The organism is Dactylosporangium siamense, assembly GCF_016862795.1.
Lineage (GTDB): Bacteria > Actinomycetota > Actinomycetes > Mycobacteriales > Micromonosporaceae > Dactylosporangium > Dactylosporangium siamense.
Genome location: NZ_BONQ01000077.1, coordinates 1 through 115,343, shown reverse-complemented (window position 1 = coordinate 115,343; position 115,343 = coordinate 1). Strand labels below are relative to the sequence as shown.

The following is a 115,343-nucleotide window of genomic DNA, read 5'->3' as shown; positions in this document are numbered from 1 at the left end:
CTGCACGGGGAAACGGGCCAGTGTCGCCATGACGTCGGCGGACGCGGCCCGGTAGGCGGGCGGGTCGGACGGCAGGAACACGGCGTCGGGGCAGCGGCGCGCCGCGACCCGCAGCGGGATGCCGGAGCGGACGCCGAACGCCCGGGCCTCGTAGGACGCGGTCGCCACCACCTGCCGGGCCCTGGTGGGGTCGCCGTCGCCACCGACGACGACCGGCCGGCCGCGCAGCTCGGGCCGGCGCAGGATCTCGACGGCCGCGATGAACTGATCGAGGTCGACGTGCAGCAACCACCAGCTCACCCGTCCAACCTAATCGCACCCGGCCGGGCGGGGGTCGCAACTTGGCACTGACGAACACGTTCGCTACGATCGTGTTATGAGTCCTCGTCGAGTCCCCGTCAGCCGCCGCGACCGGCCGGCCAAGCCGCCGCTGAGCCGGGCGGGTGCCGTCGCCGTCGCGGTGCAGATCATGCGGGAGGAGGGCCTGGAGCGGGTCACGATGCGGCGCCTGGCGTCCGAGCTGGACACCGGCCCGGCCTCGCTCTACGTCTACGTGCAGAACATGGCGGAGCTGCACGGCGCGATCCTCGACGAGCTGCTCGCCGACCTGCGCCGGCCCGACCCGGCGGTTTCGGGCGAGGGCTGGCGCGGCACGCTGATCGGGCTGCTCACCGACTACACGCGGGTGCTGCTCGGCCAGCCGAGCCTGGCCCGGTCGGTCCTCGCGTTGCGCCCGTCGGGTCCGAACTACGTGCACCTGGTCGACGCCCTGCTCGGGCTGCTGCACGCCGGCGGCGTGCCGGTGGCGCAGGCGGCGTGGGGTGTGGACCTGCTGTTGCAGCACGCCACCGCCACCGCCGCCGAGCAGGGTGTGCGCAGCGAGGCGGTGGACGCGCAGGACGAGCAGGACGCGTTCGTCGAGGCGCTGCACGACGCCGGGGACGAGGACTGCCCGAACATCGCCCGCGCCCGCGACGAGCTGTTCTCCGGCACCGGCGAGCAGCGGCTGTCCTGGATGTTCGACGTCCTGATCACCGGCGTCTCCACGGTCGCGGTACCCGCGTCCTGACCCGCTCCCGCCGCGTTTCAAGCGGGTTGCGATACCCCTGAAGAACATGTTCGTCACGAATAGGTTCTTTAGCGTTGATCGAAAAGCCAGCCTTTGGAGGAAGCCATGACCACACCCGTCACGATCGTCGGCGCCGGCCTGGGCGGCCTGACGCTCGCCCGCGTGCTGCACGTCCACGGTATCCCGTCGACCATCTACGAGCTGGACGCTTCGGCGGAAGCCCGGACGCAGGGCGGCATGCTCGACATCCACGACTACAACGGCCAGGTGGCGGTGCGGGCCGCCGGCCTGTTCGACGAGTTCCGCACGATCATCCATCCCGGTGGCGAGGCCACCCGGATCCTCGACCGGCACGGCACCGTGCACACCGACGAGACCGACGCCGGTGACGGCACCCGGCCCGAGGTCGACCGCGGCGACCTGCGCAGGATGCTGCTGGACTCGCTGCCCGAGGGCACGATCCGCTGGGGCAGCAAGGTCACGGCGGTGCGGAGCCTGGGCGGCGGCGCGCACGAGCTGGCCTTCGCCGACGGGTCCACCGTCACCACCGGCCTGCTCGTCGGCGCCGACGGCGCCTGGTCGCGGGTGCGGCCGCTGCTGTCGGACGCCATGCCCGCCTACGCCGGGATGTCGTTCGTCGAGCTCGACCACCACGACGCGGCCGAGCGGCACCCCGGCCCGGCGAAGACGGTCGGCGCCGGCATGCTCTTCGCGCTCGGCGCCGGTCAGGGCTTCCTCGCCCACCGCGAGACGGACGGCAGCCTGCACATCTACATCGCGCTGACCACACCGGCGGACTGGATCGACACCGTCGACTGGAGCGACACCGACAAGGGCAAGGCCGTCCTGCTCGAAGCCTTCCACGACTGGGCGCCCGAGTTCCACGCCCTGATCGCCGAGGCCGACGGCGCCCTGGTCCCGCGCACCATCAACGCCCTGCCCGTCCAGCACCGCTGGGACCGGGTCCCCGGTGTCACGCTGCTCGGCGACGCCGCCCACCTCATGTCGCCGTTCGCCGGCGAGGGCGCCAACCTCGCCATGCTCGACGGCGCCGAGCTCGGCAAGGCCATCGCCGCCCATCCCGGTGACGTCGAGGCCGCGCTCACCGCCTACGAGCGGGACCTGTTCCCGCGCAGCGCCGAAGCCGCCGGGGAGGCCGCCCGCAACCTGGAGCTCTGCTTCGACGAGCGGGCCCCGCACAGCCTGCTCGAGCAGTTCGCCGCCTACGCGGACGCCCAATGACGGCACCCGACGTGCGCGAGGCCGGGCACGGCAGCCCGGTCCTGCTCCTGCACGGCGCCGCCGGCCCGGACAGCGTAGACACCCTGTTCACCCACCTGGCCGGCGGGCACCGGGTGATCGCCCCGGTGCATCCCGGCTTCGGCGACACGACCCGCCCCGACGACCTCGACAGCGTCGCCAAGCTCGCCCGGCTTTACCTCGACCTGCTCGCCAGCCTCGACGTCACCGGCGCGACGGTCGTCGGCGTCTCCTTCGGCGGCTGGGTCGCCGCCGAGCTCGCCACCATCGACCAATGGGGGCGGGTCGCCCGGCTGGTCCTGATCGACGCCATCGGCCCGCACATCCCCGGACACCCGATCCGGCCGCCCAGCGGACCACCGCCGACCACCGGCCCGGGCGGACCACCGCGCGCGGGCATGGCCGCCCTGACCGCGTACACCGGACCGGACCTGCACGACCCCACCCTGCTGGACCGGATCCGCGAGCTGGACCTCCCCGCCCTGCTCATCTGGGGCGAGCACGACCCGGTGATCAGCCCCGACTTCGGCCGCGCCTACGCGGCCGCCTTCCCCGACGCCCGCTTCGAGCTCATCCCCGGCGGCGGGCATCTGCCCATGCGCGAAGCCCCGGAGCAGACCTTCGCCGCCCTCGACGCGTTCCTCAACGAAAGCGGAAACCCCCAATGACCACGATCGCCGTCATCCTCGGCAGCACCCGCCCCGGCCGCAAAGGCGAGGCCGTCGCCCACTGGGTCCTGGAGCGGGCCGGTGAGCGCACCGACGCCCGGTTCGAGCTGCTCGACCTCGCCCAGCACCGGCTGCCCGACATCGACGAGCCCGTCCCACCGGCGCGTGGCCACTACACCCACGACCACACCAGAGCGTGGGCCGCCACCGTCGCCCGATACGACGGCTACGTCTTCGTCACCCCCGAGTACAACCACAGCCTGCCCGGCCCGCTGAAGAACGCCCTCGACCGGGTCTACGCCGAGTGGAACAACAAGGCCGCCGCCCTCGTCTCCTACGGCTGGAACGGTGGCGTCCGCGCCGCCGAGCAGCTGCGCCTGGTCATGGGCTCGCTGCAGGTCGCCGACGTCACCGCGCAGGTCGCCCTCAACCTGGCCACCGACTTCCGCGACCTCACCGACTTCGCGCCCGCCGCCTACCAGGACGCCGCCCTCACGACGCTGCTCGATCAGGTGGTCGCCTGGAGCGCCGCACTCGCCCCGCTGCGCACCGCGACGTAACCGCCGGCGGTGGCGCGGCGTTGCTACCGTCGGGCCCACGCAACCGGGATTCGAGGAGGTCACGGGGCATGCGCGGCTTTCGTGGTGACCTGACCCAGCTGCTGAAGGCGCGGTTCCCGGTCCTCTACATCGAGTCCTACGAGGAGCAGCGGGTCGTCGCGGAGGTGTCGGCGGTGGCCCGGGACGCGGCGCTGCTGCGGACCTTGCGGACGGTGTGGACCTGGTCGGCGACCGGGGGCCTGATCCAGCCCGACGGCACCCCGCGGCAGGGCACCACCGAGCCGGCGGCGGCGCTGGAGGCGGTGCTACGCACCGAGGTGCCGGCCGTGTTCATCTTCAAGGACCTCCACGCGGCGCTGAGCGGCGGCGACCGGACGGTCGACACAGCGATCCGGCGGGTCCGGGACGTGGCGGCGGCGTTCAAGGCCGGTCAGGTGCCGCGGGTGCTGGTGATCGTGGCACCCGTGCTGCGCATCCCGGTCGAGCTGGAGAAGGACATCACCATCGTCGACTTCCCGCTGCCGAGCGAGGACGAGATCCGGGGACTGCTCGACGGGATGATCGCCAACAACGCCGGCGGCGGGCGGATCCGGATCGGGTTGACCGGCGAGGACCGGGAGCGGTTCGCCAAGGCCGCGGCCGGTCTCACGCTGCACGAGGCGGAGAACGCGTTCGCCCGCGCGATGGTCAGCGACGACGTGCTCGACATCCACGACCTCGACGTGGTCCACGAGGAGAAGCGGCAGGCGGTCCGCAAGTCCGGGGTGCTGGAGTTCGTCAACGCCGCTGTCGACCTCGCCGACGTCGGCGGCCTGGAGAACCTGAAGCGGTGGCTCGCCAAGCGGGACAACTCCTGGTTGGCCGCCGCGGCGCAGTACGGGCTGCCGGCGCCCCGCGGCGTGCTGATCACCGGGGTGCCGGGCTGCGGCAAGTCGCTGACGGCGAAGGCCGTCTCGGCGGCGTGGGGGCTGCCGCTGCTGCGCCTGGACGTCGGCCGGGTCTTCGCCGGCATCGTCGGGTCCAGCGAGCAGAACATGCGCACCGCGATCCGCACCGCCGAGGCGACCGCGCCGTGCGTGCTGTGGGTCGACGAGATCGAGAAGGGCTTCGCGACCGGCGGCGGCGACTCCGGCACGACACCACGGGTCTTCGGCACGTTCCTCACCTGGATGCAGGAGAAGACCAAGGCCGTCTTCGTGATCGCCACGGCCAACGACATCGAGCGGCTGCCGGCGGAGCTGCTGCGCAAGGGCCGCTTCGACGAGATCTTCTTCGTCGACCTGCCCACCCGGGCCGAACGCGCCTCGATCTGGAAGGTGCATCTCGCCCGGCGGATGCGGCACAAGGCGGTCGCCGGCGAGCTGACGCTGGACGACCGGGTCCTGCGCGAGCTGTGCGACTTCAGCGCCGGGTACTCCGGTGCGGAGATCGAGCAGGCGGTGGTCGCCGGGCTGTTCGACGCGTTCTCCGAGCGCCGCCCGCTGCGCCAGGACGACCTGATCCGCGCCGCGGTCAACATGGTGCCGCTGAGCGTCACCCAGGCCGAGCGGGTCGCCGCCATCCGCGGCTGGGCCGAGACCCGAGCGGTCGCCGCCACCGCGGCCGAGGACTGGGACCCGACGGGTTCCGCGACATCGACAGGAGGTGCCGGATGAGTGTGTCACTGATCCTGGTCCCGCTCGCCGTGGCGGCCGTGAGCGCCGCGCACGGGATGCGATCGAGCCGGGACCAGCAGAACCAGGTGATCTGCCAGGTCCAGACCCGGATGCGGGACGCGTCGCTGCTCGCCGCCGCGCTGCGCGGCACCGACGCCGAGGTCACCGAGGGCGCCGGGGAGATCGTCGCGCGGTGGCGGGGCGCGCAGGCCCGCTTCACCCGCACCGAGGACGGGATCTGGGCCGCGCACTTCACCGGCGACGTCGACGAGGCCCGCGCCGTCGACATCGTCCGCGCGATCGACGCCGGTTACGGATTGCAGGTGCAGCGTGCGGTGCTGCAGCGGCTGCGCGAGCGCGCACCGGCGGCCGGGTTGCGGCTCGAGTCGGAGAGCGTCGCCGCCGACAGCAGCGTCCGGCTCACCTTCGCGGTGGAGGGCAGGTCGTGAACCCTCGGATCATCGTCACCGTTGCCGCTGACGGGCAGATCAGCGCCAAGACCGAAGGGCTGCTCGGCGAGGCGTGCCTGGACTACATCGCGGTGCTGGAGGACCTGCTCGACGCCCGCACCGTGGACAGCGCGTACACCGCCGACTACACCAGGGTCCACACCGACGTGCGGACCGTCGAGACGCAGCACGATGTTGAACGCACCTAACCGCCCACCCAACCCGGGCGCGCAGCTGAGCTGGCGGATCCTGCACAGCTGGTGGCTGCTCATGCCCATCCTCGGCCTGGGCTGCCTCGGCGGCTTCGGGTTTCTCGTCATCGGGCTGCGCGCCAGGCGACCGTCCTGGTGGATCCCCGGCATCGTCTACCTGCTGCTCAGCTGGGGCAGCTTCGCGTTCGTCGGTGGCTCCGAGGACAAGAGCTCCACCAGCGGTTGGGCGTCGGGCCTGCTTGTGGCGGTCTGGATTGCCAGCATCGTGCACGCCTGCCTGATCAACTCGTCGTGGTTGCAGTGGCAGGCGAATTACGTGCCCTGGTACGCCCAGCCGACCGCACCCCCACCCACCTGGCCGGCAGCGACACCGTTCGCACCGCCGGCGTTCCCACCCACGTCGGTGCCGTTGCCGCCGACCATGCAGGTGCAGCCGGCGGCGTACTACGCCCCGGCGCCGCCGGTCGTGGACGTCAACACCGCCACGGCCGAGGACCTGGCCCGGCTGCTCCCCGGGTTCGACCTGGACCGCGCCCACCGGCTCGTCGCGGAACGCCGGACCAGGTCGGGGTTCACGAGCGTGGACGAGTTCGCGTTCGCCGCCGGCTTGGCCCCACACCAGTTCGCACCGCTGCGGACCCAGTTGACGTGCAGCCCGCGGACCCCGCCGACGGGACACGCCCCGCAGGGCCGGGTGCTGGATGTCTGACCGCCTGCTCCCGCTTCTGCCACGGCCGGCCGCCGACCCCGACCGGGTGGCGGTCGCGCGGTTCCTCACCTCGACCCGCGCCGAGGGCCCTGGTGACCGCACCGCCGTGTGGGTCCAGGGCTGCACCATCCACTGCGCCGGCTGCTTCAACCCGCACCTGTGGACCTTCCGCGGCGGCCGGCTCACCCCGGCCGAGGAGCTGACCGCCCAGATCCTCGCCGCGGACACCTCCGGCCTGACCCTGCTCGGCGGCGAGCCGTTCGACCAGGCCGCCGCCCTCGCGAAGGTCGCCGCCGCCGTCCAGGCCGCCGGCCGCTCGGTGATGACGTTCACCGGATACACCACCGCGCAGCTCGATCATGCCGTCGCCACCGGCCGCGCCGACGTCGCCGCCCTGCTGGCCGGCACCGATCTGCTGGTGGCGGGCCCGTACCTCGCCGACCGCCTCGACCTCGCCCGCCCCTGGGTCGGCTCGACGAACCAGGAGTTCGTCCTGCTCACCGACCGCTTCCCGCACCTCCTCGACGACCTCACCGCCACCCCGGATCGGGTGGAGGTCACGGTGGACCCGGACGGCCGGGTCGCGGTGAACGGCTGGGCGGACCTGGACGCGCTGGACACCCTCCTCGCCGACCTGTGAGGCGCCGTCCTGGACAATCGGCCGCGTGTCCCTGGATTGGCTGCGGTACGACGACAGCACGCTGTACTGGTTGAACACCGACCGTGCCCTGGTGCGCCATCAACCCGGGGCGGAGCCGGTCGAGCTGACGCCACCCGGGTTCCGGGTCGGCGGTGGCGTGCACGCGTACGGCGGCGGCGACTTCACGGTCACCCAGGGCACGGTGTGGTGCGCGAGCGCCGACGGCCTGTACCGGCTGAACAGCGACAACACTGCGGTGCTGGTCGCTCCGGGTGCGTTCGGCGACCTCTGCCCCGGGGACGGTGAACTCCTCGCGGTCCGGGAGGACGAGCACGGCGACGCCCTGGTCGCGATCCCCCTCGACGGCGGCGACGTGCGGGTCCTCGCCGAGGCCGCCGGGTTCTTCGGCTCGCCCCGCTTCGTCGCCGGCATGCTGGCCTGGACCTGGTGGAGCGCCCGGGACATGCCGTGGGACGGGTGCGAGGTGTGGGTCGCCGCCTACGAGGACGGCCAGATCGGCGACCCGATGCGCGTCGCCGGCGGCCCCGACGAGTCCGCGATCGAGCCGCGTTGGGGCCCCGACGGGATGCTGTACTTCATGTCGGACCGCACCGGCTTCCGGAACCTGTACCGCCACGACGGCACCGCCATCGCCCCCACCGCGGAGCACTGCGCGGCGGTGCCGTGGCAGCTGGGGCACGCGTCGTACTGCTTCCTCGACGACGGCCGGATCGTCCTGACCACGCGGGACGGCCTGCTGCTCGCCGGCTCCTCTCATACTGTGCCGCTGCCATACGCCTCGGTCAGGCCCTGCCTGGCGGCGTCCGGGTCCTCGGTGGCGCTGATCGGGTCGTCGCAGGTCGCGGTGGTGCGGTTCGACCAGGACCCGCCGCTGGTGGAGGTCGTGGCCGGAGCTGCGGAGGTGCTGCCGGTGGCACTGGACGGCGGTTTGGCCGTGCACCCTCCGGCGGGCGCCCCGGATGACTGGAGCGCACCGGTGATCGTGTGTGTCGAACCGCTGGTTGGGGCGGTGCGGTACTTCACGAGTCGCGGGTTCGCCGTCGCCTCCGGCCCGGATCCCTTGGACGTCGCGGGCTGTGTGGCGGTGGCGGAGCAGCTCATCGCCGCCGGCCGTGCGGTGCCGGGCCAGGTGTTCGTGCGCGGCACGGGCCTGGGCGGATACACGGCGTTGCGGGCGGTGTCGCAGCCCGGCCCGTTCGCGGCGGCGACGGCGGTGTCCCCGGTCATCGACCCACCCGGGTGGTCGTCGACGGCGCCGCGTTTCCTGCGCCCGTATGCGGCTCGCCTGCCCGGCCCGGTGACAGCCGCCGCCATCGACACTCCGGTCCTGCTCATCCACGACACCGACGACACCGACGTCCCGGCCGCCGACGTGGTGGAGCTGGCCGCCGCGCTCCGGGCCCGGAATGCCCCGCACGAACTGTTGCTGCTGGAGGGCACCGGCCCCGACACTGCCCTGACGGCCGAACTGCGCCTGTACCAGCAGTTGCTCGACTCGAACTAACGCTCTGTGCCGACGCCGTATTGCTCGACGATTTTCGCCTGGTACTCGGTCGGGATGATCGCCGACCGGACGATCTGGCCGAACCCGGGCTGGATTCCCATGGCGCCGCCCGGCTCTTCCAGCCAATCAGCGGAGTCCACGCCAGGAACCGCCCGCAATACCACCGCCAGGAAGTTCGGGTCGATGAAGCTTTCGGCGACGACCGCGATGTAGGCCTCGCCGTCTCGAGCGCGGACCAGCACCGAGATCTCGTGCCGCTGCAGTCGAGCGGACCACGTGCTGCCGGCGCGGATCGAATTGGCCACCATGCGGCACACGATGTCCCTGATGCCGACGACCACCTGCGTCGCCAGCTCCGCCTTCAGCCGCTTCACGTCAACGTCCCGCGGGAGCAGGTGCAGGGACGACACCCGACCGGTTCCTTTCCCGGCCCGCCCACACTCGGCTTCCAGCTGGGCATAGAAGTCGTCGTTGCCGCTGTCGGCCTTCCTCGTGCCGGCCGCTCCAATCCACCACCAAGCCGACCCTGCCGATATCACAGCGTTGTGCTCATGCACCGGGTCGAGCCGATGAACCGCCGCCCTGTGTTGACTGGTCTTGACCTTGAACCAGACTCGATCGGTGATCGATACGACTCGTTGCGCCCCCTGTGCCGCCACCTCCAACGGCACGTGCTGAGCGCGCACCGCCACAGGGTGGTCGATCACATGAAGCGGCTGCTCAAGAGGCGGAAACGAGATACTGAGATCGTCCAGACAACGCTTCGTCGGCCTGACCGGCTCACCTTGCGATCGAGACATGGCCGAAGCTTAGGGCCATACCATCCTGGACGGAAATCCGCCGGTGCTAACGGTCCGCGAAGCCACCAAGGTCGTCGAGCTCGCTGCGGGACATGCCGGTGAGCAGCGAGACGGAGCCGGCAACGGTGCCGTCGAGCTGATGCAAGGCGCGGGTGACGGACTCCTGGATCTCCGCCCGGTGATTGTCGATGTATTCACGGACCGCGACGTCGACGATGTCCTTCTTCGACCGGCCGAGGAAGTGGGCCGCATGCGAGATGAGCTGGTCGGTGTGGGCATCGACCTTGATCGGGTTCACCGCGGCAGCCAACCTGAACCTCCCCGAGCGAGTGCTTCCGGTACCAAAGTACCACGCGCTACCACCATCGCGAGCAGGTGCGGGATGCACCTCCCGTGCCCACTGTTCGCGCAGCAGGCGCGATTTGCTTTTTCGAAAATGGCTTTTGTTTCGAAATACTCCGGACGCATTGACACCTTATCGACGGCGACCGAATACTGGCGATATCGGTACCAGGCAGCGGTGAATTTCATTCGACTCCGGAATTGTGTATCGACCGGCGGAGGCGGTGGCAGCGGCGGCTGCACCGCCTCCCTGCCCGCGGGCCAACGGTGCGCGACGGAGAAACCATTGTCGGGCGTCGTTATGCTGAGCCGATGCCATGGTGGAAGCTGCCGTTCACCGGGGAGCCGTACCGCAGCTCGCTCTTCCTCTTGCTATCCGTCCCGCTCGCCATCTGGGCGCTGGTCGACCGTGGTGCGGCGCAGCAGCGGGTGGCGGATGCGCTGCTGTCGCGGCGGTCACTGTTGTCGCGGGTGCGGGGGCTGGCCGCGGTGCCGGTGGACCTGGTCGCGCTGGTCGTGGCCGGTTACTGCTGGACCGGAGTCCTGCTCAACGTGGTGTACCCGATCCGCCCGCTGCTCGGCATGAACGGCGAATACCGCGACGCGTGGGGTGGCCCCTCCCTCGCCGGCGCGTGGGCCGTCCACGCGCTCGGCGGGCTGGGCTTCTGGCTGCTCGTCCCGTGGATCCTGCGCGGCTACGTGGCGCTCTGGCGGCGGATCGCCGGAGCCTGAAAACTGTCGTACCCCGTGGCTACGCTCGGCTGCAATGACATCGACGCGGCCGGGAGGTGCCACATGACGGGTGTGTCCTTCGAGGAGCTTGCCGCGTTCCTGCGGCGGCCGGGCGGTCACCCGGGCGGCTTACCGGTCGACGAGGTGCAAGAGTGCGTCTGCCGGTCGTGCGACGGGCGGCGGTTCGCGGTGTGGGTGATGGACACGGCCAGCGCCGCCCGGCGGACCTGCCTGGACTGCGGGCGGCACGAGCTCATCGCCGACAGCGTCGAGTACTGGGATGACGACGCCGACGTGCAGTGCGCCTGTGCCTGCACGTGCGGTGGGGAGGAGTTCGCCGCGGCGGTCGGGTATGCGCTGTGTGAGGACGGCGACGACATCCGCTGGATCGTTGTCGGGCTCGGCTGCCTGGCCTGCGGGCATCTCGGGGTCTATGAGCAGTGGAAGATCGACTGGGGACCGAGCAACTACCTGCTCGACCTGGCCTGAGGGACGCGATGACCGAGAAGGTGATAAGGATCTGACGGGGAATGGGTAGCGGGTGGCATGGGTTGCCGCCGGTATGACGACTATCGGATTCATCGGCAGCGGAAACATCGGCGGGACCGTGGCTCGGCTCGCTGTGGCGGCGGGATATGACGTCGTGGTGAGCAATTCCCGCGGGCCGGAGACGCTGCAGGACCTCGTTGGCGAGCTCGGCCCGAAGGCCCGGGCGGCCACCGCCGCCGAGGCTGCGGCGGCGGGGGACATCGTGGTGGTGAGCGTGCCGTTCAAGGCGTATCAGGCGGTGCCGGCCGGGCCGTTGTCGGGCAAGGCGGTCATCGACACCAACAACTACTACCCGCAGCGTGACGGGCAGTTCGCCGAGCTGGACGACGCGTCGGCGACCAGCAGCGAGCTGTTGCAGCGCCACCTAGCCGGCGCGCAGGTGGTCAAGGTGTTCAACAACATCTACTCCAAGCACCTGGCGTCGTTGCCCCGCCCGTCGGGTGCGGATGACCGGACCGCGCTGCCGATCGCCGGTGACGACGCCGCGGCGAAGGGGACCGTGGTGGAGTTCCTGGACGCCATCGGGTATGACGCCGTCGACGTCGGAACGCTCGCCGACGGCTGGCGGTTCCAGCCGGACAAGCCCGCTTACGGCCCGCCGTATGGCTCGTTCAGCGACCCGGCCGGCACCCCCGCCGACGCCGAGACGGTGCGCACCGCGGTGGCCAAAGCACACCGCTGAGGCGGGGCCGCAGACGCCGGCCAACCGCAGTCGTGAGACCGGGGCGCAGTGCGAGACCGGGGCGCAGACGGTAACCAAAGCGCAGCGCTGAGGCGGGGCGCAACTGCGAGGCAGAGGCGCAGCGTTGAGACCAGGGCGCAGTGGTGAGACCGGGGCGCAGCGCTGAGGCCAGGGCGCAGTGGTGAGACCGGGGCGCAGCGCTGAGGCCAGGGCGCAGTGGTGAGACCGAGGCACAGACGGTGGCCAAAGCGCAGCGCTGAGGCGGGGCGCAGCTGCGAGGCAGGGGCACAGCGTTGAGGCCGGGGCGCAGACTGCGGTCACAGCGCAGCGGTGAGCCCCGAAGCAGGGCCGGACCGCAGGATACGGTGGCGTCGAGCAGTCTGACGACAGGAGCCGCACACCGATGGACACGCTGGCACGGCTGGGTGACGAGTATTTCCGCCTGCACTTCGCCGGCGATCCGTTGGCGGCCAGCGTGTTCGGCGTGGAGGGCTACGACGCCGAGGTCCCCGATCCGAGCCGCGCCGCCGCCGCCGACCAGCGGGCCGCGCTGGCCCGGGTCGAGGCCGAGCTCGCCACCGTCGACCGCGCCGCGCTGGACGGCCAGGACCGGATCAGCCACACCATCCTGACCCGGCTGCTGCACGACGAGCAGCGGATCGCCGAGGACGGGCTCGCCGAGGTGGCCGTGACCGCGAGCATCTCCGGTCCCCTCGCCCAGGTGGTGTCGTCGGTGCCCGCGGCGACCGGCACCGACGAGGCGTACCGGGCCAGGCTCGGGAAGCTCGGCGGGTTCTTCGACGGCCATCTGGAGCGCTACCGGCAGGCCGCCGCCGACGGGCGGTTCCCGACGGAGCTCGGCGTGCGGCAGGCGATCGCGCAGGTCGACGCGTATCTCGCCACGCCCCTCGAACGGGACCCGTTGCTGCGCCGCCTCCAGGGTGACGCCCACGCCGCCGAGCTGGTCGCGTCGGGTCTGCGGCCGGCGCTGATCCGGTTCCGGACCGCGCTCGCCGAGGAGCTCCTGCCGGTCGCCCGCGACAGTGGGAAGGTCGGGCTGTGTCACGTACCCGGGGGCACGGAGGGATACCGGGCGCTGATCGGGGCGTACACGACGACCACGCTCGACCCGGAGGAGATCCACCAGATCGGGTTGGACCTGGTGGAGCAGCTGCGAAGCGAGTTCGCGGAGCGCGGCGGGCGGGCGTTCAACGCCCGCGGCGCCGATGAGGTCATCGGGCGGCTCCGGGACGACCGGGAGCTGCGGTTCGGCGCCGCCGGGGAGATCGTCGACACCGTGACCACGGCGCTGCGGCGGGCCGAGGAGGCGGTGCCGGACTGGTTCGCGGGATACGACATCGCGCCGTGCGTGGTCCGCGAGATGGACCCGGCGGAGGCGGAGAACTCGGTGCTCGGCTACTACGTCGCCCCGGCGGCGGACGGGTCGCGGCCCGGGGCGCACGTGGTCAACACGTTCCGGCCGGAGCTCAGGGCCCGGTTCGAATACGAGGTCCTCGCCTTCCACGAGAGCGTCCCCGGGCATCACCTGCAGATCGCCGTGGCCCAGTCGCGGGGTGACCTGCCGCAGTTCCGCCGGTTCACCTACTTCGACGCGCACGGCGAGGGCTGGGGGCTCTACACGGAACGCCTCAGCGACGAGATGGGCCTGTACACCTCCGAGCTGGGCCGGCTCGGGATGGTGTCGTTCGACGCGTGGCGGGCGTGCCGGCTGGTGGTCGACACCGGCATGCATCACCTCGGCTGGTCGCGAGAGCGGGCCGTCACGTTCATGCTGGACAACACCGCGTTGACGGAGACGAACATCGTCAACGAGGTCGACCGCTACATCGCGATGCCGGGGCAGGCCCTCGCCTACATGCTCGGGCGGCTGCGGATCCAGCAGCTGCGGGAGCGGGAGCGGCAGGCGCTGGGGCCGGCGTTCGACCTGCGGGCCTTCCACCACGAGGTGCTCGCCCACGGGCCACTGCCACTGGACACCCTGGAAGAGCTGATCACGGCCCGCTGGCAGAGCTGACAGCAGGTAAGTTTCGCGCCGAAAAGGTTTCGGGGCGCAGCCCGAAGCCAAAAGCAGAACAAGCCATTGACATGTGACAACACCCTTGCCACGTTTCGAAAAGGATTTCGGAACAATGGAAAGGGAAGAAGCCCATGCTCAGAAGACTCGTCGCGGCCGCGGCGGTGCTGGCGGTCGTCGCCGGCGGCGCCACCGTCGCCGAGGCCGCGCCCGGGCAGAGCGACAACCTCGCCCGCACGGCCACCGCGACCGCCTCGTACACCTCGCCCTGGGAGAACGTCGCCGCGGTCAACGACGGCATCGACCCCGGCTCGTCCAACGACACGGTGAACCGGCGGTGGGGCACCTGGCCCAACACCGGCGAGCAGTGGGTCCTGCTCACCTGGCCGGCCGCGCAGAGCCTGCGCTCGGCCGACGTCTACTTCTTCGACGACAACGGCGGTGTCCGTGTCCCCGCGTCCTGGCGCCTGCAGTCGTGGACCGGTTCGTCCTATGTGGACGTCGCCGGGGCAAACGGCTACCCGGTCGCGGTCAACCAGTACAACGCCGTGAACTTCACCGCCGTCAGCACCAGCCGGCTGCGTCTCGTGCTGCAGAGCGGGGCCGCGTCGGTCGGGGTGCTGGAGGTGCGGGCGTACACCACCACGACCAGCACCGGTTGGAACCCGCCGGCGAACCTGGTCACCCCGCTCAACCAGGTGTGGCAGCACGTGGAGCAGACGTATCCGAACCCGTACGGCTTCCGCAACTACGGCTGGGACCAGGTCTTCGCCAACCGGGGCAGCATCAACTACTGCGTCCGGTGGGACTCCAGCGCCCCGGTGAGCGCGGCGCTGCGCGACCAGATCCACGCGTCCCTGGCCCGGCAGTTCAAGAAGTGGATGGACGTGATGGCCGGGCACAACGGCTGGCCGTATCAGTCGGTGCCGTTGAAGGTGGTCGGCTGGGCCGTGCGTGACCGGGCGACGTTGCAGTGGAGCGACAGCTCGGTCGACGTGTACGTCAACAACATCCGCGAGAACGCGCCGCAGTGCTCGGAGCCGTGCGGCCGGTTCTTCAACCAGAGCGGCAACTACCCGAACTGTCCCGGCGGCGCGTCGCACCACTACGACATGTCGCTGTGGCTGACGGCGGGCATGAACGGCGGTGCCGGCGGTGACTGGGGTCAGCGGGTCGGCAGCGAGTACTTCGTCGGCGCGTTGAACGCCGACAACATCCACATCCTGTTGCACGAGATCGGCCATAGTTTCGGCCTCGACGACTTCTACGACTGGACCCCGACCGGCGTCGGCGGCTTCCTCATGAAGGCCGGTTCGGCGGCGCAGATCACCGAGTTCGACGCCTGGATGCTGCGCGACTGGTGGCGCCACCTGAAGAGCCGCTACGGCTACTGAGCGAAATCGTGGACTTCACCGGTGGCGACGGCGCGGAGCTTGTCGGGGTTGGCGACGTTGTGGATCGCGACGACCCGGCCACTGTCGTCGACGTCGAGCGCGAGGGTACCGATGACGCGTCCCGCCCCGGTGAACACGATCCCGCTCCGGCCGTTGAGTTCGACCAGGTCGACGCGCATGTCGGCGAGCGCGACCCCCTGGTAGGGCTGCGAGCCGAAGGTCGCGAACCAGGCCGCCACCCGCTCGGCGCCGGTGACCGGCTGGAGCGCCTGGCGGACCTTGCCGCCGCCGTCGGTCCAGACGGTGACGTCGGGGGCCAGCAGCTGCATGAGGGTGTTGATGTCACCGCCGGTCGCCGCGGCGAAGAACCGCTCGGTGACCTCGCGCTGCTTGCCGGCGGTGGCGTGGAAGCGGGGCCGGCGGGCCTGGACGTGTTCGCGGGCGCGGTGCGCGGCCTGGCGCACCGCGTCCTCGGACCGCTCGACCGCGTCGGCGATCTCGGCGTGGGTGAACCCGAAGACCTCCTTGAGCACGAACACCGCGCGCTCCAGGGGGCTCAGCGACTCCAGCACCACCAGCAACGCGAGTGACACCGTGTCGGACTCGGGATTTCCCTCAAATGAGGTGAGGATCGGTTCGGGCAGCCACGGTCCGACGTACACCTCGCGCCGCGAGCGGGCCGTCCGCAGCCGGTCCATCGCCACGTTCGACACGATCCGGACCAGGTAGGCCTTGGGTTCGGCGACGTCGGCGCGGTCGGCGGCGGACCACTTCACCCAGGCGTCCTGCACCGCGTCCTCGGCGTCGGCGGCGGTGCCGAGGATGCGGTACGCCACGGAGAACAGCAGGCGCCGGTGAGCTGCGAACACGTCGGTTGTCACGATCAAGTTCTAGCCGAGCAGGTACGCGACGACCACCGGGGCCAGGTACATCAGCGGAAACGGCACGTGCGAGAACGAGCGGGCCCGCAGCACTGTGATGACGGCGCCGGTGAAGTAGAGGACCAGGCCGACGGTGGCCGCGACCCCGACGGCCGGGACGAACAGGCCGACCAGCAGGCCCACGGCGCCGGCGGCCTTGGCCAGGCCGAGCCAGGTCCACCAGGAGGTGGGGACGCCGTACGCGGCGAGGGGCTCGACCACCCACTTCGCGCGGGTGAACACCGAGAAGGCCGAGAAGCCGACCCAGAGCGCGGCGGCAACGGTGACGGCGGTGAAGGCGACGGACATGGCGCAACTCCCTACACAGTGGATGACCACCGCGAGACGGAACCCGGAGCCCCGGACGTGACACGGTGTGACGGCCGTCACCTGCCTGAGGCGCCAGTCACGTAAACTTGCATCATCATGCAGTGGGATGCATATACTTTCGGCATGTCCAAGGTGCTCACCTCCCTGCCCGTCGGTGAACGTGTCGGAATCGCCTTCTCCGGTGGCCTGGACACGTCGGTAGCTGTCGCGTGGATGCGCGAGAAGGGCGCGGTGCCCTGCACCTACACCGCTGACATCGGGCAGTACGACGAGCCCGACATCGCCTCGGTCCCCGGCCGCGCCGGCGCGTACGGCGCCGAGATCGCCCGCCTGGTCGACTGCCGGGCCGCGCTGGTCGAGGAGGGCCTCGCGGCCCTCGCGTGCGGCGCGTTCCACATCCGCTCCGGCGGCCGCGGCTACTTCAACACCACGCCGCTCGGCCGGGCCGTCACCGGCACCCTGCTGGTGCACGCGATGCTCGAGGACGGCGTGCAGGTCTGGGGCGACGGCTCCACCTTCAAGGGCAACGACATCGAGCGCTTCTACCGCTACGGGCTGCTCGCCAACCCGTCGCTGCGCATCTACAAGCCGTGGCTGGACTCGGCCTTCGTCACCGAGCTCGGTGGCCGCAAGGAGATGTCCGAATGGCTGCTCGCGCACGGGCTGCCCTACCGGGACAGCACCGAGAAGGCGTATTCCACGGACGCCAACATCTGGGGCGCCACGCACGAGGCGAAGACCCTGGAACGCCTCGACACCGGCATCGAGATCGTCGAGCCGATCATGGGCGTGCGGTTCTGGGACCCCGCGGTCGAGATCGCCACCGAGGACGTCACCGTCGGGTTCGAGCAGGGCCGCCCGGTCACGATCAACGGCAAGGAGTTCGGCTCCGCCGTCGACCTGGTCCTGGAGGCCAACGCCATCGGCGGCCGGCACGGGCTGGGCATGTCCGACCAGATCGAGAACCGGATCATCGAGGCGAAGAGCCGCGGCATCTACGAGGCGCCCGGCATGGCGCTGCTGCACACCGCGTACGAGCGACTGGTCAACGCGATCCACAACGAGGACACCGTCGCCGCGTATCACAACGAGGGCCGCCGGCTGGGTCGGCTGCTGTACGAGGGCCGTTGGCTGGACCCGCAGGCCCTGATGCTGCGCGAGTCGCTGCAGCGGTGGGTCGGCTCGGCCATCACCGGCGAGGTGACCCTGCGGCTGCGGCGCGGCGAGGACTACTCGGTGCTCAACACGTCCGGCCCGGCGCTGAGCTACCACCCGGACAAGCTGTCGATGGAGCGCACCGAGGACTCCGCCTTCGGCCCGCTGGACCGGATCGGCCAGCTGACCATGCGCAACCTCGACATCGCCGACTCGCGCGCCAAGCTGGAGCAGTACGCGCGGATCGGCATCGTCGGCAGCAGCCAGCACCGGCAGCTCGTCGCCGCGCCGGAGCAGTCCACCCAGCTGATCGGCACGATGCCCGAGGGCGGCGCCGAGGCGATCGCCTCCCGCGGGCAGGTCGCCGCCGGCGAGCTGCTCGACAACGCCGCCATGGAGGCGGGCACCGACTGACGCTTTACGGTGTCCGGCCGGCTCGGTCGACGACGGCGCGCTGCAGGACTGCGGTGATGCCGATGACCGTGCCGGCCGTCATGCCGTTGCCGTCGCGCACCGCGTACTCCCGCTCCCCGAGGTAGGCGAACGTCTCCCGATCGAAGATCCATTCGTGCCGGATGCCGTTCGCCTCGTCGGTCCGGCCCACCGCGACCCCGTGCCGGCCGATCGCGTCGACCGCGTCGTCGATCGTCACCACGCCGGGGATCAGGGCGGCCGCCCGATACAGCGCGGCGCTCACCGCCGGGCTCGGCAGCGACTCGAACAGGTGGTCGCCGACGTAGGCGAACGCCTCCTGGTCCCGGCCGTTGCCCTGGCCCTGCGTGTCCGCGTACGCCTTGGCCAGCAGCGCGGCCGGGTCGGTCGGCAGGTTGCCGACGATTTCCTCGTTCGTCCGGTGGCCGGCGTCGAGCTTGATCGTCCTGCCGCCCTCCTTCAGCAGGCCGGGCTGCTTCGGGTCCTGCGACAGCCAGATCTGCCGGTCGTGCAGCGGGTCCATCCGGACGCTCTTTCCGCCGAACTCCGCGAACGCCACTTTGCTCTTGATGTACAGGAACTGCCCCGGCGCGACGCTCACCGGCGACTGCCCCGCCGCGGCGAGCGCGATCCGGTCCAGGAGCTGCTGGACCGCGCCGGCGTCGCCCTCCTGGACCGCGATCACCATGACGGGCCGGGTCTGCGGCGCCCGCAGCGCCACGAACGCCCCTGCCCCCGCCAGCCCCACGACCGCCACGGCCGCCGCCACCAGGACCAGCCGCCGCCGGCGCACGGGTTTGCCGGCACGGATCTCCCGCAGCAGGTGGTCTTTCAGCAACCGGTGCCGGTCGTCGGGCAGGTCGGGTGTCGCCGGCGCGGGCAACAACTGGGAGAGGTCGTTCATCGGCGCGGCTCCTTGAGAGACGGGATACGGTCGCCCTGGATCTGTCCGTCCCCGGAGCCGGGTTCCAGGTCGGCGTCGAGGAGTTTCCGGAGCTTCTCCCGCGACCGGGACAGCCGCGACCGGACGGTGCCGACCGGCACCCCGAGCGCTTCGGCCGCCGCCGCGTAGTCCAGGCCGCTCCAGACGCACAGCATGAACACGTCCCGCTCGGCGCTGCGCAGCTTCGCCAGCGCCCGGCGTGCGGCCGCCAGCCGGGACGCGTCGTGCATCCGGGCGACCAGGTCGTCCGCGAAGTCCGGCACGCTGGGCCGGGGTGGCAGCCGCTGCAACGCCTCCCGGTGCCGGCGCGCCGCCCGCGACAGGTTGCGCAGCACGTTCGTGGCGATCCCGAGCAGCCACGGCAGGCAGCTGCCGCCCTCGGGCAGCAGCCGCTCCCGTAACCGCCAGGCCTCGAGGAACGTCAGCGACACGGCCTCCTCGGCCGCGCCCCGGTCCCCGGTCCTGCGGACCGCGTGCTGATACACCGCGCCGGCGTACGCGTCGAACAGCAGCCCGAAGGCCGCCGGCTCACCGGCGCGCAGCTGTCCCCGTGTTGGCAGTTCCACGCCATGTACTGTCCGCCACGGAGCCGGAGTTCCCGATTTACGGCAGGGGTGCCTTCGGCAGGCTGGGCACGGAGTTGAAGACCTGGACGCCGGCCTCGTTGTCGCCGTCGAACGGGGTGACCGCGCCGTTTCCGGCGCCGAGGCAGAAGTCGTCGCCGGCCGGGTCGGCGAACCACATGCCCATGTGGCCGAGCTCCTTGCGGACCCGTTCCTTGCCCACGAGCGTCGAGGAGAACGCCTCCTCGGCGATGACCCGCAGCTCGGTGCGGCCCTTGCCGTACTTGTCGGTGAAGACGTCGCCGATGTATTCGGCCGCACCGAACGGCGCCGCCGGGACCTCCAGCAGGAACACGGTGAACGCGGTGTTCGCCGGCCCGCCGGTGACGCTGACGTCGACGACGTCGAAGCCCTTCACGTCGGTCTCCAGGGTCACGCTGACGTCGACCTTGACCTTCGGCAGGCACTTGGCGAGCTGCTCCGAGCTCGGCGCCAGCTTGAACTTCACGACCTCGGCCTTCTTGCCGGTGGACGTGTAGTCGCCGACCTTGTCGAACGCGATGTCCCCATTGACGGCACCGAACCCGGCGATCGCCACGGCCCCCGCGACCGCACCGACCGTCAGCAGGGCAAGACCTTTTCCGATTCCCATGACACTGACCTCCCATGTGTGTGTTGCGGACACCCATGGGCACGCCTGCCGCCAGGACCCCGTTCACCAGCACCGATGTCATGACCGCGACACGCGGGCGGTGAACCGGGCGTCAGTGCCAGCGTTGTGTGGTCACCCCGTCGAGCTCGGCGATCGCCACCCGGTCCTCGGTGGCCAGGACGGTGAGCATGCGCTCCGCCTCCTCCAGGCTGGCGTGCTTGCCGGTCGCGGCACCTTCGTCCGGATGCGGAGTCTCCAGCCACAGCCGGCCGTCCTCGTAGCGCATCTGCACGATGCCGCCGGTGGCACTGATCGCCGACAGCCACGAGTCGGTGCGCGTCGGCAGCCGCCGCACCACGTCGAGCAGCTCGGGCAGCACCATCGGCCGGCTCGCGCCCTCCGAGGGTCCGGTCGGCAGGTACTCATACGTCACGTCGAGCAGCCCCGGCTCCTCACCGGCCACGGCTTCCTCACCGCGGATGAGCCGCAGCCCGTCGAAGCGCCCCACCGCCCTGCCGTCGTCGCTCACGAGCCGGTGGTGCTCCCGGTGTACGACCAGCGCGCCGACTTTCACCCGCACGCCCTCGGGCAGCCACGGCAGCAGGAGCTGCGTCACCACGGCGACGTCCATCGCCGGCGGGAGCCGGAGCCGGCCCTTGGTCACCTCGACGGCGACGTCGGTCCCCGCGAGCCCGGTCACGTACGCGGCCAGCCGCCCGGCGCGGCGCCGCGCCCATTTCAGCCGGACGTGGATGCGCTGGCCGGCGGAGCCGTCCCAGTCCACGTGCAGGCCCTGTGCCCGCACCGCGGCAACCACCTCCGCACCGGCGGCGGCCTGGTCACCGGACGGGTCGAAGAGGCCATAGGCGAGCCACAGGCTGCCGCCCTCGGCCGCCCGCTCGGCGTCCTGCAGGTGGTAGAACACGTAGCCGCGGGCCGGTGCCGCCTCGGTCGCCTCGGCGCCGATCTCGCTCACGCCGCAGTTCTGGCAGCAGGCGAAGTCCTCCCGGGCGACGATCCCGGCCGCGTCGAGCGCCCGGAACGCGTCGGTGAGCCGGTCGCTGTCGGTGCGCTCCGGCCAGGTCGCCTGCGCCTCCAGGTGCTCGGCGAACCGCGGCCCGACGAGGCGCCACGCGAGCGCCCGCAGCTCGTCGGGATCCCCGTAGCCGTGCAGGAACTCGACGGTGTCCGCGACGATCGTCGCGCAGTCCCGCTTGCCCAACGCCACCTGCGTGCGGATGAACCCCGCCGCGTCCGTCTCGACCTCGTGCGTCAGCATGCCCCGCACGGTAGTCGATCACCACCCCCGCACCTGGGGTTCGACGTTGCTGAAGTCGCCGTAGGTGAACGCGTCGGTGTAGGCGCGCTCGGCCACGACGGCGCCCTTCGCGTCGAACGCGCGGACCGTGCCCTCGACCGGCGCGGGCAGCTCGATCCGCCCGACGCCGTTGGTCAGCGGCGTGGTCGCCAGGACGGCGCCGTCGCCCTGGCGGACGAACTCGGCGCGGACCGCGGCCGGTGGCGCGACGATCTGCAGCGTGTCGAGCGGATCCTGGGTGAAGTGCGGCAACCGCATGACGAGGAGCGCCTTCTCGGGGTCGCCGATCACGCCCGCGGCGTTCGGGTGGGTGCGCGAGTTCGGCTCCGGGCTCGCGTCGGTGGTGAGCGTGAGGTACGGCCCGCCGCCGTCCGGGGTCAGCGCCATCACGGTCGCGATCTGGCCCATGCCGGTGCCGACCTTGTTCGGGTCCTCGACCCAGAAGTCGTCGCTCCACAGCACCACGTATCGGATGTCGGGCCCGGTCAGCCCGGTGTTGTAGGCGAGCGCGTCGGCGGCATACTCCGCGGCCCGCGGGGCGGGCTTGCCGCGCCCGTGCAGGGGGTTCACGTCGACGGCCCCGCGCCGCGCCGTGCCCGGCGGGAAGACGGCACCCTCGTAGAGCACGGTCGTGTCCCGGCTGATGCGCACCCGCAGCCCGTTCGGCACCGCCTTGGTGTCGCGGGCCACGTACCCGGCCGGCTCGGCCTTCCACTCGCGCTTGATCGTGCCGTCGGCCAGGTACCGCGGCGAATCCGACACCGACAGGTCATACCCGGCCGGCCCGAACATGACCACGAACCCCTCGTCGCCCCTGTTGCCGCGCCAGTCGTCCCGGACCACCGGCGTGTCCACATCGGACCACCCGGTCAGCTTCAGGCTCTTCGCCGCCGCCCCTTTGCCGCCGGTCAGGTTGACCAGCTGCGGCGCGCCCGTGGCCCCGGCGACGATCACGAGCCGCCGGTTGCCGGGGATGTCCCCGGCGAACAGCACCCGCAGCTTGGCCCGGTCGCCGGGCAGCCCGTACGCGTCGGGATCCGCGATGATCCGGTCCAGCACGTCCTTCTGCAGGTTGATGTCACCGGCCAGGGACCCGCGGGTGGGCGAGTCGAGCAGCGCCTTGACCAGGGCCGGCGGCTCCCCGTTCTGCCGCCCGGGCCCGAGGTCGGGCCGCCCGGTCCCGCCGTTGTTGAGTTGCAGGAACATCGCCACGTTGAGCAGCACGCAGGTCACCACGAGGATGGTCAGTGCGCTGGCCGTGAAGGTGCGGGTCCGCCGGCGCCGGTTCGCCCCACGGACGGCGGCGGAGGTGACGTCGTACAGCTTCGCCTGCCCGGCGACGTCCTCGAGCGTCTCGGCCAGTCGCCTCACGACCGCACCTCCATCTCCACGAGTTCGGCGAGTTCCGGTGCGAGGGTCCGCAGCCGGGACAGCGCATGATTGGTCTGGCTCTTGACCGTGCCGACGGAGGTACCCATCACCTGCGCCGTCACCGCTTCGGAGAGATCTTCGAAGTACCGCAGCACGACCACCGCCCGCTGCTTCGGCGTGAGCTTCGCGAGTGCCTGTTCGAGCACGAGCCGCAGCACCGCGCGGTCGGTCTCGTCGCCTCCCGCCGTCTCCGGCAGAACATCGGTGGTGTGCTCGAGAAACCTGCGCCGCCGCCAGGTCCGCACGTGCTCGTGGTAGAGGATCTTGCGGATGTACGCCTCGGGGTCCCCGGCCGCGGAGACCTTCGCCCAGTGCAGGGCCGCCTTGATCAGCGCGGCCTGAAGGAGGTCCTCGGCCTGCGCGTGCCCACCGGCGAGCAGGTACGCGGCCCGCGACAGTCGCGGCAGCCGCGCCTGCACGAACTCCCGAAATCCTTCTTCGTCGACCACGCGACTCCTCCCGACCGGCCCTACCGGTGTACATGCCCCCAGGGACCTGCCAGGTTGGAACCCACGCCGACCATCAAGCGCGTTTATCCTCTCCGGCTCGTTTGCGGTAGTCGGTGAGCGCGGCGTCCAGACCTTCGGCGTACTCGTACAGGCCGATCCCGTTGTAGCTGCGGCCGGCCTGCTCGAGCAGGTCGATGAGCCTCAGCAGCTCGTCCTTGCGGCCCTGGGTCATCGCCGTGAACACCTCCGCGAACGCGTCGTGCTCGACGAGGGAGGCCGCGTGCCGGCTGCGCGGGTCGTCCTCCAGGTCCTCCATGACCTTCGACCAGGCCCGGGTGCGCTCGCGGGTCAGCTCGGCGCGGCGCATGGCCAGGTCGTGGTCCGCCTGCATCTCGATGCGCCGCCGCCAGTAGGGCTGCATGCTTTCGCGGACCCGTGGATCCGGGAGCACGAACACCTCCGGGCGGCAGGTGAGCCGCTCACCGGCCGGGCCCATGGTCCAGTCCATGGCCGGCAGCCGCGCGTTGAGCTCCTGTTCGAGGTGCTGCGATCGATGCGGTTCGAACGTGCGGGCCACCCGCTCCGATCGGAGGCGCAGCGCGTCCAGCACCTCCGGGGTGTACAGGTCGATGAGGTGCTCGAACCGGGTGCGGTGCATGCGTCTGGCGCGCCAGACGAAGGTCGGGCGCACCGAGAAGTCGAAGGCGTCGCCCTTGGCTGCCAGGGCGATCGGTGCGGTGGGCCGGCAATCGGTCAGCTCGGGTTCGACGTCTGGTTCCCCGACGGCTGGTTGCCACCAGTCCGACAGGCGGCGGACCCATTCCTTTCCGGTCGGCACGGTCGGTTGTTCTTTCCGGTGGAAGTCAGTGGTCATGGTGCCGGCCTCCCAGCATGCTGTCGACGGTGTCGAGGATCGGGTTGTCCGGCATGCTGCGCCGCCAGAAGCACCGCAGGTAGAAGCGAGCGCGCTGGTTGATCGGGCCGTCCCGCAGCACGTGGCCGAGGAGTTCACACAGCGCGCTCGTCAGCTCTGTGTCGTCGGCGGCGAGACCGATCCAGCGCTCGAACACCGACCACGCCTGCCGGGCGGTCGCCGGGTTGAGCAGCGCGCCCGGCCAGAGGTTGGCGTGGTCGGCGGCCGACACCTCGCCCGTGGCGGTCTGCCGCAGGAGGGCCGGCCAGGCCTTGGTCGCCGCTTCGCCGACGGCGTCGCTGTCCATGTCCGCCAGCTGCAGCAGGCATCGGCTGGCCATGGTCCGCAGGTTGGCGACCGGGGAGTCGGGCCAGCGGACGAGCCGCTGCACCACCGCGGCACCGTTGGTGGTGTAGATGCCCCGAACACCGACGGGAATCGCGTTGCTGGTGCGTTGCATGTCGTCGCGGGCCGCGCGTTCCAGCACCGCCAGCGCGTCCAGCGGATACCGGCGCCGGAAGGTGTTGGTGGCGTAGGTGCGGACCGCGGTGTCGCGACGGTTCCCCGCCTGCTCCACCCAGCCCGCGACGCACGCCAGGACCCGCGGTGCCAGCTCGGGGTTGTGGACCGCGAGTTCGCACGCCAGGGCGGCGGCTTCACGCCGGGACCGGGTGTTGCTCGCGGCCCAGTTCTCCAGCAGGTGCCGGCGGATCTGCCCGAAGTCGTATTCACACAGCAGACCCGCGGCCGCGGCGACGGGCCGGACGTCGTCGGCCCCGACCAGGTCGTCGAGCCACCGCAGCAGCGGCTGACGCGCGGTGTCGTATTCGTGCCATGCCACGTCGAGCAGGCCGCGGACCAGGCCCGGCTGGCGGAGCCGGGCGATCCGGGCCGCACCGGCCGGGCCCGCCTGGTCGGTGGGCAGGTCGTTGCGGATGCCGTCGAGCAGGTGGTCGAGGTTGTGTTCCAGGACGGTGCGGTCGGTCGAGCCACGCCCGGTTGCCTCGTCGAGCCGCTGGCAGAGCGCTTCGGTCGCCGTGAACACTCTGGTCAGCGGGTAGCCGTTGAACACGGCGAACGCGAGGCGGGCGGCGCGGCGGTGCTGCGCCAGGCGGCGGGCGCGGTGTGCCTCGTGGCGCTCGCCGTCCTGGGCCGGTGCCGCCTCCAGCAGCGCTACGGCCTTGGCGCGCAGCGCGGTCCGGTCGGCGAGCAGGTCGACGGCGGCGGCGGCATCGGGCACGAGTTCGGCGAACTGGGCCGCGAACCGGACGGCGTCCGCCATGGTGTTCGCGGACAGGTGCCGCAGGTGTTGGGTGCGGCAGCGTTCGACGTATCGCCGGACACATTCGCCCTCGCAGGTGGGGCATGTGTCGATGCAGCTCCCCCGGTCGCCCAGCCAGCGCTCCAGCCACACGAGGAAGACGTCGCGCGGGTCGGGTCGGGCGTGCTCGACGTGATACTCGACCAGCTGCCGGTTGTTGGTCTCGGCCGCTCCGACGAGGACGACGGCGGCGTGGGCCTCGCGGGCGAGCACGGACAGCTGCGCCAGCTCCGACGGCTCCGGCTCGACGGTCCGGGCCAGCTCGACGATGTGCCCGTAGTCGGACCTGAGCAGGGTCCGGTCGGAGAGGTACGCGTGGATCGGGTCGTCGCCGACGAGACGCAGCTGGGTGATCCGGTCCGATCCGTGGGTGCGGGCCAGTCCGACCAGCGCGGCGGTGACCCGTCCGCTGCCGGCGGTCCCGCTGAGATACGCGACCGGGCGGCGGGTGAGCCGTTCGACCAGGCGGTCGGGCGTGGCTGTCGCGGTGTAGGTGTGGATCCGCTCCAACACCATCGCCTCGTCCAGCGGCTGGTTGATGAACCGTCGCCGTCCCAGGCCGGCGCCGACGTTGAGGACCGTGCCGATCGAGGTCGACCCCGGTCCGATCGCCGAGGGCCCGAGGAACTCCGAGTCCAGGATGCCGTAGGACCTGATCATGTTCGCGGCCAGCGACCGTACCGCGTCGTCGGTGTCCTCGCCCTGGTCCGTGGCGGCCGGTCCGGTCTGGTTGGGCCGCGGCTCCGGGTCGGGCTTCTGGTCGGGCTTCTGGTCGGGCCTCTGGTCCGGCTGGGGTTGCGGTTGTGGCTGTGGGTGCTCGGCGGTCGTCATTGGTCTCCCCTGCCGTTCCACGGGCCGTGCACCGAACCGATGGCCGTGCCGCCTGGGCCGAAGACCGCCGGTCCGTGTGTGGTGACGCCGCTGATCTGGTACGTCGCGGGCACCGGATCGGGTTTCGCCGGGGGTGGTTCCTTTTCCGGCGCGACCGGCGCGACCGGCGCGACCGGCGCGACCGGCGCGACCGGCGCGACCGGCGCGACCGGCGCGTCCCAGGCGATCGCGCCGGCGTCCTCGTCCGGGACGGAGATCCAGGCGGTCGTCGCCAGCTGCTTGACCGCCACCCGGACCTGGGCGAACCGTTCGGGGCGCAGGCCGTGGTACCCGTGCCGGACGACGTCGTCGAAGATGCTGCGCGAGACGATGAGCGCGACCGATGCGGCGGGAAACGCGGACAGCGCCTGCCGCAGGGGCTCGGCGTCCAGCAGCCGGCACACCTCGACCACGGCCTCGCCGGGGAAGCCGTTGGCGCCGGTGAGGTGGACGAGGCCCTGGTGGATCGCGACGCGCAGGCGGACCTTCGCCCCGGGCAGGAGGTTGCGGTTGTGCTCCCGCAGGATCCGGTCGAGTGCCGGCACGAAGTCCGCCACCACGGTGAGCTCCGACGTGTCGGCCGGCAGGATCGCCAGCTCGCCGTCACCGCTCTGCTGCGTGGTCCAGCTCGCGCGCTCCAGCCCGACGCTCGCGACGGCCTCGGCCATGACTTCGCGGAACAGTTGTTGCGCCCGGTACTGCCGCAGGTTGTCCCGTGGGCTGTACCGCTCCATGTCGACTGCGACCAGCACGCATCGCCTGGGATGAGCCGGTTCTGACATCGCCGCCACCTTTCACCGGTCGATCGCCGCACGGCGAACACCGGCAGCGCCTCCTGTATATCGATGGATGCCGCTGAAGATTCCGTCGAAATACGGCATGACCGGATCCGGCCGGCACGTCCCGGAATCCGTCATGTGAGGCAATCCCTCGCGCGGGATCGGGCTGCGATGGACGCATGAGCCAGACACCCGAACCGTTGACACCCCTGGAAGATCTGCGCACCGCCGTGTCGGTCGGCGCCGCCGCCCAGGCGGCCATCCAGCACGCCGACACGAAAGCCGCGGTGCTGCTGACCGGCCTGGTCGGCGCGGCGGCCCTGGCCGCCAACCAGCCCGACCTCGTCGCGGCCTCGGTGCGTGGCGGTGCGGTCTCCGCCGCGTGCATGATCGGCCTGGCCGGCGCCATCATCGGCGGAGGTTCGGTCGCGGGATGGCATCTCGGCCGCTGCCTCATGCCGCGGCTCGCCGGCTCGGACGGCCCGACGGGAAACCGCTTCGTGCTGCCCGATCTCGGCGCGCGCCGAGCGCCGACCGTCCCCGCCCCGGCCGAGCGGCAGTGCCGGGAGGCATGGGCGGCGGCCGAGGTCCTCGCCCGCATCGCGATGCAGAAGTACCGGGCGATCCGGGCCGGGCTGCCGTGGGTCGCGGTCACGGTCGTCGGGTCGGTCGGCTGGTTGTGCCTGGCCGCCGCCATGAGCGGACAGTAGCCGGCCCACTCCGAATGGTATCGTCGATCGTCTATGCTTGGAGGTTGGCGCACATGAGTGTCATCGACGTCGACACCGTCACGTGGGCACCCGGCTCATACCTGCATCGGCTGACCGCGCAGGCCCGTGACAGCCTGCGGACGATGACGCCGCGCCGCCGGGCCGAGCCGGGCGACGTGCTGATCAGCCAGGGCGCCGTGGAGCGGCACGTCATCCTGCTGCACAGCGGCATCTCGAAGGTCACCGTCCTGACCGCCGAGGGCGTCGACTCGCTGCTGGCGATCCGGGTCAGCGGTGACCTCATCGGTGAGATGTCCGCGCTCAACGACCTGCCCCGTTCGGCCACGGCAACCGCCTGCACCCCGCTGGTGTACAGCGTGATCCGCCGCTCCCGGTTCCAGACGTTCCTGGAGCACCAGCCCAGCGCCGCGCTCGCCCTGGCCGGCATGGTCGCCGACCGCCTGCGGTGGGCCAACCAGTTCCGGGTGGACTTCACCGCCTACCCCGCCCGGGTCCGCGTCGCCCGGGTGCTGGTGAAGATGGCGCTGACCTACGGCCGCCGCACCACGACCGGGTTGGAGATCGGCTTCGAGCTGACCCAGTCCGAGCTGGCCAGCCTGTGCGGCGCCGCCGAGGTCACCGTGCAGAAGTCGCTGCGGGAGTTCCGGCAGGCCGGTTCGATCATCACCGGGTATCGCACCGTCACGGTGGTGGACCTGGACCTCCTCCAACGGACGGCCGAGCTGTAGGTGCCGGACCCGGTTGCGCCGCCGGTGGTCAGCGGCGGGTGTCGATTGCCTGGCGCAGGGCGGGGGTGCGGCCGGCCGCGGTGACCGCGTGCTCGATGTCGGTCAGGCCGAAGCGTTCCCCGACGAGGTCGGCGAACGGGAACCGGTGGTGGTGGCCGGCCAGGAAGGCAACCGCCCGCGCCAGGTGCAAAGGCCGGTAGTTGTGGACGCCGGTCACGGTCAGCAGCCCCCGCACGAGCCGCTCCGGGTCGAGGGCGACCGCCGGTCCCGGCGACACCGTGCCGGCGAGGACGGCGTGGCCGCCGACGTCGAGCGCGGCCAGGCATCCCGCCACGGCCGCCGTAGACCCGGACAGTTCGACGGCGACGTCGACGCCGGTCGGCAGCTCGTCCGGGGTGACCAGCGCCGAAGCGCCGAAGCGCCCCGCCTGCAGCCGGCGGGCCGGGTCCGGGTCGCAGACGGTGACCTCGGCGCCCGCCGCGGCGGCCATCGCCGTGGCGGTGACGCCGAGCAGCCCGGCCCCGGTGATGAGGACCCGCCGGCCGGCCAGTGCCGGGGCGGCGTCCAGCACGGCCGCGACGGTGGCGGTCGCGCAGGAGGCGGGTGCGGCCACGACGTCGGGCAGGTCCTCGGGGACCGAGACGATCGTGGTGCCGGGCGGCAGCACCGCGTGGGTGGCGAAGCCGCCGCTCAGGGTCCAGCCGGCGGTGATCGGTTCGTGGCCGAACTTCCGCAGTCGCAGGCACTTCTGCTCCAGGCCGCGGGTGCAGCGGGCGCAGTCGCCGCAGGCGACGGTCACCGACCAGACGACCCGGTCGCCCGGGCACACGGAAGCGCCGGCGCCGGTCGCGACGACGCGGCCGACCTGTTCGTGGCCGAGGACGGTGGGCGTCGGGGTGGGCCGGTGACCGGCGACGGTGTGCAGGTCGCTGCCGCAGATCGTGGCCAGCTCGATCTCGACCAGCACCTCGCCGGCGGCCAGGTCCGTGGCCAGGTCCGCGGGCCGGTCCGTGGTGACGATCCGGAACGGCCTGCCGACGCCGTCCCAGCGCGCGTACCGCACCCCGTCGCCGCCCACGTCAGCCCCGTGCGTCGAGCAGTGCGGGCAGCTCGACGACGCTGCCGATCACGTCGTGGGCGCCGGCGGCCCGCAGCGCCGACTCGGGCCGGCCGCCGGTCAGGACGCCGACGACGAGCCCCGCGCCGGCGTTGACACCGCAGCCGGCGTCGGACTCGGTGTCGCCGACCACGACGAGCGCGCCGACGGAGCTGGTCCGGGTGCGCAGCAGCGCGGTGAGTGCCAGGTCGGGTGCCGGGCGGCCGCGGCCGGCGTCGGCCGGGGTGAGGACGGCGTCGGCCAGGTCCTGCCAGTGGAGGGTGTCGACGATCGCGTCGGCGGTGGCGCGGCCGAAGCCGGTGGTGAAGACGACGGCCAGCCCGCGCTCGCGCAGCTCGGCCAGCGCCTTCTCGGCGCCGGGGATGGGCGCGCAGCGGCCCTCGTCGACGAGTTCGGCGTACGCGGCCTCGAAGGCGCTGTTGAGCCGCTGCGCCGTCGCCTCGTCGGCGAGGGCGCGGAACACCTCGATCTTGGACTGGCCCATGGTCACCCGCACGTGCTCGAGGGCGGCGGCCCGGCCCGGGTCGCCGGGCAGGACCCGGTCGTACGCCCGCGCGAAGCCCTCCTCGACCAGGCCGTCGTCCACCACGAGCGTCCCGGCGAGGTCCAGCACCACGGTCTCGAATCGCATGTCGTTGCCTTTCACACTGTGCGGAGAGCGCGGCCGGAAGACCGGGCTCCGAAAAGGTCGTCGACCACTGCCTCGCCCAGGCCGAGCCCGGTGGTCATCCCGATGCCCGTGGTGACGGACACGACCCGCAGCCCGTCGGCCGGTGCGGCGATGAGGAACTCCTCCGGCGCCGACGCGTACGTGCCCTGCCACCGTTCGCGGACCGGCAGCCGCGCCAGCCCGAAGAGCTCGCGGGTGATGTCGGCCAGCGCGGTGAAGGACGACTCCGCCTGGAACGGGGGCACCGCGAGGCTGCGGTAGTGGGTGTCGCCGGCGATGACGGTGCCGTCGGGTCGCTGGGTGTACATCTGGTTGAGGTCGAGCGCGTACAGCTCGGGGTGGTCGGTGGCGAGCCGTTCCCGCAGGGCCGCGGCGGCCGTGGTCGCGGTGCTGGCGGAGTAGCGCAGCAGGGACCATCCGGTCAGGACCGGGGCGCGCAGCGGCGCCGCGAGGGTCCCCGGCTCGACCAGGAGCATGTCCAGCCCGCACCGCACGACGCCGGCCTTCTCGGCGATGTCCGGGTAGAGCTGGTCGACGTCGTGGCCGACCGCGACGACGACCGCGTCGGCGCGGATCGGGTCGCGGGACGTGTGCAGGACGCCGCCGTCGACCCCGAACGCCGAGGTCCGCCAGCGGAACTCGACCCCGGCGGCGGCCAGGTGCCGGGCCAGCGCCGGGGCGGCCTGGCGCGGGTCGACCTGCAGGTCCCGGGGCAGCAGGGCGCCGCCGGTCGGGCCGGCCACCGGCGCCCAGCCGGTCACCTCGTCGGCGCCGATCAGGGTCACCCCCGGTTCGGTCCGGCTCCACTCCTCGATGACGGCCAGCTCGTCGGCGGCCCGGGCCACGACCACGGTGCCGGACTCGGCGGCCCAGAAGCCGGCCCGCTGGGCGTATCGCAGCCACAGTTCGCGGGCCCGTTCGGCGTACTGCCGGGCCTGACCGCTCTGGGCCGTGACGCAGATGTGCCCGAAGTTGCGCACACTGGCGCCGGTGATCGCGTCGGCCCGGTCGACGACGACGACCCGCAGCCCGCGCTCCCGGGCGGCGGCGGCGTGGCCGAGGCCGACGATGCCGGCGCCCACGACGGCGAGGTCGAACCCGGCGGTCACCGCAGCGCCCGGCGGACGACGGCGGAGATGCCCTCGACGACCACCACGGCGGTCACCAGGACGATGACGAACGCGGTGACCTGGTCGTAGCGCGAGACCCGGGTGGCGTCGATCAGGTAGTAGCCGATGCCGCCGGCCGCGACGATGCCCAGCACCGTCGCGGAGCGGATGTTGGAGTCGAAGAGGTACAGCGTGTGGCCGACCAGGGCGGGCACGCTGAGCCGCGCGGTCGCGGAGAAGAACACCTGGGTCCGGGTGCCGCCGACGGAGTGCACGGCGAGCTGCGGACCGGGCGGGGCCTCTTCGAGGGAGTCGGCGATGAGCTTGCCGAGCAGCCCGACCCCGACGACCGCGAGGGCTAGGGTGCCGGCCTGCGGGCCCAGCCCGGTGATGATGATCAGGACGATGGCCAGGATGAGCTCCGGGATCGAGCGGATCACCAGCAGCAGCAGGCGGGCGGTCAGCCGCACCGGCTTGTTGGGGGCGGCGTTGCGGGCGGCGAGGGGGCCGATGAGCAGCGAGACGGCCAGGCTCAGCAGCGTGGCCGCCGCCGCGATCTGCAGCGTGACCAGCAGGGCGTCGAAGACGTTCGTCCAGGTGCGCGGTTCGATCGACGGTGGCCAGGTCCGGTCGAGGAGGAACGGGATCTGGGACCAGAAGCTGAACAGGTCGAGCCACTTCGCCTCGGAGCCGATGACCGCGGCCACGACGACGACCGCCGCGAGGATGATCGACGCCGTGGATTTGATCCGGTCCGGGGTCCAGGGGCGGCGCATGGCCGCATCCACCCGCCCCTCGAAGCCCTGGTTTTCAAAAGCCGAATGCGAGGTGTCGGGAGACAGCCGCCGCGCGAGCCGCGACCCGAGGCTGACGCCGGACGGCGCCACACCCAGCAGCTGCGCCCGGATCACGGTCGAGGCGATCTCGAACAGCACGCACAGCCCGAAGATGACCAGCGCCAGCGCCATGGCGAGGTGGTAGTTCAGCGACTCCAGCGCCAGGCGCAGGTCGTAGCCGAGTCCGATGATGCCGGCGTACCCCAGCAGAACGGAACCGCGCAGGTTGATGTCACCGCGGTGCAGGGTGGTGGCGATCCAGGAGGGCAGCACCTGCGGGAAGACCCCGGACCAGAACTCCTGGGCCGGCGAGGCGCCGGTCGAGCGGATCGCGTGGCGCGGCCCTTCGTCGATCTGCTCGATGGCGTCGGCGAAGAGCTTCGAGATCATGCCGATCGAGTGCAGGGCGATCGCGAGGATGCCGGGCAGTGAGCCCAGGCTGAACAGCAGCACGAAGAGCATGGCCAGCACGACGTCCGGGACGGCGCGGGCGACGACGCCGATCGAGCGGCCGACCGGGACCAGCCAGCGCGCCGGGCTGGTGTTGCGGGCCGAGATGTAGGCGATGGGCACCGACAGCACGGCGGAGAGCACGGTGCCGCACAGCACCACGCCGAGGGTGACGCCGATCGACCGGAGGAGCTCGGCGGCCGGCGGGAACTCCAGCGGGAGCATGCGGTCCAGGAACGGCCCGACCTTGCCGGCGCTCTCGGTGAAGGTCTCGACGGTGAAGCCGACCTGGATCAGTGACCAGATCGCAAACGTCAGCAGCGCCACCAGCAGGCCGGCCGCGACCACGGTGGAGGCCGCCGGCCCGGGGCGCTTGACGAGCCGCTCCAGGTCGACCTCGGTGCTCATTTGGCCGCTCATTTGGCTTCTGCCAGCGACGCCGCGACCCGGCCGTAGATCCGCATGGCCGCCTCGCGGGTGAGGTCGGCCGCCGGCGTGTCGAGCACGACGCTGCCGCTGCGCATGCCGACGATGCGCCGCCCCCAGGCCAGGGCGATCTCCACCTGGTGCAGGCTGCAGATCACGGTCAGCTGCCGCTCGGCGGCGATCTCCTGCAGCAGCGACATCACCTGGTCGCTGGACTCCGGGTCGAGCGACGCGACCGGCTCGTCGGCGAGCAGGATCTCCGGCTGCTGCATCAGGGCCCGGGCGATGGCGACGCGTTGCTGCTGGCCGCCGGAGAGCGTGTCGGCCCGCTGGTAGCTCTTGTCCAGCAGACCGACCCGGTCGAGCTGGGTCAGGGCGCGCCGCCGGTGCTCCCGCGGGTATGACGCGATGCCCAGGCGCGGGCCGCGCAGGCCGGCGAGGGCTCCGGTGAGCACGTTCTCCAGCACGGTCAGCCGGCCGACCAGGTGGAACTGCTGGAACACCATCCCGATGCGGCCGCGCAGCCGGCGCAGGTCACCGCCGCGGAGGGCGGCCATGTCCTCGCCGAGGACGCGGAGCCGGCCGTCCGTCGGGGTCTCGAGTCCGTTCAGGTGGCGCAGGAGGGTCGTCTTGCCCGAGCCGGAGAGCCCGAGCAGGACGACGATCTCTCCGGGGCTGACCGTCAGCGACACGTCCCGCAGCGCGGCGACCTGCCCGAAGGTCTTGCTGAGCCCGTGTGCCTCGATCACGGGCGCGTCGCTGACTGTCATGGTCGTTACTTTCCGCAGGCCGCGGCTTTGGTCTGCTTGCACAGATCCCGGATGATGTCGTACTTCGCGTCGTCGACCGGCGCGAGCGCGTAGAAGGTCTTCTTGAAGTTGTCGGAGTCCGCGCCGGTGATGCCGGCCGCCTTGATCTGGTCGATCGTGACGTTCTGCAGGCCCGAGATGAGCTTCTGCTTCAGGTCCGCCGGCAGTGCGTCGGCGAGGGTCATCGGCGCGCCGACGACGAAGGTCTTCGCGATGGTCTTGAGCCCGGACTGGGCCTCGACGGCGACGTCCTCGGCGAACCCGGCCTCGCACTCCTTGCCCTGCGACACCTTGAGCGCCGACGCGTCGTGCTTGCCGGCGAAGACCGGCGTGACGTCCTTGGTCGGGTCGATGCCCGCCTTGAGCAGGTTGTAGCTGGGGTACAGGTAGCCGGAGGTCGAGGTCTGGCTGACGAAGCAGACCTTCTTGCCCTTGAAGTCCTCGATCTTGCTGATCGAGGAGTTGGCCGGGGCGATCGCCTCGGAGTAGTAGCCGGGCTCCTGGCCCTGCTTGGTGATGATGGACGCGAACGGCGTGATCTTGGCGCCGTTGTTCTTCGCCGTCACGTACGTGAAGCCGGAGAAGCTGGCGATGTCGACCTTGCCGGACACCGCGGCCTCGACCAGGGCGGCGTAGTCGGACGACTCCCGGTATTCGACCTTGAGCCCGGAGACCTTGGCGATGTAGTCCTGCAACGGTTGATAGTTCTGCTGCGTGGAGGCGGTGTCCGGCACCACGCCGAACACGAGCGTGCCGGCGTCCTTGGCGAACTTGCCGGTCGCGCCTCCGGCCGTGCCTGAGGCGCCCGCCGCGGTGGGCGTGTCGGTGTCGTCGGAGGAGCAGGCGGCTGTGCCGGCCAGCAGCGCAACGGCAGCGACCGCACCGAGCACAACTCGAGCGGAGATCTTCATGGTCAACCCTTCTTGGCGAACCCCGTGTCAGCGGTCGCCAAGGTAGGGAGGGATGGTGAACGGGCCGGGAACGCACCGTAGGTCGGCGGGAACGACCACCTAAGGTTCGGACCTGTTGCGAATCCGTTATAAACAGCCCTTCCGGGCCGCCGTGAGCAGGCCGGGATGCCGTAGGGTGACGCCGTGTCGGTCCCCTCGCATCGCTCCGGCATCCCCGACCACGGCCGGGTCCCGAAGTACTACGCGGTCAAGGCGCTGATCCTCGGCGAGATCGCCGAGCTCGGGGTCGGCGCGTCGCTGCCACCGGAGCGGGACCTCGCCACACACTACGGCGTCGCCCGCTCCACGGTCCGCCAGGCGATCTCGGAGCTCGTCATCGAGGGCCGGCTGGCCGCCCAGCGGGGACGCGGCACCTTCGTCGCCGAGCCCAAGCTCATCCACCCGCTGTCCCTCGCGAGCTACACGGAATCCCTGCGGGCCATGGGCCACGAGCCTTCGCGCCTCGTCATCACGGCGGAGGAGGTCCCGGCCGACGACGAACTGGCCGCGGCCCTCGAGATCAAGCCGGGCGCACCGGTCGTGCACCTGGAGCGGGTCCTGCGCGCCGACGGCGAGCCGATCGGCCTGGAATCCACGCACCTGCCGGCGGAGCGGTTCCCGACCCTGCTGGACGGCCTCGACCCGAGCGGCTCCCTGTATCGCTACATGCAGGACGAGCTCGGCGTCGTCTGGGCCGAGGCCACCGAACGGATCGAGACCGCCCTGGCCAGCCCCCGCGAGGCTCTGCTCCTGCAGACGAACCCCGCCCTGCCGATGCTGCTCATGCTGCGCATCAGCCGCGACCCGTCCGGCACCCCGATCGAACGCGTCCGGTCGCTCTACCGCGGCGACCGGATCGGATTCGAGGCCCACCTCACCGCGAAGCGCTGACCTCGCCGACCGACCTACATTTCCTGCTCCCACCAGCCGCGCGTGTCGACGTCCGCGGCGTCCGCAAGGGCCTCCAGCTCCGCGATCTCCTCGCCGGCGAGCTCGATGCCGCGCGCCCGGACCAACCCGTCGACGTAGCTCGCCCTCGTGACGCCGATGATCGGGGTGGTCCCCTTGGCGATGACCCAGGCGGTGGCGACGTCGGCGGCGGACACGCCCCGGTCCCCGCCGATCGCGCGCATCCTGTCCGTCAGCGCCTGGAGCTTGGGCAGGATGCCGTTGTACGCGGCCGCCCGGTTGCTGCCCGCGGGCAACGGATGGGCCGGACCGTACCGGCCGGTCAGCGCTCCCTGCTCGAGGACCAGGTAGGAAAAGAACCGCACGTCGTGCTCGCGGCAGTGATCAAGAATGCCCGCGCGCTCGGAGCTGCGGTGCAGGAGGCTGTAGTGGTTCTGGACCGCCTCCACGCGGAAGCCGGCCTCGCCGAGGATCTGGTCGGCAAGCGCGATCTCCTTCAGGTTGTGGTTCGAGACGCCGACGTGCCTGATCCTGCCGCTGCGCAGCAGCGGAATCAGCTGCGGCGTCCAGCGGGCCACGTCAGCGGGATTGTGGATCCAGTACAGATCAATATATTCCGTACTCAATCGGTCGAGGCTCTGCTCCAGCATCTCCGCGACCGGCTCGTCGCCGTCGCCCGCGGCCTGCGGGGTGAACTTCGTGGACAGCTGGTACTCGCTGCGGGCGTAGCCCTTCAGCGCCTGAGCGAGGACCGTCTCCGAGTGGCCCATGCCGTACACCATCGCGGTGTCCCACAAGGTGAACCCGTTCGCCTGCGCCTTCTCGACGACCTCGCGCAGGCCGGCCGCGGTCAGCCGGCTGCCGAAATAGCCGTCGCCCGCCTCGCCGCTGTCTCCCCAGGCCCACGTGCCCAGCGCCACCGCCGGAAATGTCAGTGTCTTGCTCGTCATGTTCCCCAGAAGACCGCGATCGCCGCCACCGGAGAAGGTCGCGTTCATGGGGGGACAACCTCTACCCCCTTAGCGCCGCGACCTGCGGATACCGTGAAGGACATGGACCAGCAGGCCGGAAACCGCGGCGAGATCCGGGACTTCCTCGCCAGTCGGCGCGCCAAGATCACCCCGGCGCAGGCCGGACTGCCGACCAGCGCCCGCCGCCGGGTCGCCGGGCTGCGGCGCGAGGAGGTCGCCGTCCTCGCCGGCGTGAGCACGGAGTGGTACACGCGGCTGGAAAAGGGTCACATCGGCGGCGTGTCCGAAGACGTCCTCGACGCGGTCGCCCGCGCCCTGCGACTGGACGACGACGAACGCTCCTACCTGTTCGACCTGGCCCGGTCGTCGCGGGCCGGGAGTCGCACGCCGTCGCGTCGCCGGGACGTCGAGGTCCCGCCCAGGGTCCAGTGGCTGCTCGACTCCATGACGATGTCCTCGGCGTTCGTGCGCAACGGCCGCACGGACGTCATCGCCGGCAATCCCTTGGCCCGGGCCCTGTACGCGCCGATGTTCGGCAGCGCCACCGTCGACGGGCGCGGCCGACCCAACATCGCCCGCTACGTCTTCCTCGACCCAGGCGCACACGACTTCTTCGTCGACCGGGACGCCGCGGGCAGGGCCACCGCCGCCCTGCTGCGCGCCGAGGCCGCTCGCGAGCCCCGCGACCGGGCGCTGCGCGATCTCATCGGCGAGCTGTCCACCCTCAGCCCCGAGTTCCGCGACCAGTGGGCCGCGCACGACGTCCTGATCCGCCACGACGGCATCAAACGTCTCCGGCACCCCGAGGTCGGCCACCTGGAACTGACCTTCCAGGACCTCGACCTGCCCCTGTCCGGCCGGGCCGTGCACAACCTGATCATCTACACCGCCGAACCCGGCACCGCGTCCGAAGACCGGCTCAAACTCCTCGCCAGCTGGTCAGCCACCCCATCTCGGGCGGCGGACCCTCTTGATCAGAGCGGCGCTCCGACCTCATGAGCTCCGCGACTGTCAGCAACGCCATGACAGATGGCTTCGCCTTCGCGAAGCCATCTGTCTGTTCGCGGAGAATCAGCAGGCGGGCGCCGGCTTGGGGCGGTTCGGGCGGACCAGCCACAGGCCCGTGCCGTACATCGCCAGGCCCAGGGCGATGAAGCCGGCCGCCACCGGGTAGCGCCACCCGGCCGGCAGGTACGTGGCCAGGAACCAGCTGTGGCGCAGCATCCCGTTGGAGACGAAGACCGCGGCCAAGATGCCCTGCGGGATGAGCGGGATGGCGCCGAGGCCGAAGCACCAGCCGGCGATCGCCTTCTCGGTCTTGCTCAGGTGATCGGTCCGGAACGACGTGCGGGTCTGCGGCTTGCGGCCGGTGCGCATGGTGTCCAGCAGTTCCGGGCCGTGCGACCGCAGCCGCCGCTCGGCGAGCAGGCCGAACCCCCACCAGCACAGGGCGCCCGTGAGCAGGCCCACCGGCACCCCGGCCCAGCCGAGGTAGATCGCGGTCAGCCCGGCCGGCACACCGGTGACCAGGACCGAGGCGAGCATCAGGTACGCGAGCCCGGTCAGCCCGCCGTCGTCCTCGCTGGTGCGCAGGGGGTTGCCGGCGCGCCGGTGGGGGTCGGTGCCGGGGACGAGGGCGTACACCGACACCAGCGGGATCAGTCCGGCCGCGCCGCCGAGCAGGGCGGCCAGCAGCGCCAGGATCAGCGGCCACGGCCCGCTGGCCAGGAACGTGAACGCGACGCCCAGCACGATCGCGATCGGCGCCTGCACCGACAGCCACGCGAGTTGCCGGCCCCGGACGTCGCTGGCACCGGGGGTCATCAGCGTGAGCCACAGCGCGGTGCCGTCGGTGCCGTAGAGGTTGGAGGCCATCGCGGCGGCCATCACCACGAAGATCGGGCCGGCGTAGGGCAGCATGCCGTTCCAGCCGATGAGCAGCGGGCTGGCGGCGAAGCCGACGCCGTAGGCGAGGGCGAACGCGGCCTGGTGGTTGCGGACCAGGTCGCGGGACCAGGTGCGCAGCTCCTTGGCGATGACGGCACCGCCGGAAGAAGCGGCGGCGATCCGGCGACGACCACTCCCGGAAACCCGGGTCGCCCGCTTGCCGAGCAGCGCGGCCCACGCCGCGAGCAGCACCAGCACCAGCACAACGAGGGCCGCCAGCGCCCGCCAATCCCCTTGCGCCGCGAGCAGGCCCCACGACGACGGCAGGTAGCGCACCGCCGAGGGAATCCCGGTCTGGCCGAACGCGGCGAAGAACACCCAGATCTGCCCGAGCGCCGCCAGGATCAGCCCGTTGACCAGCCCCGAGCCGATCGCCCCGAGCCGCGACCGCAACGCCAACCCGACCAGCGCCACGCTGACCTTGGACAGCAGCACAAACACTGCCAACTGCAACAGCATCGCCGGTACGGCCAGCAGCACGCTGCCGCTTCGCACCCCGACGACCAGCAGGCCGAGCAGCGCGGCGAGGCTGACCAGCGGGGCGACGCCGACGAACGCGGCCGTCAGCAGCCCGGTGGCGAGCCGGCGGGCGGGCAGGCCGAGCAGCGCGAAGTACTCGGGCCGCACGGTCTCGTCGCCGCCGCCCATGAAGACCGGCCCGAGCACCCAGCCCAGCAGCCAGACCGCGTAGGCGGCGGCCAGGACCTCGAACGGCCCGCTGAACGCGAGGTACACGGTGCCCGCGGCGAGCAGGCCGCCGAGGACCGCGCCGGTGCCGGCGGTCTGCGCGCGCTGGCCCCGGAAGGCGTGCCGCAGGATGGCGAACTTCATCTGGGCCATGGTCACTTCGACAGCCATGACAGCTCCTTGATCCCCTTGTCCTGCCCACCGACGAGCCCGACGAACGTGTCTTCCAGGGTGTTGGTGCCGCGGACCTGGTCCAGTGGCCCGGCCGCGACGACGGTGCCGGCGTCGACGACGGCGACGTGGTCGCAGAGCTGCTCGACGAGCGCCATCACGTGACTCGACAGCACGATCGACCCGCCGCCGGCGACGAAGCCGCGCAGGATCGTCTTGATGGTGGCCGCGGAGACGGGGTCGACGGCCTCGAACGGCTCGTCCAGCACCAGCAGCCGCGGCGCGTGCAGCAGCGCGGTCGCGAGGCCGATCTTCTTGCGCATGCCGGTGGAGTACTCGATGACCAGTGCCTTCTCGGCGGTGTCGAGCTCGAGCACCTCGAGGAGTTCGGCCGCCCGCTGGGCGACGACGTCCTTGGCCATGCCGCGCAGGAGGCCGAGGTACGTGAGCACCTCCCGCCCGGTGAGCCGTTCCGGCATCGCGAGCCCGTCGGGCAGAACCCCGACGATGGCCTTCGCCGTGTCGGGTGCGGTCCAGACGTCGGCGCCGAAGATCTGCGCGGTGCCGCCGTCGGGGCGCAGCAGCCCGACCGCCATGGAGAGGGTGGTGGTCTTGCCGGCGCCGTTCTGCCCGACGAGCCCGTAGAACGATCCCTGCGGGACGGTGAGGTCGATCCCGTCGACGGCGACCTTGTCCCCGAACCGCTTGGTGAGTCCCCGAAGCTCCAGTGCTGTCTGCATGCGTCGACGGTACGAAGATATCGAGCCGAGCAGATTGGCGCTGTGTACCCGGCCGGGGTGGGGCTAGCTACACCTTATGAAGCCAGTCGCTCCTCGTCCGGCTGGTTGATCTCGGACCACACGGCGTCGAGGGACAGGCCGAGGACGTCGGCGATCGCGGCGATGGTCGGGAAGGCCGGGGTGGCCACGCGGCCGGACTCGATCTTCCGGAGGGTCTCCGGCGAGACCCCGGCGTTCAGCGCGGTGTGCAGCATGGACCTGTCTCCCCGGGCGCGGCGCAGGAGGGCACCGAGGCGCTGTCCGCGTTCGACCTCGTCGGGACTGAGCGGCAACCTGACCATGACCCTATTCTAGTACCGGGATAATATGGCCGGGATACTTATTGGCCGGAGGAGTGAGGCGCCGCGTGATCGAGATCCTGAACCCCACCGATCTGCCCCGGGCGAGGAGCACTGGCGCCCTGGTCGCCGGCATCCTGCAGGCCATGAAGCAGCGCACCACGGTCGGCACGAACCTCCTGGACATCGACCGGTGGACCCACGAGATGATCGTCGAGGCCGGCGCACAGTCCTGCTACGTCGACTACGCCCCGTCCTTCGGCCGCGGGCCGTTCGGCCACTACATCTGCACGTCGGTCAACGACGCCGTGCTGCACGGGCTGCCGCACGACTACACCCTGGTCGACGGCGACCTGCTGTCGCTGGACCTCGCGGTCTCCCTGGCCGGCGTGGTCGCCGACTCCGCCATCAGCTTCATCGTGGGCGACGCCAAGCCGGCGGAGAGCGTCGCGATGATCGACGCGACCGAGCGCGCACTGAGCGCCGGGATCGCCGCGGCCGGACCCGGCGCCCGCATCGGCGACATCTCCCACGCCATCGGCACGGTCCTGCATGACGCGGGCTACTCGATCAACACCGAGTTCGGCGGCCACGGCGTCGGCACGACCATGCACCAGGACCCGCACGTGGCGAACACGGGCCGGCCCGGCCGCGGGTACACGCTGCGCCCCGGCCTGCTGCTCGCCCTGGAGCCGTGGATCATGGCGGACACCAACAAGCTCGTCACCGACGCCGACGGCTGGACGCTGCGCAGCGCCACGGGCTGCCGCACCGCCCACAGCGAGCACACGATCGCGATCACCCCCGACGGCGCCGAGATCCTCACCCTGCCCGCGTAACGACTTTCTCCCGGTCCCGAAGAAAGCGCGGTCACGGGACGCCAGCAGAAGACTCCCGCCGGTAATGTGCTCGGCGAGCGTGATCGACGGCGGGCGATGGGGGATCCGCATGCTGGTGCTCGACGCGTTGCGCCGGCGGGTGGCGCAGGGGATCGCCGTCCTGGCGCTGACCGTCCTGCTGTGCGCGGTCGCCGCCGCCGGCCCGCAGTTCGCCGGCGCCGCCGCGGACCGGTCCGCCGCGGCCGACGTCGCCGCCGCACCGCCCGCCCAGCGGATCCTCACGGTGCACCGGGGCACCCCGGTCGGCCGGGATCCCGCGGCCGCGCTGGCGGACTTCCGGGCCTCGGTCGAGCGGGTGCTGCCGTCGACCGGCGCGGCGCCGGTGCTCGGCCTGACCCTGCCGCTGACCAGCATCACGGAGGGGTTCCGGCGGGTGGCGCCGGTGGCGTACCGCGACGACGTCTGCGCGCACCTGCGGATCACCGGCGGCTGCCCCTCCGCACCGGCCGAGGCGGTGCTGAGCCGGCGCGCGGCGGACACCCTGGGCCTGCGGGCGGGCGACCGGTTGACGCTGCGGACCCAGTCCGCCACGCCGGTCACCCTGCTGGTCACGGGGACGTATGAGCGGGTCGACCCGGCGGGCGCGTACTGGGCCGAGCCCATGTTCGGGCCCGGCCAGATCACCGCCGGCGAGGAATCCCTCGATCCCACGTTCGTGTCCCTCGCCACGTTCGCCGGCCAGGACCTCGGCGAGCCGACCGCCGTCTACACCGCGCCGCTGCCCGCCCGGCTGATCGACCGGGGCGAGGTGCACGACGTGGCGTACACCATGAACAACGCCGGCTTCGTGCTCGTGCCGCCGGGTGAGGACCTGCTCGACGCTGTCGACGCGGACCGCGCGGCGGTGCGCGGGGGGATGCTGGGCGGCTGGGTGCAGGCGCTCGTGCTGTGCTGGCTGGCCCTTGCCATCGTCGGGCGGCACACCGCGCAGGACCGGCGGCCCGACATCGCGCTGCTCAGGCTGCGCGGCAGCACCCGGTGGCGGATGCTCCGGCTCACCGCCGGGCAGCACCTGCTGCCGATGCTGGTGGCGGTGCCGTTCGGGGTGCTGCTCGGGTTCGCGGTGGCACGGGTCGCGGCGGGGCCTGGCGCGGTGGGACCGGGCGCCGGGTCGGACGGGTTCGCCGGGTCGAGCGGGTTCGCTGGACTCGCCGGACTCGCCGGGCTCACCGGGGTGGCGGTGCTGATCGCGGTAGTGGTCGGGCTGGCGGTGCTGGTGGCCGGGGAGCTGTCCGCGTTCCGCACGCCGGTGGCCACCCTGCTGCGGCGGGTGCCGTCGCGCGGCCGGGGCTGGCGGCGCCGGACGCTCGACGTGGTGGTTTTCGCCGTGGCCGGCGCGGCGCTCTACCAGGCGCACGCCGCAAGCACGTCCACCGGCACGGACACACTCGCGGGCGCGGGCGCGGTCACCGGTGCGGGTGCCGCCGGTGCGGGTGCCGCCGGCGCTGTCGCGGGCACGGCCGACGCCGTCGCGGGTGCCGCCGATGCCGTCGCTGGCGCGGCCGGCGCCGTCGCTGGTGCCGGCGTCGGGGCGGGTGCGGGCGGTGTGGGCGTGGCCGCGCCGGCCCTCATCGCGCTTGCCGGCGCCGTCCTGCTGGCGCGGCTGCTGGCCGCCGGCAGCAACCGGGCCGGGCGGGCGGCCCTGCGCTTCGGGCACCTGCGCCTCGCGCTCACTGCGCTGCGGTTCTCCCGGCAGCCCGGCGCCGACCGGATCGTGGTGTTGACGGTGGTCGTGGTGGCGCTGCTGGGCCTGGCCGCGCAGGGTTTCGCGGTCGGACGCACGGCCAGGGCCGACCGGGCCGCCGCGGAGGTCGGCGCCGCGCAGGTCCTCACCGTCCAGGCGGCCAACCACACCGCGCTGCTGGCTGCGGTCCGGCGGGCCGACCCGGGCGGGCGCACCGCGATGGCGGTCGTGGCGGACCTCGGCGCGTCCGTGCCGGTGCTCGCGGTGGACGCGGCCCGGCTGCCGGCGGTGGCGGACTGGCGCCCCCAGTACGGTGCGGCCACCGCGCTGGACCCGTCGGCGGCACGCGCCGAACCACTGCCGCTCGTGCACGGCACCGCCCTCACGCTCACCGCCCGCAACGACGCCGCCGACCCGGTCCGCCTCGTCCTGACCCTGCGGCACAGCACCACCGGCGCGGACCTGTCGGTGCCGATCGGCCCGGTCCCGCCGGGCGAGCACCAGGTCTCCGCGCCGGTCACCGGCTGTGAGGCACCGCCCGGCTGCCGCATCGTCGGCCTCACCCTCACCGGAGCCCTCACCGGAGCCGGACCGGCCCGCGGCGAACGCCCGGCGAGCGCCTCCCTGACCGTCCGCGAGCTGCGCCAGGCCGGCCCCGACGCGGTGATCCTGAGCGGCGCCAGCCTCGGCGACCAGCGCCGGTGGCGCGGCGCCGACACCGGCCCGCCGATGAGCGTGGGTGCCCGTCAGGGCGCGTTGACGCTGCGGATCCCCCGGGCGCAGACCGACAACCACGCGTATGTCGTCGACGTGGTGGCCGCGGTACCGGTGATCCTGGCCGGACCGGCGCCCAGGGCGTGGCTGTCCGGCGATCCGGTGCTGCCGCTGTTCGGCGGGTCCGGGGTGCCGGTGCGGGTCGCCGCGACCGCCGCGGTCCTGCCGCAGCTGGGGCGGGCCGGCGCCGTCATCGACCTGGACGCGGCGTTGCACGCGGCGGCCGGTGCCGGTCTTGGCGGGGTGCCACAGGTGTGGATCGCCGCGGGTACCCCACCTGCGACGGTGACCGCACTGGTGGCCGCGCTGGGCGATGCCGGGGTGGGCGTCGTCGGCACGGACGGTGTCGCGCACCGCCTCGACCGGCTCGACCAGGACGGGTCCGCGCTCACCGCCCGGTTCCAGCTGCTGGTCGCGGTCCTCGCGCTGCTGCTCGCGGCGGTGGCCGCGGCCGTGGCGGTGACCGTCCAGCGGGCGGACCGGGCCCGCGAGTGGCGGGCGCTGCGCGCGCAGGGGTTGCCGCTGCGTGCGGTCACCGGGGCCGAGCTCGGCGGGCAGGCCGCGCTGGTCGGGTCCGGCGTCGCCGGTGGCCTGCTCGTGGCGGCGCTCGTCGCCCGGTTCGCGGATCCGCCGGCGGTGTTCCTCGACGGGTGGCGGCTGCTCCCGCCGCCGTCGGCGGTGCGTCCGGAGGCCCTCGCCGGGGCGGGGCTGCTGGCCCTTGCCGTCCTGGGTGTGGCGACGCTGATCGTGCTGTTCGTTACCAGGAGGGCCCGCCGGTGATCGCCCTGGTGCTTGCCATGCTGCGCACCCGGCGCGGCCAGGCGGTGACGCTCATGCTGCTGACGCTGGTCGTGGTCGGCGCGACCGTTGCGGTGCCCGCGTATCTGCGCACGATCGACCTGGCCGTGGTCCGCAGCGAGGTGGCCGGTGCGGCGCCCGGCGAGCGCACCGTCGCACTCAGCGCGACCGTGGACAACACCTCGACGAGCACCGTCGACTTCACCGACGTCACCGGTGCGCTGCTCGCCATCCCCGGTTTCACCCAGGTGTACTCCGCCGAGTTCCCGACCGTCGGCATCGAACCGTCCCCGACGGACGCGTCCCGGCTGACCTACCGCCAGGAAGCCTGCGCCCACGTGACGCTGTTGTCCGGCCGCTGCTTCCTCGGCTCGGGTGAGGTGGTGCTCGGCGAGCACACCGCCAAGCGGCTGGGCCTCGGCGTCGGCGACCCGATCGACCTGGCGTTCGCCGTGTCGAAGGGCTCCCCCACCGGCCCGATCTACGCCGCGTTCGGGGAGGCGACCCCGCTGACGGTCGTCGGGGTGTACCGCCCGGCCACGCCGCAGGAGGAGTACTGGGGCGCGCACGACTACTTCGCGGTCCACGTCACCGCCGAGCCCGTCTTCACCAGCGCGGCGACCCTCGCCCTGTTCCAGCGCACGTCGACGCTCGTCGGCGTCGACGCGACCGCGGCACCGGGGACGTTCGACGCCGACCGCATCTCGCAGCTGCGCAACCAGCTCGCCGACCTCAAGGACCGCACGGCAAGGCTCAGCCAGGCGTTCACCGTCACCACCGCCATCCCGGCGCTGCTCACCCGGGTCGAGCGCAGCCGGACCCTGGCCCGGCAGACGGTCCCGGTCGGCGCGGTGCCGCTGCTACTCCTGGCGTATCTGGTGCTGTACCTGGCGGTGGACTACGGCGTGGAGGGCCGCCGTCCGGAGCTGGCGGTCGTGGCGCTGCACGGCGGGTCGTGGTGGCACCGGTGGCTGCTCGCCCTCGGCGAGAACCTGGCCGCGATCGTGGCGGGTGCGGTGGCCGGGTGCGTCGCCGGTCAGCTGCTGGTCGGTGCGCTGTCGGCGTGGCTGTTCCCCGGCCTGGGCGGGCCGTTCCTCGGCTTCTCGGCGCTGCGGAACGCGCCGTTCGCGGCGGCCGGGGCGCTGGTGGTCGCGTTGCTGGCGCAGCGGCGGCACCTGCTCAGTCCGGTGGTCGAGCTGTTGCGCAGGGTCCGGCCGCGGCGCACCGGGCGGACGCTGCCGGTGGGCGAGGTGCTGGTCGGGGTGCTCGCCGCCGCCTCGGTCGGCCAGCTCTTCGTCACGGGCCTGACGGGTGTGGGGATGCTGGCGCCGGCGTTGTGCATCCTGGCGTTCGCGCTGCTCTTCGCCCGGCTGTTCGCGCCGCTCGCCGGGCTGCTCGGGCGGTCGGCGTTGCGCCGCGGCCGGCTCGGTGTCTCCCTCGCAGCCCTGCACCTCGCCCGCCGGTCCGGGGCGCAGCGGCTCGTCCTGCTGCTGGTGACGGCGGTGGCCGTGCTCGGGTACGCGGTGTGCGCCGCCGACGTGGCCGCCCAGGACCGCGACCTGGCCGCGCGGATCGGCACCGGCGCGCCGCGGGTCGTGTCGGTCGCCCCGGTGTCCCGCGACCATCTGTTGCAGGCGGTGCGTGCCGTCGACCCGGACGGCCGGTTCGCCATGGCTGCCGCGCAACTGCCCGACTCGCTCGCGGTGGACACGCCTCGACTGTCCACTGTGGTCGACTGGCTGCCGTCGTACGGGCGGCGCTCCTCGGCGGAGGTGGCCGCACTGTTGCATCCGCCGGCGCGGCCGCCGGTGACGTTCTCCGGGTCCGCGCTGCCGCTGGCCTTTGATGTGGCCGACCTGCGGATGTCGGTGCCGGTGGAGCTTTCGGTGGTGCTGTCCTCTGTGGACGGACTTGGGACCGTGACGCTGCCGTTCACGGCGGCGGCCGACGGGACGTACACCTTCCAAGAACGGACACCTCTTTGTGTCTCCGGCTGCCGACTGGTGGGCCTTCACCTCCGGGCGCGCAGCACCTCACCGACCAGCACCCGCGTCACGGTCTCCGTGCGCCTTCTCGGTGGTGTGGATCTCGGCGATGCGTCGCGGTGGCGGGTCAGCGGGGGGCAGCTGGCGGCGGTGCGGGGTGGGCTGCGGCTGGCGGTGGACGCGCCGGGTGGGCTGCCGGACGGGGTCTGGCTCCAGCCGGTGGACGCGCCGTATCCGTTGCCGGTGCTCGCTGCCGGGGCGTCGCAGGCGTTGCCCCGGCTCGGGACTGCGGGGTCTTTGGTCGACCTGGAGTATGCGAACCGGGTCGCCACGGAGGCGGGCACCGCCGAGCGGTCGGAGGTGTGGCTGAACACCTCGGCCCCCGCTGATGTGCTGACGCTGCTGGCCCGCCAGGGCCTGATCGTGACCGACGACATGACCGTCGACGAGACGCGCCGGCGCCTTGCCTCGCAGGGTCCTGCGCTGGCGACGTGGTTCCATCTGCTGTCGGGTGCGCTGGCGGTGCTCCTCGCCGCAGGTGGTCTCGGGTTGATCGCCGTGGTGGACCGGTCCGCCCGGGTCGTGGACGAGACGTCGCTGCGCACCCAGGGTCTTCCCCGCCGAGCCCTGCGGCGGGCGAGGCTGTGGACGTATCCGGCGCTGGTCGTGGTGAGCGGCGTGGCCGGCCTGGTGACGGCGCTGGCAGTGTGGCGGCTGACGGGGTGGGCACTGCCGGTGTTCGGCGAGGACCTGCCGGCGTTGCCGTTGCCGCACTGGCCTGATGTGGTCGCGGTGCCGTTGACCTGGCTGGCGAGCGTCACCCTGCTGCTCGCCGTGGCCCTGCGCGCCGGCGGCACCGACCCGGCGACGCGGCGCCGGCCGGGACTCGTCCGGTAGTCGCGTGTCCGCCCTCTCACTCCGCTGGCTGCGCCTTCCCGTGCGCGATCGCTGCGAATGGATGACGCGTGCCAGCCATCTGATCTCCCGCGCGACGCCGCTGCCGGCGTTCGCGCCCCACCGCGCGTTGTTCGGCGGCACGTTCGAACTGTGCGCGGTGTTCGACCTCGCCGAGCGGATGCCGTATCCGCACCTGCTCGACGCGTTGCCGCCGATGGAGGCGTTGTGGACCGCTTGGCGCAGCGGCTACCAGCCTCCGCCGGAGGATCCCGAAGCTGACTTCCGATGGTGGTGCCGCACCGAGCCGGTCCCGCGGACGTGGCTTCACGCGGCCGGCAGCAATCTCGCCCAGCTGCTCGATCTCCTGTACCGATACGCCGACACCGCCGAGGCCAACCAGCAATTTCTGGCCATGTGGAACCTCCACGCGCAGTCGTTCAACGCGCGCCGCCGTGTCGCGGCTGCCGAAGCGGCGACGTTTCGAGTGTTCTGGCAGGCGCATGAGGCCGGCCCGCGTGACCTCCTCCGACAACTGGGTCCGGTCCGCGCCGCCGACGTGCCGTTTCGGGGTGGATACCGCCTGGCCGACCTGATCGCCGGCACCAACCTGGTCGAGATCAAGACCGGCCTCATGCCGGACGACAAGCTGGCGGAGGCCATAGTTCAGGCCGCTGAATATGCGCTCCTGGCCCAGAACGCCGGATACAAAATCAGCGACGTCGTGCTGTACCTCGCCCGGTATCAACTGATCATCCAGACGCCGCTGCAGCAGCTCGCCGATGACCTCGCCGGCTCTCCCGTCGATCTTGCCGCTGCCCGGTCGGCGGTCGCACTCGACGACCCACCGTGGCCGCCGAACGCTCGGGGCCGCCATCATCAGGGACCCATGCCGTAGATCGTCCGAGGCACCACTACCTGGTTGATGAGTGGCCGCCTGGGACCACCGATCAACCAGGTAGTCGCAAGATTCACCAACGCCTTCGCTCAGGAGCAGATGTCGGTGGAGAAGTCCTGGTGGCCGCGGCCGTTCTGGCAGCGTTGGGTGCGCTTGCCCTCGACGAAGCGGAAGCGGCCGTCGTCGCCGCGGCGTAGGGCTATGCGGTACCGGATGGCTCTGATCGAGTCGTCGCCGAGCTTGGTGAGGGTCACGGTGAGGACGGGGTTCTTACCGTCCGCTCCTTCCCGCAGCAGGTAGATGTCGACCGGTCCGTCGAAGCCTCGGCCCAGGTTCAACAGTTCGGTGACTGTGCCGTCGGGCGACTGTGCCCAGTTGGGCTTCTCGGCGTCGATGAGGGCGTTGAAGCCGGGAGCGGCCAGGGCTCCGGTTTCCCGGGTCACGTCGACCTTCCCCGTCCACAGTGGACCTGATGGCGTCGCGGTCGGTGGGGTCCAGGGGGTCGCGTCCGACTGCTTGATCGGGTCGCCGCAGCCGGCGAGGAGCAGGGCCAGAAGCACGACGGCTCGCTTGATGTTCACGGGGACATAGACGCGCATGGGGCCGTCGCGGTTGACACGTGCGGGCGGGGTTAATTAGGACCGGTCCTGGCCTGAATTGCTCGTAGCGTTCTCACCATGGCGGCAGTTCCCCAGCGTAAGGAGCCCCTCTTGTACCTCGTCATCGGCGCCACCGCTCACTTCGGACGTCAGGCTGCGGAGGAGCTCGTGGCCGCGGGCGTGCCGGTGCGGGCGCTGACCCGTACCCCGTCGAAGGCCGACCTTCCTGCCTCGGTCGAGCTCGTCGCCGCGGACCTCACCAACCCGGAGACCCTGCCGCCGGCATTCGACGGGGTCGAGGCGGCGTTCCTGGTGCTGCCGTACGGCATGGACGTGGCTCCGCTGCTGGCCGCGGCCAAGGCGGCAGGCGTGCGGCGGCTGGTGTTCCTGTCGTCCGGGGCGATCACCGGCGACGCCGAGCAGCAGCCCGACGTGATCGCCCAGTACCACCGCGACGTCGAACTGGCCATCGCGGCGTCCGGGATCGACTGGACGTTCCTGCGGCTGCTGTTCCCGGCAATCAACTCCTTGACCTTTGCGATGCAACTTCAAAGCGGCGTGATCCGGGCGCCGTACACCAGGGCTTCGTTCAGCGCTGTGCACGAACGCGACGTCGCGGCCGTGGCGGCGCGGGTGCTGGTCGACGGCGGTCACGGCGGTCGGGTGTACGACCTGACCGGGCCGGAGTCGCTGACGCAGGCGCAGCAGGTGCGGATCCTCGGCCAGGTGCTGGGGCGGCCGCTGACCGTGGAGGACCTCGACCCTGAGCCGGTACTCCAGCAGATGCGCCAGTCCATGGACGCCGACTTCCTGGCGGCGCTGTTCGGCCTGATGGCCGAGGCGGTGGGCAAGCCCGCCCCGGTGAACGACGTCGTCGAGCGGATCACCGGGCGGCCGGCGCGGACGTACGCTACCTGGGCCGAGGACCACCGGGCCGATTTCCAGAGCTGAGCCAGCAGGACTTCCGTGACGCGTTCCTCGTGGATCAGGCCGGACCGCAGAAGCTCCGGGACATCACGTCGGCGTACGGAATCATCTCGGCCTGGAACAGAATGACCTGGCCGTCCTTCGCCAGGTAGTCGCGGAGGGCATCGCGCTGCTTAGCGCTGTCCTGGACCGAACGGGGAATCGACGGCGGCACCGATCGTCCGGGGACGACGAGCGCGTCGGCGCCGCCGCAGCGGCCCATCATGCCCTTCATGGGCAGGGCCAGGGGCGGCTGGTCCCGGACGAGAGCACCTGAGGCGGTGTCGACCAGGACGTACTGCTGGCGGTCGACGCTCCAGCCGTAGGTGATGTGGGCGAACGGCAGGCGGGCGGCCGGGCAGACCTGGAAGAGGTTGGCCGGTTTCGGAACCATCGCGGACTGGTAGCCCGTCGTCAGCTGGACCTCGACCCCGTCCACCATCGGAATTCCCCGTGCTGACGTGGTACAGGTCGCGCTGGGTGACGACGGGGCGTTCGGCGGAGGCGCCGCCAACGCAGCGGCTGACGGCGACGGGCTGGCTGGCGGCGCGGATTTCGGCGGCGGCCCAGAGTTGCGACACGCCGGCAGCGTGACCAGCACCATCGTGGCAAGGGCGACCAGGACCGCTGCGACGGCACGACGGCGACGGGCAACGTTCGGCGCAACGGCCATCAGGCGCACCACTTCAGCTCAGGCGAACCGCAGCAGCCTATGCCATCGGAGCCCCGAAAAATTTCTCTGAAACGATGCAACCATCCGCCGGCGGAGACGTGTATCTGGTACGCGCCGGCATCGGCGTGCCTGACGGGTTCGGCGGGTGCGGCTGATAACGGGGGGTCGCACCCGCCGCCCTTACAGGAGTCGCCTGGCCAGGTTCTCGGCGTTGAGCTGCCGGACCACGGTGTTGACGGCGTCCTTGTCCCGGATGTCGATGTTGCGGGCCTCCAGCTCGGCGGCGATCTGCTTCGCCGGCCCCCACGCCGCCTCGTCGTCCAGGGCGTCCTCGAACTCCGGCAGCCACGCATCGACCTCGCCGATCACCGGCACGATCCATTCGTCGGCGACACCTCGGCGTTCGAGGGCGAACCGCAGCCAGCTACGCAGGGCGTCGGGCAGCGCGGCACGCTCGTCCTCATCCAGGAAGGCCTTGCGCGGCAGCCAGTCGGTGAGGAACAGTTCGACCGCGTCTGGGCTCCAGCCGAGTGGACGGTTGCCGAGGTACCCGTCGCCGTAGTCGAGGAAGATGTCGGCAAGTCTCCGGTATGCCTCGGAGTCCGTCGTCCGCTCGACGAAGGCCTCGACGAGTTCCTGCCGTTGACTGCCCGCGAGCGCCTCGAACTCCGGCCAGTCGGGGAGGTACGCCCGGGACCGCGTCCACGCCAGCACCCGCAACGCAACGAAGCCTTCGTCGTCATTCCTTGGCCACAGCATGTCGGTGTGCCTCAGCATGTCGGCAATCTCGCCGAGCGCTTCGGCGACCGTGGTTTCCTCGATCGGCATCGGTACGTCGACAGCCTCCCGCGCTTGCTCCCATGCCTCCTCCGCACCGCCGTTCAGCAGCGCCAGCCGCTGCAACGACGGCCCACCGCTGGTGAGGATCCGGGCAAGCAACGTATGCGACCCGTACTCGACGAAGAGCACCCGCTCGCTGTCGTAGACGTCGATGGCGCGCATGGCCCGTACCGGCGAAAACGCCGCATCGAGCCAGCTCGGCGCCGGCTGGGTTTCGCGCAGGATGGCGATCGTCTCGTCCAGCAGCGCATGTTCACTCGGCGGCGCGACCCTCCGCAGGGCGGCCAATGCGGCCAGCCCTTGCGGCGACGGGTGGGTGCAGCAGCGCGCGGCAACCTCGACGCAGAAGGTGGACTCAGCGTCCTTGTCGCCGAGCGGGGCGGTCAACCAGACCTGACCGAGCCAGCCGGAGGCCCACTCCTCGGCCTCCAGTGGATCGGTGCAGGCGAGCAGGTCACGGGCGGACCGGATCAGCCGGTCGGAGAGCCGCAGCGACCGCACGGGCTCCTGACGTCGAGATTTCGGCTTCCCCCGGCCAGCCGGGCGCCCACGACTCTTCGGACTCATATCGACAGTTCATCACACGGCAACGGGGCGAGCACGCAGGTCAGGGCGGCAATTCATTCAGTTGGGTTCGGTACCGCGGGACCACATCTGGGGCCACTTGAACTGGACGCCGTTGACCAGGGCGGAAACCCGGACATCTGTGAACGGGTCCTGGACGTAGTGCACCCGGTCGGCCGCCGGGTCGTGCTCGTCGACCTCGACGAGGGCGAGCCGGTAGTTGTCCGCGTTCTGGCCGGCGCGGATCTCCCGGTTCGTGACGAAGAAGCTGTCGTGCCCGGCCGACCGGCCCTTCACCTCGATGTGGACGATCTGGTCGTCCTCCCCCGCCGACCGGATGTCGTACCCCGGATTGTTGTGCGCCATCACCTGCGGCACGCGGCCGAGCCGCTGCTCGGCCGCGACTACGGCGCGGATCGCGCGGCGCTCGATCGCGGCCAGGTCCTCCATGTACTCGGCGACCGGCTCCTCCCGCCGTCCGGCGCGGCGGTCGATCAGCCCCTGCGGCACGACAAGTGCGACAGCTGCAACGGCCGGCGGTCGCACCTGCGTATGCGCGTCCTGGTCCAGCTCCGCCATCCGGCGGGTGAGGCGTCGGCGGAGGTCCTGGGCGCGCTGTTCGGCGGTTGTCGGCTGCATGGTCGGCTTGCCGCCCTGCAGGACGATGTTGGTGAGCCGGACGGCTTCGTCCTTCCAGTGCTGGATCTCCTGCGAGAGCCGCTCGCGGACCAGCCCTCTGGTGCGGCCAACCTGCTCCCGCCGGGTCTCGCCGACGTGTGCGTACCAGGCGGGCAGGTCGGTGCTCGCGGCCCAGTGCTCCGCGGTGCGCCGTGCGCCGGTCAGCCATGGGGCGTGCAGGAGATCGGTGGTCAGTTCCCGCTCATATGCGGTGGGCGCGTCGTAGTCGAGGAAGGGGGCGACGCTCGGCTGGCTGCGTCCGTCGTTCCAGAGTTCGACGTACTGGAAGCGCTTCGCGACCGTTCGTTCCTGCCCGTCGATGATTTCCTCGTGCAGGGCGATCAGGAGTCGCGGCTCTTCGGTCGGGTCGAGCCGGTCGACCATGACGGTGCCGCGTTCGAGGGCTTCGCCGTACCTGTCGATCATGCATTGCACCAGCGCGTCGAGCAGTGGGTGGCCGGGCGCGAGGAGTTGCGCGGGCGGTAATCCGTCGGCGCGCATGTGGGAGCGGTCGAAGCAGATCCGTTCGTAGCGCACGTTGATCGGGGCTGTGGCGGTGCGCAGTTCCCGAACCGGTTGGGGCACGCTCGGGATCTCCCAGCGGCCGGGTTCCCGCCCGCGGAGGCGCCCGCCTGCCCGGTCGAACGCGTCGCGGAAGAAGCCCTCGATGTAGTGCGGTTGCAGACGCAACAGCCGGGCCTCTTCCAGGTCGCGGCGGGCGTTGTCCACGTCGGAAACCGAGCGCAGCTCGTGGTGGAGTGCCCGTTCTCGGACGAGCTTCACGGCCGTGTCGCCGACTCGTTCGTCGATGATCTGGTCGAGGTGTGCCCGCACCTGGGGGTCCTGGCCGCGGCGGATCGCGTCGAGCAGGAGTTCGTGCAGTGGCTGGCCCTCGAAGGCCTCGCCCAGGACGTCGAAGACCTTGCCGCCGAGTGCCGCGTTCTGTTCCTCAATCTTGGCCAGCAGCCGCTCAAAGACGGCACCTTCGCGGGTGTTGACCGCGACGAGGTTCCACAGGTGACACATCTCGTGCTGCCCGATGCGGTGGATCCGGCCGAAGCGCTGTTCGATCCGGTTCGGGTTCCACGGCAGGTCATAGTTGACCATGAGGTGGGCTCGTTGCAGGTTGAGGCCTTCGCCGGCCGCGTCGGTCGCTACCAGTACCAAACATTCCGCATCGGAAGTGAAGCGCTCCTGGACGGCTCGTCGCGCGTCGCGAGACATGGCGCCGTGGATCGAGACCACCGCGTTCTTCTTTCGGAGGACGCCGCTGATGCCCTCGACCAGGTAGGTCAGCGTGTCGCGGTGCTCGCTGAAGATGATGAGTTTCTGCGGCGCGTGCCGCTCCAGCAGGATCTTCAGCTCCGCCCACTTGCGGTCGGTGCCGGACGCGCGAACCTTCGCAGCCAGGTCGACGAGTCCTTGCAGCACCGAGATCTCGAACCGCAGCTCCTCTGCGGACTGGGCCGCGGTGGCCGCGTCGACCAGCTGCTCTTCGGTGTCCTCCATCGTGTCGGTGAGCTCGTCGTCAAGGATGTCGTCGAGCTGGACCTCTGGCAGCCGCTCTTTCGCGGCCGGTTTGGTCAGCAGTTCGTTGAGGCGCTGTTCGAGCCGCGCCTGGCGACGTTGCAGCGAGCGCAGGATCGCCTCGGGGCTGGACGCGAGCCGGCGCTGCAGGACGGTGAGCGCGAAGCCGACGCGGTTACCGCGCACTACCTCGCCGGCGCGGCGCAGCTGGTCGACGCGGTCCCACTCTTGACGGACGTATTCGGTGACGGCCTCGTAGAGTTCGACTTCGAGTTCTGAGAGTTCGTAGGGCACGGTGTACGCGATGCGCTGCGGAAACAGTGGTTTGCCGGCGAAGGTGAGCAGCTCTTCCTTGACCCGGCGCAGCATGAGCCCGTCGGCGCCGAGCGTGTGCTCCTCTTTGCGGTACTTGCCCTCGAACCGGTCGGGGTCGAGCAGCGCCAGGAAGAGTTGGAAGTCCTCCTCCTTGCCGGCGTGCGGTGTCGCGGTCATGAGGAGCAGGTGCTGTGCGGCCTTGCCCAGCGCCTGACCCAGCCGGTACCGGCGGGTGCTCTGCAGTTTCTTGCCGAAGTAGTGGGCCGACATCCGGTGTGCCTCGTCGACCACGACGACGTCGAAGGCGGAGTGGCTGATCTGCTCGACCAGGGTGTCGTTGCGTGACAGGTGGTCCATCCGGGCGATCAGGCGTGGGTTGTCGTCGAACACCGATTCGCCGGGTGGTGTCGCGGCGGCCACGTCGGCGGTGAGGATCGCGAAGCGCAGCCCGAACTTCTCGCTCAGCTCCTCCTGCCACTGGTTGACCAGACCGCCCGGCGCGACGATCAGGCAGCGCGACAGGTCGCCCCGGAGCATCAGCTCTTTCAGGTACAGCCCGGCCATGATGGTCTTGCCGGCACCGGGGTCGTCGGCGAGCAGGAAGCGGAGCGGGACCTTGTCGAGCAGGTGCCCGTACACGGCCTCGATCTGGTGCGGCAGCGGCTCGAGGTCGCTGGTCGTGACTGCGAGCATGAGGTCGGACTGGGCCGCGGCGCGGATCCGCATGGCTTCAGCGGCGAGTTTGAAGTCGGTGGCGTCGGCGTCGAAGGTCGTTCGGTGCACCTCGACGACCTCGAGCGCCGGCTCGTTGACCCGCATGAGGATCTGCTCGCTGAGGGCGCCCTGCTCGGTGCGGTAGACGAGCAGGACGGAATCAGGCCCCATCGGCGCCACAGCGATCACTTCGACCGGGCCACCTGGCACCACGCCAACAACGGACGATCCGGGCACCAGGTCTTCAAGCCGCATGATGTCGAGCTAACCCGAAATCGCATCGACCAGTCATAGGTCTCGCGTCGATGAAAGGTCGTCTTAACGGTTGGTGGCGACCTTCAGGATGCGTCTCTACCGTTACCTGGGTGCAGGTAGTTTCAGTGATCAACTACAAGGGCGGGGTCGGCAAGACAACGCTGACCGCGAACCTGGGCGCTGAACTCGCCCGCCGCGGGCAGAACGTGCTGTTGATTGATCTCGATCCGCAGAGCAGTCTGACGTTCTGCTTCTATCAGCCCGACGAGTGGCGTTTGGAGCTCCGCGAAGAGCTGACGATCAAGCGCTGGTTCGACTCCATCGACGACGGGATCCCCAAGGTCGCCTTGGCTGACCTGGTCGTTCAGCCCAGACCCGTCAACGCGGCGCTACCCGACGGCGGCGGCCGGCTCAGTTTGATCGCCTCGCACCTGCAGCTCATTGATGCCGATTTCCGGCTTGCCCGAAGCATCGGCGGAATCGAACAGAAGTTCGATCCGGCGCTCTATCGGGTGCGTTGTGCACTGGCGAGCGCACTGCATGACCAGTCGTTCGAGGAATATGACTGGATTCTGATCGACTGCCCGCCGAACTTCAACGTGGTGACCCAGGCGGCCATCGTCGCCAGTGACCACATTGTCATCCCGGCGAAAGCCGACTACCTGTCCACATTGGGCATCGAATACCTCTACGGCAACGTGGAGGAGCTCGTGCAGCGGCACAACGAGCACTCACTGAAGCACGCCAAGATGCGCCACAGCCGCATCGACCCGAACATGGCCGGCGTCGTCTTCACGATGATCCAGTTCCACGGTGGCCGGCCAATCTCCGCGCTGCAGTACTACATCGACTCGGTGCGCGCGCTCGGCGTGCCGGTGTTCAGCACCTACATGCGGGAGAACAACACCCTGTTCGCCAGCTCGGTGCCGAGGGGCGTGCCGGCGGTGCTCAGGGAGCGGGTCACGTCCCAGATCAACATCGAGCTACGCACCCTGGCCTCCGAATTCCTCAACACCCTCCACGCCGAAGGGGCAGCCGCGTGAGCGACGTCGCGAAGCTTTCCATGACCGTCCTGCAGCGGATCTCGGAGTTCCTGGCGACGCTGCCGGAGGACCAGCTGCTCGACATCGCCGAGGGCCGGGCCACGCTGACGTACCACCCGTTCGGCGCAGCCGCGCCGGCTGCACCGGTCAAGCGGGCTCCCGCCAAGCGCGCCGCCGCGAAGCCGGCGAAGGACATGTCCACGGTGGTGGACGAGTTGAGTCAGCTGCAGAGTCGGGACGAAGGCGAGCGCTACCTCAAGCCGCTGCTAGTTGGGGACTTGCGCGCGGTCGCCGCCGAGCTGGGTATCGGTGGCGTGAGCAAAACTTCGAAGGCAGGTCTGATCACGATGCTGGTTGAGCGGGCGATCGGCTCCAGGCTCAACTCGCTCGCCGTCCGCCAGTTGTAACTGCTCGCCCGTCATGTGGCTTTGAAGACCGTGTCGACGTGCCATTCGAGGAATTCACGGTGCGGACGGTCGGCCGCGCGCTCCGGCACATCGATGACGCGGCCGTGGCGGGAGTAGAACTCCTCGCCGTTGCCGAAGTCCTCGCGGAGCCGCGGACTGACCAGCAGCCGATGCCTCGGGTCGACGCTGAGGTACCCCCGGTCGAACATGATGTGCACGTCGGAACGCAACAGCAGCCCGTTGTCGAGCCGGTGCACGCCGCCGTTCGGGAGCGGCAGGATGTGCGCCGCCTGGAGCACCGGCCGGATCTTCGCGCCGGTGATCGCGCAGCGGTGCCGGCACGCGTCGAGCACCACACCCTTGAACGCCTGCTGCCCGAGCCGCTGCGGTTGCAGGCGCGGGTCGCCGTAGACGGGTCCGGTTCGGTGCCAGGGTGCGGTGAGGTCGAGCTCGACGGCCGGTCCGGTGAGCCGGTGGATGACGTCCTGGAAGTAGCTGGTGTACGCGCTGTCGGCGAGGTCGTATCCCTTGCCCTGCACGATGTTCGAGGCGAAGTCCGGTGGCGGCCCGGCATCAGCGTCGGCGGCGAAGAAGCGGGTGTCGCGGACGAAGATGCAGCCGATGACCGGGTCTTCCCGGGACGGGATCGGCTGGTGCCGGTATGCACCGATGGCGCTGCGCATCTCCTGCAGGCTGGCCGCGCCGTTGCCCTCGCCGAAGAGTTCCCACGCCTCCGAGATCGGTAGCCGGGCGAAGCCGCTGTAGAAGCCACCGCCGACGAGCCGGTTGTGCGGGTGGTGGCTCTTGAAGAAGAACGGCTCGCCGACCTGCACGGCGCCGAACGCCTTGTTGCTGTTGGGCCGCCAGAAGTTGACCTCCTGCAGGTGCGGGCGTTCGGCAAGGAACCTGTACCAGCTGCCGTCGGTCACGCCCACGTAGGCCTTCACGATCGACAGTGTGCCGTATCAATGCCTGCGCCTGCACCCGAAGCACCGCCGACGCCTGTTACGGACGCTTCAGATGGATTCCTCATCTGTACATGGTCCGCAGTCGGCCTGGTTTGCGTCACCCACGCCGCCCCCGAGACCAACTCGCACCAACTGATCTCCGACCGCCCTACGACCGTTGCCCAACCTGTTGGGTGAGACGGGAAAACCGGTACGCCCACGAGTCGGGCACCCCATTCGCCGGTTGGGTACCGGTTGGTTCGCCGACCCCGGCCAGACGCCACAAAAGCACCCAACTGAGGGCCTTAGAAGAGCGAAGGCACCGCACCGAGCGGCGCTCTTTCCGCCTTGGAGGCACCCATGACGCAGACCGGCCACGACCGGGTCCTGTACGCACAGTCGTTCCTGACCGACCGCGACCTTCGCCTGCTGGACTGGTTGTACGACCACCAGGTCCTGAGCACGGCGCAGATCGCGGCGGCGCTGTTCAACCGGTACCCGCCCGCGCAGGAGCGGACGCTGCGGCTGTACCGGCTGCGCCTGGTGGAGCGGTTCCGCTCCCCGCACCTGCCCGGGCCCGGCTGGTACCACATCCTCGACCGCACCGGCGTCGAGGTGATCGCGGCCCTACGCGGCGATGCCGTGCCACGCGTCGCAGACATGACCGCACAGCGGCGCCGCATCGCGACCAGTCCGAACCTGCCGCACCTGCTGGGCGTCAACCAGTTCTTCATCGACCTCATCGCGTACGCCCGCCGCCAGCCGGCCGCCGCCCTGCTGCGCTGGTGGTCCGAGCGGCAGTGCGCCGCCCCGCTGCGGTTCGGCATGGTGAGCATGTACCGGGTCCGCGCCGACGGCCACGGCATCTACGAGGAAGGCGACCGCCGCGTGGGGTTCTTCCTCGAGCACGACCGCGGTACCGAATCCGTCCCTGTCCTGGTCGAGAAGGCGCAGCGGTACGAACAGCTGGTCACCGAGGGTGGCCCCGCCTGGCCGGTGCTGTTCTCGCTGCCGGACCGCGGCCGTGAACGGCTCCTGCACGAAGCCCTCGGCCGGCAGCCACGCGCCATCCCGATCGCGACGATGGCCCGCGACCGCCTCCGCCCCGACGTGTCCGTAGCGGACGCGGTCTGGCTGCCGACCGGAGCCTCGGGGGCACCTGAGCCGCCGAGGCGCCTGATCGACCTCGGCGGGCTCGGAGACCCGGCGGACGACGCCGCGCTCATGCGGCTGGACCGCCGCCCGTTCCGGCCGTAGGCGGGGTCCGAGCTTTGTCGAATGGGCTCGCCGGCGAGGTGGCCGGCGCAACAGTTTCGCGTCGTACCCAACAGATGCGTTCGCGTTGGGTGGTGTTGAGGACGGCACCACCCAACAGCAGTGGTCGATTGTGGTCCATTTGGCGCGTAAACGTCCCTGTTGGGCGACGGTTGGGCCGCGGTTGGCGCTCGACCGCCACATCAGTCGCCCAACAGAGGCCCTTTAGGAGCAGGCGCACGGTACCGAGCCGGCGCATGCATCCGGAGGTCCCCATGACACACATCAATCACGACGGCGCGGCGTTGTTCGTTGAACGTGATCTCTACCTGCTCGTGGGTCATGGCCCGTCACGACGTTCCGGTCGTCCGACAACGGGCTTGGCGGTGCGCCGGGTTGGGGGTCCGTGCCGTGGTCGGGCTTGGGGTCGGTATCGGGGTCGGTGTAGAGACCGACACCCAGACCGACTGCGGGACGGCCGCTGGGTCGCAGCTCAGGGCCAGTATCGGTGGCGGTCCGTGCTACTGCGAAAGACCTTCAGGGGTCTCTTCTACGGGGGCGAAAACCATGCGTAGCGGCGGTGATCGAGTGCTGCGGCTACGGGCCCGGCTCACCGGTCGGGACCGGGTGCTGCTGGACTGGCTCGCTGACCACAAGGTGCTGACCACGTTCCAGATCTGTCACGCCCTGTTCGGGTCGCTGGACTTTGCCCAGCGGCGGCTGCTGGCCCTGCACCGGCTCGGGCTGGTGGACCGGTTCCGACCGCTGCGCGCCGGTGGCGGCTCGTTCCCGTGGCACTACGTCCTTGACCAGATCGGCGCGGAATTCGTGGCCGCCAGCCGTGAGCAGGCGCCACCGCGTCCGGGACAGACGACCGACCGGAAGCGGCGTATCGCGGCCAGCCGGACGCTGGAGCACCAGTTGGGGGTCAACCAGTTCTTCACCGATCTGGCCGGGTGGGCACGGACCCGTCCGCAGGCGCGACTGGAGCGGTGGTGGCCGGAGCAGCGGTGCGCCGAACCGGGCGTGTTCGGCACGACGTTGATTTCCCCAGTACGCCCAGACGGGCACGGCGTCTTCGTCGAGGGCGAACGTCGGACAGCGTTCTTCGCCGAGTTCGATACGGGCTTCGAGCAGCAATCCGTCCTGCTGTCCAAGGTGAGGCGGTATGACGCTCATGTAGCCCAGGGCGGTCCAGCGTGGCCGGTACTGTTCTGGTTGCCGTCCGTTGCCCCGCGAGCGGCACCTACACGATCTGCTGGCCGACGTCGACGTGGCGGTGCCGGTGGCCACTGCGGCCCGTGACGGGCTCGACGCCGGTACGTGCGCGGCGGACGCGGTCTGGCTGGTCGTCGGCGGGAACGACGCCCCGCGACGATTGGTTGACCTCGCAGACCTCGGGGATCCCGCTCCGGCGGCCACCGCCGCGAACGTTGTCTGATCAGTTGCCCAGGCCCAGCGCGCAGCGCTGGCATGCAGGATGAGTAGTGTCCGGCGGCGCGTGGCGGCGAGTTCGTCGCCACGATCGTCCAGGTGCAGGAGTAGGCCGGTGACGCCGAGCTCCTGCTTGATCGCAAGCTTCCACACCAGGACTCACCAGTCCCGGCCGCTCGTTCCCGGCCGCTCGTTCCCGGCCGCTCGTTCCCAACCGCTCGTTCCCAACCGCTCGTTCCCAACCGCTCGTTCCCAACCGCTCGTTCCCAACCGCTCGTTCCCAGCCGCCGTACCCAGCCGCCGTACCCAGCCGCCGTACCCAGCCGCCGTACCCAGCCGCCGTACCCAGCCGCCGTACCCAGCCGCCGTACCCAGCGTCGGAGTATCCCGCCGGGCTGCTGCCCTGACCAGGCTTGCCGCTCCGATTTCGGCTCCGTCGTCGTTCCCGTACCGTGCGGAACGGCGGTTGCCCAACCCGTTGTCCAACGCAGCAACGAACCCGTTCCCACTGACCTGTAGCGCGATCAGTTGCCCAACGCCGTTGGCGAGGAACGCCGTTCCCGTTCCCAGTTGACCAACAGCGCCGCCCAACCCGATAGCCAATCGCAGCAACGAACACGCTCCCGCTCGCCTGTAGCGCGATCAGTTGCCCAACGCCGCTGGAGACAGACGCCGTTCCCGTTCCCAGTTGACCAACAGCGCCGCCCAACTGGGAACGGCAATCTGGCCCTCCCTGCAGCAGGACGCAGTTAGGGACGGAATCGCTGTCGACGCGCCCGGTATCGCGGCCCATGCAACACGGTCATGCAGCGCCCGTCTTGTCCCGCAGGATATGGAGACCACCACGGCATGGCATCGCAGCCATGCCGTGGTTCAGCCCCCGTATCGATGACGGTAGCTATCGCCTTCGACGTTCTGATTGTTCCGGCCGCAGGGTTGACCAAGTCTTGAGTTGTCTCGGGTGGCGGTGCGGAACATCGCAGTCCGGTGCGCTGGCCCTGCAGGATGCGGATGGTGAGCCGGGATCGAGGCGACCTGCGTGAGCAGCTCGACGAGCTCATCCAGGCACGTGACGGCTTTGGCAACTCGGTCGAACGCCGCGGGATGGCCGCACGTCGTCAGACTCCAGACGGAAAGGCAACCACTGGATCTCGCCGTCGAGCAGCTGGCCGCGGTCACACGAGGTCCACGCGTTCGCGTTAGCGATCGGTCAGCGTGTCAGATGCGGTCGACCTTCAAACCCTCGACGAACGCTGCGAAGGCGGCGGGTTCGAAGGTGAGCACCGGCCCTTCCGGGTCCTTGCTGTCCCGCACCCCCACGACGCCCGTCAGGTTGTCGGCCACTTCGACGCAGTTGCCGCCGTTGCCGCCGCTGCGTGTGCTCTTGCGCCATTGGGCGCCGGTGAGGTCATGCATCGTCGTACTCCTTAGCGAGCGCACTCATGAGGTCTCTCGAATCTTCCACGCTGAGGACCATGTCGTCCAAGGTGTTCCACGCACTCTCGTACGTCTCAACCTCGGCCTGTTTATCGAGGTAGACGGCACCAGTCAGACCCTCGCTGTACACCGTGGTCGGCTCTGCCGGCCGATGTCCTTCTGCCTGAAAGTCGAGGATCACGAACGGGCCGCTCTGCGTCGCGCGGTGCGGGCCCGCCGTGAGCGGGAGTACCCGCACGTGCACGTTCTTGGCGTCCGATGCCCCAGCAAGGCGCCGGAGCTGCCCTGCATGCCTGCGATAGGCCGTCGGAGTACCCCCTCGTCGAGGATGACGTCCAACGCGGGCGGGCGAGGAGCGCGGCGTGCAAGCAGACGTTGCCGCTGCATCCGCAGGGCAGTGAGGCGAGCAACCTGCTCATCGGTGTTCTCTGGGAATGCCTGGAAGAGCGCGGCGGCGTACTCCTCGGTCTGGAGCAGACCGGGAACGATCACGGGTTCGTACTGGCGCAGCTCGCTGGCTGCCGCCTCAAGGCTGACGTACAGCTCGAACCAGTCGGGCATCGCGCCGTCGAAGGTTGCCCACCAGCCTTGCGCCTTGGTTTCCGCCGCGAGGGCAACCAGGACGTCCGTCATCGATGCTTCGACGCCGTAGAGCCGGGCGAGGGCAAGCACCTCCACTTTCTTCAGGGGCGCCTCGCCCGCTTCGATCCGGTAGATCTTCGACCGGCCGACCTCGATCTCTGATGCCGCTGCGGGAACCGTGACGCCGACCTTCTCGCGGGCCTCCTTCAATAGCCGGCCGAGCTGACGCCGAGGCACAGATGAGCCTGCCGGGTTGGACACCGACCTACCTCCCTGTCTCAATGCGGACACTTCGCCGGTTCTGTTTGAAACAACTAGCGACTCAAACTGGGACAGCGAAGGCCGTAGTTGGGATTTTCATCCAGAAGTATTGCATCGACCTGTGCACCTGCACCACGATCTCATCCAATGGCCCTATGACGCTGTCGATCGGTGCGGGAGGCGATCATGCATGTACGGATGAAACGCTGGTGGTGGCTGCGTGCTCGGTGCTGGTGTGGCGGCGATTGGCCGTGCTGCGACTCCACCCCGACCGGCGAACTGCACAACCGAGCCGTTCCGACGCCCGGCTGGAACGCCCCGACGCACCGCTTTCGAGAACTCCCGCTCCTGACTCGCGGCGGCGTTTGGCGCGCGAACGGAGGCAAATGGTCATGACGGCCCCGACCACGATCAGCGCGCTGCCACCCGCGCCACAAGCGGACTACGACCTGGACCTGCGGTCGCTGGAGCCGTACCTGGCGATCGACGAGGACGGTGACCCAGTGCTGGTACTCCGCGACGGAGATACCGTCGTCGTCCTGGAGTTCGGGCTCGGCGGTCACGCCCTCCAAGCGGCAATCGACGCCACCGCGAAGCTGAGCGCCACCGCCGACCGCTACGCAGGACTCCTGCGCGAGCTGCACGAACCAAAGACTCAGGCGTAGTCAGGAAGGCCCGAAGGGCAGCCTCGACGAGGTCGGGCTCACGGGCAACCGTTACACCCAGGGAGAAGCATGAACGCTCAAACCCATCCGGACTGGTGCGCGCGTCGCGTGTGCACCGCCTACCTGCCCGGCGCAGACGAGTACCACCGCTCCGAACCGCTGGTCGTCAAGACCGACGACCCGGCCATCAACCTCTTCATCTCCAAAATCGCAGACCCCGACGGCAGCCACGAACACATCGAGCTGTCGATGCTGCAGCTGTCCGACGGCCAGCCGTGGCACCTGACCGAGCCGCTGGCCGGCCGAGAGCTGCTGCTACCGAGCGCCGCGGCAGACGCCGCATGCCGCGCCCTCGCCGAACTGGTCGACGCCTGACGGTTCGGTACGGCACTAATCCGGCTGTTGCCGCTCCGCTTCCTGGCGCATGAGTTCAGCAAGGTAGACCCCGACGGGCTGCTTCACCGGCGCGGTCCCACCCCACCAAAGATCAGGCACGGTCACCCGGACGGTCAGCAGGCGGCAGGCGCTCACCGCACCGGCCAGCGCCGTATGCAGGCCGCGCGTGGCAATCCTGAGGTCTTCGATCATGTCGATCAGCTTCGTCGCCGCAGCTGCGATGACCGGGTCGCTGTTCGCACTCTCGCGGCCGAGGGCGGCGTACACCGCGTGCGGATCGCCTTCGGTTCCCGTGCGGAGGACCGTACGCATCATCTCGGTGAAGCCGACGTCCAGCTCATCTTGGATCTCAGTCTCAGCAGCCTGCGCGTCGAGGATCGCCTCGGCGGCGGCGCGGCTGGTCCCCAGCATGCTGCTGTCGAGCAGGGTGAGGAACACGGTCCTGGTCATTGCTGACAGCGGCACTGCGGAGTCCTCGTTGAAGGGCTTGACGACCAGATCCAGGTCGGCGGCCAACTCCTGCGCCTTCGCCTCGAACAGGTTGACCGCATGGGCGGTCATGTTGGCCTTCGGGGCGCTCGGCTTCGCCTGCGCCGTAGCGGCCGCAGCGCGCACCATCGTCCAGGCGGTGTTGTACGTCTCCGCCAACGACCGCACACCCGCCAACCGCCGCGCGGCGTCGGACAACCGAGCATCGTGATTCGCGGCCACGTTCGGCAGGTTGTGCCTCTCCAACTGAAACCTGAAGTAGCGAAGCGTCTCCTCCGCAATCACCTCGACGACCAGGTCGAGGAACTCCTCGCGCCGGCGGCGGCTGACCGTCGACAGACGCAGGCGACGCAGCAGATGCGCGTCGAGCTGCTCAGCGGCCGTCCCGAGCGATGGCCCTGTCGGCACGTACCAACTGACGTACGCCGGATAGAACTGTTCCCACGCCGGCGCCGGCAGTTCCTCAGCCGCAGCCGCGGCCTCGAACGTGGTGTTCCAGGTGAACGCCGACACCGGCGAGCCAGGGTGAATCAGCAGCAGGTCCGCATCGAAGCAGTCGAGCACCAATTCGTTACCTCGATCAGGCGTCGCTCCCAGCGGTACGGCCCACCCGCTCAACGGAGGAATCGGCGTCACCTTCGGGGCGTGCCTGATGACGGCCAGCGCTGCGACCTCCGTACCCACCGAGGCGGTGACCTTGGACCAATCGGGGTCCGGGTCGAGTCGGACCTCAAGCTCCTGCGACAGGTGCGCCACCTGCGCCGCCTGCCAGGCCGTCCGCGCGTCAACCAGTACACCGCGGCGGCGCTCTTTGACCTGAACGGCCCGCCGGCGTTCGATCGCCGCGGGGTTCGCCTCACGATTGACCGCGTCCAGGACCCCAGCATCGCAGTCGATGCACGGCACGGCCTGCCTGCCGGCAAGCAGCTTCTCGAAGTTCAGCCGGGATCGCAGCGAGAGCGGACCGTCGCACGTCGGGCACTGCAGGGTCGGCACGACGGCGCGGACACCGGCTGCTGCAACCAGGTACACCCGGCCGTTGCCAACGCCGGCCGCCGCGCTCAACGCGCTCGACTTCTCCCGCCACCGCGGCCGAGGCGGATCGACGGTGTCGTCGACGCCATCAAAGGTCCAGTAACGCTCGCCAATCGCGACAGCCTGCGGATCCGCGTCAGACAGCGAATCAACCGCCAACGCGACCACACCAGCAGCCGATGCGACCGCAGGTTCCGAGCCCGCGTCCTCTGGAACTGAGATATCAGCGTCCATCTACACAGTATGCCAACGAACCGGATCCATTAGATCGAATATGGTCGCCCTTTCCCAACGCTCGCAGCGGCACTGTGCCACGAATGTAGCGTCGGTCATGCCGTGTCGCGTTCCGTCACGGCGCCATCAGGTCACCAACCAGCAGACCGGGACGGCGGAGCAGCTCGAAGGACGAGGTGCAGAGCACGTTCGGGTAGGCAGCCCGGACCGACGCCACCCGCGGGCTAGTGCTGCCGACTGCAAGATTCTCGAACGGGTGGAACACGGCAAGGTGTCTGTCCGGCCTACCAGCGATGACTGGCACGCCTGCTTCGGTACTCACGGTGAACTTGAAGTCCTTGGCGAAGCTGCGGGCCGCGATGATGTCGCGTTGCTCTTGGCGGTTGACGTCCAGCTGCCGGCCTCGGAGCAGGTCCAGCAGGTCGATGGCGAGGCGCCAGTCAAGCAGCGGATGCCACGCCCGGTTGCCGTAGTCCCGCAGACAGGCATGACAGCTCGAGTCACATGGCTCCACATTGTGGTGACGGAGGCGTTCCGTGTGCTCGTCGGCCTCGTCGAGCAGCACCTCGAACTTCTCCGCAAGGCGCGACGCATAGCCGGCGCCGTTCTCAAGGCTGTCGGCGATGAATACCTCACCGACAAGAATGTCGGACCGGAGGCGCGGGTGGACGCCGATCTCGATCTCATTGGGACCAATATCGAGCCACTTGGCCGCGGTGTCGCGCAGAAGGTATCCGAGCGATGCCCAGGCCCCACGGCCGGATGGTGTGACAGGGCTGAGCTGCAGACCTGGCTCGATGTCACGCAGACCAACGACAAGGACGTCAGTGCGCCGGCGCGCGGCGATAGCGAGTGCCCCAGCTGCCGAGCCAGCTGGGGTGTGACCCCAGAGACCAGCGCGCTCCTGACGGATGTTGTCGGTCAGAATGTCCGCCTCGATGAGGCCGGGTGCAGGCAGGCTGCTGCCTTTATAAACGCGCGCAGCCTGGGTGAACGCGAAGAGACGGCCATAGTTGTCGTTCACGGCCAGAATCTCGCCGACCGCAGATCGGATCAAGGCATTGCCGTCGCGTGGCTGTTCGTCAATAGCCTCCATCGACAGCCGCGGCTGTGCTGCTGCGGCGGTGGGCTCTCCGAGCTGCTCATAGTCTCGAGAACGATAGGAGGTCCTGTAGCCGACCGGCTCGGCCAACTCGACCTGTGTGAAATCCGGGGTACCGCGACTGCAGTTGGGGCAGACGTCCACATCCCGGTACGTCACGCTGAGACAGGCGCGACACAGCCCGGCGCGGCTGCGCGGGCCGAGAGGGTCCGGCCCCTCGACCCAGGTACCGCTGTGGAGCTGGACGTAGTCGACGACCCCGACGGCGGTGTGGACAGCCTTGTCCTTTACCAGTTCTGTGCCAGGCGCGAACTCGGAGATGGCGATGTCGGCGTCACGGTCGAGGGTGTTCGCCTCCTGCCACGGCTGTGGGTGTTTCGTATAGAGCAGACGTACCTGGGTGGGGAAGCCGAACATCGGCAGGACCCCGGCCTGGGCCAGCGCCTCCGACAGATCGGGGACGCGGGCAGCGGCTGCGGCAGCGACGGCGAGCACCTTGTCGGCAAGGTCGGTGACAGCCCATAAGGTGAGCGCGGCCGCGTCGAGGTCGACCATCTTTGTTGCGGTGAGCAGCGCCTGCGCGATCCGGCTCCACTCGTCGTGCCCGTTGGTCAGTGCCTTCGCGACATATGACCGCAGGTCGACGTCGTCGATCAGATCAACAACTGCGCCGAACTGACCGTGGACGCTCCTGCCACCTACGAAGCCGGGCAGGTCGCGGGCGGCAGCTCGGAAAACCCTCGTCAGCACCTCGGCAGCGAACGCGCGCCTCAGGATCGGCACTGAACGCATGTCGAGGAAGGGCTGAGGCGGGACGTCGCCAGTTATGGCCGAGGGATTGGCGAAGTAGTGCTCGTCGTGGCTGCGAGCCCCGCGGCAGACGGTCAAGGCAACGGCGAGGTGCTCACTTCGCCTACCCGCACGGCCGACCCGCTGCTGATAGTTGAACCGCTGCGGAGGCATGTTCGCCATGACTACGCCGCGAAGCGCACCGACGTCAACGCCTGCTTCCATGGTGGTCGTGACGGACAGGATGTCGATCTCGTCGACTAGCTCTTCTTCGTCGTCGTCGATGAACACTGCCTGGAATCGGGCCTGCCGTTTCTGGCCTTCGAGGGGATCGGTCTGTCCGGTGAGCTCCTCGCAGTGCATCCGATAGGCGCCCCCGTCCTCGGTGGCGAGCCAGGCGTAGTAGTCGTTGGCTATCGGCCCGACGTCGGTCGGTGTGTCGACGAGCCTGCCAGCGCAGGTGACGCAGACCCCGGCGCTGCGGTGCAGGTGTTTGGTGCGGCAGACGCCGCAGCGCCAGAACTGGGCACCGTCCACCTGGGTGAGACAGACTTGGCTTGGAGCGACCCGGAACCCGCTTCCGGGGCCGACGCCGACCCGCTCCCCAAGCGCTGCGAGGAGGCCGTCGCCGTTGCGATCGCACTTGTTGTGGACGGCCACGGCCTCGGCATACTCACGTACAACGCGCGGCCAGTTGGCGACCTGGTCACTGGTCCACGGCAGGCGACGCTTCCGGCCGAGCAGGCGCAGGACAGAGCATGTGAACTCATACGCGGCCTCCGGAGTCAGTGAAGGAAGTGTGACTGGGGCGGCCGCGGTTGCATGGGCGACACCGATGGACTCGACGTCGCGGTCGCCACCCGCGAACACCGTGCGCACGACCTGTTCGCTGAGCTTGTCCCGAATCGCCTGCAGCAACGCCCGCCCGTCGCTGTCGACCAGTGAGGCTCGGTCCCTGACGGGGCTTGTCGTCCAGGTGAACAGCTGGGTCCAGCGCGTGCTGGCCTTGGTCTGCTGGAGGCTAGGGGCGGGACCGCCAGGGTTGACCCCGAGCGCGAGCAGGCGTGGCTCGACCTGATTGACAAAGTCGATGAGGCTAGGTTTGCCGCCGATGGCGGCCAGGCCGGCTTGGATAGCGTCGTTGTCACCGTCGTCGGTCGGTGCGCCTGCCATGCGTTTGTAGACGGCCATTGCGGCGGCCTCGTTGACCGATCGCAACCGCACGACAGCCGCCAGCGCCTCGGGGCTGCGGTCTCCGTGATGCAGAAGCTTGTCCAGTAGCGCGCCGTCGGCGGACATCTCAGTGAGGGTGGCGATTACGAGCGCGCGGACGAGGTCGAGGTAGTGGGCCAGCTCGAGGTTGGCGCTGACCCGAGCGGCGCCTTGACGGCTGTCGGAGAAGACCACCAGCCGGGAGTCGAGACGCCGTTTGAGGGCTCCGGTGAGCACCTGGTTCGCACGGTCGAAGCCAACGCCCTGTGTCCGGATCGACGAGCGGGACCGAGCAGCCTCCTCGACCTTGCCTTTCTGGATCCACTCCCAGTCGTCTCCGCATGAGGGGCACTGGGTCGGCATCGCCGGCATGCGGTTCTCCGCACCGCTGGTACTGGTGGCGAGGTGATAGACGTAGCCGGTCGGCTGCTGGCGGCCTCCGGTCGTGAGCTGGCCGGTTCCTGGCCGGAGCACTGCCTTGGCGAACTTCATGCGGTACTGAGGTGCCGTCGCGTCGGTGGGCAGCTTTGTCCCGGTCCGGCTCCAAGGGTTGGCGACGACAGGCACTCGATCGGTTGGCCAGTACATCCGGTAGCCGGCGGGGTTGCGTCCGCCGATCACCCGGTCGGGCAGCTCGTCCAATGACGCAATCGTCGAGACCAGGAACTCGCGGGTACCGGACCTGGCGACGTAGCCGCCCAGCATGCATTCGCCGCAGGACTGGCAGTACAGAAGCTCCAGAACGCGGGCTCCGCAGTCGCAGGCGAACCGAGGCGTGGTGTACAGCTTGCCGATCTTCCGCGTCGGCGAGCTGTACTGCGGGTCGAGCCGGGCGCAGGCTGGGTCACAGCATGCCCACATCCCCTGAAGGGTCCGGATGAACATGTGCCCGCGAAGTCGTACTGGAGGCTCCGGTTGCCTGCCGACAAGCACGGTTAACGCATCCAATGCATGGCGGCCCTGCTCTGCCGGCAAGTTCGGGAACAGCTTGCCCGCCACTATGCCAACCGACCGTGGCCGAAACCCGTCAGCGCCGGTTAACGCGAGCATGAACGCTCGCCGCAGTGTGCCGTCCTGCGGCAGCATCGACGGCGAAAGGTTCTCTGTCTGCAGGTCATGGGCCAGATGGCTGAGGTCGTCTGCCCCGGATGGTGTCGACGGGGGAGCGTGGACGAATCGCACCGCGGTGCTGGCCGGGCGGGCGAAGAACTCGCTTAGGAACGCACGGCCCTCGCCGTCGTCCTGGATGCTGGCTGACGTACCGATCACTCGGAGCTGCTGCGGCCGACAGTCCAGACCAAGAGCCATCATGAGCCGTCGCAGAAGGTAGGCGACCTCCGTGCCCGCTGTCCCTCGGTACATGTGCAGCTCGTCGACTACCAGCGTGAACACATGCGACGTGGACGCTTCCAGCCAGCGCCGTGTCGCTGCGATCATCGGCGCCTCGTCGTCTCGGGACAACGCGATGGACAGCATGCTGTAGTTGGTGATGAGAATGTCCGGGGCGGCTTGCTGCATGTCCCACCTGGATCGCATCTCCGCGCCGTCCATTGCAGGCAGGAAGAACCGCGCGCCCTCCTTGGTCTTTCCGACACTGATGTCGTTGAGCAGCCGACTGTGGCGCTGCTCGGCGCTGCGCATCAGCTGGCGGAGCCGTTCCACCTTGTCAGCCGAGGCCGTCTGCATCGTGCCTGGCAACGGGGACCTGCCGGTGTAGCGGCCGAAGTAGAAGCGGTGCCCAGGTCGGTTGGCGGCAAACCAGGCGCGGGCCGGCGACGAGTCCAGCGCGGCACGGAGCCTCACCATCTGGTCCTCGACGAGTGCGTTCATCGGATACAGCAGCATGGCCCGGATACCGGGCAACCGCCCGGTCTCGCCATCTCGCTGTGCGCGGAAGGGGCCTTGCGCTCGCCACCAGCCGTGCGTGTTCGCGGTTGCCGACGAGGTCTGGGCCGTCCATTGTCGGGACTCCTGCACCAGCTGGGCGAGAACTGGAAGCAGGAACGACTCGGTCTTGCCAGAGCCGGTGCCTGTGCCCACAATGACGTCGTTGCCCGCCATCGACAGGCGTAGTGCCTCCTCCTGATGGCTCCAGGGATGACGGCGGGGCAGCAACCCAGAGACCACCAACCCGGCGCCCTCCGGCACGCCAAGCCCATCGAAGATCTCCTCAAGCGTCAGCGTGGAGTCCGGATAACTCGGCATGAGTTCGAGGAAAGGCTCGGCGAACACAGTGCCCGTCGTCCGTAGCAGGGCTCGTCGCTCCTGGCTGATGGCGTCCTCACGCAACTCATATGCCGTCTCGTAGTAGCGCAAGAAGGCGTCGTCGAGATAGCCCTGCAGACGTTCGAGGCTCTGCACCGTCCCAGTCTCAACGCCAGTCATGACGCCGTCCTCATCGTGCGGTGGGTGTACTGGAGGGTCTGTCCGAGCAGGTCCGCGGTTCTTTCGGCTGCCACGTTGTCAACATTCTCGTAAACCCAACGGTATGCGCCGAGACCACCCGAGGTCATCATGTAGGCCGGCAGTCCAGTTCGCAGGCACAACGCCCGGTGGAGGAGTGCCGGCGGCTGCAGACCGCCCCGCACGACCAGTTTCTTGCCGAGTGGGTCATACGCCAGCAGTGTTGACTGTCCGCGGTTGAGCCGGGCGAGCCATTCGCCGGCGTCGGCGTCGACTGCGACCAAAGCCCCGTCAGGCTCGGTTCGCCAGGCGAAACTGCGGCGCCCCCTGATCGGGTAGCAGTAGAGGCCGCGGGCCCGGTCGTCGTTTCGCGGTGCCCATACCCATACGCCGCCAGCGTTCATCGCGCGCAGTCGCGGCTCCCGTCCAGGTGATAGCGTGAGCTGCGTCCCGGTGACGAGCAGCTGCCGCAGCGACGGCAGACCTTCCAACAGGTGCGTACCGACGTCGCCCTGCAGGGTCACCCCTAGAGCGGACAGCCCGGCCTGCACGACGCCGTTGTCGGCGGTCTCGCATTCGACATATACGGTTGTCGGCCCGGCGGCATGTCCTGTGGCGTCAACCGCCGTGCGGAGATGTAAGACCCAGGTATCGACTGCGGCGGCGACAGAAGCGTCTGGATCGTTGGGGTCGTCCATCCGCTCCAGCAGCCTTCTCGGGCGCGCACCGGTGAGGACGAAGACTCCGACGGATGATGGTATGGCGCTCAGCGCGGCAGGTGCGATGGCGACCTCCTGACGTGCATAGTCCCGTTCGATGAACCCGAGCGACATCAGGGTGCCGAGAGACTTTCTCCACGCACCGCCCATGTCAGCATGGCCGTAGCGGGCACATGCCCATGCCCAGGTCTCTGCGTAGAGTGACTGCGATGCCCTGCCGCGTTCCCGCTCCGACAACCAGGTCAGGACGTCGTCATATGGGTTATCGACGCGTGGTCCTTGTTGGACGTCGTCCCGCATGGCGGTGGGACGGCAGGACGGTGGATAGTCGCCGCGGGTAGCGACTTTGCGGAGGATTGCCTTGGACAGGGCGCTCCGGAAGCGGGCATCGGCGGTAGAGGATTGCGGTCCTGGGCCGGTGAAGAGTTCACCGACGAGGTTGGGACGGGGTTGGGACGGCACACGTCCAGGCAACTGCGGCGTGCTGAGCGGGATCTCCACGACGTGTGCGACATGCCGCCTTCCGGAGCGTACGACGAAGAACGCTGGGGGCGCTGGCAAGGTTCTGACGGCCTGCATCACGTTGACGAAGTGCGGCTCCACCCCAATGGCCCGTAGCCACGGCGGAGCTGACGGCCATACCTCCGATACGTCGCCCTCGTCGGTGACGACGAGGCACTCCGTACCTGGAGGGCGGCGGACAGTGATCGACGGCGGAAGGCTGGCCCCTCGCAGCACTGCCCCTGCAAGCCCGACGTCTGGCTGTGCCATGCGGGTCGGTTCTGAGAAATGTAAGCCCGTTGAGGTCAAGGTAACGGATCGCCAGATGTCACCGGCACGGGCCCGGTCCTGCTGGTGGACCATGGTGACGAAGGTCCGATCGCCCAGGTCGGATGCGACCCGATGAGTGCCAGGTGCCGGACGCTGATCGGCCAGGCTGACCCGTCGTTGTCCTGGCGTGACAGGAAGCCTGGCGCCGTCCAAGGTCAGTCCGGGCAAGGCGGCGTCGCTATCAATTACGAAGTCGGGCTCACCGCCGGTCAGGTACGTGCTGTGGGCGACCTGGAGGCCTCCATCCAGCCGTGACCGACTCGGCGGGCCGGGTACAGCTGCGGTCAGGCCGACAGCCGACAAGATCTGCGCGCCAGGTTCAAGCGGGACATTTTCCAACCAGGACCAGCCAGGGACAACGCTGGGCTTAGCCGTCCGGTCGATGCCGTCGGCGCGCAATGTACGCGCGAGCCCGTGGAGATGGGCATCGCGCACCAGGACGTGGTAAAGGGACGGATGAGTCACGGTCCTGCACTGGACCCGGCCGGAGACAGCGGGGTCGTCCGCCATCACGTAGGCGTCCTCCCCGCCGAAGGTCACTGTGACGCGGTCAGCCAGCTCGAGTTCCACGCCGGAACCCAGAACATCACCATCCGGCACTCCCGCTCGCAGAACCAGCACCGTGTCGAACGGCCCCGCCACGTAGGGTTCGTCGTCGCCCAGGTCGAGCGTGAGGCCGTACCATGTGGGGTCTACGGCGACGGCGCCGCCGAACTCGCCGAGCCAGTCGTCGTAGTGCAGCATCGCTCGGCTACCACGGTGCACCGTCGGCCGTCGGCCGTCGCGTCGGAGGCGTTCAGACTCGTCATCCAGGACGTCCTGGACCACCTGCATCGCAGCGTCGTCCGCGAACCGTGCCAACAGGTCAGCTCCGGCCGAGCCGCGGTATCGCAGCCACTCGACGAACTCCGCGGCCAACGGACTTCGAGAGCGTGCGGTGGCCGTGTCAGACAGGAACTGCTCGATACGAATCCGATCGATATGCCGGATGAGTCCTTGGCTGCGGGACCATCCCTGGAGAGTCCAACGGCCGTGGTTTCGGGCACTGGACCGCCCATATGCAGCTCCAGGGCCGTCGAGCCACTCGTTCCAGACAGCCCACATCCCCGGAACGTGATCGCGATATCCCGGAGGCTCGGTGGGCGTCGGTGGGCGTCCGAGAAGTTCGTTCTGGCGCCGGTAGATGCCGTTGCTGCCACCGAGTGGTACCTCCGTAACGGCGAGCACCGTCAGAGCGAGTGCCGCCACGAAGCCAGGCGGACCTGAGAAATGCCGATCCCGCCAACGGGAGGCGGCCAGTGCAGCCTTGACGAATGGCCTGCCTGGCTCGGACGATCGCACCGCATTACAAAAGTCCGCGACGGCGTCCGCCGGATCCATTCCGGAAAGGCGCCCCAGGAGTTCCCGATCGACATACAGATAGAGACGCTCGCCCGGGCGACCACGATCCAGAACATCCTGGAGCAGCACCCGTTCCCAACTCTGCACGTCCATACGCCGCCACTTCCTCCGCCGCGAAGGTTCGGGTGCCGGACAAACACTGTGGCCGCGTCCACCGCTGAGTGGCTCCAGCATCCACGCACATGCCGAGCGTTTTCAGTGTGATAGGCCACTTGCCCGCGCTCGTCTTAGACCTTCTCGGACAACGTACCGGCGGCACGAGAATTCCCGACTCGACGGTTCATCCCTCGTTTGGTGGACCATCCGGACAGTCCAGGTCGACCGTTCTCACAGAAGACCATGCATCGTGCGGGTAGCAGAATCGCCTGTGGTTCGGTAGATGCAGCTGTCACATGCGTTCTCCACGCCGGCAGACCCACCGGTCCTCGCGCCATCACGGATGACTTACCACAGCGCATCTGGCAAGGTACCTACCTTGTGACGGACTTAGCGTTGATCGACTGGCTTCGCGAGCAGTGCGCGAACTACACCTTCGACCTCGGCGGCGTCTTCCGACGCGACAGCGAAGCCGCGACCTGGCCGTTGGTCGCTACCGGGTCGCACGACCTCGAACGCCAGCTCACCGAACGCGGGCACCTCCTCGCGCTGCCGAAGGAGCCAGCCGCATTGGCAAACGTCCTCGAGGTGTCGATCGTCGACTACCTGGTCACCAAAATTCACCAGACCAATGGCGGTACCGTGCGACGAGGCACCGAACGCGGCTACCCAGATCTGGAGATCAGCGGTTCCCCGTTCCAAGACGCGCACCACGCCATCGACGTCAAGTGCGCCCGCCGGGCGGCCAATGGCAAGTCGACCCAGAGCCGAATCACCCTCTACACCGGCAACACCTACTTCCGGCACCCCGACCTGCCGTGGCCAGGCGTCCCGCGGCCGTTCAACGCCTACCGCTCACACCTGGACGTCATTGTCATCTACACCCTCCGCGATGACGCCCATCACCGAGTAGACGACCTCGAGATCATCGTTCAGGAACCCTGGCGGATCGCCAGCCGTATGCGCTCGTCGAAGACACGCGAGTACATCGGCGCGGTGACAGGGCTCGACGCGCTCAGGGAGGGGCGAGGTGAGTTTGAGACCCCAGAGGCGTTCTACCGCTACTGGCGCAACTTCCACTTCAAGATCTCCGAGCAGGTCCAGAAGCAGTACCAGAAGGCTCTGGAGAAGGCACAGGTTGAGCTGGAGCAGTACCGCTCCCTCGCTGCGGGTGAGCAGAGCAGCTGAGCGGAGTGGGTGACTTGCCCTTCCTGCGCCGTCTGGCATGATCGGCGACATGGCTGAGCATGGCGTGGCGATTTCGCTGTTCTCGGGTGCTGGAGGCCTCGACCACGGCGCCGAAGACGCTGGCTACGAGGTCCGCGCGGCGGTGGAGTGGGACCGCGACGCCGCCGCCACCATGGAGAAGAACTTCACCCACCTGCACTCGTCGGTGATCACGCGAAGCATCGTCGAGGTCACCACTGAGGAAATCCTCGCCTCGGGTGGCTTCCGCGCAGGTGAGCGACCGGATCTGCTGATCGGTGGACCACCCTGCACTCCGTTCTCCAAGTCGGGCTTCTGGCTCGAATGGAAACGCAAGGGCCTGGACCCAACCGCGTCGCTGCTACAGGAGTACACCCGAGTACTTCGGGAGGCCCGGCCGCACAAGTTCGTGCTGGAGAACGTCTACGCGCTCACGTACAACAACACCGCCAGTCGTCCCGCCTACGAACGGCTCCTTCGCGAGATCGACGATGCCGGGTACATCCCGATCCCCAAGGTCCTGAACGCCGCCGACTACGGCGTGCCACAGGCCCGACCGAGGCTGTTCATCCTCGGCGTACCGAAGGGGACCAAGATCCTGCCAGCCCATCCCGACCCTTCACACGGAGGCACGTGGGAGCGGCGGACCACCGGTCCCATCGACAGACCACACGTCACCGCCGGCGAAGTACTCGAAGGCCTGGTTGCCGAGCCGGAGCCCGGCGAGGTGGTGGCGGGCAAGTATGGTCACCTGCTGCCTGATGTCCCACCCGGCGAGAACTACCTGCACTACACAGCGGAACGAGGGCATCCTGACCCTCAGTTCCGGTGGCGCAGCAAGTACTGGTCGTTCCTGCTCAAGCTTTCCCCCACCCGTCCCGCACCGACTATCCAAGCCCAGCCAGGTCCGTACATTGGACCGTTCCACTGGGAGAACCGCCGTTTGCGCGTGAACGAACTCAAACGGCTTTTTACCTTCCGGGACGACTTCACCTTCGTCGGCAGCCGGTCATCGGTGCAGGCGCAGGTTGGCAACTCGGTTCCGCCGCTGCTCGCCGCCAAGGTCATTGGCGCCCTGCACGGTAAGACGAGCACGTCACTGAGCGATGCGACAGTGGCAGAGCACTGACCAGGGTCGGCATCTCCGAGGTCGACGAAAGGTCAACACCGAACCCGAATTGATGCTGCGGCGCGCGCTCCACGCGGCCGGCGCACGCTTCCGTCTCCATCGTCAGATCGCATTCGGCTGTACGCCCGACATCGTGCTACCTAGCCGACGGATTGCCGTCTTTGTCGACGGTGACTACTGGCACTCCTGCCCAGTTCACCGCCGCAAAACCCCTTTCACTGGACCGAACGCCGCGCTCTGGGAAGCAAAGTTCCAGCGGAACCAAGAGCGTGACACTCGCAGTACCGAGTTAGCCCATGCTGCCGGTTGGACGGTTGTACGGATATGGGAGTGCGTCATTCGCGCCGACCCGCAGACGGCCGCAGCCGCAGTACTGCAGGGGCGGACGATCGAACCCACAGCCATCATTTCGGATACCGAGATACCGGCAACAGGTGAAGGCATGCCGTCGTAGTCCAAGTTCGGCCGTACAAGGATTGTCTCGATACTGTAAGGGATGACCGCTCGGCAGGACCTTGAGTGCAGGATGCCGAATTGGTCGGCGACGTGTCAGCGGCGGCCGAATTATTCACGCGCAGCCGATCCAACGACACATTACTCCTGCAGAACGTTCGGAATGGATGGCCTGTGCTGGCCACACGACAAAGCATGCACATTACAGTCACGGTGGGCGCCATTGACATGAGCTGCTCGCAGGCGCTCGCTATCGATTGCTGGCACATCCAGCGATCAACTTTACATCGCAACCACGTTCTAGCTGCCTAGTTCCGCCTGGTATATGTAATCATGGTGCCACGCAAGATACGTCCGACCGGGTCGTGTGGCACTGTCCGGAAGTTGGAGCCGATCGAACAGAGGCGGCGAGCCAAAGACTGCCCGCGTAGCCGGATCGAATTTGGCAAGGTCGCGAAGCTCGGGAGCCACATGAATCCGCAAGTCCAGGTCCACGGTGAGAAGTCCCGTATCGAACCCCACGTCATGCGTCGGGCAGGCAGCCAGCCCGTTGCTTACGTCTAGGCGCTCCGCAGGTGCGCTATCTTTCCATGGCTTGATATGACTTGCAAGGAGCATGCGACGCGCACGTTTCTCCCCGGACTTAACAGCCAGTCCACAGAACGCGCATCTGTGCCCCTGATTGCGCAGTACCGCAGCTGCGAACCGATGTTGACCAACACGTATCACGGCAGCGAGGACCCGCTCAGTTAAACGACTATCCAGCGAGGAATGGCCTTCGATTGTCGATTCGACAGCAACTTCGGTCTCTATAATGGCCTGGTCCAGTTCGTCCTGCCCAAGGAGCATGAAGTTGTCAGACTCGTCCTCCGCGTCGAGGAAGTCAGGGAGGCGACGCTCGCCGATTCCCGTTTCGCGAGCAGCGGCGAATATGGTGCGGTAGATTTTCGCGAGCTGATCGGGACTTGCCAGGAGGATCGTTGCGGCCTCGACTTCGCCCCGTCCACCGTTCGATCGCGTTCCGTAGAGGTTCGCCATCTTGGCGAGAATGCTGCTATTCGGCCGACGGAAGAGCTGCGCGAGAGTTGGCACTGGCTCTTCGGCTCGATGGTTCGACGAACCACCGTAACGTCTGTGGTCGACGACCAGGCTGGCGGCAAGACAGAGTAAAGTCTCCACCGGCTCGAAAACGGCTTGCCGGCGACCTGCGACGAGGGTGCGAGCTTCGATCGCGAGCCACTGCTCATGGGCCTCTGCCAACCCAAGATCGACGTACGTTTGAGCAGTTCTCACCTGAGGGCTCCCTGTGCGAACCGACAGAAGTCGGTGGGCGATTCGCACCCTCAGCCTACAAGATGGTCCGGCTCCCCGCTCATGGGCCTTTCTGCGGCCGCCTCGAGCATCACAGCGGTATTGAGATCACTCGACATTGGGATGTACGAGTGCGGGCGCCGCAGGACGGCAAGCAATGCCCGGCTGGACGCTGAGGCTTTGACCTAGAGAGCCAATGGCAGACTTAGGCCCGAAAACTTCCGATTACAACGCATTGACTGCAGGCATCTACGACTCCTGAGTAGGTCACCACAGGCATGTCCAGCCGCCACGCCCGCCTCATCGACCTCGCACAACCGGACAGTTTTGCTATCGATTTGATAACACGAATGAAGCGGTCGCCTAATCGGTGAGCGGTCGCGGCCAACATTCCCGATAGGACTACTGCCTGTGGCGTAGGCGCTGTTGCCGTTGACCCCCATGACGCGCACCGTCGACGAATCGCCCAAAACCGATGTGAACCCTCAGGTAGAACTGAGCTTCTCGGGATTGTCGACCCAATCTACCGCGACCGAAGTCGGACGGTCGCGGTAGCGAGCCAGGTCGAATTCGATGAAACGCTAATAGTCGTTACGGCGTGTGGAAACTTTGGGCTGGTGAACCGTTGCAGTCCCAGATTCGCAGGCGGGTGCCCGGCGTTGTGTTGCCGTTGGGGGCGTCCAGGCAACGGCCGGAGTTGGGGTTGCGCAGGCTGCCGTTGGGTTGCTGGACCCATTGCTGCATCGGGCCGCCCCAGCAGTCCCACAGTTGCACCTCGGTGCCGTTGCGGACGCCCCAGTCGGTGGCCGCCGTCGCGATCAAGTCTAGGCACTTGCCCATCGCCCGTAGCGTCCGGTCATTGTGGACGGTCCAGGTTTGGGCCGCGCCGCCGATGCAGTGCCACAGGATGATGGGGGTACCGGAGGCAGGGTTCGCGCCGGCGACGTCTACGCACTTGCTGCCCGGGGCGGAGATCGGGCCGGGTTGGTGCTTGAAGTCGCCGAGCTCGTCGAGCGTGATGACGGCCGGGTCCGCGTAGACACGGCGCAGGAAGTCCAGTGAGTTGTGCTGGCCACCCGTCAGGAACTCGCCGCCCCACGTGACGAACCAGCTCCAGTCCGCCCGGTACGCCTGGGTCAGCACCGGATCAGGGATCGCGCCGACCTCACCCAGCGCCACCAGCTTCCGGTCCTGACCAAGGGACTTCAGCCGGTCGTACGTACCACTCACCGAACCGTGGTCGCCGGCCTGCGGGTACGAGTCGTAGCTGAGCACGTCAACCACGTCGTCGCCCGGGTACCACTCCGGGGACACCGAGTTCCACACCCAGATCAGGTTGTTCAGGCCGTGGTGGTGGACCAGCCGGTCGTACATCAGCCGATAGAGCTCCTTCGCCGGACCAGGCCCCTTCGCGCCCCACCAGAACCAGCCGCCCTCGGCCTCGTGCAGCGGCCGCCACAGCACTGGCACCCCCGCCTGCTGCAGCCGTTGGAGTTGTACGGCGATCGCGTCGATGTCGCGCAGCAGCAGGCGATAGTCGTCGCCGGAAGGGTTCGCCAGCGCGGTGGCGAGGTCGAACGTTGTGGCATCGGTGTAGAACCCGCGCCACCATTCGCGTCCAGGTTGGTCGATCAGCCCGGACGGCGCGTTCCAGTGCCAGACGAGGGTGGTGATTCCGCCCCGAGCGTCCCAGGCCAGGGCCTCATCAACAGCGTGGCTGGTCGCGCCCCGCTCAACCCGGCTCGGCGAGTAGTCCATGAGGTCGAGACCGGCGATCGCGGGCGCGCGGCCCACGTTCTGCTCCAGCCATTGGATGCCGGCCATGTCTTGCTGGCCGGAGAGCAGGTCCCGGCCGTAGTGGGTGGCCAGGTACCCAAGCAGACCCCGGGCCGCCGGCGTCGCTGACGGGTTCACCGGCACGCCGGATACATGGTGCGGGGGCGGCGCGGGTGCGTCGGTGAGCCGGATTGCGTCGATGTCGTAGTACCCCCAGTTGCTGCGCACGGTGATGGTGTTGGCGCCAGGGTTCAGCAGCACCCGGCCCGCGGCGACGTCGGTGAAGGCGTCGGTGCCGGGCAGGTCCACGTCCCCGATCGGCGTGCCGTTGAGCAGGAGGCTGGTCTTCTTCGCCCCGTACGGCGACCTATACCGCAACGTCAGGTCGAACAGGCCGCCAGCACTCTGGACGGTCATCGTCACCTGGTCGTCGGCGGCATCGAACCCGCCGACATAACCGCTGCCGGAATACCCCGGCACGGCGCTGTACACCTCAACCCCCTGCCGAGCGCCGTCCTCAGCTTCAAAGACCGAAGCTTCAAGGACCGAAGCTTCAAAAGCAGAAGCGGCACCCGCCGGAACTACCAAAGCGCCGGTGAGCAGTACCAAAGCCAAAATGCGCATCACGGGCTCCAAGGGGATTCGAGGGCCCACGTCGTGTCGGGCACGAAGCTGGCCGGGTTGTCCCAGGCGTTCGGCCCGCCCGGCGTCGCGAGCCACACCTCGCTGTTGATGTGCCGCAAGAACGAGCCCGGGAAGTTGTACGCCGCCAGCCGCACCCCACCAGCAGCGGACGAGGCACACCACGTCGCATCGGCCCGCAGCAGCGCGGAGCCGTCATTCAAGCTGATCCGCACCCTGCCGTTCTGGTGGCGCAGAAAGTACCCAGGAAAGTTCCGCGACTCGAACGACGAACACCCAGCCGCGGCCAGCCCCGGCACCACCCGAAACGTGGCGTCGTCCCGATCCAGCTGACTGATCACCGGCGAGGTAACCGCCAGCCCGTTCTGGTGCCGCAGATACCGATCAGTGAAACCCGGCGTGGTAACCCGCAGCGAGGTTAGCCCGGCGCCCAGCGCCGCCGCCCAAACGGCGGCCATCCGGTCGTACCCACCGCGATTGGGATGCACCCCATCGGCAAGGTCAGCGACGCTCAGCGCAGCGTGCATATCCACGAAGTGCACGCGCGACCCCTTGCCGGCCACGATGCCAGGAATGGTGGCGTTGTACTCATTGACATGAACCTCGCGCCCCGGATCCGCGAGCGGCGTGATCGAGGCGACAAACACATCAGCACCCGGCGCCGCAGCGGTGATCCGATCGATCAACCCCGACAGCCGCCCCGGCGCGCCGGCCAGATCGAAATTCTGGATGATGTCATTGGTACCGATGTGCAACAGCACCGTGCGCGGCGCCGTACCGGCGACCCAGCCGCTGACATTCGCGGCGATCTCGTCAATGCGCCAGCCCGGGTGTCCCTCGTGGTCGTGGTCGCCCAGGTCGCCAGGCCCGTTGAACTGCCCACCGACGAAGTCCACCTGTTGGCCGCTGCCGGCAAGCGACTGCCACAGATTGATGCGATAGCCACCAGGAACGTTGAACCCGTCGGTGATGGAGTCCCCGAGCGGCATGATCCTCGTGCCACCGTTGGTTTCGGCATGCGCGGGTGCGGCAATGCCGAGCGAAGCGACGAGCAGCAGCGCGACAAGAAGCCGTTTCATGGTGCCAGCGCCGCGGAGATGTGCCAGGTAACGTCAGCGGCATAGGACCCCGGACCGTCACCCGGTTGCGCGCCACCGTTCGCGCCGATCCAGACCTCCGCATTGGCATGCCGCACGAACCGGTCGGGGAAGTTCTTCGACTGCAGCGAAACGTCGCTGCCGGTCAGCCCGGTACGGCTGCAGAACGTAGCGTCCGCCGCGAACAGCGCCGACCCGTCATTACCGCCCAGCCGGATCCGGTACGCGCTGTGCCGCAGATACGCACCAGGAATGTTCTTCGACTCGAGCGAGTAACAACCCGGATCACCCAACCCGCGCCGGACCCAGAACGTGGCGTCGTCCCGCGACAGCTGATCGGTCACCGGCGAGGTAATCCCAAGCCCGTCCCGATGACGCAGGTACCGATCAGTGAACCCGGGCGTCGTCACCTGCAGCGACACCAACTGGTCAACAGGAAGCCCCGCACCAGTGCTGGACGGCTCCTCAACGGCAACCCCAGTCGGCCCCGGCCGGCCGAGATTCGGCGTGCCGTCCGCATTCCACGTCACCTGCTGCGCTCGCGCCGACCGGTCACCCCCGCAACTCCCGCCGGGATTGCCGGTGGCGTGGTACAGATTCCACGTCTGTGTCCCATCGGGCGACGTGAAGAAACTGTTGTGCCCGGGCCCGAAAACCCCCGCCGCATCGTTCCGGGTGAAGATCGGCTGAGCTGACTTGACCCAGGACCCCGGATTCAACGGATCGCCGCCGGTGTACGACAGCATCCCGAGCGCATAGTCGGCGGACTTGCACTGACTGGCCGAGTACACGATGAAGGTCCTGCCGTTGTGCTGCAACGCTTCCGGCCCCTCGTTGACCAGGCCCTCGATCCGCTCCCACGCGTACGTCGGGACTGAAAGTTTCACGCGGTTGCCCGAGACGGTCCACGGATTGGCGAGCGCGGCGATGAACAGGTCCTGCCCGTCGGGCTCCCAAGCCGACCACAGCAGGTACCGCGTCCCGCCAAGCGTGAGCATCGACGCGTCAATACCGGGCCGGTGATCGGTAGCCCGCAACTCACCACGGAACGTGTACGGATCGAGCGGGTTCGCGCCGCCCTCCAGCACGAACAAGTGATGCTGCCCGATGTCGCCGTTGTCCGCGGTGTAGTACAGGTACCAGCGACCGTCGAGCAGATGCAGCTCCGGCGCCCAGATGTTGCAGCAGCGGTACGGATCCCCGTCCGCCCAGACCCGGTGCTCAGGCGCGGTGCGCAGGCCCGCGAGGGTGGGCGCGGCGACGATGCCGATGTGGTCGCCCTGGGTGAAGACCAGGTAGTAGCTGCCATTGGCGTACGTGATGTGCGGATCGGCCGCACCCTCACGCACCGGGTTGGTGAAGGTGGCGGGCGCCGCAGCAACCGGCGCCGAGGGCATGACAGCGAGCGCGGCGAGGGCAAGCAACAGCACGAGCAGATGGCTGAGCGGTCGTCTTGGCATGACGGGTTCCTTCGCTGGCGGGCGAGAGGCCGGATGAGCGATCGTGATCGATCGCGATCGACTATGGCGGATTATCGACGTGCCGAGATCCTAGAGACTTCTCTCCATCGTTGTAAATAGGCCAGCTTCTCTGGATCGTGTTGGATGGCGTTGAACCCCGAGGACCCGAAAACTGTCGCCTAGGCGACAGAAGATGTACTGCAACCTCTCGAACCCCTGTGGCGTGTTGCCGCCGTACGACCGGATAGCCGGTCGCCGATGGGGAGGAAGGCGATGTGAGCACCTTGCTTGAGGGGGACAGGACGGAAAGCCCGCCCGCTGGCATCAGCGGGTTCGACGAGTTCTACGCGGCCTGTTTCCGGCCGCTCACGGTCCAGCTGTTCGCCTTCACCGGCGACATGGCCGCCGCCCAGGACGTGGTCCAGGAAGCGTTCTGCCGCGCGCTGTCCCGGTGGAAGCGCGTCGCCGAGATGGACGATCCCGCGAGCTGGGTCCGCCGGGTCGCCTGGAATCTGGCCACCAGCCGGTGGCGGCGGGCCCGCACCGCAATGGCCTTCGCCCGCCGGCACGTCGAGGAGCACGTGGCGGCGCCCAGCCCCGACCGGGTCGCACTCGCCCGGGCGCTGTCGACCCTGCCGGAGCAGCAACGCCGCGCGGTGATCCTGCACTACCTCGCCGACCTGCCCATCACCGAGATCGCCCGCCAGGAGGGTGTCGCCGAAGGCACCGTCAAGTCCTGGCTCCACCGCGGACGCACCGCGCTCGCAGCCCAGCTCACCGACAAGGAGTCCCACCGTGCCTGACTTCGCCGACGACGACCTGCTCACCAGCGCTTTCGCCGACTTCAACAGCGAGGCGTCCACCTACGTCAAGCCCGCCGGCACCACCGCCGCACGCGCCACGGTGCAGCACCGGCGCAAGGTGCGAACCATCGCCGCGAGCACCCTCGCCGCACTCGCCATCGCCACGCCCATGGCGGCCTACGCAGCCAGCGGAAGCGACTCCAACGGGCCGCCGGCAACGCCCGGCGGCTCCCCCAGCGTGGTCCAGACCACGCCGGCCGCACCCACGACGGAGGCGAGCGCAACCCCCTCGGCGCCGGACGGGCGGATCAGCAAGGCCGACCTCGGCAACGCGACCCTCTCCATCCCCTCGTGGCCCAAGGGCTTCGCCGAGAGCTGCCCGCACGGCTCGGTGAAGTTCAGCAACGGCAAGGCGGGCGCCCTCAAGCTGCAGGGCGAGCCTGCGTACGTCGACGTCGACCACGACGGAGCACAGGAGACCGTCATGCTCCTGGCATGCAGCCCGCAGGGCGACGACTTCAAGGTGCTCACCTTCGACCGCGACACCACCGGCACGATCGTCACCCTGGGCCAGGTCGTCGGCAGCGCCGGCAACGAGGGCAAGCAGGGCACCGACATCGAGACGATCTGGGAGGTGCAGGCCGGCGACGACGGCCAGGTCAAGGTCGACGTGGGCGAGTACCGGCCCTGCTGCGGGGCGGCACAGGCGTCCCAGCACCAGTGGCGCACCTACGGCTGGAACGGCACCGCGTTCACCCAGACCGGCGGGCCGACCACGTTCGGACCCAGCCCGTACGTCACCGACCTGACCCCCACCGCGGACAAGCTGACGATGACCGCGACCGGCTCCGGCACCTGGCAGGGCACCCTCAAGGTGACCGTCCGCAACAACGCCCAGTTCGCCACGCCGGGCAAGCTGCGCGTCGCGCTCGGGCTCCCCGACACGTGGACCATCCAGGTGGTCTCGGGCTGCACGATCCAGCCGGACGTGCTGCCGGTGGCGTGCCTCGGCGGCAGCATCCCGGCGGGCGGCACCAAGGTCCTCACCTTCAAGGTGACCGCACCGGCCGCGCCGGAGCAGGCCGAGCGCAGCCTCTGGGCGTCGGCGCAGGACGACAAGGGCGCCGACTACCCGGCCCGCGACGAGAAGCCGGGGAAGATCCAGATCGTCCAGGGCTGACACAACGGCACGAGCCCGGTCCAGCGGTCACCGACCGCCGGGCCGGGCTCACCCGTCCCGGGCGAGTCCTCACGCGAGCACCTTTTGGGACAGCACGCTGCAAGTGAGACCGTGCTGGCCGAGGTGCCCGTCGATGACAGCGGCAAGGTCCACGGACCCAGTTCGAGGTGATCGACCTCTGCCGCTAGCGACGCCATGCCTCAAGAGCGGCCCACGAATGTGCATCTACGTAGGCAGTTTGAGGTAGCGCTCCTCGCACACGGGGCACTTGGGCCGGGATTCGTGATCCTGATATGGAACGAAGTAGATACCACACATGGACCGGACACCAAGGCCCTCGACCGAACTGAGGGCGAGGTTATTTTTGTGAGTGTAGTGCGCCATATCGTTCGGATCCGACTGTGCAACCTGGCCGCGGTCGGTGATTGCCTGCAGCTCGTCGACACGAAGGAAGTGGCTTTTCAGTTCGCTGATTGTCGAGTAACTGTCGCCGAAGCGGTCCCAGCTGGTTTCGGGCGGGCTGATGGAGATCAGAACACGGATCGTCGCCTGCCAGCCCAGGTTGGACCCGCAAAACTCGTTCGCCAAGTCGATCTCGACAACTGTTTCTTCGTACTCAAAATCCGGTTCGTGCACCTGCGCCACGGTCAGCGTGCATTCTCCGAACCGCTTCGCCGGGTCCGCCGGGTGCGGAAGAGCGAAGGCCGTGGTTCCGCCTTCAGCGACCGTTCGCAGGGCTTCGAGCACGACACGCTGTAGATTGAGCTCCCAGTCAGTCAACATCCTTGCCGCGGTTTCGCGCTTGAGCTGCCGGCGATCGTCATCGGTTGGAAGCCATCTGTCGATCTCGCCGGACTGGTCGGCACGCTTCACACGTTCATAGAAGTCGTCGTGGTCTTTGTGGCCACCCTTTGCGAGTCCAGCTGCAATGAGCCAGAAGACTCCGGTCTCCGGATCGATCCACACGCCGCCGCGCCATTGGCCGGACTTGATTTCGAATAGCACGAGACGGGTGCTGCTCTTTATCCGACCAACGTAGTTGTCACACTCAGGGTCATCGCCGAAGCTCTCTAGTGCCTTCCGGATGATCGGATGCGGCAGCTCGCTCAGCGGTGAGAGCGGGTCGCGTCCACCAACGCCGGCCTGCGGCTGGGCATGCGGCGACTCCCATCCGGCGAGTAGATCATCCTGCACGACTCGGAGGGTTGGGCGGGCCCGTCGGGATTCCACTGGACCATTGTCCGGGGTACCGCAGGCCGGGAACGCGAACGACGCACCCCCAGCCGAACGGTCGATTCAGAACAGGTCGGCAAGTTCGTCGATCGCAGCGGAACGACTCTGTTGCTGGCTCGCGAAGCGCTCGGCCAGTTCGCGGCGGTCACTCTGGCGGCGACGCTCGAACTTGACGAGTTCGGCGGCTGGGATGCGTCGGTCGCGGCCGACACGGTCGAACGCGATCTCGCCACGATCGAGGAGCTTGTACAGGTGTGTACGGCTCATGCCGAGGCGATCGGCAGCCTCATTCGGGGTGAGCGCGGCGGTCGGCTCGAACGCAGCGATCTCGGCACCCGCACGAACAGACTCAGTCAGCGCTCGAATGACGTCGAGCATCTCAGGCGAGATCTTGGCAGCGGCGTGCTCGAGCTGGTCGAACTGCTCGGCAGGAACTTGAGAGGTGTCGATCGCGCGCATGGTTCACCCACAGGTTGGCTGGTCGTCCCAGATGTCATAGCTATCTCAGATGTCACAGATGCTACCAGCTGCCTGGCGGGCAGATCAACTGTCGTGGCACCCGAGCAGACACCCGCTCAGTCCGGCTTTCAAGCCGATGTTGCAGCTCGGGGAGGTTGTGGATGGGATGGACTGGTGTGGTCAGGGGGTCAGGTGTGACAACATCCGAGCCTGGCGGTGTGCTTTACAGCGCTGCCATTCCGCCGGCCAGCCACGGCCTCGCAGACCTCACACGAGCCTCCTTTCGGATGGTCTTTCCGGCATCAATGTCTACGGGCTCCAACTTCCCGGGTCACCGGTACCGGGCTCGGAATCAGTACTGTGGGCGAACGGTTCTACGGCCATCAACACGAGGGCAGCAATGGCTTCAGCGGCGGAGATCGACAGTGAGCAGCAGTACTTCGACAATGCCGCCGAGGCCCGAGAGCACGCCAGGACGGCCGCCGGTGACGCCGCGAACGCCGGCGCCCACGGTGCGGCAGCCGCGCAGCTCGCCAAGTACGCCAAACAGCATCAGGATGCGCTCGGCGCCACCGGCAGTGCTATTGCGCACGGCCGGATCGACGAGGTCGGCGAGGAACCGCTCTACATCGGCAAACACTTGATCCGCGATCCCCAGCGGCATGAGGTCCTTGTCATCGGCTGGCAGGCCCCGGCGGCTCGGCGTTACTACCGGGCAACACACACCGATCCCCATGGGCTGACCCGTAAACGGACCTTTCACTGCACAGGCAACACGATCGACGACTTCACCGATGTCGTCTTCACAGCTGCGATGCCGGACAGACCTCAGGGGCCTGACGCTGCGCTGCTCCGCGCGCTCGCCGAGGGCCGGACCGGCAGCATGCGCGACATTGTCGCCACGATCCAGGCCGCGCAGTACGAGGTCATCGAGGCTCCCCTGGATACCGTCCTGGTCATCGAGGGTGGCCCGGGCACGGGCAAGACTGCCATCGCGTTGCACCGTGTCTCGTGGCTGCTGGTCAATCACCCCGACCGGCTGCGCACCTCCAGGGTGCTCGTCGTCGGGCCGCATCCGACGTTCACCCGATACATCAGCACCGTCCTGCCCGGCCTCGGCGAGCGGGATGTGGTGCAGCGTGACATCACGCAGCTCGGCCCGTCAGTCAGCCGTGGCCGGCCCGAATCGGTGCCGTTGAGTCGGATGAAAGGCCAAGCGCGCATGGCCGGGCTTCTCGCCCGCGCGGTGCAGCAGCGCATCGGCCGACCCGAGCCAGCCGAACGACTGCAGATCGACGGCCGGTTCGTCACAATCCCCGGCGCAGACATTGCCGCGGCTGTCGCTGCACTGCGCGACGGACCCGGCCACTATGCGCAGCGCCGTGCGCAGTTGCGTGCCGTCCTGACCGGGCTGCTCGAACAGCGCGGCGTCACAGCAGTCCAAGCCCGCCAGCGGTCCGTCGACAATCTGCTCGAGCGGCTCTGGCCCCAACTGAGCCCGCCGGCGCTCCTCCGCGATCTGCTCGGCTCCCGAGACCGGCTGCGACTGGCCGCCGGCGACGAGTTCACGGCCGCGGAGATCGCACAGTTGCGCCGCCGCAGTGCAGACCGGCTGTCGGAACAGATCTGGAGCCGAGACGACCTGCCGCTCCTCGATGAGGTGGACTTCCTCGTCAATGGAAGCCCAACCGAACGGTACGGGCACATCGTCGTTGACGAAGCGCAGGACCTGTCTCCGATGCAGCTGCGATCGATCGCCCGGCGGAGCGCCACCGGGTCGCTCACGGTGCTCGGCGACCTGGCCCAGTCAACCGGGCCGTGGGCCCGCGACAGCTGGGATGACGTGACCGCCCATTTGCCGGGTACTCACCCGCGCACAGTCGCGCAGCTTCGCTATGGCTACCGGGTGCCGCGGCAGGTGTACGAGTTCGCGGCGCTGCTCCTGCCGATCGCCGCGCCGCTGACAGCGCCGACCGAGGTCGTACGGGATGGGCCGCGGCCCGGCATTCACCGGGTCGAGGCGGCAGATCGGGCTGGGCGAGCGGTCGCAATCGCCCAAGCGCACGCGGCCGAGCGACGGTTCGTCGGCATCATCTGCCCGCCGACGTGCCGGCCCGACGTGGAGTCCGCACTGGCGGCCAACGACGTCGACTGGAGCAGCGCCGACCGTGGCGAACTCGGCAACGCGATCAACCTGGTCAGCCCACAGGAGTCGAAAGGCCTCGAGTTCGACGCCGTCGTGGTCGTCGAGCCGGAGGACATCGTGGCCGGCGACGAGCATGGCCACCGGATGCTCTACGTGTCGTTCACCCGGACTGTCGGCCACCTCGATGTGGTGTGCGTCGGGGAGCCGCTGCCGATGCAGGTCACCGTGCCCGCACCGGCCAGCGGCAAGCCGCCCGAGCCCGCCGTTCCAGGCTTGGAACCGGAGGCCCTGGCGAGGCTCGCCGGCGAGGTCGCCGAACGTGTGCGACGGCAGAGTCCTCCGGCACAGTGGGACGAGGTGCTGCAGGCTGCGGCGAAGGTGTTGCGCGACTGAACGGCTACGACTGGCGCAGGATGGCGTCGTGGGCGAGGCGGTGGCCGACCTTCTGCTCGACGATCAGATCCCGGATCTGGGAAATTGTGTCCTTCGCCCGCACGTGGACGTTCAACTCCTTCGCCAGCTGCAGAATCTGGGCCTTCTTCAGTTTGAGGTCGTCCAGGTAACGCGCCGCCGACTGCCGGTCGCCGAGGCTGCGCAGATCGGCGTCGATCTGCGCGGTATCGACCGCGAGTGCCACCGGTTCCGCTGTTCGCGTCGTACCGGCACTGATGCGGGCGCCCTTCGGCACGACCATGAGCCTGGAGTCGCCGGCCAGGAGCGAGTCGTACTCTTCCTTCTTCAGCTTCTTCAGGAACTCCCCGATCTGCTGCAGCATGTCGTATGTGCGGTCGGTCGGCTCGGTCACCCGACGCTCCTCAAATCCCGGTCTTGGCTATGAACTCGCTGGTCAACTGCGTCAGGTCGTATTCGACGTTCTCGGTCGTGTGCGCGGCCAGCACGGCTGGGATGCCCAACTCGCCGGTGTCTGCGAAGACATTCTTACTTTCCCGCAAGCCTTGCTGGAACAGCGGTACCTCCGTCTGCCCGGTCCTCTCGATGTAGCCGCGCAACTTCGTCATCAGCCCCGACCCCGCATACTGGATCATGGTGAAAACCACGCCAAGGATCTCGGGATTGATGCTTGCCTCCGGGTCTGGCCCGGCGACCCCGTTGTACTGCTCGACCAGTTGGGTCAGGCGGCGACGCAGGTACGTGATGCCGAGCGTCGACAGGTAATCCGCCTTCGCCGGAACCAGAATATGGTCGCTGGCGACGACGGCGGTCCGCGTCACCATGTTGAAGTTGGGCGGGCAGTCGATGAGCACGACGTCGTACTCATCGAACTCGTCGTCGGCAAGCGCGTCGGCGAGCATCCGGTGGACCTTGAGGTAGTCGGGGTTGAACGTCTGGTAGCGCGAGCCACCCAGTCCCGCGGCAAGGTCGAGCTCGACGTCGACCAGGCCGAGGTCGGACGCGATCAGGTCGAGTCGCCCGCCCCGATCACTGAGCCGCGCGTTGATCCGCGGTGGCGCGGTCACCATGTCCCGGAGCGGCTTCTGCGACTGCGACCAGTTGAACGAGTCGTACCAGTGCAGGACCGTCTTTGCCGGGCGCAGCTGTGCGTCCCACTCATCAGCGGCATAGAACGAGAACGTGAGGCTCGCCTGCGGGTCGAGGTCGATGAGCAGCACCCGGCGGCCGCGATTGGCAAGGTCGGCCCCCAGGTTGGCCGTCACTGTCGTCTTGCCCACGCCGCCCTTGTAGTTGAGCACTGAGATGACGTTCACTCACCCACCCCAACAAAGCCATCGGCCTCGACAATGGTGAAACCCTGTCACGGCGAGGCGGCGATCGGCTCCTCCGAAGGCACGAGGCTATTCCGGTCTGCCGGAGGTTTCGCCAGACCGAATGCCTACCGCCCAGCCGGTCGATTGTGGCCGTGCTGCATCCGCCGGCTCGCAGGAAGACCGGCGGCCCGGCTCGCAACACGGGCAAATTCCACAACACCGAGCCGGATTCTCGAGGAGTCCAGAAGACTTCGGAGCAAGCATCGAGCCAGCTCGCGGCCATAAGGCCATCGTGGTGCGGTAGGGGCCATCGTGATCGGGTGATCGGCGATGCCGAATGACGAGCAGTCTGAAGACTGGCCGGCGCAGGTGCAGCGGGAACTGCGTCGCTTCGCCGAAGCCCGCGACTGGCCCCGGTACCACACGCCGCGCAATCTGCTTCTCGCGCTGGTTGGTGAGGTCGGTGAACTCGCTGAGCTGTACCAATGGGACCCGCCGACACCGCCGCCCCCGGACCGCGTCGCGGAAGAGGTGGCCGACGTCCTGATCTATGCGCTGCGCTTCGCCGATGTCGCCGGCGTAGATGTGACGAAGGCAGTGGCCGAGAAGATCGCCCGTAACGAGCACCGCTTCCCACCACTGAATGACCGCACGCCATGAGCCGCAGCGTGTACATCTACGTCGGTGAACGCGCGGAACGCAACTTCGGCATCGGCATGCGGGGCAACATCTGGGGCTGGAAGACCTTCACCGGGAGCGGCACCCTCGTCGCCCAGGCCGAGACCTGGCTGCGTGACCCCGACCCCGACCGCGACGAACCGACCTGGCTCATCTTCGTCCGCGGCATCACACCGCCCCGGCCCGCGCCGAAAGGCTGGCCACGCACCCGTGACGAGGACTTCGACGCCTGGACCGGCGCGACGCTCCACTCCGTGACCCAGCGGCTGCTGCACGCCCCGCTGTACGAGGAACACGTCAAACCGGTGTGGCCGGACGACCTCTACCCGTACCGCGTCGACCTCGAGCCCGACGAACCGGACGACACCTTCGGCCCGATCCCGGCCGCGGACCTGGCCGAGGACGCCATCCGCGCGATCCGCCACTCAGCCTTACAAAAGGGCTGGCCGGTGCTCGGACCGCCGCTCGCGGACCCTCCACCCATCGCACCCGACCGCAAGGCGGACGCCGGCGCGGTCATCCGCACCATCGCGCTGGAGCGGAACATGACCCGCACCTTCGTCCGCCGGCCCGGCCAAACCCTCCAGGCCAACCGCAGCGAAGCCGAACTGGTCAGCCGCTACGAGACCTACCTGGCCGAACAGGGCCGCCGCGCGGCCCGGAACCTGATCACCCTGCCCGGCGGCCTGGACACCTTCTTCACCGACGTCTTCGACCTGGACACCGAAGAACTCCTGGAAGCCAAGTCCACCGCCGGTCGCGAACACATCCGCCACGCCATCGGCCAGCTCTACGACTACGCCCGCTACGTACGCCCGCGGTCCCGAGCGGTCCTGTTACCGTCCCGCCCCAAGCAGGACCTGGTCGAGCTCCTGACCGATCTCGGCATCGTCGTCGTCTACGAACACACTCCCGGCAAGTTCACCCGCGAACCAGCCCATCAGGCGGTGTCTTAGCCAGCCGCCGACCGCGTCGCGCAGCGACTTGAAGACCGGTCCGGTCAGCCGGCCGGCTTCGGCGCACGCTCGAACCTGGCGATCGACGCCCAGTCGCCGAACGCCGGCTCGGGCTCGTGGTTGATGTCCAGCGGCACGTCCCGGAAGTCCGTCGTGGTCTTCTCGTCGGCGGCCTTGTCGCGCACGATGTGCCGCACGGTGCCCTCCGGCTTGTACTGCACCTCGTCGATGCGAGACGCCTCATTGAGCTGCCGTCGCGGCCGGTCGTCCGGGTACTGCCACGCGATCACCGTGTTGAGAAAGAGCCCGCCCTCGGGCCGCCGGCCGAAGTCGAACTTCGTCTTCTGCCGCTCGTGCGTGTCAAAGAAGTACACCCCGAAATAGCCGCTGCCCCGCACCACCTCAACGACCGCGTCGACCTGGCCGGGCCCGCCCACGACGGCGCAGTAGAGGGTGCCCGCGGCGTCCAGCGCCCGCGCCTCGTCCTCGCTCATCGGCTCGATCGGCGCGTGCAGCAGGCTGTTCCAGCGACGACAATATGAAACCGTCACGTCAATGCTCCTCTAGACGAACCAGTTGCCGTTCGAGTCCTTGATTCTGACACCGCTGGTGAGGGCGGTGGCTATTACGACATCCGGAATGGTGCCGGAGTTCTGCGGCGGGATCTCCAACACCATCACGCCGTCCAACCGCTGGCCGACCTGATCCGGCAGTTTCGCGCGGTTGCCTTCGGTGTCCGCGACCACCTCGGCCGGGCTGTACTTATTCGCCACCTCACGCACATAACCCACCGCCGTGGCCGGCGAGACCTGATCCAGCTGGGTGAACTTGCGCGACACGATCTCCTCACCCGGCACGTACGAGTCGACCCGCTTCCCGTTGCCGAGCGTGACCTCGTTGGCGCCGCCGCGCTCGGTGTAGTGCGGCTCGCGCTGCTCGTTGAAGGCCACCCCGTCGCACATCCGGTCCCAGACGGGTCCGGGCATGTTCTCCGGCTGCCGCTCCCGCATCGCGTCGGCCCGGGGCGTGGCGGTGGGCTGGTCGCCGACCTCGGCGCCGCCCGGCTGCTCGCCGGTCCCGGTCTCAGCGGTCGCCCGCGGCACCCAGGACGGCAGCGAGTCGTTGCTTCCCGTCTGCTGCTCGCCGGTTTTCTGCCCGCCGTTTTCCGCTGTACCGGTCTGCTGCTCGCCGTTCTGTTTCGGCCCACCCGCGGTGCTGTCACCCTGCGCACCAACGGGGACGGCCCACGAGGGCAACCCGTCACCGGCAGCCTGCACGGGCTGCTTGACCTGCTCACCGGCCGGCTGGTTGACGTGGTCGCCGGCGGGTTGCTGGACATGCTCTCCAGCCGGCTGTCGCACCTGTTCCGCGACCGGTTGGTTGACGTGTTCCCCGACAGGCTGCTTGATCTGTTCCGCCACCGGCTGACTGACCGGCTCCACCACCGGCTGCTTCGCCTGCTCGCCGACCGGTTCCGCCACTGGCTGCTTGACCTGCTCGCCGGCGGGCTGCTGGACGTGTTCGCCGGCTGGCTGGCCGACGTTGTTGGCTCCCACGTTGTCGGTCGCGGTCGCCTTGGCGTGCTCAGCGGTCGCCGCCTGGCTGGTGTGCTCGTGGGCCGCCGCGCGCTCCCCCGCGGCCCCCTGCTCGCCGGACCCCTTCGCCGCCTGATGCGCGTCGAGCTTCTGCTGGAACTCCGGTGACGGCTGCAACGAACCGTCGCCGGGAACCGGCCCGTTGCCCTTGGACTGCTGGTGGGCGTCGAGCTTCTGCTGGAACTCCGCGGTAGGGCGCAACGAACCGTCGCCAGGAGCCGGCCCGGACCCCTTCGCCGCCTGATGCGCGTCGAGTTTCTGCTGGAACTCCGGCGACGGCTGCAACGAACCGTCGCCCGGCGCGGTGGCCTTGGCGTGCTCGGTGCGGGCGGCGTGGTTCGTCTGCTTGTGCGCGTCGGCCTGTGACGTCGTGGCGGTGTGGTCCGAGCGGTCGCCGCCCGCCCGCTGGTCGGTCTGCTTCGGCACCTCCGGCGGTTTCGGGGGCGGCTCCGGCGGCTTGGTCTCCTGGACGGTCTCGGCCATCAGCCCTCCAGCGATCCGTGCGCGTCGCGCTCGCGACGGCCGCCGAACCGCTGCTCCATCACCAGGCCCAGATACTTGGCGCCCTCGGCGATCGCCTCGGCGGTCCGCGGGTCGCCGTCGGTGGAGACGACCAGTCCCGCGCCCTTCTCGGCGATGAACTCGGAGCGCTCCTGCACGCTGCGGGCGTTGACCGCCTCCATGATGGTGGCGCCGAACTTGATCGCCGCGCCGGCCTGAGGAGACTTCATCTTGGCCAGGTCGCCGGCCATGTCGACCGCCTTCACGGCGGCGGGGTTGAACGGCGGGTCGACCCTGATCGGCGAGTCGCCCTCGTACTGCTGCCCGGCCGCCTTCGCCGCCTCGGCCTGCGCCGCGGCCCGCGTGTTGTCCTGCTCCTCGCTCCGGCTCTGCTGCGACAGCAGCTCACCGGCCTCCTTACGGGCCACCAGGTCACCGACCGCCTGTTCGAGCTTCGCCGAATCGACCGTCCGGTCGGTCCGAGACGGCGGGGTGGTTTCCGCAGCCATCAGTGTCACCCTCCGTCGCTGTCGACCGGGCCGGCGTCCGCCGCCAGGTACTGGTCCGGCCATCCGCAGTCGACGAAGTGCTCGGCCACCAGGTCACGGATGCGGGTCGTCCAGCCGGCGGCGCCGAACGTCAGGCCGGCGGCCCGCTCCAGCGCCGACGGGGATTGCACGCCGAGCGCCACCCGGCGGTTGACCGCCGGGTCTCGCAGGTCGGCGTCGAACCAGCGGGAGACCTCGGCGAGCTGCGCGGTGACGTCGTCGCCGGGGACGGTGCGGCCGTACCGTGCCGCCCAGTCGGCGCTGCGGGGATCGCGGCCGGTCACACCTGAGCGTGAGGCGGCGCGGAGGTCGTCCCACAGGCGGGCGTAGCGGTACGAGCGAGCCAGGCACCACGTCTCGTCGTCCTCGCAGTGGATCTCGCCGTGGACGTAGCCGTCCAGCGCCTGCAGCACGTGGCGGCTCAGCAGGTCGGGGCCGGCCGTCGGGGGAAGGAACGCCGACCGTGTGGCGACCGCCCCGTCGACCGCGTGTGACAGCGCGCACTCGCGCAGCCGCGCCGGCAGGTCGAGCAGGGCCCGGATGTGGACCGCGCGCAACGCGGGCACCGGCCAGCCGGTGAGGTGGCCGAGCACCGCGAGCTCTGCCCACAGCGGCAGCCACGGCTCGTCGGTGAGGTGCAGTTGGGCGGTGCGCATGTCGCGTAGCGTGCACGGGGCCTCCACGCACGAGGCGCCGCAGGTGACGCTGCGCCGGCCGATCAGCGGGGTGACGTCGGCGGTCGCGGTGATCCCGCCGCGCTCGCGGGCGCTGCCGTCGGGCAGCCGGACGAGCACCGGCTGGTCCATGCCATCGGCGAACACCGCGCCGGTGCCGGGCGGGAGCGTCACCACGAACCGGGACTGCGGCTCGGTCAGGTTGACGGTCGCGCCGACGGCGTCGCGGTCGTCCTCCGCCGGCAGCCGGTGGATGACCTTCACCGCGGTGTTCTTGATGACGTCGGGGATGAGCTTGCTCGGGATCTGCTCGGCGATGACGAGCCCTTCGCCGTAGGCGCGCATCTCGGCCAGCAGCGCGGCGAACAGCTCGACCGCGTGGGCGGCGGGGCCGGCGTGCTCGGTGCGGCGCAGCAGCCGGTGCGCCTCCTCGAACACGCTGAGGTGGCGCAGCCCGAGCCGGAACAGCTCCGGCTGGTGCCGGCCGGCCATCCGCAGGTGCTCGACGAGCTGGACCAGCAGGCCGCCCATGAGGAAGGCCTTGTCGCGGTCGTCGCCGACGTCCTCGATCTCGAAGACCACGTTGTGCGCCAGCAGCCGCTGGATCGACAGCGGGTGGCCGCCCTCGAAGAACCGTCCGGTCGTACCGAGGCGGAGACTGGCAAGGCGGACCCGGATGAAGCCGCGGACGTTGTCGGTGACCTCCTTGCCGTAGCCGATCTGCTCGACCACCAGCTCGGCGGTCTGCTGCAGGTCGCCGAGGGTCGGATACCGGGGGTGGCTGCCAGGCACCCTCGGCTCGCCGAGGGCGAGGTCCCAGCCGAGGTCCTCGTAGCAGCGGGTCAGAGCCGCGCTGAGCACCTGGGGGAACGGCTCCTCCGCGTCGAAGGCGGCGAGGAACAGCGACCGCACCAGGTCGACGTGGGTCTGCAGCGGGAAGTCCGGGGCGGCCGGCTCGAGCGGGTTGAAGCCGGCCGGCGGCGCGTCGCGGTCGCCGGGGCGGATGACGATGACCCGTTCGCCGCCGATCCGGTCGGCCATCTGCCGGTACTCCGCCTTGGCCGGCTCGACCACGAGCCACGGCACGCCGACGCGGGTGGTCTCCTCCAGCAGGTGGCGCACGGTCTGCGACTTGCCGGCGCCGGTCGCGCCGGACACGAACGTGTGGCGGTTGAGGCTCGCGGTGCCGACGTGCAACTCCTCGCCGGGCCGCCCGTCATGGTCGAGCACCTTGCCCAACAGCACACCGCCGGCGGCCGCCGTGGTCGCCGACGTCTCGGGGGTCACGTCGAACTCGGAGCGGGTGGCCAGCCGCACCCCAGGGATCTCCTCGACCGGGGTGACGGCGAGCGCCGCCACCAGCGCCGAGCTGGCCAGGAGCGCCGGGCCGTCGAGGGCGGTGGCGAAGTCGGTGAAGACGCCGGTGGGGATCAGGGCGTAGGGCAGCCGGCCGAGGTCGGCGGAGGCACACAGCAGCCCGGCGACGGCCGCGGCGCCGGCCGGGGTCGCGGCGCCCGCCAGCAGGTGCACCCGCCACATCCCGGTGGACTCGCCCTGCCGCAGCTCGCGGTGCCGCAGCGCGAGCCGCTCGGCGCGCACCGCGTGCTCCGGCGACCCGGCGCGGGTCCGCGCGTCGCGTTCCTCGGCGGCGACCGCGCGGGCGGCCGCGTCGATCTCGGCCATGGGCACCGGCTCGGCCAGCAGCAGCCAGGCGAACCCGGCGTGCCAGACCCGCAGCAGGCACTCGTCGAGGGTCGGCCGCAGGTCGTCGAGGCGGTGCGGCTCGTCCTCGACCAGCAGCCCGTCCACGACGCCGCCGATGCGGGTCCAGTGCGGCACCGCGGTGAGCATCCGCAGCAGCGCGCCGTCCTCGTGCGCGAGGCCGGTCGCGCCGGGCGGCACGCTCAGCGGCTGCCGGCCGGTGGCGTCCGCGGCGCCGATGATGCCGCCGGCGGTGAAGATGTGCACCGCGCTCGCCCCGCCGGCCCGCGCCCAGCCCAGTGCGAGGGGCTCGCCGGTGTCGGCGCCGGCCGCGTGATACGTCGCGGCGATGGCGGCGAGCCGCTGCCGGTGGCCCTGGTCGGCCGGGCGCCCGTCGGGCTTCGCCGGCGCCCGGCGGGGCAGCTCGACGACCCGGCTGCCCTCGGCCTTGGCGAGCCAGGTGAACAGCGCGTCGGCGTCGCTCATCAGCCCCGCCACCCCGGGCCCTGCTGCGGGTACCGACCGGACTGCCCGGGTGCGCCGCCCCAGCCGGGGACCGTGTTCGCGGCCGCGGCACCGGGCGACATCGGCGGCGGGGTGATCCCGACCGGCCGCGAGATGGTGGCCTCGTTGGGCAGCCCGGAGACCGGGTTGACCGCCTCGTGCTGCTGCGGCAGCGCCATCGGCGGCAGCGGCTGCATGCTCAGCCGGGGCAGCGTGACGATCGCCGGGTCACACTCGACCGCCTGCAGGGTGGAGCCCCGATCGTGCGACTTGACCAGCAGCATCGCGTAGTCGGGCAGGTCCTGCAGGACGCGCGGTTCGACGGTGTACTCGTACACCCGCTGCGCCGAAGCGGCGTCGCTCCAGGTCGTGCCCTCCGCGTTGGTGACCGTCTGGCTCCAGTTGACCGTTTTGGTCCATGACCGGCTCCGGCTGCGGCTGTACTGGTTGCGGCCGCTGGTGTACCCGTCGGTCCGGCTCTCGCTGGTGGACTCGCCCTCGGTGTCGGCGACCGAGTGGGTCTCGTTGCCGCCCAGGGTGCGGGTGAGCTGGCTGAGCACGAACTTGTGCTGCTTGCCGATGAACTCCGCCGCCTGCCGGGCCTCGTCGTGGTTGGCCAGCCGCATGAACGCGACCTCACCGCCGCCGATCGCGTGCAGCGACGCCTCCCGCAGGTGCTCGAACATCGTCACCAGCCGGGTGCCCTGCCGCTCGCAGATCGTGCCGAGCTTCTCGATGTGCCGGTGGTCGATCTCGTCGGCGCCGATCACGATCAGCGAGCCGATCTTGGTCTGGCCCATGCCGACCCAGCGGGTGAGCCACTGCACGACGAGGTCCTTGAGCAGCTCGTTCTGTGCGGAGCGGCCGTCGCGGTCGGTGGCCAGGACGGTGACGGTGGCCGGCTTGGCCATCGGCACCGCGGTGCCCATCGCCTCCAGCGGGCGCAGGAACGCCTCGATCCGCCGCACGTTGCCGTGCAGCTGCCGGCGGGTCTCGTCGGGCATCGAGTCGCGGATCCGGTCCGCCTCCTCGAGGGTGAGCGCGGGCGTGCCGGAGCGGTCCGTGAGCACCCGCAGCCCACCGATGATCCGCCCGATCGTGACGGTCCCGCCGAGCTCCTCGCAGATCTCGTGCAGCAGCATGCTGTCCTGCACCCGGTCGGCCCGGCTGCCGGTGGTCGCGTCGCCGTGCATCGCCTCGACGAGGCTGTCGATGAGCTGCTGCTTACCGAGCCCGGCCAGCAGGTCGACCTCCGCGAGCTGCGACGGGATGTGCCGCATGTCGACCGACGAGCCGGTCTGCCGGGCGAGGTCGGTCAGCTCGGCGCACAGCGTCTCGCCGCTGAAGTCGACCACGACCATCGAGCCGTGGGTGCTCAGCAGCGAGCCGCCGAAGACCGTCAGCAGCGCCTCCCAGCCCCAACTCGTACCACCGAAGATGTCGACCCGGCGGGTGCCCGGCGAGGGCGTCGCGGCGCCCCACTCCAGCAGGCCGCCGATCAGCTGCTGCTGGCCGTGCTCGTGAGTCTGCCGGCGGGCGTCCCACTGACCGTAGGCCTGCTGGTAGGCGGCACGCAGCTCGTCGGTCTTGCGCTGCAGCGCACCCGCGGCCTGGTTGGCGGCCACGACGATGAGCGCGATGGCGCCGGCGCCGGCGAGCAGCGCGAGGACCGCGAACACGCCGAAGACCGCGCTGTCCGTGGCGCTGCCGCAGCAGCCCATCAGCACGACGGCGCCGCCCGTGACGGAGCTGGCGATGATGATCCGGGTGGTCATCCGCTGCTTCGCGTTGCGGGCGGCGTCCACGAGCCCGAAGGGCACCGGGATCGGCTCCGGTTGCGGCTCGGTGAACCGGCGCCGGAAGAGATTCCGGTCGCGGAAGATCCACCCGAAGCGCTCACCGGGGACAGCCAGGCGGGTGAGCGGGCTCGGTTCGAGGTTCGACTCGCTCATCGGGTCGCGACGTCCCTTCCGTTCTCAAAACAGGGCTTGAGCTGGGCGAAGCGGAGATCTGGGAGCTTCACCACATTTGCCGCCGTCAGTCAACCAGCTGCGGTGAGTTTCGAGAAGACCACTCACCGCTATCGGTGGAAGGTCTGCTCGATCGTTGACTGACGGACCACTGACCGGCTGACAACGCGTCCGTCAGCGCCACAAGGCCCGCCGACACGACGATGGCGGCACCCCGAACGACGGACGTCGCCACGCCGTCCGTCAGATACGTTCGACCCGGCAACCGATGAACGTTCGACCTGGCAACCGATGAGCGGAGGTACGCCGGGATGGAGTGGCTCTGCGGTGGCCTGTGCGCCCTGGCGGTGCTCGGGATCGCCGGGTTCGCCCTGCTCCGCCGCCGCGACGAGCGCAGGTTCCAGCAGTGGGGCTCCGGCCGCCCGACCTCGGCGGTCTGCATCCACTGCCACGGGCGGGGCTGGGTGCAGCACACCCGCCGGACGCTCGAGTTCACCGGCGAGGCCTTCGCCGACGAGGCCGCCCCGCAGACCCAGTGCGAGATCTGCGGCGGCGCCGGCCGCGTGCCGCGCTAGCCCGACCCCCTCGACAAGCCCCTCTCCGCGAATCCAGACATGTAGATCTTTCGTGGCCCGGTCCTACGATGTCGGGATGTATCGACGGGCGCACGGATGGATGGCCTCGCTGGTCGGCGGGGTGCTGGTGGCCGCGGCGGCGGGAACTGCGGCACACGCGGCGCCGGCGGCGGTGCCGGACGGGCTCAAGCAGATTCAGGTCCGGCAGTCACTGCTGGGCACGCACACCTGGTATCAGCAGCTGTACCACGGCCTGCCGGTGCTCGGCGGCTTCTACGCCACGCACAGCGACGCCAGCACCGGCGAGGTCATCGTCCAGGACGGGCGGCTCGCAGTGACCGGGCTGAAGTCCGAGGTCCCCGCGGTCGCCGCCGACCACGCGCGGGCGTCGGTGTCCGGGCGGCTCGCCGGCCCGGCCGCCCGCACCGAGCTCGTCGTGGTCCCCGGCGCAACCGCGACCCTCGCCTGGACGGTCGTGACCCGCACCGCCAGCGGCTCCGTCCTCACCGTCCTCGACGCCGCCAGCGGCGCCACCCTGCAGGAGCAGAAGCTGGTCAAGGAGGCCGAGGGCACCGGCCGGGTCTTCGACCCAAACCCGGTGGCCGCGCTGCAGAACGAGACGCTGAAGGACCGCCAGGACGCCGACTACCCGGCCCTGCAGGCGGCGTACAAGACGGTGACGCTGACGCATCTCAACACGCAGACGACCACCCTGCAGGGCACCTACGCCTTCAACATCAGCACCGACCCGGTCGTCTCGCCGCAGCGGATCTTCATCTACAACCGCTCCCAGCGCGGCTTCGAGCAGGTGATGGGCTACCACGGCATCACGTCGGCCCAGGAGTACATCCACCAGCTCGGCTTCAACGACGTCAACAACGAGCCGCAGCGGTACGCCACGACGGGCCTGATCGACGACAACTCGTTCTACGACCCCGACACCGACGGCATCACCTTCGGCACCGGCGGCGTCGACGACGCCGAGGACAACGAGGTCATCTGGCACGAGTACGGCCACGCGATCCAGGACGACCAGGTGCCGGGCTTCGGCGAGAAGCTCGAGGCCGGCTCGATCGGCGAGGGCTTCGGCGACTACTGGGCCTTCACCATGTCGCAGGCCACCAGCCAGGACACCGCGCGCACGCCGCTGGCCTGCATCGCCGACTGGGACGCGACCTCGTACACCGACGACGAGCCGCACTGCCTGCGCCGCGTCGACGGCCCGAAGCTCTACCCGACCGACCTGGAGGGCGAGGTCCACGCCGACGGCGAGATCTGGTCCCGGGCGCTGTTCGACATCAACGCGGCACTTGGCCGTACCAAGGCCAACAAGGTGATCCTCGAAGCGCAGTTCGGTTTCGCCCCCAACACGAAGATGCCCGCCGCGGCGCGCGAGACGGTTCGCACCGCGAAGGCGCTGTACGGCGCGGCAGCCGCGGACAAGGTTCGCGCCGCCTTCCAGGCCCGCGGCATCCTCTGAGGCGCCGGTTCCCGGTTTCCGGCTACGTTGTCGCCGGAAACCGGGACCGACGCGTTACGGAGACCCGTGCTGTTCGGTGAGCTTGTTGAAGAGGCCCATCACTTGACCTCCACCGCCTGCCGCTTCGCCAACTGCTGCAGCGTCGCGGCGCCGGCATACGAGACGGTGGCGCCGAGCAGGCACAGGACGAACACCATGACCGCGATGGCGTTGTCCGCCACGCCCGTCGGTTCCTCGTCCAGGCCGTTGCCATCCCGCCATAGCATCGCGCCAAAGAGCAGAGCCGCCATGATCCAGGCCGCGGTCGCCACATAGAGGGCGCTGGCGGCGCCGGGCGTGTTGTGGGCTGGTTGCACGCGGGAAAACGGCACGTGGGCTCCTTCGTCGAGGATCCTCGAGTCTGCCGACCATCACGACCTGGATCCACCGGCGTCACTCGGTGGAGGTAGCCCGGGTGGCGGGCGGCAGGCCGCGTTGCCCTTCGGGTGCCAATCGGCCAAACGGCGCGCAACCGAGCCGTTAAGACTGTTCGATTTCCCAATAGAGCGTCCGTACCGTCGAGCGGACCCGTCCGAAACCAGCATGCCCGCGGAGGTGCTGCGTGGCGTCCGCGCTGTCCTGGCTGGATAGTTCCCGGGCTGATCAGCAGCGGATGCGCGAGCTGCTCAACCTCTTCAGCAACACCGAGAGCCGCGACGAGCTCGGCATCGGCCAGGTGCGCGACGCATTCAGTGACATGCTCTTCCCGGGCATATCGACGTTGCATACGCGCGCCCGGTACCTGCTCATCGTCCCCTGGTGCTTTCAGGACGCGCAGGGCCGCCGGCTGCGTGGCAACGCGACGTCCGCTCGGGTGTCCCGCAACGAGCGCACCGTCATCTCGGCGCTCATCCGGGCGGGCCGGCCCGAGGGGATGGTCGGCCGCTACACGGGGGTGAAGGTCCGGACGCTGCCCTCGACCATCTACGCGACGGCGCTGACGACCTTCGGCATCCGCACCGGCGAGGAGCCGGTGACCCGGTCGGCGGCGGAGACAGAAGAACTCGCGGAACTGCGGACCGGTATGTGGCACCCGACGCTGCCCGACCCGCCCGCCGGCTTCCCGACCGAGCTGGACGGCGAGCTCACGCTGGGCCCGGACGAGGCCCGCTGGCTCCGCGAATGCATGCTGGCGAGGGTCCCGAACACGTTGCTGGCGCACCTGCTGGCACCGGAACGCTGGCCGGCGCTCGAAGCGGACCATCCATGGGACGACGCGGTGACCGCTGGGGCTTCACCGGAGATCACGAGAGCGGCGCTGCATGCCGGCCGCTTCTCGCTCGCCATCCACGGGGCCGCGCTGCTGTACAACCTGCTGGTCGCCGAGCGGTACGAGGCGGCTGGGCTGATCAAGCATGCGGCGCCGGTTGACCTGTACCGCGCGCTCCTCGCCGACTGGGCCGTTGAGCTCGCCGGCCTGAGTGCGTGGAACCGGGCCGAGATGTGGAGCCAGGTCATCGAAGTGAACCCGCGCATCGCAACCAACCTCACCGCACGACGATTCATCGACCTGTGGCTCGACGCCGTGGCGACGGGCGGGATACGCGAGGTCCGGAAAGAGCAATCGCTCCGAACGCTGATCGGCGAGCGTGAACGGTCGGTCAAAAAGAGCCAGTCACGGCTGACGAATGAAAAGCTCCTGCGCAACTGGAGCGGAGCATCCGGGAGCGCCCGTTTGGTGTACCGCTGGCCGCAAGCGAGAAGCATGCTCATGGACATCCACAACGGCTGCGCGGCCGAGTCGGAGGTCGAGCTTGCTGGCGCCTGATACCCGCACGCTGCTGCTCGACGCCCTGCGCCCGCCGCCCGGCTCGCAGCTCACCCGGGCCGTCGCGCTGACGTTCACGCTCGATCTCGACAGTCTGCTGGTCGCGCCGCTCGCGTTCGCCGCGCACAACCTCCGCGAGTCGATGGACCCCGTTGTCATCATGGAAAGCGTCCGCCGGTGCGCCGATCGCATCGACGTCTTCTGCCAGTCGGGGCGGGTCGCGGTGCCACCGGGAGAATCCGCGCTGCTCGCGTTCCTCGAACCGATGGTGCACACGGTCAGGAAGCCGAGGCCGGGCCGTCTCTTCCACCCGAAGCTGTGGGTGCTGCGATTTCTGGACGACGTCACCGGCGAGGTGTCCCTCCGTCTGCTGGTCCTGAGCCGGAACCTCACCAAGGACCGCAGTTGGGACGTGTGCCTTCGCCTGGACGGTGTGCGCGGTTCACGACCGGTCGGCGCCAACAAACCCCTCGCTGACCTGCTCAGGCACACTCTCAAACTGGCCGTCGCCCCGCTGCCGGCACCGCGACTGGAGGCCATCGAAACCCTTATCGAGGACCTGCGCCGGGCGGAGTGGACCGCACCGGACGGCGTTGACGAGGTGCGTTTCCATGCTCTGGGTGTGCCGGGGCATCGGCCCCCGAATTTCGACGGCGCCCGGCACCTCGTCATCTCGCCGTTCTGCACCGAGGACGGGCTGTTGCTGTGCGCACCAGGCGATCGCCGGATGGTGATCGGGCGCCAGGAGGAACTCGACCGCCTGCCCGACGAGACGCTCGCGCACGCGGAGTGTTTCGTCGTCAGCGAACTGGCCGGCCTGCCCGAAGACGAGTCCTCGAACGGGTTGGAGATCCTCAGCGGTCTGCACGCCAAGGTGTACGTGGTCGAGCAGGGCGCGGCAGCCCGGCTGCTCATCGGCTCCGCGAACGCCACCGGTGCGGCGTTCGGCGGCAACGTCGAGGTGCTCGTTGAGCTCGCCGGCAGGCGCGCCGACCTCGGGATCGACTCGATGGTCGGGCCGGAGACGGACCTGCGCGGGGTGCTTGAGCCGTATGAGCGCGGCGAGCCGGTGGAGCTGGACGAGGACGCCGAGCTGCTGATCGATCTCGTCGGCGACATCGCCGAACTGCCGTTGGTCGCTACCGTGCAGGCCGATGCGGAGCGGTACGCCATAACGTTGACGTCGGAAGATGCGCTCCCGGCCGCGCAGGGCGTGCGGCTCACCGCGGAGCTGCACACCCGCCGCGGCGAGGCGGCCACGCTGGTCGCCGGACAGCCGGTCAGCGCCACGTTCACGGGTCTGGCGCTGACCGACATCACGCCATTCGTGATCATCACGGCCGAACTGGGCGACGCCCGTGAACGCACGATCGTGGTCGCGACGCTCGTAGGCGATCCCGACGATCGGCTCGATCATGTGCTCGCCGAGCAGATCGACACCGTCGAGAAGTTCCAGCGGTTCCTGCTGCTGATGCTCGGGCTGGGCGCCGAAGCCGCCGCGGTGCCCCTGGTCGAGGGCGAAGGCGGCGGCTCGGCCAACTGGCGGACCGGGCTCGGCGGGATCTTCGAGCTCCTGATCAACGCGCTCGCCGAGCACCCCGAGCGGCTCGACGACCTCGCGAACCTGATCGCCCGGATCGAGGCCCGGGGCGCCAACCTGTGGCCCGACGAGTTCAGCACGCTCTGGGCGGTCGTCGTGCAGGCGCGGCAGGCCGAACTTGAGGAGGCGCGCGCATGAATCGGTACGACGCGCAGCAGGTGATCGCGGGCCTCAAGGACTTCCAACGCGCGACGGTCGAGCACGTCATGGAGCGGTACTACGGCGCCGATCCCACCCGGCGGTTCCTCGTCGCCGACGAGACCGGCCTCGGCAAGAGCCTGGTCGCGCGCGGGGTCGTCGCGAAGACGCTCGAACGGCTGCAGGACGACCCGAGCGTGAAGCGGGTGGACGTGGTGTACGTCTGCTCGAACCAGGACGTCGCCGCGCAGAACGTTGCGCGGCTGCGGGTGACCGCGGACGAGGCCGTCACGCTCTCGACCCGCCTGACGCTGTTGGCCAAGGAGGTCTCGAAGCTCAAGCAGGGTAAGCCGGCGCACGGCAAACGGATCAACCTGGTGGCATTCACGCCCGGCACCTCGTTCGACCAGGGTGGGCGCACCGGGGCGAAGGAGGAACGCGCGCTGATCTTCCTCCTGCTCCAGCAGGTCGAAGGTTGGGATGGATGGCGGACCCGCGCCGCAGTTCGCGCGTTGCAGGGCACCGTCGGCTCGCCGGAGCGGTTCGAACAGTACTGCCGGCAGCTCGAAACCGCCTTGGGCGGGCAGCTGGACCGGACGATCGCGAGGCAGTTCATCCGCCTCGCCAAGAAGGACGGCCTGCTCAAGGAGTTCAACGCGCTGCTCGACGAGATCGGCCGCCGCCCGGCCCTCCCGGACGCATTGCGCGAGCGCTCCCGCCGGATCATCGGCGACCTCCGGGCCACGCTCGCCCGCGCCGGCGTCGACGCACTCGAACCCGACCTGATCATCCTCGACGAGTTCCAGCGTTTCCGGGAACTCCTCGATCCGGACGGCGGACCGGCGGCCGAACTCGCGAAATCGCTGTTCGACTATGGGGATGCGCGGGTGTTGCTGTTGTCGGCGACGCCGTACAAACCCTTCACCTATGCCGAGGAACGCGCCGCCGGCGAGGACCACTATGCCGACCTCCGGCAGATTCTCGGGTTCCTCAATCCGGACGAGCAGTGGCACGCCGAGGTGGCGAAGGCGTTCGAGGCGCACCGCGAAGCGCTGGTCCGCGCGGAGCCGAGCGACGCGATCCGGGCGGAGCTGCGGGAGCTGCTGCTGCGGGTGATGTGCCGGACCGAACGGCCGGCGTTGCAGCAGGCCAAGATGCTGCTCGAGCATGTCGTGACCGTCCAGGACCTCACCGCCGAGGACATGCGCAGCTACGCCGCGATGCGTCGGATCGCCAAGGCCGTCGAAGCACCGATGACCATCGAGTACTGGAAGTCCGCCCCGTACTTCCTGAACTTCCTCGACGGCTACCAGATCGGCGAGAAGGTCCGCGCCGCGCTCAAGGGCCGTGCTGCGGCCGAGGTCCGCCCGCTGCTGGCGAGCACGCAGCTGCTCGACGCCGACGCCGTCGCCCAGCGGCGGGCCATCGACCTCGGCAACGCCAGGCTTCGTCACCTCGCCGCCGACACCCTCGATCGGGGCTGGTGGCAGCTGCTGTGGTTGCCGCCCTCGATGCCGTACTCGGCGCTCGGCGAGCCGTTCGCCGACGCCGCCGCGCACGGCATCACCAAGCGCCTGGTGTTCTCATCGTGGAACGCGACACCGACGGCCGTGGCCGGGCTGCTGAGCTACGAGGCCGAGCGGCGCATCGAAGGCACCCGGCAGCCGGGTGCCGAGCCGCAGCGCCGCCGGTCCCGGCTCGACTACCGCCTCGACGGGGAGCGCGCCGCTTCCATGAGCACGTTCGCGCTGTTCTGGCCGCACCCCGAACTCGCCCTGGTCTGCGATCCGCTCGCGATCGCCCGGCAACGGCCGACCGAGACCTTGCCCCTGGAGGCCGTCGAAACGGAGGTATGCGAGCGACTGCGTCGCAGTGCACCGGCCGAATTCAGCGACCCGCGCCACGTCGGCGAGGTCCACCCATGGCACGCGGTGTTCCGGTGGCCGGGTGCGCGAGCCGGATTCGAGCAGCTCTCCATCCAGGCCGTCGCCGGAGCCATCGCCGACTCGCACAACGAGGACGGCACCCCGGCCGGCCTGGATCGTCACGTCAGCCAGGCGTACGCGGTCATCTCGGCGGTCGAGCATCCGGTTGCCCACGACGTTTCCCAGGTCATCGATGACGTGACCGCCATCGGGCTGTACGGTCCTGGCAACATCGCCTGGCGAGCGATCGCCCGGATCCTCACGCCGAATTGCACTGTGACGCCGGACGCCCATTGGAAAGCCGCCGCATACATTGCCAACGGTCTGCGGTCGCTGTTCAACCGGGCCGATTCGGCGCAGTTGCTCGATCATCTGCAGCCCGGCATCGTGTACTGGCGAGCCATCCTGCGTTACTGCGCCGCGGGCGGCCTCCAGGCCGTGCTGGACGAACACCTGCACGTGTTGCGCAGCGCGGGCTCTGGCCTGCCACTGGACAACGACTCCCTCTTCGTCCTTGCCCAACGGCTGTTCATGACCGTCACCATCCAGCCGGTCACGTACCGGGCCTTCGACCCACACCTGCCGGACAAGCCGATCAGCCTGCCCGGCCGGTTCGCACTGCGCTACGGCGGACGGGGCGAGGAACAGGCGCAGGTCGAGCGGAAGGCCGCCGTCCGGCAGGCGTTCAACAGCCCGTTCTGGCCGTTCGTTGTCGCCACCACCAGCGCCGGCCAGGAGGGCATCGACTTCCACCAGTGGTGCTCGGCCATCGTGCACTGGAATGCTCCTCCCAACCCCGTCGACTTCGAACAGCGCGAGGGCCGCGTGCACCGCTTCGGCGGGCACGCCGTGCGCCGCAACATCGCCGAACACCATCGAGCAGCCGCGCTGTCCTCCGACGAGCAAGACGTGTGGAAGGCCGCCTACGACGCCGCTCGCACGGGTTCCGAGGCACTCGGCGACTTCGCTCCCTATTGGGTGTACAGCGGGGCAGCCATGATCGAACGGCATGTCCTGCTGTACCCCCTGAGCCGCGACGTGGCCAAGCTCGAGCGCTTGAAAGCCGACCTGGCCCACTACCGGCTGGCGTTCGGCCAGCCGCGCCAGGAGGACCTACTGGCGCTGCTACGCCGCTCGGCAACCCACGGCATGCCGCCGCCCGACCCGCTCGATCTCCGCCCGTTTCCTAGGTCCGCACACGGGTGATCGCCTGGTTGGTGAGCCCGTTGAGCAGTGTGACGTCGGGTGCCCCGATGCGCGCGTCGGACATCAGGACCACGACGACGTAGCGCCCGGTGGCCGCCACCCCGTAAGCGACATAGCGGTCGCCCAGGTCGTAGTTGCCGAAGAACAGCGTCGAGTCAGGCCCGTACACGTCGTCGGCGACGGGGTCGAACCCGTTGTCGCCGCCCCCGACGCCGCACCGCGCGAGCTGCGCCTTGAGCTCCCGGACGTACCCGCGCGCCGCGTTGCTGTTGCGGTACCGCGCAACATTTTCGTAGACGCGGAACGTGGCGCCGAAGTCCGCGGCCTGCTGCCGGCTCACGACCGGCAGCGGCACGGGCGCGTCGGCGCACGGCTGTGGCAGCAGCGGCCACGTGAGCCCGTCCTCGACCGGGCCCGGGACGCTGCCGCCGAGGTCTTCAGCCTGCAACATGAGGTGGTCGGCGATCCCCCGTAGCCGCGTGGCGGCCACCGCCGACGACGAGCCGGCCACGAGCGCAACGGCAACGATCGCTATCAGCACCAATATCTTCCGCATGCGCCGATCCTGCCGAGCCAATGTCATCGATGGATGGGTACGCGTACCCAATCCGGCTGAGTACCGATGCTCGGGGACCGACGTATCGTCGGGGCCATGATCGAACGGGTGAAGGTCGCGGTCGTCGGCGTCGGGAACAACACGTCGGCGCTGGTGCAGGGCATCGCGTACTACCAGCAGACCGGCAGCCTCGTCGGCATCTCCCGGCCGGAGATCGACGGCTTCGGTGTCGGCGACATCGAGTTCGTCGCGGCGTTCGCCACGTCACCGGAAAAGATCGGCAAGGACCTGACCGAGGCGATCTTCCTCCCGCCCAACAACTTCCCCAGGCTCGACTGCGAGCTCCCTGCGGCAGGTGTACCGGTCACCGCCGGCCTGGTCGACGACAGCGGCATCGACCGGGTGGCCGCGTCGCTCACCGGGGCCGACGTCCTGCTCTACTCGGCGCCCAGCGGCCGTCCGGTGACCGCACTGGCGTACGCCGAGGCCGCCCGGCGAGCCGGAGTCGCCTTCGTCAACACCACCAGCGACGCGGTCGCCCGAGACCCAGAGCTGCTAGGACGGTTCACCGCCGCCGGAGTGCCGCTCATCGGCGACGACCTGACCAGCCAGTTCGGCACCTCGGTGCTGCACGACACGTTGCTGCGGCTGCTCGCCGAGCGGGGACTCACGCTCGTCAGCTCGTATCAGGTCAACCTCGGCGGCACCGAAGACTTCCGCAACCTGGTGGCCAACCCCAACACCAAGAAGCAGTCGAAGCTGAACGCGCTGTCGACGGCCGACAAGGTCGAGGTGGCACCGCTCGGCTACCTGCCGCACCTGGGCTCGCAGAAGGTCGCCCACCTCAACCTGGAGGCGCAGGGCTGGGCCGGCACCTCGGTGAGCCTCGACGTGAAGCTGAAGGTCCACGACCCGAGCGGCGCCGCCGGCGTCAACATCGACCTCATCCGGATCGCCGCGAACGCGAACCGCACCGGCCGCGGCGGCTACGCCACCGAGGCGACCACGCTGCTCAAATCCCCGCCGGGAACAGCGGTCTGATCAGTACTGCATGACGCAGTAGACGACCGTCGGGTGGCTGAACTGGTACCACCGGTTCCACTTGTAGTCCCGCGTGCAGTTGTTGCTGTTGGTCGCGCCGGGCACGATGTCGATGATGTGCACCGTCCCCTTGGCCTTGCACGCGGAGGCGGGCACGACCCAACCGGAACCGCTCGGGAACTTGTAGCAGTAGGTGCGCACCAGGTACACCTCGAGGCAGAGCCGGTAGCCGTCCTCGGTGATGTACGGCGACTCGGGGTCGGGGCAGGTGTCCCGCGAGTAGTCGACGGTGAGCACCTTGTACGCACCCTTGGTGCCGTTGCAGCTCCCCGTCCCCAGGTACGTCCCGATCTCGTCGACGCTGATGCACTCCCCGACCCGCGCCGGTGCCGGCGGTGGCGCCGGCGCCTTCGTGGTGGGGGCGGCGGCGGGCGCCGTGTAGTCGCCGCCCGAGTAGGGATCACGCGTCGACGCCGAAACGGGCGACCGGTCCTTTGCCTTGTCCCGGACCACGATGACGCCCACCACACCGGCCACGCAGACGCCGGCGATCAGCACGAGCGCGCCGATGACAATGCCGATGACGAGCCCGGCATTGCTCCGCGGTGGCGGCGGTGGCGGTAGGCCCGGAGGGCCGTACATCGGGGGGAGGGCGCCCGGGTACGGAGGTGGCTGAGGGGGCAGCGTCACCCGGGGAGTGTGCCATAGAACGTCGATGCGCGTGGGGCGGCCCGGACCAGCGCGAAGACCCACGCCGGTCGTGGATCGCTGCGGAAGAACCAGCGATCCACGACCGGCCGGCCCGAACGTCAGTACTGCACGAGCAGGTACTGCCAGGTTCGGTCGGTCGTGCTGCCGTCCGCGCGGCGCCCGGTGACGGCCAGGGTGTGCGAGCCACCCTCCGAGGGTGTCCACTTCACCGTGGCGTGCCCGTTCACCGCCTCGACGGTCTTCGTCTCGTCGTAGTCGAACTGGTAGCCGAACGCCACGACCCCATCGGCGCCGGCGGTGAAGTCGAACGTCCCCTCGACGCCGACGCCGCCGCCCCACGTGGAGGGCAGGTACTGCGCCGAGACCACGTTCGTCGCGGTACCGACGAGGAAGCGGTACTCGGTGACCTGTGAGAGCCCGCCACCGGCCAGCACCTGCTGGACGTACAGCGTGTTCAGCCCGCTGTGCGTCGGCGTGATGTCGGTGTACGTCGTGGTGCTGTCCGGCGTGGGCGGCACGGCGACGACCGGCCCGTCCTCAACGTGGTATCGGAACTCCACGATGTTCGGGGCGAACTGCGAGTAGAAGCCGACGGTGCCCGGGATGCCGACGCCGCCGGTCGGGTTGTACTCGTTCCACGGTGCGTAGACGGTGACCCGGTCATCCCTGACGTAGATGTACTGGTAGCGCTGCTCCGACTCCGTCCCGTCGGCGGCGACGCTCCGGACCAGGAGCGTGTCCAGGCCCGGCGAGAGCGGCGTGTACGTCACCGTCGCCGTACCGTCCGCGCCCACGGGCACGGTGAGCTCCTGGTCGCCGTAGGGCAGGGTGTAGCGGAACTGCGTCGCGCCGGGCAGCGCGGCCCGGAACGTGACCGTCACCGGGAAGTTGGCGATCACCTCGTCGGCGGGCGTCCAGGTGACGACCGGTCCGGAGAAGACCTGGAAGGTGTACCGGGTTTCCGGCGACCGGCTCCCGTCGGCCCGAACCGCCTGAACGATGACGGTCGTGTCCCCGGCGTGCGTGGGCGTCACGTCGAGGTAGGCGTACGAGTTGCCGTTGCTGGAGAGCGAGGTTTCCGGCCCGCCGTCATAGCGGTAGACGAACCCGGTCAGGTCCGGCAGCTGGCTGCCGAACTCGATCCGCTGCAGGATCCCGACGCCGTCGGTCCGCGGCGAATCCGTCAAGTTCCAAACGTAGACGGACGGGCGCACCGGGACGATCGAGAAGTAGTGCTGCGTCGCCTGTGAGACGGTGCCGTCAGCCGACACGGAGCTCACCTGCATGCTGATGAACCCGGGCGTGTCGGCGGTGTACGGCAGCACGGCGCTGCCGTCCGCGGCGGCGTCGACCTGCGCGGTGCGGCCACCGATGACGTACTGGTAGGCCACCACCCCGGACCGGCGCGGCTTGAACGTGAACGAGCCGGTCTTGCCCTCGACCTGGTTGGCGAACAGGTCGAACTCGACCGACTCCACCACCGGCTGGTCGCTGACGACGGTCCACAGCTTGTTCTGCCCGAGCAGCTTCGTGCCCTTGTAGGCCCGCAGCGTGATCTCGGCGGACCCGGTCTGGTTGAACGTGATCGACCCGCTCGCCTTGCCGCCGGTCACCGGCAGCTTGACCTCGGCCGACTCCGGCAACTGATACGACATGACGGTCGTCTCGCTCGCCGTCGCAGTCAGGTTGATCGTGCTCGGCAGCCCGACCCCGGCCATGTCCACGGACCCGTACGGCGAGGTGGCACGCACGGTGAACTGGTATTCCTTCTCCGGTCCACGGTTTCCGGCCGCATCGACGGCCACCACGTACAGCGACATCGTCCTCGCCGTGTCCGGCGTGTACTCGAGCACGGCCCCGCCGGACCGGTTCGCCTTCACGGTGCCATAGCGCCCCAAGGTGTCCCGCCAGGCGAACGCGGCCACATCCGGGTTCCCACCGGCGTCGAACCGGAACCGGCCCAACACCCCGGGCCCGCCCGTCCCCACGGTGCCGGCCGGGTACTGCTTCGAGGCGACCCCCGGCTCATGCGCGGGCGGCGTCTTGTCCACGGTGAGGTAGCAGGCCTTCGCCCACGGCCCGTAATCGGTGTAGTCGAAACCCCGGGCGCTCCAAGCGATCAGGGTCCCGTCGGCGTACCCACTGAGATCGGTGGACGCCTGGTACACGCCGCCGCCGTAGGTCCCGCCCATGAACTCCCGCCGCTGGTCCGGGTGATCGACATCCCAGACCGCGAAGATCAAGGTCTTGGGATCGCCGACATCACCGTCGGTGACCTTGGCGGAGAACGTCGGAGATGACCCCGCGGTCGGATGCTTGGCAACAGTGCCGCAGGTGCCTTCCGGATACTGCAGCTTGAGCTCGGACGCGACCGCCAGGTGGTTGGCGCCCACCGCGAGCCGCGGCTGCCGCACCGTCCGTCCGAGCCGCTGATCGCTCTCCGCGACCGCCGCGACCCGCAACTCGATGGTGAGCGTCTTGTCCCCGCGAGCGACGGCGACCCCGACCGCCTCGGCGAGCTCGAACCAGAGCCCGCTGGGGCAGGACCCGTACGCCGTCCCGAGCGACGCCTCCGCGATCCGCTCGATTTCCTGCGGCGCCCGGTTCCACGCCGTGTTGTCCTTGATCGCCGACGTCCGCCAGATCTCGACGGGCGCCGTCGCGGTGCAGTCGGTGACGCTGGTCTCGGTCGAGGTCAGGCCCGCCACGTGAATGGCCTGACCCTTGAACCCGGTGAGATCGAAGGTGAAGTACGACCGCCGCGTGTGCGCCTTGCCGGCGGCGTCGAGCGACGTACCGACCGGCATGTCACCGGACTGGTTGAGGTAGCTGGTCGACGGGTTGCCCGAATCGGTCCAGGCCCATTTCGTGGGGCTGAGGTTGACCAGCGGGGCCTGAGCGTGCACGGGCTGTGCGGTGGCGGCCACGACGACGAATGCGGCGCCGGCGGACAGCAGAACTCTGCGTACGCGTGCCATATGGGTGATTTCCTCCCCGGTTTCCCGGCCAGCAATCACCAGCCGGGCACCGGGATCGTAGACCCACGAACGATCACCGTGGCACCGAGTATCCATTATGGACAATCAGCGCCAGACCACCGATCTGGCCACCAGGGGGCACATATCGGCAAGATCATCCAAATCCGGGGGTTTGGTCAGCAGGGAATGTCCGTTGTGACGCCGGCGTCGAGCCACCGGATGCTGCGTTGGATGTCGTCGGCGGCAGTGGCGAAGGCGTGTTCGGCGGCGGCCCGGGGTTGCCGGAAGTGCCGCCATCCTTCGTAGTGCACGGGGATGACCGTGTGGGGCCGGATCGCCTGGCACAGTTGGACGGCGTCGCGACCGGTCATCGAGTACCGGATGGGTCCGGTGACCGGGAACTGGACACCGCCGAGGTGCAGCAGTGCCGTGCCGATGCGGAGTCGTTCCGCGACGTCGCGCGTCCCCTGGTAGAGGACCGTGTCGCCGGAGATCCAGAGTTGGCCGTGCTGCTGGCCGTCCCAGCGCAGTGCGAACCCGATGACGTCGCCGACGATCGGTCCGCTCAACGGCGGCCCGTGCCGGCAGGGGGTTGCGGTGATGACGATCGTGGGTCGTCCCTCGGCGCTGAGGGTGGCTGTGGTCCACGGTGCGAGGCCGGTCGCGTTGCCGCCCAGTCGCTCGGCGCCGGCTTCGGTGGTGAACACCGTGCCGGCGGCGGGCAGCAGTTCCCTGCCGCGGTCGTCGAGGTTGTCGCCGTGGTGGTCGTGGGTGAGCAGGATCGCGTCGATGCGTCCGAGCTCCTGCGGGGTCACCGCCGGGCCGGTCAGC

At 69.6% G+C, this 115,343-nt stretch carries 95 protein-coding genes and 1 pseudogene (1 of these 96 running past the window's edge); 44 read left to right on the top strand and 52 right to left on the bottom strand.

Features of this window, described 5'->3' with window-relative positions; all coding sequences use genetic code 11:
* Positions 1-300: the start of a DNA polymerase IV gene (locus Dsi01nite_RS24460; protein WP_203848579.1), read on the bottom strand. The gene continues 741 nt to the left of window position 1, outside the view; 300 of the gene's 1,041 nt are visible here — the first part of the coding sequence; it begins with the start codon at positions 298-300; its stop codon lies beyond the left edge, outside the window.
* Between the two features lie 76 nt (positions 301-376).
* On the opposite strand from Dsi01nite_RS24460, the gene Dsi01nite_RS24455 reads away from it, so the two are divergent.
* From Dsi01nite_RS24455 to Dsi01nite_RS24410, 10 genes are all read left to right on the top strand, one after another.
* Positions 377-1,069, top strand: coding sequence for a TetR/AcrR family transcriptional regulator (locus Dsi01nite_RS24455; protein ID WP_203848578.1), 693 nt, complete (start codon positions 377-379; stop codon positions 1,067-1,069).
* A gap of 105 nt (positions 1,070-1,174) precedes the next feature.
* Entirely contained in the window at positions 1,175-2,311 is a 1,137-nt protein-coding gene (locus tag Dsi01nite_RS24450; RefSeq protein WP_203848577.1) for an FAD-dependent oxidoreductase, read from the top strand.
* Positions 2,308-2,997, top strand: coding sequence for an alpha/beta fold hydrolase (locus Dsi01nite_RS24445; protein WP_203848576.1), 690 nt, complete (start codon positions 2,308-2,310; stop codon positions 2,995-2,997). Before Dsi01nite_RS24450 ends, Dsi01nite_RS24445 begins: the two co-directional genes overlap by 4 nt.
* On the top strand, positions 2,994-3,557 hold the full coding sequence (locus tag Dsi01nite_RS24440) for an NADPH-dependent FMN reductase (protein WP_203848575.1): 564 nt from the start codon (positions 2,994-2,996) through the stop codon (positions 3,555-3,557). Before Dsi01nite_RS24445 ends, Dsi01nite_RS24440 begins: the two co-directional genes overlap by 4 nt.
* A gap of 68 nt (positions 3,558-3,625) precedes the next feature.
* Positions 3,626-5,212, top strand: a complete 1,587-nt coding sequence (locus Dsi01nite_RS24435; protein WP_203848574.1) for a Ycf46 family AAA ATPase — start codon at positions 3,626-3,628, stop codon at positions 5,210-5,212.
* On the top strand, positions 5,209-5,661 hold the full coding sequence (locus Dsi01nite_RS24430; protein WP_203848573.1) for a hypothetical protein: 453 nt from the start codon (positions 5,209-5,211) through the stop codon (positions 5,659-5,661). The genes Dsi01nite_RS24435 and Dsi01nite_RS24430 overlap by 4 nt, the downstream gene beginning before the upstream one ends.
* Positions 5,658-5,870, top strand: a complete 213-nt coding sequence (locus Dsi01nite_RS24425) for a DUF2997 domain-containing protein (protein WP_203848572.1) — start codon at positions 5,658-5,660, stop codon at positions 5,868-5,870. Before Dsi01nite_RS24430 ends, Dsi01nite_RS24425 begins: the two co-directional genes overlap by 4 nt.
* Positions 5,854-6,582, top strand: coding sequence for a ComEA family DNA-binding protein (locus Dsi01nite_RS24420; protein ID WP_203848571.1), 729 nt, complete (start codon positions 5,854-5,856; stop codon positions 6,580-6,582). Before Dsi01nite_RS24425 ends, Dsi01nite_RS24420 begins: the two co-directional genes overlap by 17 nt.
* Complete coding sequence (locus Dsi01nite_RS24415; RefSeq protein ID WP_203848570.1) at positions 6,575-7,222, top strand: 4Fe-4S single cluster domain-containing protein; 648 nt, start codon at positions 6,575-6,577, stop codon at positions 7,220-7,222. Before Dsi01nite_RS24420 ends, Dsi01nite_RS24415 begins: the two co-directional genes overlap by 8 nt.
* 25 nt (positions 7,223-7,247) lie before the next feature.
* Positions 7,248-8,747, top strand: coding sequence for a S9 family peptidase (locus tag Dsi01nite_RS24410; RefSeq protein WP_239136136.1), 1,500 nt, complete (start codon positions 7,248-7,250; stop codon positions 8,745-8,747).
* Here Dsi01nite_RS24410 and Dsi01nite_RS24405 read toward each other — a convergent pair.
* Together Dsi01nite_RS24405 and Dsi01nite_RS24400 are read right to left on the bottom strand one after the other, a co-directional pair.
* A complete protein-coding gene (locus Dsi01nite_RS24405) occupies positions 8,744-9,547 on the bottom strand; it encodes a hypothetical protein (RefSeq protein ID WP_203848569.1) in 804 nt (267 codons plus the stop codon). The genes Dsi01nite_RS24410 and Dsi01nite_RS24405 overlap by 4 nt on opposite strands.
* A gap of 46 nt (positions 9,548-9,593) precedes the next feature.
* A complete protein-coding gene (locus Dsi01nite_RS24400) occupies positions 9,594-9,845 on the bottom strand; it encodes a hypothetical protein (protein WP_203848568.1) in 252 nt (83 codons plus the stop codon).
* Positions 9,846-10,201: 356 nt separating this feature from the next.
* Between Dsi01nite_RS24400 and Dsi01nite_RS24395 the strand changes: the two genes are divergently transcribed.
* The 5 genes from Dsi01nite_RS24395 (at position 10,202) to Dsi01nite_RS24375 (ending at position 15,281) form a co-directional block, all read left to right on the top strand.
* Positions 10,202-10,621: a hypothetical protein gene (locus Dsi01nite_RS24395; protein WP_203848567.1), complete on the top strand. Its 420-nt coding sequence runs from the start codon at positions 10,202-10,204 to the stop codon at positions 10,619-10,621.
* Between the two features lie 63 nt (positions 10,622-10,684).
* On the top strand, positions 10,685-11,110 hold the full coding sequence (locus Dsi01nite_RS24390; RefSeq protein WP_203848566.1) for a hypothetical protein: 426 nt from the start codon (positions 10,685-10,687) through the stop codon (positions 11,108-11,110).
* Positions 11,111-11,183: 73 nt separating this feature from the next.
* Positions 11,184-11,852: an NADPH-dependent F420 reductase gene (locus Dsi01nite_RS24385; protein ID WP_203848565.1), complete on the top strand. Its 669-nt coding sequence runs from the start codon at positions 11,184-11,186 to the stop codon at positions 11,850-11,852.
* Between the two features lie 403 nt (positions 11,853-12,255).
* Entirely contained in the window at positions 12,256-13,887 is a 1,632-nt protein-coding gene (locus Dsi01nite_RS24380; RefSeq protein WP_203848564.1) for a DUF885 domain-containing protein, read from the top strand.
* Between the two features lie 134 nt (positions 13,888-14,021).
* Positions 14,022-15,281 carry a BAR domain-containing protein gene (locus Dsi01nite_RS24375; protein WP_203848563.1) on the top strand — a complete coding sequence of 420 codons (1,260 nt, stop codon included), beginning with the start codon at positions 14,022-14,024 and terminating at the stop codon, positions 15,279-15,281.
* Here the strand turns inward: Dsi01nite_RS24375 and Dsi01nite_RS24370 are convergent.
* Entirely contained in the window at positions 15,275-16,162 is an 888-nt protein-coding gene (locus Dsi01nite_RS24370) for an RNA polymerase sigma-70 factor (RefSeq protein ID WP_239136135.1), read from the bottom strand. The genes Dsi01nite_RS24375 and Dsi01nite_RS24370 overlap by 7 nt on opposite strands.
* A gap of 9 nt (positions 16,163-16,171) precedes the next feature.
* On the bottom strand, positions 16,172-16,510 hold the full coding sequence (locus Dsi01nite_RS24365) for a DoxX family protein (RefSeq protein WP_203848562.1): 339 nt from the start codon (positions 16,508-16,510) through the stop codon (positions 16,172-16,174).
* Positions 16,511-16,654: 144 nt separating this feature from the next.
* Between Dsi01nite_RS24365 and argG the strand changes: the two genes are divergently transcribed.
* Entirely contained in the window at positions 16,655-18,100 is a 1,446-nt protein-coding gene (gene argG / locus Dsi01nite_RS24360; RefSeq protein WP_203848561.1) for an argininosuccinate synthase, read from the top strand.
* Between the two features lie 4 nt (positions 18,101-18,104).
* Here argG and Dsi01nite_RS24355 read toward each other — a convergent pair whose 3' ends face one another.
* From Dsi01nite_RS24355 to Dsi01nite_RS24315, 9 genes are all read right to left on the bottom strand, one after another.
* A complete protein-coding gene (locus tag Dsi01nite_RS24355) occupies positions 18,105-19,022 on the bottom strand; it encodes a CU044_5270 family protein (protein WP_203848560.1) in 918 nt (305 codons plus the stop codon).
* Positions 19,019-19,627, bottom strand: a complete 609-nt coding sequence (locus Dsi01nite_RS24350) for an RNA polymerase sigma factor (RefSeq protein WP_203848559.1) — start codon at positions 19,625-19,627, stop codon at positions 19,019-19,021. Before Dsi01nite_RS24350 ends, Dsi01nite_RS24355 begins: the two co-directional genes overlap by 4 nt.
* A 37-nt stretch (positions 19,628-19,664) precedes the next feature.
* On the bottom strand, positions 19,665-20,276 hold the full coding sequence (locus tag Dsi01nite_RS24345; protein ID WP_203848558.1) for a hypothetical protein: 612 nt from the start codon (positions 20,274-20,276) through the stop codon (positions 19,665-19,667).
* A 112-nt stretch (positions 20,277-20,388) separates the two neighbouring features.
* The gene (locus Dsi01nite_RS24340) at positions 20,389-21,555 is read right to left on the bottom strand and encodes a DUF6891 domain-containing protein (RefSeq protein ID WP_203848557.1); all 1,167 of its coding nucleotides are present in this window, start codon (positions 21,553-21,555) and stop codon (positions 20,389-20,391) included.
* A gap of 18 nt (positions 21,556-21,573) precedes the next feature.
* Positions 21,574-22,965 carry a hypothetical protein gene (locus tag Dsi01nite_RS24335; protein ID WP_203848556.1) on the bottom strand — a complete coding sequence of 464 codons (1,392 nt, stop codon included), beginning with the start codon at positions 22,963-22,965 and terminating at the stop codon, positions 21,574-21,576.
* Positions 22,962-23,474 (bottom strand): SigE family RNA polymerase sigma factor, encoded by a 513-nt coding sequence (locus Dsi01nite_RS24330; RefSeq protein ID WP_203848555.1) that lies wholly within the window; start codon positions 23,472-23,474, stop codon positions 22,962-22,964. Before Dsi01nite_RS24330 ends, Dsi01nite_RS24335 begins: the two co-directional genes overlap by 4 nt.
* 73 nt (positions 23,475-23,547) lie before the next feature.
* Entirely contained in the window at positions 23,548-24,348 is an 801-nt protein-coding gene (locus Dsi01nite_RS24325) for a hypothetical protein (RefSeq protein ID WP_203848554.1), read from the bottom strand.
* On the bottom strand, positions 24,338-26,539 hold the full coding sequence (locus tag Dsi01nite_RS24320) for a hypothetical protein (protein ID WP_203848553.1): 2,202 nt from the start codon (positions 26,537-26,539) through the stop codon (positions 24,338-24,340). The genes Dsi01nite_RS24325 and Dsi01nite_RS24320 overlap by 11 nt, the downstream gene beginning before the upstream one ends.
* On the bottom strand, positions 26,536-27,360 hold the full coding sequence (locus tag Dsi01nite_RS24315) for a hypothetical protein (RefSeq protein ID WP_203848552.1): 825 nt from the start codon (positions 27,358-27,360) through the stop codon (positions 26,536-26,538). Before Dsi01nite_RS24315 ends, Dsi01nite_RS24320 begins: the two co-directional genes overlap by 4 nt.
* A 176-nt stretch (positions 27,361-27,536) precedes the next feature.
* Between Dsi01nite_RS24315 and Dsi01nite_RS24310 the strand changes: the two genes are divergently transcribed.
* Complete coding sequence (locus Dsi01nite_RS24310) at positions 27,537-28,067, top strand: Pycsar system effector family protein (protein WP_203848551.1); 531 nt, start codon at positions 27,537-27,539, stop codon at positions 28,065-28,067.
* Between the two features lie 53 nt (positions 28,068-28,120).
* A complete protein-coding gene (locus Dsi01nite_RS24305) occupies positions 28,121-28,816 on the top strand; it encodes a Crp/Fnr family transcriptional regulator (RefSeq protein ID WP_203848550.1) in 696 nt (231 codons plus the stop codon).
* A 28-nt stretch (positions 28,817-28,844) separates the two neighbouring features.
* Here the strand turns inward: Dsi01nite_RS24305 and Dsi01nite_RS24300 are convergent, their stop codons facing one another.
* Genes Dsi01nite_RS24300 through phnD form a run of 6 tightly spaced genes read right to left on the bottom strand, consistent with a single transcriptional unit; the run spans position 28,845 to position 35,144 of the window.
* A complete protein-coding gene (locus Dsi01nite_RS24300; RefSeq protein WP_203848549.1) occupies positions 28,845-29,894 on the bottom strand; it encodes a zinc-binding dehydrogenase in 1,050 nt (349 codons plus the stop codon).
* Between the two features lies 1 nt (position 29,895).
* Positions 29,896-30,564: an HAD family hydrolase gene (locus tag Dsi01nite_RS24295; RefSeq protein WP_203848548.1), complete on the bottom strand. Its 669-nt coding sequence runs from the start codon at positions 30,562-30,564 to the stop codon at positions 29,896-29,898.
* Positions 30,565-30,575: 11 nt separating this feature from the next.
* A complete protein-coding gene (locus Dsi01nite_RS24290; protein WP_203848547.1) occupies positions 30,576-31,712 on the bottom strand; it encodes a TIGR03364 family FAD-dependent oxidoreductase in 1,137 nt (378 codons plus the stop codon).
* Positions 31,709-33,406 carry a phosphonate ABC transporter, permease protein PhnE gene (gene phnE, locus Dsi01nite_RS24285; protein ID WP_203848546.1) on the bottom strand — a complete coding sequence of 566 codons (1,698 nt, stop codon included), beginning with the start codon at positions 33,404-33,406 and terminating at the stop codon, positions 31,709-31,711. The genes Dsi01nite_RS24290 and phnE overlap by 4 nt, the downstream gene beginning before the upstream one ends.
* 8 nt (positions 33,407-33,414) lie before the next feature.
* Positions 33,415-34,194, bottom strand: coding sequence for a phosphonate ABC transporter ATP-binding protein (gene phnC, locus Dsi01nite_RS24280; protein ID WP_203848545.1), 780 nt, complete (start codon positions 34,192-34,194; stop codon positions 33,415-33,417).
* 5 nt (positions 34,195-34,199) lie between these two features.
* On the bottom strand, positions 34,200-35,144 hold the full coding sequence (gene phnD, locus Dsi01nite_RS24275) for a phosphate/phosphite/phosphonate ABC transporter substrate-binding protein (RefSeq protein WP_203848544.1): 945 nt from the start codon (positions 35,142-35,144) through the stop codon (positions 34,200-34,202).
* A gap of 183 nt (positions 35,145-35,327) precedes the next feature.
* Here phnD and Dsi01nite_RS24270 point away from each other — a divergent pair, with 183 nt between their 5' ends.
* Positions 35,328-36,074 (top strand): GntR family transcriptional regulator, encoded by a 747-nt coding sequence (locus Dsi01nite_RS24270; protein ID WP_203848543.1) that lies wholly within the window; start codon positions 35,328-35,330, stop codon positions 36,072-36,074.
* A gap of 14 nt (positions 36,075-36,088) precedes the next feature.
* Here Dsi01nite_RS24270 and Dsi01nite_RS24265 read toward each other — a convergent pair whose 3' ends face one another.
* A complete protein-coding gene (locus Dsi01nite_RS24265; RefSeq protein WP_203848542.1) occupies positions 36,089-37,042 on the bottom strand; it encodes an aldo/keto reductase in 954 nt (317 codons plus the stop codon).
* Between the two features lie 102 nt (positions 37,043-37,144).
* Here Dsi01nite_RS24265 and Dsi01nite_RS24260 point away from each other — a divergent pair, with 102 nt between their 5' ends.
* On the top strand, positions 37,145-38,062 hold the full coding sequence (locus Dsi01nite_RS24260) for a helix-turn-helix transcriptional regulator (RefSeq protein WP_203848541.1): 918 nt from the start codon (positions 37,145-37,147) through the stop codon (positions 38,060-38,062).
* A gap of 72 nt (positions 38,063-38,134) precedes the next feature.
* On the opposite strand, the gene Dsi01nite_RS24255 is transcribed toward Dsi01nite_RS24260, so the two are convergent.
* The 3 genes from Dsi01nite_RS24255 to Dsi01nite_RS24245 all read right to left on the bottom strand — a co-directional run bounded on the left by Dsi01nite_RS24255 (position 38,135) and on the right by Dsi01nite_RS24245 (position 40,949).
* A complete protein-coding gene (locus tag Dsi01nite_RS24255) occupies positions 38,135-39,868 on the bottom strand; it encodes a hypothetical protein (protein WP_203848540.1) in 1,734 nt (577 codons plus the stop codon).
* Entirely contained in the window at positions 39,853-40,608 is a 756-nt protein-coding gene (locus Dsi01nite_RS24250) for an ABC transporter ATP-binding protein (protein WP_203848539.1), read from the bottom strand. Before Dsi01nite_RS24250 ends, Dsi01nite_RS24255 begins: the two co-directional genes overlap by 16 nt.
* A 74-nt stretch (positions 40,609-40,682) precedes the next feature.
* Positions 40,683-40,949, bottom strand: coding sequence for a helix-turn-helix domain-containing protein (locus Dsi01nite_RS24245; protein WP_203848538.1), 267 nt, complete (start codon positions 40,947-40,949; stop codon positions 40,683-40,685).
* 65 nt (positions 40,950-41,014) lie between these two features.
* Here Dsi01nite_RS24245 and map point away from each other — a divergent pair, with 65 nt between their 5' ends.
* The 4 genes from map to Dsi01nite_RS24225 all read left to right on the top strand — a co-directional run bounded on the left by map (position 41,015) and on the right by Dsi01nite_RS24225 (position 48,878).
* Positions 41,015-41,785 carry a type I methionyl aminopeptidase gene (gene map, locus Dsi01nite_RS24240; RefSeq protein ID WP_203848537.1) on the top strand — a complete coding sequence of 257 codons (771 nt, stop codon included), beginning with the start codon at positions 41,015-41,017 and terminating at the stop codon, positions 41,783-41,785.
* Between the two features lie 109 nt (positions 41,786-41,894).
* On the top strand, positions 41,895-45,083 hold the full coding sequence (locus Dsi01nite_RS24235; protein ID WP_203848536.1) for an FtsX-like permease family protein: 3,189 nt from the start codon (positions 41,895-41,897) through the stop codon (positions 45,081-45,083).
* Positions 45,080-47,983, top strand: coding sequence for an FtsX-like permease family protein (locus Dsi01nite_RS24230; RefSeq protein ID WP_203848535.1), 2,904 nt, complete (start codon positions 45,080-45,082; stop codon positions 47,981-47,983). Before Dsi01nite_RS24235 ends, Dsi01nite_RS24230 begins: the two co-directional genes overlap by 4 nt.
* A 4-nt stretch (positions 47,984-47,987) precedes the next feature.
* Positions 47,988-48,878, top strand: a complete 891-nt coding sequence (locus Dsi01nite_RS24225) for a hypothetical protein (RefSeq protein WP_203848534.1) — start codon at positions 47,988-47,990, stop codon at positions 48,876-48,878.
* Positions 48,879-48,967: 89 nt separating this feature from the next.
* Here Dsi01nite_RS24225 and Dsi01nite_RS24220 read toward each other — a convergent pair whose 3' ends face one another.
* The gene (locus tag Dsi01nite_RS24220; RefSeq protein WP_203848533.1) at positions 48,968-49,459 is read right to left on the bottom strand and encodes a hypothetical protein; all 492 of its coding nucleotides are present in this window, start codon (positions 49,457-49,459) and stop codon (positions 48,968-48,970) included.
* Positions 49,460-49,588: 129 nt separating this feature from the next.
* On the opposite strand from Dsi01nite_RS24220, the gene Dsi01nite_RS24215 reads away from it, so the two are divergent.
* Positions 49,589-50,428: an NAD(P)H-binding protein gene (locus tag Dsi01nite_RS24215; protein ID WP_203848532.1), complete on the top strand. Its 840-nt coding sequence runs from the start codon at positions 49,589-49,591 to the stop codon at positions 50,426-50,428.
* Between the two features lie 34 nt (positions 50,429-50,462).
* On the opposite strand, the gene Dsi01nite_RS24210 is transcribed toward Dsi01nite_RS24215, so the two are convergent.
* The 3 genes from Dsi01nite_RS24210 to Dsi01nite_RS24200 all read right to left on the bottom strand — a co-directional run bounded on the left by Dsi01nite_RS24210 (position 50,463) and on the right by Dsi01nite_RS24200 (position 56,009).
* Positions 50,463-50,885, bottom strand: a complete 423-nt coding sequence (locus Dsi01nite_RS24210) for a hypothetical protein (protein WP_203848531.1) — start codon at positions 50,883-50,885, stop codon at positions 50,463-50,465.
* Positions 50,886-51,296: 411 nt separating this feature from the next.
* Complete coding sequence (locus tag Dsi01nite_RS24205; protein WP_239136134.1) at positions 51,297-52,343, bottom strand: hypothetical protein; 1,047 nt, start codon at positions 52,341-52,343, stop codon at positions 51,297-51,299.
* 237 nt (positions 52,344-52,580) lie between these two features.
* Positions 52,581-56,009: a helicase-related protein gene (locus Dsi01nite_RS24200; RefSeq protein WP_505661193.1), complete on the bottom strand. Its 3,429-nt coding sequence runs from the start codon at positions 56,007-56,009 to the stop codon at positions 52,581-52,583.
* A 125-nt stretch (positions 56,010-56,134) separates the two neighbouring features.
* Here Dsi01nite_RS24200 and Dsi01nite_RS24195 point away from each other — a divergent pair, with 125 nt between their 5' ends.
* Positions 56,135-57,052, top strand: coding sequence for a ParA family protein (locus tag Dsi01nite_RS24195; protein ID WP_203848529.1), 918 nt, complete (start codon positions 56,135-56,137; stop codon positions 57,050-57,052).
* Positions 57,049-57,459 carry a hypothetical protein gene (locus Dsi01nite_RS24190; RefSeq protein WP_203848528.1) on the top strand — a complete coding sequence of 137 codons (411 nt, stop codon included), beginning with the start codon at positions 57,049-57,051 and terminating at the stop codon, positions 57,457-57,459. The genes Dsi01nite_RS24195 and Dsi01nite_RS24190 overlap by 4 nt, the downstream gene beginning before the upstream one ends.
* Positions 57,460-57,470: 11 nt before the next feature.
* On the opposite strand, the gene Dsi01nite_RS24185 is transcribed toward Dsi01nite_RS24190, so the two are convergent.
* Positions 57,471-58,406 (bottom strand): HNH endonuclease, encoded by a 936-nt coding sequence (locus tag Dsi01nite_RS24185; protein WP_203848527.1) that lies wholly within the window; start codon positions 58,404-58,406, stop codon positions 57,471-57,473.
* 360 nt (positions 58,407-58,766) lie between these two features.
* Here Dsi01nite_RS24185 and Dsi01nite_RS24180 point away from each other — a divergent pair, with 360 nt between their 5' ends.
* Both Dsi01nite_RS24180 and Dsi01nite_RS24175 read left to right on the top strand, forming a co-directional pair.
* A complete protein-coding gene (locus Dsi01nite_RS24180) occupies positions 58,767-59,663 on the top strand; it encodes a replication-relaxation family protein (RefSeq protein ID WP_203848526.1) in 897 nt (298 codons plus the stop codon).
* A gap of 585 nt (positions 59,664-60,248) precedes the next feature.
* Positions 60,249-60,965, top strand: coding sequence for a replication-relaxation family protein (locus Dsi01nite_RS24175; protein WP_239136133.1), 717 nt, complete (start codon positions 60,249-60,251; stop codon positions 60,963-60,965).
* Positions 60,966-62,312: 1,347 nt separating this feature from the next.
* On the opposite strand, the gene Dsi01nite_RS24170 is transcribed toward Dsi01nite_RS24175, so the two are convergent.
* Positions 62,313-62,510 (bottom strand): DUF397 domain-containing protein, encoded by a 198-nt coding sequence (locus tag Dsi01nite_RS24170; RefSeq protein ID WP_203848525.1) that lies wholly within the window; start codon positions 62,508-62,510, stop codon positions 62,313-62,315.
* Positions 62,503-63,350 (bottom strand): annotated as a pseudogene (locus Dsi01nite_RS24165) (helix-turn-helix domain-containing protein). The gene Dsi01nite_RS24170 and the pseudogene Dsi01nite_RS24165 overlap by 8 nt, the downstream one beginning before the upstream one ends.
* A 179-nt stretch (positions 63,351-63,529) precedes the next feature.
* Here Dsi01nite_RS24165 and Dsi01nite_RS24160 point away from each other — a divergent pair.
* Both Dsi01nite_RS24160 and Dsi01nite_RS24155 read left to right on the top strand, forming a co-directional pair.
* Positions 63,530-64,039 (top strand): hypothetical protein, encoded by a 510-nt coding sequence (locus tag Dsi01nite_RS24160; protein ID WP_203848524.1) that lies wholly within the window; start codon positions 63,530-63,532, stop codon positions 64,037-64,039.
* A gap of 69 nt (positions 64,040-64,108) precedes the next feature.
* Complete coding sequence (locus Dsi01nite_RS24155) at positions 64,109-64,414, top strand: hypothetical protein (RefSeq protein ID WP_203848523.1); 306 nt, start codon at positions 64,109-64,111, stop codon at positions 64,412-64,414.
* 15 nt (positions 64,415-64,429) lie between these two features.
* Here Dsi01nite_RS24155 and Dsi01nite_RS57485 read toward each other — a convergent pair whose 3' ends face one another.
* The 3 genes from Dsi01nite_RS57485 to Dsi01nite_RS24140 all read right to left on the bottom strand — a co-directional run bounded on the left by Dsi01nite_RS57485 (position 64,430) and on the right by Dsi01nite_RS24140 (position 74,743).
* Positions 64,430-66,193 carry a hypothetical protein gene (locus Dsi01nite_RS57485; RefSeq protein ID WP_239136132.1) on the bottom strand — a complete coding sequence of 588 codons (1,764 nt, stop codon included), beginning with the start codon at positions 66,191-66,193 and terminating at the stop codon, positions 64,430-64,432.
* Between the two features lie 115 nt (positions 66,194-66,308).
* Positions 66,309-71,657: a DEAD/DEAH box helicase gene (locus Dsi01nite_RS24145; RefSeq protein ID WP_203848522.1), complete on the bottom strand. Its 5,349-nt coding sequence runs from the start codon at positions 71,655-71,657 to the stop codon at positions 66,309-66,311.
* Positions 71,658-71,677: 20 nt separating this feature from the next.
* Positions 71,678-74,743 carry a hypothetical protein gene (locus tag Dsi01nite_RS24140; protein ID WP_203848521.1) on the bottom strand — a complete coding sequence of 1,022 codons (3,066 nt, stop codon included), beginning with the start codon at positions 74,741-74,743 and terminating at the stop codon, positions 71,678-71,680.
* 399 nt (positions 74,744-75,142) lie between these two features.
* Between Dsi01nite_RS24140 and Dsi01nite_RS24135 the strand changes: the two genes are divergently transcribed.
* From Dsi01nite_RS24135 to Dsi01nite_RS58920, 3 genes are read left to right on the top strand one after another with little or no spacing between them, the layout of a single operon-like run.
* On the top strand, positions 75,143-75,934 hold the full coding sequence (locus Dsi01nite_RS24135) for a type II restriction endonuclease (protein ID WP_203848520.1): 792 nt from the start codon (positions 75,143-75,145) through the stop codon (positions 75,932-75,934).
* A gap of 49 nt (positions 75,935-75,983) precedes the next feature.
* Positions 75,984-77,081: a DNA cytosine methyltransferase gene (locus Dsi01nite_RS24130; RefSeq protein WP_203848519.1), complete on the top strand. Its 1,098-nt coding sequence runs from the start codon at positions 75,984-75,986 to the stop codon at positions 77,079-77,081.
* Entirely contained in the window at positions 77,059-77,535 is a 477-nt protein-coding gene (locus Dsi01nite_RS58920; protein ID WP_373318822.1) for a very short patch repair endonuclease, read from the top strand. Before Dsi01nite_RS24130 ends, Dsi01nite_RS58920 begins: the two co-directional genes overlap by 23 nt.
* Before the next feature lie 299 nt (positions 77,536-77,834).
* Here the strand turns inward: Dsi01nite_RS58920 and Dsi01nite_RS24120 are convergent, their stop codons facing one another.
* The 4 genes from Dsi01nite_RS24120 to Dsi01nite_RS24105 form a co-directional block, all read right to left on the bottom strand.
* Complete coding sequence (locus Dsi01nite_RS24120) at positions 77,835-78,827, bottom strand: HNH endonuclease (protein ID WP_203848517.1); 993 nt, start codon at positions 78,825-78,827, stop codon at positions 77,835-77,837.
* Positions 78,828-79,436: 609 nt separating this feature from the next.
* Positions 79,437-81,245: a glycosyl hydrolase gene (locus Dsi01nite_RS24115; protein ID WP_275423413.1), complete on the bottom strand. Its 1,809-nt coding sequence runs from the start codon at positions 81,243-81,245 to the stop codon at positions 79,437-79,439.
* The gene (locus tag Dsi01nite_RS24110; RefSeq protein WP_203848515.1) at positions 81,245-82,342 is read right to left on the bottom strand and encodes an AbfB domain-containing protein; all 1,098 of its coding nucleotides are present in this window, start codon (positions 82,340-82,342) and stop codon (positions 81,245-81,247) included. The genes Dsi01nite_RS24115 and Dsi01nite_RS24110 overlap by 1 nt, the downstream gene beginning before the upstream one ends.
* Positions 82,339-83,820 (bottom strand): family 43 glycosylhydrolase, encoded by a 1,482-nt coding sequence (locus Dsi01nite_RS24105; RefSeq protein ID WP_203848514.1) that lies wholly within the window; start codon positions 83,818-83,820, stop codon positions 82,339-82,341. The genes Dsi01nite_RS24110 and Dsi01nite_RS24105 overlap by 4 nt, the downstream gene beginning before the upstream one ends.
* 275 nt (positions 83,821-84,095) lie before the next feature.
* Between Dsi01nite_RS24105 and Dsi01nite_RS24100 the strand changes: the two genes are divergently transcribed.
* Both Dsi01nite_RS24100 and Dsi01nite_RS24095 read left to right on the top strand, forming a co-directional pair.
* On the top strand, positions 84,096-84,623 hold the full coding sequence (locus Dsi01nite_RS24100) for a SigE family RNA polymerase sigma factor (RefSeq protein ID WP_239136130.1): 528 nt from the start codon (positions 84,096-84,098) through the stop codon (positions 84,621-84,623).
* On the top strand, positions 84,616-85,803 hold the full coding sequence (locus Dsi01nite_RS24095; protein ID WP_203848513.1) for a hypothetical protein: 1,188 nt from the start codon (positions 84,616-84,618) through the stop codon (positions 85,801-85,803). Before Dsi01nite_RS24100 ends, Dsi01nite_RS24095 begins: the two co-directional genes overlap by 8 nt.
* Positions 85,804-86,028: 225 nt before the next feature.
* Here the strand turns inward: Dsi01nite_RS24095 and Dsi01nite_RS24090 are convergent, their stop codons facing one another.
* Both Dsi01nite_RS24090 and Dsi01nite_RS24085 read right to left on the bottom strand, forming a co-directional pair.
* Positions 86,029-86,997 (bottom strand): DUF3039 domain-containing protein, encoded by a 969-nt coding sequence (locus tag Dsi01nite_RS24090; protein ID WP_203848512.1) that lies wholly within the window; start codon positions 86,995-86,997, stop codon positions 86,029-86,031.
* A gap of 102 nt (positions 86,998-87,099) precedes the next feature.
* The gene (locus tag Dsi01nite_RS24085; protein ID WP_203848511.1) at positions 87,100-87,495 is read right to left on the bottom strand and encodes a helix-turn-helix domain-containing protein; all 396 of its coding nucleotides are present in this window, start codon (positions 87,493-87,495) and stop codon (positions 87,100-87,102) included.
* Between the two features lie 400 nt (positions 87,496-87,895).
* On the opposite strand from Dsi01nite_RS24085, the gene Dsi01nite_RS24080 reads away from it, so the two are divergent.
* Complete coding sequence (locus tag Dsi01nite_RS24080; RefSeq protein WP_203848510.1) at positions 87,896-90,034, top strand: HelD family protein; 2,139 nt, start codon at positions 87,896-87,898, stop codon at positions 90,032-90,034.
* 4 nt (positions 90,035-90,038) lie between these two features.
* On the opposite strand, the gene Dsi01nite_RS24075 is transcribed toward Dsi01nite_RS24080, so the two are convergent.
* The gene (locus Dsi01nite_RS24075; protein WP_203848509.1) at positions 90,039-90,446 is read right to left on the bottom strand and encodes a hypothetical protein; all 408 of its coding nucleotides are present in this window, start codon (positions 90,444-90,446) and stop codon (positions 90,039-90,041) included.
* Positions 90,447-90,456: 10 nt separating this feature from the next.
* Positions 90,457-91,368: a ParA family protein gene (locus Dsi01nite_RS24070; protein ID WP_203848508.1), complete on the bottom strand. Its 912-nt coding sequence runs from the start codon at positions 91,366-91,368 to the stop codon at positions 90,457-90,459.
* 330 nt (positions 91,369-91,698) lie between these two features.
* Between Dsi01nite_RS24070 and Dsi01nite_RS24065 the strand changes: the two genes are divergently transcribed.
* Both Dsi01nite_RS24065 and Dsi01nite_RS24060 read left to right on the top strand, forming a co-directional pair.
* The gene (locus Dsi01nite_RS24065) at positions 91,699-92,028 is read left to right on the top strand and encodes a nucleotide pyrophosphohydrolase (protein WP_203848507.1); all 330 of its coding nucleotides are present in this window, start codon (positions 91,699-91,701) and stop codon (positions 92,026-92,028) included.
* Positions 92,025-93,002 carry a hypothetical protein gene (locus Dsi01nite_RS24060; RefSeq protein WP_203848506.1) on the top strand — a complete coding sequence of 326 codons (978 nt, stop codon included), beginning with the start codon at positions 92,025-92,027 and terminating at the stop codon, positions 93,000-93,002. Before Dsi01nite_RS24065 ends, Dsi01nite_RS24060 begins: the two co-directional genes overlap by 4 nt.
* 44 nt (positions 93,003-93,046) lie before the next feature.
* Here the strand turns inward: Dsi01nite_RS24060 and Dsi01nite_RS24055 are convergent, their stop codons facing one another.
* From Dsi01nite_RS24055 to Dsi01nite_RS24035, 5 genes are read right to left on the bottom strand one after another with little or no spacing between them, the layout of a single operon-like run.
* Complete coding sequence (locus tag Dsi01nite_RS24055) at positions 93,047-93,553, bottom strand: hypothetical protein (protein ID WP_203848505.1); 507 nt, start codon at positions 93,551-93,553, stop codon at positions 93,047-93,049.
* Positions 93,554-93,565: 12 nt separating this feature from the next.
* Complete coding sequence (locus Dsi01nite_RS24050; protein WP_203848504.1) at positions 93,566-95,080, bottom strand: hypothetical protein; 1,515 nt, start codon at positions 95,078-95,080, stop codon at positions 93,566-93,568.
* Positions 95,080-95,607 carry a hypothetical protein gene (locus Dsi01nite_RS24045; protein ID WP_203848503.1) on the bottom strand — a complete coding sequence of 176 codons (528 nt, stop codon included), beginning with the start codon at positions 95,605-95,607 and terminating at the stop codon, positions 95,080-95,082. The genes Dsi01nite_RS24050 and Dsi01nite_RS24045 overlap by 1 nt, the downstream gene beginning before the upstream one ends.
* 5 nt (positions 95,608-95,612) lie before the next feature.
* Entirely contained in the window at positions 95,613-98,507 is a 2,895-nt protein-coding gene (locus Dsi01nite_RS24040; protein WP_203848502.1) for an ATP-binding protein, read from the bottom strand.
* On the bottom strand, positions 98,507-100,477 hold the full coding sequence (locus Dsi01nite_RS24035; protein WP_203848501.1) for a hypothetical protein: 1,971 nt from the start codon (positions 100,475-100,477) through the stop codon (positions 98,507-98,509). The genes Dsi01nite_RS24040 and Dsi01nite_RS24035 overlap by 1 nt, the downstream gene beginning before the upstream one ends.
* A gap of 329 nt (positions 100,478-100,806) precedes the next feature.
* On the opposite strand from Dsi01nite_RS24035, the gene Dsi01nite_RS24030 reads away from it, so the two are divergent.
* Together Dsi01nite_RS24030 and Dsi01nite_RS24025 are read left to right on the top strand one after the other, a co-directional pair.
* Complete coding sequence (locus Dsi01nite_RS24030) at positions 100,807-101,070, top strand: hypothetical protein (RefSeq protein ID WP_203848500.1); 264 nt, start codon at positions 100,807-100,809, stop codon at positions 101,068-101,070.
* 76 nt (positions 101,071-101,146) lie between these two features.
* A complete protein-coding gene (locus tag Dsi01nite_RS24025) occupies positions 101,147-102,550 on the top strand; it encodes a M36 family metallopeptidase (protein ID WP_203848499.1) in 1,404 nt (467 codons plus the stop codon).
* Between the two features lie 98 nt (positions 102,551-102,648).
* On the opposite strand, the gene Dsi01nite_RS24020 is transcribed toward Dsi01nite_RS24025, so the two are convergent.
* Positions 102,649-102,921 (bottom strand): hypothetical protein, encoded by a 273-nt coding sequence (locus Dsi01nite_RS24020; RefSeq protein WP_203848498.1) that lies wholly within the window; start codon positions 102,919-102,921, stop codon positions 102,649-102,651.
* A gap of 230 nt (positions 102,922-103,151) precedes the next feature.
* Here Dsi01nite_RS24020 and Dsi01nite_RS57480 point away from each other — a divergent pair, with 230 nt between their 5' ends.
* Together Dsi01nite_RS57480 and Dsi01nite_RS24010 are read left to right on the top strand one after the other, a co-directional pair.
* Positions 103,152-104,357, top strand: a complete 1,206-nt coding sequence (locus Dsi01nite_RS57480) for a DUF6361 family protein (protein ID WP_239136129.1) — start codon at positions 103,152-103,154, stop codon at positions 104,355-104,357.
* A 1,734-nt stretch (positions 104,358-106,091) separates the two neighbouring features.
* Entirely contained in the window at positions 106,092-109,226 is a 3,135-nt protein-coding gene (locus Dsi01nite_RS24010; protein ID WP_203848496.1) for a C-terminal helicase domain-containing protein, read from the top strand.
* Here the strand turns inward: Dsi01nite_RS24010 and Dsi01nite_RS24005 are convergent.
* Positions 109,207-109,782, bottom strand: coding sequence for a hypothetical protein (locus tag Dsi01nite_RS24005; RefSeq protein WP_203848495.1), 576 nt, complete (start codon positions 109,780-109,782; stop codon positions 109,207-109,209). The two genes, Dsi01nite_RS24010 and Dsi01nite_RS24005, sit on opposite strands and share 20 nt — an antisense overlap.
* 96 nt (positions 109,783-109,878) lie before the next feature.
* Between Dsi01nite_RS24005 and Dsi01nite_RS24000 the strand changes: the two genes are divergently transcribed.
* Positions 109,879-110,823 carry an inositol-3-phosphate synthase gene (locus tag Dsi01nite_RS24000; RefSeq protein ID WP_203848494.1) on the top strand — a complete coding sequence of 315 codons (945 nt, stop codon included), beginning with the start codon at positions 109,879-109,881 and terminating at the stop codon, positions 110,821-110,823.
* Here Dsi01nite_RS24000 and Dsi01nite_RS23995 read toward each other — a convergent pair whose 3' ends face one another.
* From Dsi01nite_RS23995 to Dsi01nite_RS23985, 3 genes are all read right to left on the bottom strand, one after another.
* Positions 110,824-111,513, bottom strand: a complete 690-nt coding sequence (locus Dsi01nite_RS23995; RefSeq protein ID WP_203848493.1) for a hypothetical protein — start codon at positions 111,511-111,513, stop codon at positions 110,824-110,826. It lies immediately after the preceding gene.
* Between the two features lie 119 nt (positions 111,514-111,632).
* Positions 111,633-114,512: a hypothetical protein gene (locus Dsi01nite_RS23990; protein WP_203848492.1), complete on the bottom strand. Its 2,880-nt coding sequence runs from the start codon at positions 114,510-114,512 to the stop codon at positions 111,633-111,635.
* A gap of 176 nt (positions 114,513-114,688) precedes the next feature.
* The coding region (locus Dsi01nite_RS23985; RefSeq protein WP_203848491.1) for an MBL fold metallo-hydrolase at positions 114,689-115,343 on the bottom strand (655 nt) is incomplete at its 5' end.

Excerpts from the sequence above, each read along its gene's own strand:
- Dsi01nite_RS24455 (WP_203848578.1), top strand. The coding sequence starts at position 377 with ATGAGTCCTCGTCGAGTCCCCGTCAGCCGCCGCGACCGGCCGGCCAAG.
- Dsi01nite_RS24450 (WP_203848577.1), top strand. The coding sequence starts at position 1,175 with ATGACCACACCCGTCACGATCGTCGGCGCCGGCCTGGGCGGCCTGACG.
- Dsi01nite_RS24445 (WP_203848576.1), top strand. The coding sequence starts at position 2,308 with ATGACGGCACCCGACGTGCGCGAGGCCGGGCACGGCAGCCCGGTCCTG.
- Dsi01nite_RS24440 (WP_203848575.1), top strand. The coding sequence starts at position 2,994 with ATGACCACGATCGCCGTCATCCTCGGCAGCACCCGCCCCGGCCGCAAA.
- Dsi01nite_RS24435 (WP_203848574.1), top strand. The coding sequence starts at position 3,626 with ATGCGCGGCTTTCGTGGTGACCTGACCCAGCTGCTGAAGGCGCGGTTC.
- Dsi01nite_RS24430 (WP_203848573.1), top strand. The coding sequence starts at position 5,209 with ATGAGTGTGTCACTGATCCTGGTCCCGCTCGCCGTGGCGGCCGTGAGC.
- Dsi01nite_RS24420 (WP_203848571.1), top strand. The coding sequence starts at position 5,854 with ATGTTGAACGCACCTAACCGCCCACCCAACCCGGGCGCGCAGCTGAGC.
- Dsi01nite_RS24415 (WP_203848570.1), top strand. The coding sequence starts at position 6,575 with ATGTCTGACCGCCTGCTCCCGCTTCTGCCACGGCCGGCCGCCGACCCC.
- Dsi01nite_RS24405 (WP_203848569.1), bottom strand. The coding sequence starts at position 9,547 with ATGTCTCGATCGCAAGGTGAGCCGGTCAGGCCGACGAAGCGTTGTCTG.
- Dsi01nite_RS24395 (WP_203848567.1), top strand. The coding sequence starts at position 10,202 with ATGCCATGGTGGAAGCTGCCGTTCACCGGGGAGCCGTACCGCAGCTCG.
- Dsi01nite_RS24390 (WP_203848566.1), top strand. The coding sequence starts at position 10,685 with ATGACGGGTGTGTCCTTCGAGGAGCTTGCCGCGTTCCTGCGGCGGCCG.
- Dsi01nite_RS24385 (WP_203848565.1), top strand. The coding sequence starts at position 11,184 with ATGACGACTATCGGATTCATCGGCAGCGGAAACATCGGCGGGACCGTG.
- Dsi01nite_RS24380 (WP_203848564.1), top strand. The coding sequence starts at position 12,256 with ATGGACACGCTGGCACGGCTGGGTGACGAGTATTTCCGCCTGCACTTC.
- Dsi01nite_RS24375 (WP_203848563.1), top strand. The coding sequence starts at position 14,022 with ATGCTCAGAAGACTCGTCGCGGCCGCGGCGGTGCTGGCGGTCGTCGCC.
- Dsi01nite_RS24365 (WP_203848562.1), bottom strand. The coding sequence starts at position 16,510 with ATGTCCGTCGCCTTCACCGCCGTCACCGTTGCCGCCGCGCTCTGGGTC.
- argG (WP_203848561.1), top strand. The coding sequence starts at position 16,655 with ATGTCCAAGGTGCTCACCTCCCTGCCCGTCGGTGAACGTGTCGGAATC.
- Dsi01nite_RS24355 (WP_203848560.1), bottom strand. The coding sequence starts at position 19,022 with ATGAACGACCTCTCCCAGTTGTTGCCCGCGCCGGCGACACCCGACCTG.
- Dsi01nite_RS24345 (WP_203848558.1), bottom strand. The coding sequence starts at position 20,276 with ATGGGAATCGGAAAAGGTCTTGCCCTGCTGACGGTCGGTGCGGTCGCG.
- Dsi01nite_RS24340 (WP_203848557.1), bottom strand. The coding sequence starts at position 21,555 with ATGCTGACGCACGAGGTCGAGACGGACGCGGCGGGGTTCATCCGCACG.
- Dsi01nite_RS24325 (WP_203848554.1), bottom strand. The coding sequence starts at position 24,348 with ATGACCACTGACTTCCACCGGAAAGAACAACCGACCGTGCCGACCGGA.
- Dsi01nite_RS24320 (WP_203848553.1), bottom strand. The coding sequence starts at position 26,539 with ATGACGACCGCCGAGCACCCACAGCCACAACCGCAACCCCAGCCGGAC.
- Dsi01nite_RS24315 (WP_203848552.1), bottom strand. The coding sequence starts at position 27,360 with ATGTCAGAACCGGCTCATCCCAGGCGATGCGTGCTGGTCGCAGTCGAC.
- Dsi01nite_RS24310 (WP_203848551.1), top strand. The coding sequence starts at position 27,537 with ATGAGCCAGACACCCGAACCGTTGACACCCCTGGAAGATCTGCGCACC.
- Dsi01nite_RS24305 (WP_203848550.1), top strand. The coding sequence starts at position 28,121 with ATGAGTGTCATCGACGTCGACACCGTCACGTGGGCACCCGGCTCATAC.
- Dsi01nite_RS24295 (WP_203848548.1), bottom strand. The coding sequence starts at position 30,564 with ATGCGATTCGAGACCGTGGTGCTGGACCTCGCCGGGACGCTCGTGGTG.
- phnE (WP_203848546.1), bottom strand. The coding sequence starts at position 33,406 with ATGAGCACCGAGGTCGACCTGGAGCGGCTCGTCAAGCGCCCCGGGCCG.
- phnC (WP_203848545.1), bottom strand. The coding sequence starts at position 34,194 with ATGACAGTCAGCGACGCGCCCGTGATCGAGGCACACGGGCTCAGCAAG.
- phnD (WP_203848544.1), bottom strand. The coding sequence starts at position 35,144 with ATGAAGATCTCCGCTCGAGTTGTGCTCGGTGCGGTCGCTGCCGTTGCG.
- Dsi01nite_RS24265 (WP_203848542.1), bottom strand. The coding sequence starts at position 37,042 with ATGACGAGCAAGACACTGACATTTCCGGCGGTGGCGCTGGGCACGTGG.
- Dsi01nite_RS24260 (WP_203848541.1), top strand. The coding sequence starts at position 37,145 with ATGGACCAGCAGGCCGGAAACCGCGGCGAGATCCGGGACTTCCTCGCC.
- Dsi01nite_RS24255 (WP_203848540.1), bottom strand. The coding sequence starts at position 39,868 with ATGGCTGTCGAAGTGACCATGGCCCAGATGAAGTTCGCCATCCTGCGG.
- Dsi01nite_RS24250 (WP_203848539.1), bottom strand. The coding sequence starts at position 40,608 with ATGCAGACAGCACTGGAGCTTCGGGGACTCACCAAGCGGTTCGGGGAC.
- Dsi01nite_RS24245 (WP_203848538.1), bottom strand. The coding sequence starts at position 40,949 with ATGGTCAGGTTGCCGCTCAGTCCCGACGAGGTCGAACGCGGACAGCGC.
- Dsi01nite_RS24235 (WP_203848536.1), top strand. The coding sequence starts at position 41,895 with ATGCTGGTGCTCGACGCGTTGCGCCGGCGGGTGGCGCAGGGGATCGCC.
- Dsi01nite_RS24210 (WP_203848531.1), bottom strand. The coding sequence starts at position 50,885 with ATGGTGGACGGGGTCGAGGTCCAGCTGACGACGGGCTACCAGTCCGCG.
- Dsi01nite_RS24200 (WP_505661193.1), bottom strand. The coding sequence starts at position 56,009 with ATGCGGCTTGAAGACCTGGTGCCCGGATCGTCCGTTGTTGGCGTGGTG.
- Dsi01nite_RS24180 (WP_203848526.1), top strand. The coding sequence starts at position 58,767 with ATGACGCAGACCGGCCACGACCGGGTCCTGTACGCACAGTCGTTCCTG.
- Dsi01nite_RS24170 (WP_203848525.1), bottom strand. The coding sequence starts at position 62,510 with ATGCATGACCTCACCGGCGCCCAATGGCGCAAGAGCACACGCAGCGGC.
- Dsi01nite_RS24160 (WP_203848524.1), top strand. The coding sequence starts at position 63,530 with ATGACGCTGTCGATCGGTGCGGGAGGCGATCATGCATGTACGGATGAA.
- Dsi01nite_RS24155 (WP_203848523.1), top strand. The coding sequence starts at position 64,109 with ATGAACGCTCAAACCCATCCGGACTGGTGCGCGCGTCGCGTGTGCACC.
- Dsi01nite_RS57485 (WP_239136132.1), bottom strand. The coding sequence starts at position 66,193 with ATGGACGCTGATATCTCAGTTCCAGAGGACGCGGGCTCGGAACCTGCG.
- Dsi01nite_RS24140 (WP_203848521.1), bottom strand. The coding sequence starts at position 74,743 with ATGGACGTGCAGAGTTGGGAACGGGTGCTGCTCCAGGATGTTCTGGAT.
- Dsi01nite_RS24130 (WP_203848519.1), top strand. The coding sequence starts at position 75,984 with ATGGCTGAGCATGGCGTGGCGATTTCGCTGTTCTCGGGTGCTGGAGGC.
- Dsi01nite_RS58920 (WP_373318822.1), top strand. The coding sequence starts at position 77,059 with ATGCGACAGTGGCAGAGCACTGACCAGGGTCGGCATCTCCGAGGTCGA.
- Dsi01nite_RS24115 (WP_275423413.1), bottom strand. The coding sequence starts at position 81,245 with ATGCGCATTTTGGCTTTGGTACTGCTCACCGGCGCTTTGGTAGTTCCG.
- Dsi01nite_RS24110 (WP_203848515.1), bottom strand. The coding sequence starts at position 82,342 with ATGAAACGGCTTCTTGTCGCGCTGCTGCTCGTCGCTTCGCTCGGCATT.
- Dsi01nite_RS24105 (WP_203848514.1), bottom strand. The coding sequence starts at position 83,820 with ATGCCAAGACGACCGCTCAGCCATCTGCTCGTGCTGTTGCTTGCCCTC.
- Dsi01nite_RS24085 (WP_203848511.1), bottom strand. The coding sequence starts at position 87,495 with ATGCGCGCGATCGACACCTCTCAAGTTCCTGCCGAGCAGTTCGACCAG.
- Dsi01nite_RS24080 (WP_203848510.1), top strand. The coding sequence starts at position 87,896 with ATGGCTTCAGCGGCGGAGATCGACAGTGAGCAGCAGTACTTCGACAAT.
- Dsi01nite_RS24065 (WP_203848507.1), top strand. The coding sequence starts at position 91,699 with ATGCCGAATGACGAGCAGTCTGAAGACTGGCCGGCGCAGGTGCAGCGG.
- Dsi01nite_RS24060 (WP_203848506.1), top strand. The coding sequence starts at position 92,025 with ATGAGCCGCAGCGTGTACATCTACGTCGGTGAACGCGCGGAACGCAAC.
- Dsi01nite_RS24050 (WP_203848504.1), bottom strand. The coding sequence starts at position 95,080 with ATGGCCGAGACCGTCCAGGAGACCAAGCCGCCGGAGCCGCCCCCGAAA.
- Dsi01nite_RS24045 (WP_203848503.1), bottom strand. The coding sequence starts at position 95,607 with ATGGCTGCGGAAACCACCCCGCCGTCTCGGACCGACCGGACGGTCGAT.
- Dsi01nite_RS24040 (WP_203848502.1), bottom strand. The coding sequence starts at position 98,507 with ATGAGCGACGCCGACGCGCTGTTCACCTGGCTCGCCAAGGCCGAGGGC.
- Dsi01nite_RS24035 (WP_203848501.1), bottom strand. The coding sequence starts at position 100,477 with ATGAGCGAGTCGAACCTCGAACCGAGCCCGCTCACCCGCCTGGCTGTC.
- Dsi01nite_RS24030 (WP_203848500.1), top strand. The coding sequence starts at position 100,807 with ATGGAGTGGCTCTGCGGTGGCCTGTGCGCCCTGGCGGTGCTCGGGATC.
- Dsi01nite_RS24025 (WP_203848499.1), top strand. The coding sequence starts at position 101,147 with ATGTATCGACGGGCGCACGGATGGATGGCCTCGCTGGTCGGCGGGGTG.
- Dsi01nite_RS24010 (WP_203848496.1), top strand. The coding sequence starts at position 106,092 with ATGAATCGGTACGACGCGCAGCAGGTGATCGCGGGCCTCAAGGACTTC.
- Dsi01nite_RS24005 (WP_203848495.1), bottom strand. The coding sequence starts at position 109,782 with ATGCGGAAGATATTGGTGCTGATAGCGATCGTTGCCGTTGCGCTCGTG.
- Dsi01nite_RS24000 (WP_203848494.1), top strand. The coding sequence starts at position 109,879 with ATGATCGAACGGGTGAAGGTCGCGGTCGTCGGCGTCGGGAACAACACG.
- Dsi01nite_RS23990 (WP_203848492.1), bottom strand. The coding sequence starts at position 114,512 with ATGGCACGCGTACGCAGAGTTCTGCTGTCCGCCGGCGCCGCATTCGTC.